This window comes from Scandinavium lactucae, from assembly GCF_033843265.1.
In the GTDB taxonomy this organism is placed as follows: Bacteria; Pseudomonadota; Gammaproteobacteria; order Enterobacterales; family Enterobacteriaceae; genus Scandinavium; species Scandinavium lactucae.
In genome coordinates this window covers 1-100,276 of sequence record NZ_JAWXRD010000031.1, presented here as the reverse complement: position 1 = coordinate 100,276, position 100,276 = coordinate 1, and the positions used below count along the sequence as shown (strand labels likewise).

Below are 100,276 nucleotides of genomic sequence, written 5' to 3'. Positions count from 1 at the left end.
CTGGTTTCCCATAAACCAGGGGTGGTTTTTAAAATCCAGTTCGCCCGGTGTAGTTCTTCGCGAACAACAACCGAAGTGCAATTTCAATGTAGTACATATCCGTGAATAGCCGAGCAGTTTGTACAACCGGTATTTATTCAAACTAAACAGTTATATATTTAAATCTATCCCTGTATATTGTGTTTAATAAATATGATATGAGGTGCTCATGGATTACTGGTATCACGCAACCAACGAATATTTTGAAAAATGGCATGTGGCAGGTGCTACCTCTCAGCTAAAACCTGAACTCCTTCCTCATTCGTTTATCTCCTTCTCCAGAGATGAAGAACAACTTCAAGGGGCAGGAACTGGACGTTGTAGAACTACTGTTCTCTCAGATGCCCTTATCGTTAATCTGCTCGATGATGAAGTATTCTCAAGGCAACTCTGGGAAGAGTTTCGTATACACTCCTTCGGGCGTTACCATATCGCATCAGCCCGTTTCGCAGAATGTCAGGATATGTGTGCAACAGGGAAAATACTACGCCCACAAATTATTATGGATGGAGAAGCTATTATGGGGTCGGTTTGGGAAACGAAAATTATTGTACGTTAGGAGTGTTTTTTAACCGATGCAGATAAGTAACTGATTGATTTATCGTGATCAGCTATCGCTTTTTGGTTATTGCATTCATTCTATCGCATATAGGTTATCTCATTACATCAAAAGACCAGCTAAGCCCCCTATGGCGCGGGAGTACACCCTATTGCTACAGGTAAGTCTGTTCAAAAAATAGGCTTGCCGTACAATGATTCTCTATATCCAAACTGACCCCATTTATTACGTCAATGACAGAGCACCCCAACTCTATGGAACGACAACTGCTTGCTGGCCTTAGGCATATATTTAGGTATTCAAGGTTTATAAAGTCTCTGGAAGAGGGGCGTGGATAGCAATTATCCTTCCTTTTTCCATTGTCATCACTCCTCGTTCCTTCAGCGTAGAAAGCACACTAAAAATATAACCTTTAGATAAAGATGTACGCTTCAGGATGTAACTCCCTAATCCTTCAATTTGTCTGGGTTCGTTATAATAATGTTCGATAAGGGATTTTATGGTCTGGTAGCCTCCTCCTGTACAGCGCTCACGGTAGATAGCCAGGAGGGAGTTAAGCATGGTTGATTTCAGTGTAATCAGGGTCCGTATGAGGTGAATATTTTCTTGAGTATATATGGACTCCAGTTTGCTGAGAGGCACCTGAAGTAATTTGACGGGAGTGGCTGCGCGATAGTTTAAAGAAAATTCTTTGAATAAGAGCTCAGGAAGACCAACTGGCATGTAACGAAAAGCATAATCAATTATTTTATCTTCTTTCTGAAGGGATATTTCGAGCTGACCGTCAATCACAAAATAAACTGTAGCATGGGTCGGTTGGATATACTCTCGCCGCTTTAAAAATATTTCTTTGGAAAATGGCCTCAAAAAGGATATGAAAGTTTCTGCATCATATTCAGATAGCGCTACCTGATGAACTGTCAAAGATGGTTCTTCATACTGCACGCTTCCCTCCCATTAAACTTAATAGATTAACAATTAAAAGTGTATATATACTGATATAAGCGCCGGGTTATGATTGCATGGGAAACCTTCAAAAAACGTGACTCTCCTCACAATAAATCATGCAAAGATAAATTTAAATATAAATATAAATATAAATATAAATATAAATATAAATAAATTATTGATTGTTAATGACATTATTTAAGTAATTTCGATTTTTAGACAGCCCATGGCAAGGCCTGTCTAAATTACTTATACCGGGGCGAGATGGCGCCAGCCGTCAGCGTTTCCTGAGACAGGTAACAATAGATGATTATCATTTAAACGTAAGCGTACAGCGAGAGCCGTCTGGTCATAATCTGACGAATTCGACAAAGTGGTGTCCACCAAATAGTAGTGGGAACCAAATTGTCAGATATGCAGAAAAATATGACTCCCGGCGTAAGCGCCTCATGGAGGACGTCTGTCAGCGTCCCTTCGGTTCAGAGAAAATAATGTCCATCATTTATAATGGACATTATCGCCATGAAATACCGGACATTACTCCTCGATGCGCTGCACTTACATTTTGATGAGCGTTTACCCCGGCTCGAAGTCGGTCGCCGCCTGGGTATTCCTAAAAGCACTATCTGTGATTTTTTTGTTCGCTTCGCAAAGCACGAAATAAGCTGGCCGTTACCTGCTGACATGCAGTCCGAAAAACTCGAATCCCTGCTTTATCCCGGCAAGGGCACAGCACACTTGCCTGAAACCTCTGAACCTGTTTTACCCGAAGCTCCCGCCGTCCGTAAGCGACCACGCAGGCCCAATTTTCCCGATGAGTTCAAAATCGCACTGGCAGAAAAGTTGCTGGAGCCGGGGGTTAACGTCGCACAACTGGCACGTGAACACGGCATTAACGACAACCTGTTGTTCAACTGGCGTAACCTGTATAAACGCGGACTGCTGTGCCCTCGCTCCGATGGCCCGCTGCTGCTCCCTGTCGCCCTCGGTGAAGCAACGGTGGTGGCCGGGCAACCGGCATCGGCAACAACACAATCTTCAGCCGACGACTCCTGTTGTGAGCTGGAGTTCCCCTCCGGCACCCTGCGAATAAAGGGACAGATGACGCCCGAACTTCTACGCATGCTGATCGGCGAAATGAAAGCAGGTGCGCAATGAGTATGCTGCCAGCGGGGACGCGTATCTGGATAGTGGCTGGCGTGACCGATATGCGCAACGGGTTCAACGAGCTGGCCTCGAAGGTGCAGAACGCGCTGAAAGACAATCCGTTCTCCGGTCAGGTCTTCATCTTCCGGGGGCGACGGGGAGACATGATCAAAGTGCTGTGGGCTGACGCTGACGGCCTGTGCCTGTTCATCAAGCGACTGGAGCGTGGGCGCTTCATCTGGCCAGTCACCCGGGACGGCAAAGGGGTTTGAAGGCCAATGGAGCGAAAACGTACGTTAGTGGAGTAACTGTCTGATATATAGAAACATAATGGGCATAGAAAAACGCCCTTAAAATAGTGTGTTTTTAATCGAAAATGGCATTTAACGGACAGTGTTGTCTACTAATCGATTTTTCAGACGTTCATTTTTTGCTTACCGTACGTTTTCGTACGGTTGGCCCTCCAACCCCATAAACTAGCGGTAAAGTGACATTATAAAATTGCAGTAACAACCTTAGTGCGCATAATCTAGCTTATGTTAAATCATGAGGGTATAGTGATTGGAATCTATGCGCTAAATGTGATTTCTGTAATCTGGCAGCAATTACCATGCGTTCCCCCTTCTGTAGTTTGCCGGTGAGTTCTTCAGGGCATGAAGGGTTTTACCATGCTCTGTAAACAGTCAGTGATAATCAGCCTCTGACTCAACTTTTGTCATGTCTTCATAGGGTTCTGCCGCAACGAAAATCACAGATTTTCCTGAACGCTGGATTATGATTAAGGGCTCGCCATTAGCAACATCATCATCGAGTACGCGCGCCTGTTTATCCCGTGCATCAGTGTAATGAATAGATTTCATTGAATCGCCTCTCGAAATAGACTGAAGCGTTACATTACACCTCAGCCACTCACTGTAACTCAATTCTAAGCGAACATTATGTTAAATTGCTTTTGAACTCACCTGTCAATTGTAATCTATCCTGTTCAATTTCAGCGTGCGCTAGGTGGACTCTGACTACGTTAAGTTACAATTTATACATCGCGCATACTTTCTTCCCACCACCGCTCACAAACTAGAAAAAAAATCATCATTAGTGCTGGGGTTTACTGAGTGTGAGTTGTAGACCCGCTACAGCAGCGAGCTGTGCAAGCGTGGTAATCGTAGGGTTACCGTTTTCAGATAACGCGCGATAAATACTTTGACGTGCAAGGCCTGTTTTTTTTGCTGCCTCGGCGATTCCACCGCGCGCCTCCAGAACACGACGTAAGGCGATCAGAAATCCTCCCAAACCACCCGGTTCGTTAATATCTTCAAGAGCTGTTTTAAGATATATATCGGCATAATCCGGATCGGCGCGAAGTTCCTCTACCATCAGTTTATCGCGGTCAATCGCAGGAGCATATTCAGTTCCTGCTGCCTCAACGGCAGGTTCCTTCTTCGTAGTTGCTGTCATAACTTAGCCCTCGATTTAAAGTCTTTGAGGTATTCCACTGCCTTATCTAAATCCGCACCCTGCGTTTTCTTGTTACCGCCGATAAGCAGGAGGATTATGTGTCCGCCTTCCATTGAGTAGTAAGCGCGATACCCAGGACCGTAATCAATTCTTAGCTCCCAGACACCCTCTCTTTCAAACTTATGGTCTCCGAAGTTTCCCGCTTCGGCGCGGTCAATCCGGACATCAATTTTTGCTGCCGCGAGCCTGTCTTTCTTTTTGAGTTTTTCCAGCCAAGTCTTAAACGGTTTATTTCCGTTTTCATCCTGGTAGAATTGCGATTTATACATCCGCATTTCCTCATTCCCTAAGCATGAAGTCATTGTCACTTAAGAGTGACAAATGTGCAAGCTATGTTGTCGCTTAAAAATGACATCATAGCCGTTCTTAAAAATAGGCGACTACTGAACTTTCATGTTACGCCACGGGTTAGTGTCGCCGGTAGCGCGGCGTAGCCGCCTCCGATGCCATATATCACGCAGACCCGCCCCTTCCCTGCACGACATTACGATATGAAAGCGACGCTGGAGCCTTTGTGCGCGGTCGGAGTGACCACAGCCAGGCGAAGCCGCAGATGGGGTGTAACTCCGCGTTAGCGAGCCGTGAGGCCGCTTACGAGCGTGTAACTCAAATCCTTCAGCGATGCTACTTACAGCGATCCCTCACTCTAGTTACAACATCCATCATTAAAAGCGATGCAGTTCCGGCCCTTCGGGCCGGGGCGGGGGCGCTTTTCAGTGGTGGGTGGGGCGCTGTGGTTGCAGATTTGCTCGGGTTGGGTTTGGGGGGTTGCTTAATCTTATGAATGTTGTAACTAGTTTTCACTCCTGCCCGCCATGTATGGCGGGTGCTACCTCTGGCCGCAACGCGGCTAATCCGAACCGACGCGAACGCATGTTCGCTGCAAGGGCGGCCGCCATTCATCTGTCCACAGGACGGGTGCCGAATAGGTTTTATCTTTAAAGGTAAGTAATAACAGTTCTTTAAAAGAAGGTAGATCGGAGTTTTAAAAGAAACCACGCACTTTTAAATCACCACGGCTGGCGCCCTGTAACGAAATCTACTGTATCTTAATGGAAAGCTCCCTTGCAGTTAACTGGGGGTAAACGAACCTGGCCTTTAAAAAGGCATCCAGCTTCAGTATTGCTGGCCATTTTGATGGTGGAATATGGGAAAAGTCAGTGTTTGCTTTGTCGATTAGTTCAAATAACTAGCAACAAAAAGATGCAGACGTGCAGATACCTCCGACAGCGGCCGGACTTATGGATAAATGTCATCAGGGAGTGACCGTGGCCAGCCTTGTGTAATTGTTGCCACGAGACATCAGCATGCGTTCCTTCACGCGACGTGCTTGCTCACGCCTTACCGCATCCAGGTTGCCAGTAAAACGACCTTCTGCAATCTCGCGTGTCAGCTGGTGTTTTACGATAGTTTCAATATCGCGACGGGAACGGTCGGCATCACGCCGGGCTCGGGCGCGCCTGAACCCATGGGACTTACGTTCGGCCTGATAGCTGCGGAATCGTTCACGTACGAATCGCCAGGCTTTCGCTATCAGCTCGTCCATCTCCAGTCGTGGCAGCTGTTGTTTCTCACGTTGCTGGTTTTCCCACTCAACACGGCTACGTCTGGCAGCCGTCACGGCCACATCAGAGACGTCGAGTGCGGAAAACAATGTCGGCGTGAAAGTGATGTCGGTTGGGATATTACAGCCAAGCAGCGGATCGTATTCAGTCTGGTAAGTAATTAATCCCAGCTCTGCCATAAACTTAAGCGCCCGGGTGGCGCGGGTTATGGACAGATTGCCGCTACCCGACTCCGTAGCCAGTCCGCATTCGATAGCCAGACTGGTAATAGAGCACTGGACGCGATTGGCCAATGGATCATAGTGGAAACACATTCCCTGCAACAGGGCATCGATGGCGCGGCGACGCAACACGGGCGGCATACGGTGCCGAACTCCCAGCGCACGCATAAACGCCACATGGATGGAGAAATCGAAACGGGATGTAAAGCCTACGGCTTTCGTCATCAGTTTGCGGCAGAAAGGTAGCGTCTTACTCCCCTCGCGCGGAACAAACTCCGGATTAGGGTTTTTGACCTGCCTATAAAAAGAAGGCTTTTTGTCAGTCACACCTGCCCGGACTTATGGCGGTCAGGTATTGTTTTCTGAAGTGCATGAGTTATAATCTCTCACAGGCTATAGCCTGCTTTCGACCCCCTGATATCTGCTCTCTTCCGCCAAGTTGCGAACAGATTTCGGGGGGTTTTTGCATTTAAGGTCCCATCAAAACAGGAGCTTTCCACTGAGCATTTCCGGATATGCCCATCCATTCTACAGTGCCGCAAAAAGCCACACTGTTTCAATTCCTTGACAGACCACTGAACTAAATGACTAGTCCGTCGCTGGCAAATATTACCCATTTTTGAACATCTTGCAACTCGATGATTCATGGAGAGTAGAAATTTACGTAAAATTAACATCGGAACTGACTGATAATACAGAAAATAGTGTTTACCACCTGACAAGTGGGCCTTCTCCGGCTTTTGATCTCTGCTCTTCAGGTCGTAATAGGTTGTTTTATAGCAAACATCTATTGCGGACAAAATATGCTCACGACACTCTCATGCGAACACGCAAAAACGGCAAATTCACCTACTGAAGGCACAATGTTACCGCCTCAGACGCTGCACTTCTTTACCCGAAGCGCAGAGCCTTGGGCCATTACAGATACTGCCTTTTGCTTTTTGTATGCCAATCAGGCTTATTTTGATTTGTTGAAGATCCCCGAAGACATAGCACAGAACATTACTGGCTCAGGCTATGGCAACGTTCCCGTTCTGGCTCCTCTTGAGGATGGGCTGATTACTCATGATAAGAGAGTCATCCAGACCGGCCAGCGTATCGAGGCAATAGGCACGGTGCTGGTCGATAGTGATTTCCATTCATTTATCTTTGAGAAATTCCCCTTTTTTAGTGCTGAAGGACAGATTGCTGGCACGATATCGCACCTGAAAACATTTAAACGGCTCTCAATGCACTATTTCCTTGAAATGCCCTTCTGCGGCAAAGCAACCTTTACTCCCCCCACCACCTTCCTTTCTAAGCGAGAATGGGAAGTTCTGTTCCTGTTGTATCGTGGCTTACAACGGGCTCAAATTGCACAGCGCCTGGGGATTTCGGAGTATTCTGCAAGAAATGTTGTCTCTCGCTTGTTTTTAAAAACGGCTGTCAACTCGAAAGAGCAACTGTTAAATTTGGGACTAAAGCAAGGCTGGCACTTGTATGTCCCTCCAACATTTGTATCCCCTGGTTATGATCTGATATTTGAAGACGATCTTTGAATCTAGCCTATTTCATTTAAAGAAAATAGGTGCAATGAGTACAGGTACATTTTGCACCTATTTTTCCGTTTTTTATTTCTTAAAATAGTCAATATCGTTACGGCATTTTAACCTTTTCATCGGATACAATAATTAAGGACATGCAGTGTTTAACATAAGTGGCATTTTAAATCTTCGTCGCATATTCCCTGAGTTAACTGATGCAGAATTCATGGTATTGATGCATTATGCTCAGGGAACGAGTGTTGATTGTACAGCCGACATCATGAAATTGTCAGTTGCAGCCATTAAGCAGACACTCCAGCGCACCCGGAATAAGCTGATGCTGGAGAAGCTCGAATCTGCTCGCGGACTTTACAACGCCAGGATCCATACAGCCTTAGTGTCGGCAGAGAGCCTCAGCAGCAGTCGTCACGAGGCGATGCCGAAATACAGTTTTAATAAAAACTCAGAAAATCGCGCAAACTGATTAATATTCAGCCTGATTTGTATCCCACAGGTATCTAACTTTACCCCCAATAATATGAGATGATCACTCACTCACTAGGCTTAGATACCTCATCATATTTCTCCGCCAAGGTATAGGGTGAAATCAGAGCTGAACTATTGGGAAGACTTGTTGATGAACTGCAATAGCCGCTCAACCATTTTCTTTGACTCCTCAAGTGAAGATTTATATTTCTTCGCTTCTTGCTCTGCATTGAAAAATGGATTCAGAACTTCACTATTTTTAGTGCGGTGATATTGAAGGATCTTTTCTGCAAAGCCATCATCAATGGTATAAAAATAACTCTCTGGATAGTCCAGGACCTTTGCTATGCGAACAATAACATCGAAAGACGGCGTAAAACGACCGACCTCATAATTGGAGAGACGAGAACGAGGGTTGCTGCCATCAACTTCAATGAGTTCAGCCAGCTCTTTTTGTGATAGCCCTGCGGCTTTCCGTGCTGCTTTTAGTCGCTTAGGGACCATGTTCTTCCACCTCGTGTACGTGAGGACATGATACAAACCGCATGGATGTCTGAAACCGATTATCGTCCATTAAATCAAACATGCTTGACTTAATGTCTGTGAGTAAATAACATGCATCTCGTACTCCGTTCTACCGCCAAGAGAACGGAATGCATTCAACAAGAATAGACTTAGCGTTGTTGCTGTCAGAACTGCATGAAGCTGAGAGAGACAGCCACTGCTTCAGCGATATCGCTCAGTGTATTCGGCCCCACCGAATACAGAATGACCCATACGGGGATCGGTTCGGGCGAGAGCATGATGAACATTGAACAACTTCATGGGCAAAACTGGTACCTGGCCCAGTACATTACCGGCGGCCAGAACCGCGAAAAACTTTTCTCCTGGCTTTCAGACCTTCACATCACTCCCTGGACACCGTTAACCGTTAACGTTGTTCGTCGCTCGGATAAATTAAACAGTTACCGTCGGCGTATCGCCCCACTTTTCCCAGGCTATTTTTTCCTGAAGGCCAACCTGGCCACACAGCCCGTCGATACCATTCGACGCCACTCGGCCTTCTGCAGTTTTGTCATGAATGGCTCGCAGATTGCGCCGCTTCAGTCTTCTGTAGTGACCGGCCTGATGAAGCTTCATCCGGACCCGACTCTGAATCTGAACGCCAGTGATGAACTCGAAGCCGCATCGAAAGCCTGGCTTTCAGACTCACAATATCAATACCTTTTAAATCTGGATCAGGAGACCCGCCCTGTTTCACGCGTTGCGCTCCTGATGAACCTGGTTTTTGAGCCCGGACAACAGGGATTCTGACTCCCCCCTGCAGTCCAGTACCCTTTCCCCGGCATAACGCCGTGGCTTTTTTCTCCCGACACACTATTCCTGATACCCATCGCCGGGTCCCGGCAATGGTGCCTGAACCGGTCCCGCCCTGGACCCCCTGTCCTCTTTCCCGGTTTGCCAGTGCTGGCGTTTTTCTTCTGGCGGGTGAAAGACCAGGCGCCATTGCCAGAATCAGGTAGTGCCACTTACTGAAGGACGACACCGTGTACCCCGTTGATAATTCTGTACCGCACCTGCTCTGGTGCATTCTGGTTGCCCTACGAACTGCCGAGGAAGATTCACCATTTACCTCTGAAACGGCTCGCCGGCGCTTTATCTCCGACTGGCTGGATATGGGCCGTGACAACCCTAATTTTCGGGGTATGGCCTCCGAGTTCACCTCCCTTCGTGAACTGTTAGAAAAAACGGATAAAGCCACCCGCGTGATGGACACGCTCAGTACGCTGCTTGACCACGCGTATGCTGCTGAACAGTGCGACCTGTTTCGCTTCCGCTCAGCGTTTAACACATTGCTTCAGCTTGGCTGGCAGCACATCGTCTGCCGTTATCCTGAAAACATCACTGCCGAGTTGATGGAAAGAAGAAAAGGCGATCGCAGACATCTGCTGCAGCTGACCCGCACAGAGCAGGCCTTTCATCCCGTCGGGAATATGGTGCAGCCGGTCACCTTCCAGCTCCTTTTTTCCAGAAAGGACGCGGAGCAGTTGGATGCAGAAACAACATTCCATCAGGAAGGTTTTCAGGTGGTTTACGCCAGAAAGGAGCTATGCCTGACAAAGGACCGCATTATTCGCACCCTGCATATCGGTACCCCGTCGCTCCCGGAGGAAGAATGGAATCCACAGCAACAGGACATCTGGCTACCGGAAAGCGGCCCAGTCCAGAAGGCGTATCACTGAGGGCGTATACCATGAGCTTAACCGTTACTGACCGGGACTTGCGCGAATTGCATATTCGCCGGGCAGCTGCAGTGGTGGCCTTCAAACGTGCCTGCCGCGTTCGCGCAAAAGCGCCGGACAAAATGCCGTTCAGCAGCCTGACGGCTTTACGTACCGAAATTGACGATGCAGAGGAGGACATTCAGACATTCCAGCAAGACCATCTGTGCTGATCTTCATTCCCCTTCAGCGCACCACTTTCCACGGTACTTCACTGACGATTACGCCTATGAAAATCATGCATACCTCTGTGCTGCTTCCGGTATTACTGGGCGGCTGCAGCCTGTCTCACACGGAGCAGACTGACGTTGATGCCCGGCAATTCGTGGATGGACAGATAACCACCCAGCTGCAGCGTATTGCCGAGGCACAGAAAACTCTGCAGCAGGCTTCCCGAACCGTTACACCGAAAGTTCAACCGGTGACCAGACCTGTCTCCGGCCCAACCAGTCCCCCCCCGGTCTCAGCCACCGGCTCTCTGCATGGGTTGTCCGCTATCAAATCGCTGGGCACCCCGGAACCGTATTCAGTTGTCAGACTGAATGCCCGAAATCTGAAACTTGATGTCATGCTTCGGGCCATTATTCCTCCAGGCTGGACGCCGGTAATTTCAGCCGATCTGAAACGCAAATTTACGTCAACACTCAGCATGACGGCTAACGACCAGTGGCCTTATGTCCTTGAAAAATTGCTTGAGCAAAACGGCTGGGTAGCACTGATTGACTGGCCTAATAAACAGGTTTCTGTGGCATACCGGACACCGGCATTCTCAGCCAGCCCTCCGGTAACATCCTCCCCACTGCCGCGACCTGAACTGAGTAAATCGACCGGGTCTTCCTCTGGTGTGAAAACAACCCCGTCACCGGCAGCTACACCTCGCAATCCCTTCAGTGACACACGGGGAACAGCAAGTACGGCAGCGCCTGCCCCTGCCTCACCGCCCGGAAAACCACTGATCACAGCACCATCGGTTCCTAAAATCACCCCGATACCAAAGCCGCTACCTGTACCAAAAGTGTGGCGCATTAGCGCCGGCAACACGCTGAAAGACGCGCTGTTCAACTGGGCCGCGGCGGAGAAATGCACCACACCAGGGGTAAGCAATTGGACCGTTGCCTGGTTGACCTCCGTGAATTACCGGGTCGATGCCCCCCTTCAGTTTGAGGGTTCTTTCCGTGAGGCACTGAACAAGCTGTTCACGTTGTACGGCACAGCCCAGGTACCGTTGTATGCCGGCGTCCGCAACGCACAGTGCGTAGTGTCAGTTGATGATAAGGAAATCCACTGATGAACCTTCAGCCACACAAGCCGGGTAAGCCCGGGGAGGTTGGCCAATGATCTACTGGATATTGTCTGCCTTTCTGGGCCTCATGGTCTGGATGAATGTGCCTCCACATGATCAGGCGGGTCAGCAGCTGCAGGAACGCATTTTGAGCCAGCGAGCCGCACAGACCGTCAGTTACATCAACGAGATCAACGACTGGCGTTACAAGAACCCTTCCCGTACAGACGGCGTTATCCCTGACAGCTCTCTGGGCTGGTCATCGGTACGGGACTTACACAACGTGTTGCAGGCAGGTCGGGTTTATGTCTGGCAACCGGATTCGCCCGGACTGATGTCAGCTATCCTGGCACAAACCCGCCAGTCTGCGCTGGTCGGGCGGGTTGTTGCTCGTCGCCTGATCGACAGCACCGGGAATGACATGCAGGTTACGGTCCCTGCCAGTATTGCAAACGGTAGCCTGGTGTACCTCAACTAATCCCTCCAACCTCAAGGTTAATAATGAAAATACACCTCCCCCTGACAGGGCTGGCGATGGCATTCGGCCTGATGCTGGCCGGCTGCGCCCCGTTAGAGCGCATAGACAAAATAGACAGTCAGGTTTCTGCCTCTGAAAAGCAGGCTGACAAACATATGCAGACGCTGAAAAGTGGTTCAGTGGTGCGTGACCTGACCTCCCAGTGGATCAACCCTTACCCGCTGAATGCCCAGCCTGGCAGTAACAATCTTATCCCGCCGTGTCAGGTGGCCATCAACCGCCCGGGCAATATCACGCTGGCCGAAGTGAGTGCCTATATCAGCAAACGCTGCAAAATCCCGGTTGTTGTGACACCGGATGCGTTGGCTATGATGGCGCCCTCCGGCGGAAAGACTGAGCAGCTGAGCGGCCCCATTCCCGCACCAGACCCAAACGGCATGATCCCCCTCGCATCGATGGGCGCCCCTACAGCCCGGCCCGCCCCAGTAGCCACCTCAGGCAATGTCCTCCGGGGTTTATTCTGGCAGGGGGAGCTGAGTGGGATGCTCGAAAATGTCACCACGCGACTGGGGTTATCCTCTCGTTACGAGAATGGCCGCATCGCCATTTTCTACCTCGATACCCGGACATTCCCGGTGATGTTCATGGACAGCGATGCCTCCTTTGGCTCTAACACAATCAGCGGAACCACATCGTCGATGGGCGCCACAGGTGACAGCAGCGGTGGAGGCTTAAAAGGGGACTCCAATACCTCTCAGTCAACGGAAATGAAGATCAAATCCAATCTTTACGATGATGTCACAAAGACCATCAAGACGATGTTAACGCCGGAAACAGGTCGGATGAATCTCTCAGCCGGCGTGCTGACAGTGACCGATACCCCGCGAGTACTGGAGCAGATTGGCCGCTACATCGATGACCGCAACAGAGAGCTCAACCGTCAGGTGGTGCTCAACGTGCAGGTCTACAGTGTGGAAAAACGGACTCAGGACCAGCTCGGTATTGACTGGAACGCGGTATTCAACAGCGGCAGCATCGGCTTATCCCTGACCAATGCATTCACCGGTGCCTCGACTGATGCGCTGAGTGGCGGGATTTCCATTCTGGATGGTAAAGGTGCCGGAACGAAGGCATTCATTAAAGCGTTATCTGAACAGGCCAACGTCAGCGTAATGACCGAAGCCTCCAGCATGACCACCAACCTGTCAGCCGTGCCGATTCAGGTCGCATTGCAGCAGGATTATGCCTCCAACGTCACCACGGAAAACACGGCGAACGTGGGTTCCTCCAGCAGCATAACAAAATCGACTATCACGACCGGCTTCAACATGACGGTGCTGCCGTTCCTGATGCCACAGTCGCCGAAGATGCAGCTGCAGTTCGCTATCAACATGTCGGATGACCCGACGATGCGCACGTTTACCAGCGATAACACCTCCGTTGAATTGATGAAAACGCGTCTGAAGACGTTCACCCAACGCGTCATCATGCAGTCCGGTCAGACCCTGGTGCTGAGCGGATATCAGTCCCTGAACGATACGGCAGACCGTCAGGGTACCGGCAGTTTCCGCTTCTTTGGTCTCGGCGGCGGCGCGAACGGGGAGAAAAACAAAACCATGCTCGTCATCCTTATCACGCCTGTCATTCTGGGGTAAGCCATGAAACAACAAACGACCTGGACGCTACAGTCCGGAAGCGTCTGGCTGGTTGCCGGCCTCAGCTGGCAATATCTGCCGCTACGCGGACATCGTGGCATGCGTCTGCGTGCGAAAGAAGCGGATGCGACCCACTGGGCGGAGTTGCTGACCGATGATGGCCGGTCACAGGGAACGCTGCTCGGTACCGTGGCGCTCACGGATAAAACGGTGATGAAGCGAGGCAGGCATTCGCTGGTTTCCTTGGCGTTGACTGCCCTGCCATCACTGCCGGCAGAAAGTTATGGCGTGTTTGCGCTGCCGTCTGGCCAGTACTGGTTTGTGGCGGTCAGTAACGGCATGTTGTCACCCTTTGGGGATATTGTGGGCGATGAACATTTCATCCGCACGGCCGTCTCCAACTTCCTGCATATCTCACCACCGCCCACGGAAGGCTGGACCGTGTTTGCCCCGCCGGGGTTCTTTCCCGGCCTGCAGACGGAAGAAAAGACACTTTCTGCGCTGACCGGTAGCAAGGCTGGCCTGAGACGCGCGCGTCTGCATAAAACTCACAATAAGCAGGCGTTGTGGATGTGGGGCGCTGCTGCTGTAGCCATAGTGGGCGGGTATCTGCTGGTCACCGCCTGGCAGCAACATCAGGAAGCGGCGCGCGTGGCAGCGGCACAGTCGGCGTTACTGGCCCGACAACACCAGGAAGGCAGCATCCCGGCTGACAGCCTGAAACCCTGGGCGAAACACCCCCGCTTCCCGGTGATGTTGAGTGCCTGCAGCACCGTGTGGAAGGCAGCGCAGATTTCAATTGCCGGGTGGATCTTCAATAACGCGACCTGTGACGCAGACGGAAAAATCGCCCTGCATTACACACTGCCAAGCGGTGGAACCGTCGGGGACTTCGCGGCCCGCCTTCCCGTGATTTACGGTCCTGATATTCAGCCGGAATTTAATATCCCGGGACGGGCTGATGATGCCGCCTTCACACTGGCCGTACCGTTATCAGCGCCATCTGGCCCGGAATCCCTGCTCCCGGGGAATCTGCAAATTCAGCATCTGACAAGCTATGCCCAGCGCATCAATGCCCAGCTGCGTATCAGTGAACTGGATACCAACACCCAGTTATCACAGGGCAGCGTGCAAAACCTCCCGTGGCGCACATTCAGCTTCACGTTCATTACCGACATACCTCCGGACAGGCTATTTGCTCCCACGCGATTTAACAGCAGCGGGATCAGAGCGTCACGCATCATGACCGCGCTTAAAGATAACCGTCTGGAGTACACCATTGAGGGACTTCTGTATGCCAACTAACCTCCGGACAGCCGCCTGGGCCCTGTGCCTGCTGTCGCTGTCCCCTGGCGTTATCGCTGCACCGACCACAACGCTGCCTCCGGCCCCCCTGCCTGACACGGTTGTTAAAGGTAATGAACCTGTTGAAATGCCAGACGACGCGTCGCCACCCACAGCGTTCACCCGGGTAGAAGCTGGCAGGGCGTTAAACCTCGGCCAGCTCGAATCCATTCAGGCTGAAACAGTCCTGTATGAAGCGCAGCTGGCGCGTGCCAAGGCGCTGAATGAACTTCAGAAAAACGGTTATGACCGTGGGCTGGATCAGCCATTCAACCCGGCCCCGCCGGCCCTTGACGGTAAAGCAGAGGTTAAAAGCGCCGCTCAGGATGTCATCCCGCCTCAAATCGTGGAGATAACCGGCACCGGAAACGGCTATCTGGCCGTGCTGTCACTCAGCAACGGGAATCAGGTCACCGTGCAGGCAGGTAACCGCATTCCGGGTACTGACTTCATTGTTAAACGGGTAACGCTTAACGAAGTTGTGGTCTCCGGAAACAACCAGTCACTGATGTCACTTTCTTTTGCGGGGTAACACAGATGCACAGCAACACAGCCACTGAATTTACCTTTCTGGATAACGAGCGTGCGGGCCCCCCGGTACTGTATGTATCAGAAGCGCACAGTAAGGCGCTGAGCGTCCAGTCCATCATCGCCGGTGCGTATAAGGCTCACCCGACACTCCAGTTAGAACGGATCCAACTGGATAAGTTGATGGAGCTGAAGAGCAGTATCAGCAACAGCCAGACCGATACCCGCAAACACTCCCGCGAGCAGGCGAAAGTTATCGACTTCTTCCGCCAGGCCAAAGCAAAAGGGGCCAGTGATATTCATATGCTGATCGGCATGAACGATGTCACGGTGATCCAGTTTCGCGTGCATGGTGATCTGGAAACCGTCATCCAGCTGGATCATGAAGAAGGAAAAACGCTGGCTTCCACCATTGTGATGTCGATGTGCGATGTGGCAGAAAAAAGCTTTAACCCGAACCGCGCCCAGGACGGCCGTGTACGTAAGGAGTTCCTGCAGGGGCTTGGGCTGTTTGGCGCACGCTACGCTCATACCCCGGCAGAGTTTGGCCTGTATGTGGTTATGCGTATTTTACCGGATGAAGGAAAGAATCCCCCGACCCTGGATGAGCTGGGCTTTCTCCCGGAACAGCAGTCGCTGATTCGCCGCATGCTGTCCAGGCCTGAGGGGGTGATAACCCTGTCTGGTCCGACAGGTTCCGGCAAAAGTACGACCCTGCGAACGTTTAGTGCGATGTACCTCGCTGCCACCGGCAATCGTAAGCGCCTGCTGACCCTGGAGGACCCGCCGGAAGGTCTGATCCCCGGGGCCGTTCAGACAGCCATTACTGCCGACAAAAGCGACCCGGATGCCGTCAACCGGGCCTGGACGCGCTCGATTTCTGCAGCCCTTCGTCTGGATCCCGATGCCATGGTGGTGGGGGAAATTCGTGATGCCAACTCGGTACGGTCCACGCAGGCGGCGGCCAAATCTGGACACCTGGTAAAAACCACAATACATGCGAATGATGCGGTGGGTATCCTGGACCGTCTGACTGACACCCTGGATATTCCGATGGGACAGGTTGCTGACCCGCAGGTCATGATGGGCCTCATTGCACAGCGTCTGGTGCAGCTGCTGTGTCCGCGCTGCAAAGAAAGCTGGGAACAGGTCAACGCGACGCTGGATGTAGACAAGCGGGACCTGCTGACGCGGTTCTGTGACGTTGAAAAGCTTCGTTTCCGTCATCGGGAAGGCTGTGAACATTGCTACAACGGCGTAACGGGCCGTCGCGTTATCGCTGAGGTCATACGCCCTGATGCACGGTTCATGGAACTCTTTCGCCACAAGGGCAAGCTCGCTGCCCGCAGTTATTGGGTGAACGAACTCGGGGGCATCACCCGTGGCCAGCATCTGATGCGCTATCTCAACGAAGGACTGGTTGATCCGATTGATGCGGATTATATCAGCCCGCTGGATGAGGACAGTCTGACCCTGCTGCCCCGGGAGAGTACGGCATGATAGCCCGTTTACGCGAACAGCTGACACGCCTGCGCTCCAGGACCCCGTCCTCAGACAAACTGAATGCCAGTGCCGGCCGCTGGCTGGCGCAGAAGACCTTTACCACGGCAGACCGACTGACGTTGTATGAAGACCTGGCGTTCCTGCTCGACAACGACCTGAAGGTTGAGAAAGCCCTTCAGGCCATGATTGCCAGCTACGGTGGCAAGCGCCCGCCGGTGGTGTTCTGCCTCGAAGACCTGCTCACCGCGCTGCGGCAGGGTCAGTCTGTCGATGAAGGTCTGAGCGCCTGGGTTCCTCACCAGGAAGCCGCCATACTCAGTGCCGGTGTACAGGACGGTAATCTGGCCGCCGCCCTGTACCGGGCCATTGCCGTTGTGAAAGGCATGGCTGAGATGAAAACCGCCGTCATTTCCACCCTGGCGTATCCGGCCCTGCTGCTGGGTACAACCTTCGCCATGATGAAGATGGTGACAGAGTATTTTCTTCCCCGGCTTGAATCTCTCGCCCCGCCCGAAAGCTGGCAGGGGGCACTGTGGTGGCTGAGCGCACTCTCGGCGTTCTTCGTGGATAACGCTATCGTGCTGGGGCTGCTCATTGTGGCGCTGATTGTCTTTGTGGTCTGGTCGATGCCCAACCTGACCGGAAAAGTCCGCCAGCATGTGCTGGACAGAATGCTGCCCTGGAGCGTGTACCGCGATGTTCTGGGCGTAGCCTTTCTCCTGAACTTCAGCGCCCTGATGCGGGCAGAGGTGAAAACCGAAAGCGCGATTGAAATCCTCGGCCGCTACGCCCCACCCTGGTTGTATGAGCGCCTGGCAGCCACGACGCGCCAGGTCAAACAGGGGAATCACCTGGGTCTGGCGTTACGAAACGCGGGCTACGGCTTCCCCTCTCCGCGCGCCATCGACAAACTGGTTCTCCTGACTGACGGCGATAACGCAGAAATCATTATTGAAAACTTCGCACATGCCTGGCTTGTGCAAACCGTAATCCGGATCAAGCGGACGGCGACCGTGTTTTCCAATCTCGCACTGGCCACCAACGCGGCTTACATGATCCTGATTGTTCTGGCCACACAAAACCTCAACGACCTCGTGGGTGCGCATTAAGCAACCCGTTTTACTCAAAACCTAAAGGAAATAGTATGGAACTTCTACGAACTCCATCCCGTTCGGCTGTGCATCGCGGGGCCATCACCCTGCTGGAAGCAGCGATTTATATTGTTATTGCCCTGGTTGTCCTGGCCATTGCCATGACACAAGGGGGCGGCCTCTTTAACCGTAACGACGCCAGCACGGAATTTAGTAATTCAGCCGAACTGATGAGCAATGCCCGTTCGATGCTCAAAACCTCCGGCATTTATAACTTTTCGGGCGCAGATACGATGACCGGAGCGCTGATCCAGTTCGGCGGTGCGCCTGCCAACATGACGGTCGTCGGAACAAAATCATCCGGCACGGCGAAGTTACAGAATCTGTGGGGCGGTGCGGTCACTTTACTCCCCGTCGCCACCTCAGGAGGACAAAAGTCTACCTTCTCGCTGACCTACGCCGCGGTCCCACAGGAAGCCTGCGTGACACTGGCCACCAAGATGAGTGCAGCACCGAACGTCGTGACAACGCAGGTGAACGGCACGACTAACAATGGGCCAGTCGCGGCGAATGCAATTGGCGCCCAATGTACTGCCGATAATGGCTCCGTCGGACAAAATACCCTCATCTTCACCAGCAATACCTGATGCCCGTCCTGCCGGTAGCACACAGTTACCGGCATTTTTCTGGAGTGCATTCTTATGCGGTTTTCCTTTCAACTCGTCCTGCTCAGCCTGACGGTCGCCGGCGCCATGCTGGCATCCGTTAGCGCAGAAGCGTTCTGTTTTAATGAGGCTGGCGCCCGGTACCGGGTTGACCCCTTGCTTCTTCGGGCTATCGCCCGGGTGGAAAGCAGTATGAATCCCGGAGCTATCGGGAAGAATATGGACGGGAAAAAGCTACTCAGCCGCGACTTCGGGCTGATGCAAATCAACGAACGTCAAATCCCCCAGTTGCGCGCGATGGGGGTCCTGAAAAACGAACAGGAGTTGCTGGATAACCCCTGTCTCAACGTGCAGATTGGTGCCTGGATCCTGGCAAAGCACCTGCAACAATGCGGAGTGAATTGGGAATGCCTCGGTTCTTACAACGCCGGTTTTGCTAAAAACAACTCACCACGCCGGATGATTTACGCGCGAAAAATCTACGCGACTTACATGGCATCCCGGGGAGGAGGTTCCTGATGTCTATGTATCCGGATACCTTACTTCTGACCGTGTCCGCTCTGATACTGACTCTGGCTGCCTGGCAGCTCGTCGGTCAGGCGCGGGAGTTTTTGCTGGCAAATGGTGGTCCCAGCCTGGTGCGCCTGCAGAGTATCGGTGTCGCCCTCGTATTTAGCGTGACGGGAATGATGCTGACTTACGCCGCCCTGTGTCAGCACATTAGCTGGCACGATGCCGGCCGATACATTGTGCTGCTCGCCTGGGGTATTCCCATGGTGTTACTGGATATGCGCAATTGCTGGCTACCGTTCCGCTTTACCACGGGATTCTGGCTGACAGGTCTGCTGTTAACCCTCATGCCAGCAAGTCCACTCTCGCTGACAGAAGCCCTCGTCGGTAGCGGGGCCATGTTTATTGCCCTCAGCTTCTTCCATGGTGCCGTCTGGCACATACGGAAAGAGGAAGGTATTGGCCGCGGAGATGTGCATCTGATCGCCGCCCTTTGTGCCTGGTTTCCCTGGCAACAGGCCTGCCTGCTGAGCGGATGGGCGTTTCTGTTACTGGTGTTAACAGCCCTGCTGACCAGAAAAATAGCTCAACCTTACGCCCCCTGGTTATTCGCCCTGCTGGCGATCCTTGCCGGGAACTTCTCTCAACCGACACTATCGGGTGCATTATGACAAAGAAAAAAGCCAGACCCCGCATCAACCGGGGGATATCACTGATTTCCGTGGCCATTGTGCTAACCATTGTTTTGCTGGCGGCACCTATCGGTATGGAGCGATATGCGAACTTTATTAACGAACAGAGCTGGGCTGTCACGGCCACGCATCTCGGCACGGTAAACCAGGGTGCCCGTCTGTATATTCAGGATAACTACGACACCCTGCTGAATCAGGTAAAAGGGGGCGGGAAAGTGACGGTAACGGGTCAGACGTTACGCGATAAGGGCTATCTGCCCGCCGGGTTTGCACTGTCCAATAACAGCACTCAGACCTATATTCTTGCCGTCACTCGTAATCCTACGCAGACCGACAAGCTGGTCGCCTTTGTCCTGACAGCTGGCGGCCAGGAGCTGCCCTTCAAAGCCCAGCGTTACATCGCCCAGAACACTTCAGGTCTGGGAGGATATATATACCCGGCCAATGTGGCCAGCGGCGCCAGCGGGGGATGGCAGGTCAACCTGGCCAGCATGGGACTCAGCGGTCAGACGGGCCACCTGGTGACGTATCTGACCTCAGATGCGTTAGCCGGTGGTGCTGAAGAAAGCGATCGTTTGTATCGTTTTGCCGTGAATGGCCGTCCCGACCTGAACCGCATGCATACCAATATCGATATGAACGGCAATAACATTAACAGCGCCAAAGCCGTGAATGCTCAAACGGGCACCTTCAGCGGGACCGTGACAGCGGGAGCCGTAACGTCAAAAGGTGACGTCCGAAGTCAGAGCGGCTGGCTCATTACGAAAGGCAGCAAGGGCTGGTTGAACGAAGACCACGGTGGTGGTCTTTATATGGATGACAACAACTGGATAAAGTCCCTTAATGGGAAAGGCATTTTCACAACCGGTCAGGTTCAGGCAGGTTCAGTGCAGTCAAATGGCCGCATGACCACCAATGAATTTGTTCAAATTAATGGCGTGGCTTCAACTGGGGCTTCATGTTCCCCCAACGGGCTGGTAGGCCGCGATTCATCTGGTGGGATACTTTCTTGTCAATCCGGTGTCTGGAAATCATCAGGTTCTACAGTGAACATCAGTGAAGGAATCATCGATTATGGATCACATTTGGAAGAATTTGGCACCGCCTACAAAATACCCGATGATTCGTGTGTGGTCGTAAACTATCCCCGGCCTATGCGGACGGTATTCGCAATCAACGTGAGTATCGTCAACAACAAGAATACAAGCGGCGGTGAAATTTCGAGCGCTTATGCAACGAAGCTTAATGCAAGTCAGTTTCAGATCTGTGTGAAAAACAAAGGGTTTACAGCAAAACAAGACGTCGAGTGGCGGGCAATTGGCGTTTCATAAGTAGTGTAAAAACGTCTTACGTCTTTTTCTCAAGCTTTAAATTTTCATCCCCATCGTTTAGCTCAATCTTTTTATCCCCTATTGCACATGGCTACGCTCATTCGATGCCGTGTTAATTCAGGAATTTCCACATGAAGATTATTCCTCTTGCCGCGCTGGCATGCGTTCTGCTGTCCGGTTGTCAGCCGCAGCGTACGCCAGTCACATCCGTTACCGTGCAGCAGGTATCCGCTGATGCCTCACAGCTGCGCAATACACAACAACAACTTTATCAGGACGGCGCGCTAAACCAGACACCTGGCCATCTTGCAGCCTCGTTCACCGCCAACAGCGACAGGCTGTCTCTGGACTGGGAAGGTGATGCCATTGAACTGCTGGCCCAACTGGCCCGACAGCGAGGCCTGAACTTCGCCTACACCGGCGTTCGCCTGCCTTTGCCCGTCAGTGTTCACGTCAGCAACATCACCTTCGAAAACCTGCTCCGCCAGCTGGAAACGCAGATTGGCTGGCGCGCAACCCTGAAGCAACAACCGCTGGAACTTCAGCTGTATTTCGCTTTACCCGATAAGGGAGGTCGCCTTGCATGAAACGATCGTTACTTGCCGGTCTGCTGTTATTCAGCACCCTGCCGGCGCTCGCAGACGATGCGCCACCCGGCAGCATTCAGGATTACCTGAACCCGGCCGCGAATGACTACAACGGCCTGAGTGATACGGTCTGGCAGATGCTCAATGATGCTGGCCAGACCGTCGGCTTTCAGGGAGGGAAAGCCCAGCGTGCATGGGAGTTACGCCAGATACTGACGGAACGGGACAGCACCCTCAACGCGATGTACGACTTCCGCCCCCTCATTAGCCGGCAGGGATACCTGCCGCCGGTCATTGCCACCTCCGCCGACCTGGCTCACGTCACATCTGACCAGATCCGCACGGCGTACCGGACGTACAACATTCTGGTCCCGGCCCGTTTCGTCAGTAATCCCCCTGGCTGGCGTACCTGGCTTCTGCCCGGTCTGGCCAACAAACGCATCGATGCACCGGACGCCAGCGTGCGGCCAAAAAACAGCAAAGAAAAAGCCGTCTGGGAAGCCGCTGTTCGCAAGGGCTGGGAAGATGGCCGTCAAAGTGCTGACAGGACACTGGAGTCGAATTTTAACCGTCTGACCCGTGATTACACTGGCATGCTGCGCTACTCCACATTACTGCAGCAGGGCATCATCCAGGCGCCTGATGTGAAGGAAACACAGCAGAGTGTCACCGGAAGCCGTGATGAGCTGATGATTGGCGACAAGGTCAAACGCATTCAGGATCCTGCCGGATTCGTGGTGGACAAAAACAAATGGAAGCCTGTTATCCGTAAGGGGGCGCAATGACGTTCCCCGCATTCAGTTTTCATGAGCACGGCGGTCTGCATGCCGACAGCCTCCGGGCATTTCTGGTTCACTGCGCCCGTCACAGCGTCTCCGACATTTTCATGCAGGGAGGCGGTCCGCTCGTCGTGGATTTGCACGGTCGTAAACTTCGCGCCAGTGAGTTTCGTATCGAGCCGCCACAGCTGGCGAGACTGATGGATGATGTGTTCTCGGAGCAAATCAAAGGCGACCTGAAGGCCGGTAAAGGCGTTGACCGGGCACTGCAACTGACCGGTGATATGTACAACCGCTACGGGCTGGCGCGCGGCGAAAGCCTGCGCTTTCGCTGCAACTTTGTGCAGGCCACGATCGGTGATTACGACATGGTGCCGGCCCTGACCCTGCGAACGATCCCGACAGTCATCCCGGAACTCGACGCTCTGGGGCTGGAAGAGGATTTACTCTCGGTCCTGCTCCCCCACAAAGGCCTGGGCCTGATAACGGGAGAAACCGGGTCGGGTAAGTCCACCTTTCTGGCGTCTGTTTATCAGCACTGTGCGTTACACGACCCCGACCGCAAGATAGTCACGGCGGAAGACCCTATCGAGTTTCTGCTGAACTTCCCGGGCGCTGTCCTGATGCCAGAACAGTCACAGATAGGCAGGGACGTAACGTCATTCGCAGAACATCTTCGTCTGACGCTGCGCCGTGCCCCGGGGGTGATTGGGGTGGGTGAGATTCGTGACCCGGCGACACTCAGCGGTGCCATCATGAACGGTCAGTCCGGGCACCTCTGTCTGTCCACCATGCACACCAACTCCCCCGGGGAGACTATCCCCCGCGCTCTGATGCTCATCCCTGAGGACCAGCGTGAGGCGATGGCCTGGAACCTGCTCAGTAACCTGCAGTACGTCATTACCCAGCGCCTGCTTCGAACCACGGACGGTAAACGTCAGTCGATCAGGGAATACCTGATATTTGATGATGAGGTTAAAGAGTCACTTGGCCTGCTGAAGCACACCCAGTGGCGTACCTGGATTGATAGTCACCTCAGTGAGCGCGAAGCGCGAATGAGTGATAAAGCCTGGCGGCTATATCAGGAAGGGAGAATCGACCGAAAAGAACTCCTGACAGTCATCACCCCATGTGAAATGACGCGGAGGGAAGCATTATGAAAATCTGTGAATGGCGGGATGCAGGCCGGCGGCTGGAAATCGCAGGCATTCCGGTTGTCCTGTTTGCGTTGTACTTCGCGTGGTTCCAGTGGCCTGAGACCAGCACACTCTGGGCGGTCACGCTTCTGATTATTTTCTTTCGGATCCTATCCTTCTTCGGCTTCACCATCACCGTTCTCTGGCAACGACTGATTAGCCTCCTGCGTGGCAGGCAGCTGACCGGACGTCCGTGGTGGTATCGCCGGTTCTTTGAATAAAAGCAGGAACTGATTATGCAAAAACGTACCTACCTCACTATCACGCCGGAAAGCAAAAAAGACGCATTACGTGCTGCCGGACGGCTGGCAAGCGGTGATTACGCCCTCGAGTATGACCGTTCTGAAAAACTCTGGTTTGCAAAGCCAGACGCAGACCTGGAAAAGGTTAAGGCCTGGCTTCCCGAAAATACGGCCCTGAACCTGAACCAGACCACCACCGACAACCTGACGCCGGCAGAAGAGTTTGCGCAGGTGCTTCAGGATGCGGGCTTCATACTGCCCGCAAATGGCCTGCCGGAAATGGATGGTAAGCGCCACAGGGTGGCCACTGAGGGCGATAAACCCGGCGCCACTTCCGGCGTATATCAGGGTTTTCTCGATGGTCGGCCGGCAGGCTGGTACCAGGATCACCGGGCAAGTGAAGGAAAGGTGAACTGGACCTCCACGGGGTCACACACCTATGACCCGGCAGAGGCGATTAAGCAGCGGGCACTGACCGCGCAAAAACGCTGGGACAGGGAAGTCGAGTCACAGTTGGAATTTTCCAAAATGGGAAAAACCCTGGCGCGGCAATGGAGCAAAATGCCCCCGGCACCCGAGACGCACGCGTACCTGGCCCGAAAAGGGGTGCCAGCTGCGGAGGGTGTTCGTCTGGATAAATACTACAACCTGGTTATTCCTCTGCGAAACAGTGACGGCGAGCTCCGCACCCTGCAGTACATCAAGCCTGACGGCACCAAGAACCTGAAGAAAGGCGCTGAGAAAACGGGCAATTTCTTTGTGGTGGGGGGTGAGCTCAGCCCGCAGCGGCCTGTGCTGTATGCAGAAGGCTATGCGACAGCCGCAAGCCTGCATCTGGCGACAGGAATGCCCGTCGTAATGACGGTAGATGCCGGCAACCTGGTGACAGTGTCACGGAATTTGAAAGAACGTTTTCCGGATAACCATCACATCATCCTCGGTGAAGACGACTTCACCAAAACCAACACCCGGGGTGAGCAGGACAATAAAGGTGCGAAAAAGGCACAGGAAGCAGCAGCGGCCATCAACGGCATTTACATCATCCCATCCTTCACAGAAAGCGAACGCGCGCAGGCGTTCGCCGGCACCGCTGCCTTCAGCGACTTTAACGATGTTCACGTGGCCAACGGGCTGGATGCGGTTCGCGAACAGCTGGCACCCGTACTCGATGAACTCATTCCCGACTGGCGTCAGACCCTTACGGAGACTCACAGCATGCCTGACAACGACATCCGGCAGGATGAACCTGCCGTTCCCTTTGCTGACATCACGGATTACCCGGACTTCGGTGCGGAATTTCAGGAAGCATTTCCGCAGTTCGATGACTTTCTGAATAACACGCCGGACCCCGCGTCCACACTGACGGGTAGCGAGGAAATGGCTGAACACGCCCCCGATGAACAGGCCACCCTGCAGATATCCGACGAGCCGGTGTTATCTCCGGAGCTGGCCATACCGGATGCCACCCCCGGGGAAACACCGCCAGTAACTGCGCCAGATGTACCGCCCGTTATCAACGATGCGACGGATAATCCGGAGCAGCAGAGTGCGCCACAGGCAGACACAGTGAATGCCGAAGTGCCACCGGAGGCCAGCCCGCTTGTTCCGGACGCAATGGCTGAGGAGCTGGTTGCCGATGCCAGCATTCCCCAGGTCACAGAGCCGCCATTGAAAACCGCGTCATCGCAGGAAGAACAGCCGCAGCAGCCGGCAGCAGAAAACGATGCCACACCGGTTGCGGAAAATGGCTTCGCCTTCACTTTTGGCCGCCTGCCGGGTGATGTCAGCCCTGAAGGTCCGGAAGTGGCCCGCATAAATCTGGATGAGCTCCTGCAGGGACTGACCAGCCGCCAGGAAGACAGAACCTGGGTATACGCGCTTGATGGCGAGGACGCGTTCCGCGACTACGGCGATCGCATCGTCATGGCCTCACCACAGGCCAGCGAAAATGACCGCATGATCCTGGCCGCACTTCTCTCGGCTAAAGCCAATCAGCGCGGCGCCGTGGAAGTGACCGGTAGCCCTGAGTTCATCGAGCGCACACTGACGCTGATTGCCGATCAGAACATTGATGTGCATCTGAAAAACCCGCAGCAGCGCGAACAGTTTGAGGCCCTGCTACAGGCCAGAGCCGCTGAAGCGACGGCAAAGAATGGCCTCACTATCAGCACCCCCGGACAGGAAGCTACCCCGTCACCTGCCGCGAATGCATCGCCTGCAGCACAGGATGCGCCGCTGCCAGCCAGCGGGAATGACGCCGCCATTCAGGCTCCTCCAAAGGTACCTCAACCTGCAGCACCGGAAATGAGTGTCTTTGAGAAAGAGACGCTACGAACAGGACTGACCGGAAAACTGCTTGAATCCGGGCGGGCACCCTATCAGTTCGACAAAGCGAATACAGAGAGCTTTTACGTCCAACTGCGCACGAAAACGGGCAATAAAACCTACTGGGGTGTGGAGCTCGAGCAAGCGCTGAAAGACAGCGGTCAGACGCACGGGGATATGGTGAAGCTGCAATATCTGGGTAAGAAGCCGGTGACCGTCAATGTTCCCATGACGGACAAGGATGGCGTCGTTACCGGGTATGAGCGCCAGGAGAAACACCGCAACCACTGGTCAATGACCCCGGCCCAGGATAACCGCCTGCTGGTTGCTGACCGGCACAATGTCGCGCCGGCAGAACTTTCGGCGTATGACGGCAATGCGTTCTGGCAGCTGCAGCAGCAGGTTGTTCAGGCAGCAGCCCTGTCTTTATCGGTACCGGACCCGCGCGGCCATGGCCTGCTGTATACCGGCCCGGACGGAGAAGGACAAAAGCCGCCACAGTCTCCCCCTGAAAACGCCGTGGTCCCTGCCTTATCCAAAGCGGCCGGGTCGGTGGTTATGCATGCGGCAGGCGCTGAAGGCGAACTGCTGGCGCACCTGGTGAAAGGCCATGGTGATTATCTTCAGGGCGTGATGCGTCATGAGGGTGAACTGCGCCATGTACTGGCCCGGGTCTGCACGGGCGCCAACGGAAATACCTGGCTTGCCGTGAATACCGTTGCTGATTCTGGCGCACTCGCCTTGATTGGCCATGGCTCGGCCGTCAACGTGATGAAGAATGGTGAAGCGCAGCGGGACACCTTTGCATTTCAGCTTAATGGGAAGGACGCGCCAAAATTTGCCGTCCCTCTTGTCTCCCCGGAAAAGATCCCGCCGGCCCTGCACAGCAAGCTAGGGTTCGACAAACCCTGGACACCACCGAAAGCACCGGCGCCGGAGCCGGAGCAGGCACCCCGGGCGCAGGCTAAGCCGGCTAATCAACCGCAACCCATGTGAGGACCTCATGCGTAAAATGCTCTGTACCACCCTTGTGTTCCTGGCGTGCCTTCCTGCCGCCGAGGCGGCTTCCTGCCGGGCAGGCACTGCGGCAAAAGCTGGCAGTGAAGCGGGTTATAACCGCGCCAAAGAAGCCGCTGATGCCTGGTCACAACGGCAGGACAATGTCACATCATCGCTGGCCGACTGTTTGGGAAATATTTCCACCACCATTACCGCCCCGACGTTTCCCAACCTGGCCGACGTCATGAATCAGATTGGCCAAAAGATTTGTCAGGCGGCCCGCGACAAAATCAGTGACTACGTTCCCCCGACCATTGACCCCTGGGGAGACTATGCCGCCAGTATCGGCATTTCGTCTTACAGCACGGGAACGAAGACCATTCCCGTCTCCACACAGACCTCCACGACGGCCACTGACAGTGGCCGTTCTTTCATCTCACTGAACTGACGGAAATTACCCAGTGAAGAAACAACATACAGCCTCCCCTGGGGAGGCTTCTTCAGCTGCGGCTGAAGCCCGGGCAGAGTCTGAACGCATGCTCCCCTTCATGGAGGCGATGCAGCTTCATAAAGACAAGATGCTGAATGCTTCCTTTGCCCGTAAGTGCCTGGCGGTGGCCCTGGTGTCTGTATCCTTCAACCTGGTGCAGTTTCCGGTTAACGCCTGGCTTGCCTGGCAGGTTGCTCACCCGCCGGTGAAATACTTCGCCACGTTGAACGGGAGTGTGCTGGCCGTGTACCCCACGTCGGAGCCTGTCTATCGTGATGATGACATCATCGATTTTGGTGACAAGATGATACGTGCCGCCTTCCAGATAGACTTCAAGAACTATCGAACCCAGATAAGCGATCAGCAACAGAAGTTCTCCGAGGACGGCTTCAGGAGCTACTACGCCGCGCTGACAAACTCCAATCTCTTCTCAAGGGTGAAAACGGACAAGCTGCTGATGTCGGCCAACGTCACCCGTAAAGGGATGATTTACCGGCGTGGCCGGGAAGGCCAGGGCGGACCCTACATCTGGGAAGTTCAGTACCCCGTCACGCTGAGTCTCGATGGCCAGACCCGCAGCCTGCCGCCTCAGAACTTCATCTTTACGATCCGCATCCAGCGAACCGACGTCAGGCTCAAACCGGAAGGAATCGAAGTGGCCTCCGTGGTCACCCGGGATGACCGCTAAGTCTTGTCAGGAAACCTCATGAAAATTCGACTTCTCACGACAGCAATATTGCTCTTGTCGGCAAGCTCCGTGCTGGCCGCTGACTGGGCCGATGCCCGCACCAATACGCCTACCACTGCGATGCCGCCTGCCCCGGCGCCCGCGGCACAAACAGCGTCAACCTCTGCTCCGGCGGCTCCGCCGGTGCAGAGCGAGCCCGCAACGGACATTACCGCGCCATTACGCCAGACGCCGCCTGCGCCCCTCTCAGCAGCCGAATCCTGGGCCATCAGTCAGGCCGCCCCACTCAACCGGGGTGAGATCGAAAACGTCAGCCGGGCCGTCGATGATGCCAGTCGTGGGCGGGCCTGGCAGCCTGCCGACGTCGTGCCGCGTATCTCTACACTGACGGTAAATCTGTCCCCGGGCGCATCACTGCCGGTACTCCGGACAGCCACACATCAGGCCAGCACAGTGATGTTTACGGATAACACAGGCGCACCCTGGCCACTGGCAGCGCCTCCCTATAACGCCAACGATAAGGGCTTTTCGGTGAGTTACATCCCGGACAGCAGCGTGATGACAGTTCAGGCCACACGGCAGTATGACCGGGGGAATATCACGGTGTATCTGAAGGGGCTTGCGGTACCGATTATCGTGGATGTCACCAGCGGAGAGGCCACCAACGCGACGACGTCCCGGGTCATTGATACCCGCCTCGATCTGCGTATCCCGCAACGCGGGCCACAGGCGAAAAAAATGGCGGCACCACAATCCAAGATTGGCCTGAACGATCCCACACTGCAGGCCTTCCTCGATGGCGTCCCCCCTAAAGACGCGCACCGTCTGAAAACGGAGGGTGCAGTGCCAGATACGCAGGTCTGGCAGATGGGCGACGACCTCTTTATTCGCACGCGCAGCGAGCTGCGTGATGAGTTCGAACAGACCCTGGCCTCTGGTGATGGAACCTGGCTTTACAAGTTGCCACTGACCCCGGAAGTGGCTTTTTCTCATGCCGGTCAAACGGTCTGGATGACATTAGCTCTGGAGTAAACATGGCTGCTGAAAAAGACGCCCGCCGGGACGTGAAGAAAACCGGCTTAATCATCGTCGGCGGTGGCTTCGCAGCCATTGCCATGATTTTCTTAATAGCCTCCTGGCTTAACGCCCCGCCACCAGCAGTGACACGGATAAGCGTGGATAAAACCGTCGGCGGAACCGGTAAAACCACAGCGGAAAGTCCGCAATACCAGACACTGCTCAGGGAGAACAACGCGGAAGGTGCTAAGCAGGCAATGGCGAATAACACCAGTTTTATCGCCTCTGCCGGTTCGGGAACTGTCCGTCAGGTCCCCCCGATTTCGCAGGAGGCGCCACCTCCTCCACCGCCACCGGCACCGCGTGCTGAAAATTCGCTGCCGCCGCCTCAGCCCGCACCTGCACAGTCTATCGATCCTGAGCGAAAGAAGGCCCTGGAGGCGCTGCTTAAAGAGCTCGCCGTTCAACGCGGCGCTCCGGCAGGTCAGCTGGCAAGTGTCACCGGACAACCTCCAAGACAAGCAGCCCAGCCCGCCGGCACGCCGGGGGTCGCAGCTGCCAGTCCGTTCGCCGGGTGGACCGACAGCCTTTCTCCGGCTTCACAGAATGGCAATGCGACAGATTCAGGTACGGCAACGGTGGATCGCATCCTTATCCCCGTCGGCAGTCGCCCTGGCGGTGTGATTGAAACGGCGATTGACTCTGATAACACCGGGTCTCAGGTGCTGGCCCGCATCCCGGCGGGGCCTTACGCCGGTGCTACCCTGACGGCGAATGGCGTTCAGCTCGCCGGCGATGGCGTGTCCATCCACTTCACCAATATGGACTGGAACAACAACACCTGGCGTATCGATGCCTGGGCGGCCATGCCGGATACGCTTCAGTCATCTGTGGCCTCGTCAGTTAACAACCGGTACACGACGCGTATTCTTCTGCCGGCACTCGCACACGGGCTTGGCCTGGGTGGTCAGCTGTATGCCAGCGCCAATACGCAAATTCTGAGTGCCGGATACGGCACCCTCGAGGGGCGCGTGGGCATGCCTGACGGTAAAGCCGTGGCGGGCACCATTCTCGGCGGTGCTGCGCAGCAGGCAGGTCAGGTGATAAGTCAGGATGCGCAAAAGCTGCCGGTGAAACAGGTGCTTGTCGATCGTGGCCAGAGCATCGCCGTGTTGTTCATGACGGCAGTGAAGGAAAGCGACAAAGCGATCAAGACCCGTGACGAACCTGCAGCCATGAGTCTGCAGCCCGCCAGTCGTATGGTTCCCGCCTTACATCCCTGAAGAGAAACGCCATGAAAGATACCTATTTCGATACGGACCTTGAGCCCGAGGCTTCGCCTTTGCCTGAACTTCATCCGGAACCGGAAGAAGAAGCGGTCGAGACGCCAGTTAAAGACGACAACCCCGGGGCTAAACGTCAGTTTATGGGGCATGACCTCAGTACGCTGCTGATTGCCGGCGGTGTACTGCTCGCCCTTCTCGTCTATGCACTTTGGCCGGATAGCCCCCCACAGCGCAACTTTGTACCTGACCATCCTGATACTCAGGTCACGGCACCCGTTGAAGAAGAGGCGCCCGCACCGGACCCCGGGCCGCCGGCAGCCGTGGAACCCGAACTGCCTCAACACGCAGAGCCTGTTCAGCCCGCCGCCCCGACAGTGGATACGCAGGCATTGCAGCAGGTCAGTGAAGCGAACCAGGAAGGCATAAATGCCCTGAATGGACGGGTCAGTGATGCAGAACGGCGCCTGGCGGAGATTGAAGCCCGGTTGAAGGTCATCGGGAACGGTACAGCCGCGCCTGCACAAGCCGTCAGCCAGCCGGCAAAGCGCACGACCGTTAAATCCACGTCAGCACGCCGTACATCGCACACGCGAACAGCCACTGTCAGCCAACGAAACACTGGGGTGCAGGGGTGGCGAGTCAATACCATTTACCCGGGTATGGCCTGGATAACCCATGGCGGATCCACCTGGTCAGTACAGGCCGGCGATACGCTCAACGGCATGACTATTCGCAGCATTAATGCGACTGCACGCACCGTCACAACAGACAGGGGCGTCATTCGCCAGGGGGGCTGATGGACGCCATTCAAATCCTGGTACAGGTCGCCGACGGTCTCAAGACAAGCGGTATCCGCCTGATACTGGCACTGGGTTTTATGTTCGGCCTTGGCGGTTGCATCTTCACATTGTTCTCCGTCGCCCAACGAGCCCGAAACGGCAAACCGGCCAGCGGGCTTAAAGCCCTGGTGTCGGTCTGTCTCGGCGGGGCGCTCATCGCCCTGCAACAGATGATGAACAAAGCCGCCCATACCCTGAGTTTTGGTGATGTCTCCTTTGATGCCATCGCCTACGCGCCGGAATCAATGGGGCAGGCCAAGCTCGCCATCGATGCTGTTCTTACCCTGCTGCGTGCAGTCGGGGTGCTGTTTTTCTTCATGGGTCTTTCCCGGATCCGCCGTTCCCTTGTTGATGGCCACACTGGCCTGTCAGCCCGGGAAGATGTCTCTGCAGGCATGGTGATACTCATCTGCGGCATTCTGCTGGCCTGCAATCCACAACTGCTCAACGCCCTTCAAACCACCCTGGGTCTGAGCTGGAATTAACTCCATAAACAAAAGAGGTTTTAACAATGCGTAATTTCACACTGTCCGTTTCCGTTCGTCTTTGGCTGGCTTGTGCTTCTCTGGGTCAACGCCTTCTGGCACCGGTTGTCGCCCTGCTGGGCACTCTGACGCTGCCCGCCCACGCCGATGACGGCATTTTTGGGATGCTCGATACCGTGGCTGAGGGCGCCGATGGCTCCGGAAAGAGCCTGCTGAAAATGGCGAAGTTTGGCGGTATTGGGCTGGTCATTATTGGCGTTGTCCTGTGGGTGGCCAAGAAAAAGAACCCGCAGATTGGCTGGGGCTGGGTCCTGACCTGTATCGGTGCCGGCTGCATCATGATTGCCATTGACCAGTTCATCAAGAAAGGTCAGAGCACCATTCAGCTGAACCCGGTTGATGTAGGTTAATTTCACGCCCCGGCGCGCTGGCGCCGGGGTCCTGCATTTCAGGAGGTCAACTTGAAGCGATTTCCGGAAACGGTCAGTTTCCTTTACCCCGTTCAGCTGGAGCCTTGTCCGCCGGACGACAGCGACACCACGCTCCCGTCCCTGAACCTGAAAGCCCAAGAGGCCGCTGACCTGTGCCAGTGGCTTCTTCCGCTTGTTAGCGAATTTTATCACTGTGGCATCTCTTCAGACGCTGGCTACGACTGCAATGTCTGGTTACTGCCACTGTTACCTCTGGCAGCACAGTTACAGCAGCTGACGCCTGAGCAAAGCGAGGGATCTTCGCTGACTGAGCCGCTGACAAAAGCTTGTCGGCGCTGGGCCCGTCATCACGTGACTCATTTGCGCCTGACCACGGCCATTCGTTACCAGCACTTTGATATTGAACCCCAGGTCTGGGGGCATGAGCGAGCCGGGCAAGATCCAGAACAGCGCCGGCGGGCGGCGATACTCACCGGCAATGCCTGTGAATACTGCGGACACGTGAGCCCCAATAACCTGCTGTCATTTCGGGACAACAACCCGGAAAACACCCATGAAGATAACCTGGCCGTTGCCTGTGGCGTATGCCTGTGCAGCCGTCATCTGAATCGCCTGGGCGCTAATGACGGCGTCATGGTTTATCTGCCGGAGCTCGCGCCGGCAGACCTCAGCCGACTGATAAGAACGGTGGTGGCCGCACGACGTGACGGGGATGAGCGCCAACAGAACGGTGCAACCATGATCCTCAACTGGCTGGCCGCGCACCGGGCCGAAACAGAGCGTTTCTGGGGGACCAGTCACCCCGGAGAGTTTGGCCAGGCGCTGCAGCAGTCATCGCCGGCACTGCGGGAGTCCCTGCAACAACGGCTGCGCCATATTGCGCTCATCCCCAATCCGGACATTATTGCTGCCCGACCGTTCAGCCTGAGCCTTCCGCCTGGCGACTGGGCGTCCCTGTACAACCAGTATTGCCGTCAGTCCTGACGGCCCTATCAGAGACTATTCGCATGAAAAACCCACTGGTCACCGCGCTGGAAGGCGTGGAAGAAGCCATTGCCTGGGTCTCGCGCTATGCGCTGGGCCAGGACTTTACCCGTTACTGTGACCTGCGCACCACGATTGGCCTGACCGACGACGATCGCAAACGTCGCCCGGGCATGGCCTCACCGTACATTTTCCTCACTGAGGAAGGCCATTACGCCAGCGTATTTGAAATCGAGGGAACCTATTGCGCGTTCAATGAACAGAAAGCCATTACGGAAGAAGAGAGGCGGGATAAGGCACTGTTCAGTAATTACATTGCACATCTGACAACCCTGCTGACCAGTGAGTTTAAAGAACACGGCCGTAAACTGAGCTTCGTTTTCGAATGCGACCCGGATAAAGCCCAGGCCGAACTAAAAAAATTGCTGGCTCACCAGTACCGTAGTCTGAAGCGTATGGGTCTCGACCTGACAGATATTCTGGATGAGCGTATTGAGAAAATGGCGCCCTTCATCGCCCGGGAACGGGCTTTCCTGGTGGTGTATACCGCCCGGGAAGCGCTGTCTACCACGGAGATCCGCGATGAAGAAAAACGACGTGAAGCTGTACTGAAGAAAAGCCCGGGCGCGCGCTATGGCCAGAACCCTGTATTTCAGGCCCTGGAAGGGCTTAAAATTCGCCACGACACCTTTATTATCATGCTGGAAAATCAGTTTGGTAAGGGCGACTTTGGTACCCGTATCCGCCTGATGAATGCCCATGAATTTGGACTGGCGCAACGTGAGGAAATCGAACGCGACAGCACGTCAGAGTCCTGGCGCCCATTTTTGCCCGGCGATGTGAAGTGGCCTCATGGACGTCCGAAGGGTAACGACCATTCAACGCTGCTGGCGCCTCATCTTCACTATCAGTTATTCAACAGCGAACCTGTGATCGATGGCAGTTTCATTCACGTTGATAACCACTGGCACACCACGCTGGCGCTTTCGCTGGGTCCCCAGCAACCGGAAACGTTCAGCCAGCTGTTTGACAAAATCAACCGTAACCTGCCCTGGCGTATCCGTATGGATTTGATGCCCGGCGGAGTGAAAGCGCTCGGCGGGAAGAGAACCATTCTGGGACTGGCAGGCCTGCTGCCACCGCTGCGGCCGGTCTACAATTCCGTTCAATGGCTGGAGGAAACGGATAAAAGTGAACCGGTCTGTGTGATGACCATTTGCGCCAGCACCTGGGCCCGGGATAAAGAAACAGCAAAGCGTAACCGTACTCTGCTTCAGAAAGGACTCCAGTCCTGGGGGGTGTGTGAAGTGACGGGCACATTCGGGGATCCGATGCGTGCCTGGACGTCAACACTGGTGGGGGCAAACGCACTCAGTATTCCGTCACTGATGTACCCGCCCCTGTCAGCAGCACTGGCATTGCTTCCCCTGCAGCGCCCGGCCACACCGTGGGCTGACGATGCCAGCATTGTGTTTGCCACCCCTGACGGCAAGCCCTTCCCGGTAAAACTGGCCAGCAACCTGCAGACAAAATTTACGGAAATCGTTGCAGGTGAACCCGGCACCGGCAAATCGGTGGCCCTGGGGGCTCTCAGCGAGGCCATTCTTTTCTCCGGCCAGAGCAACCTGCCGTTTCTGTCCTATGTCGATAAAGGCTTTTCCGCACAGGGTCTGGTGAGGCTCATCCGCGATGCACTATCCAAATCCCGTCAGCATGAGGTGGAGGGTCTGGTACTGGAAAATAGCCGCCAGCACTGTAAGAACCCGTTTGACGTACAGCTCGGGATGAAATACCCGCTGACGCCGGAAAAGGAATACCTTCTCAGCATCTGCGAAACACTGTGCGTGAACCCGGAGACGGGAACACCGCCCAATTCGCAGGACTGCCGGCAGATCCTGAGCCGGGTTATTGATACGGCCTTTGAAACCAATGCCAGCCTGGCGCCGGTGCGTTATGCACAAACGCTCGAGCCGCGGGTTGATGAGGCACTGGAAAAAACGGGCATTCGCCTTGAGTACGATACCGACTGGTGGTCAAAAGCCACCTGGTATGAGGTCAGGGACTTGCTCTTTTCCCGCGGGGAACTCAACGCTGCCACGCGGGCACATTATCAGGCCATGCCGGAGCTGAGCGATCTTCAGGTGTACCTCAATGATGAAGACGTTCGGATGCAGTACGGCGCCATTACCCGCGAAGGCAGTGGCGAAACGCTGCTCTCCTATATCAGCCGCTGCCTGTCAGATGCCTTACGTACCTACAAAATGATCTCCGGTCGCACCGTCTTCGAGCTCAATTCGAACACGCGCGTAATAGCCATTGACCTGAACAACGTGGTCGGCGGCAAAACGCGTGCCGGTCAGGTCAAAACCGGTCTGATGTATCTGTATGCCGGACAACTGGCCGCCGGGCATTTTGAGCTGCCGCAGTACCGTAATGAACTGATGCGCGAACTGCCAGAAATGTACCAGCCGTTCCATCACGACCGACTGACCCAGCTGGCCCAGGAGGTAAAAACCAAGATTTACGACGAGCTGCACAACGCCAAAGATATTCCGTTTATCATGAATAAACTGGTTACCCAGGATCTGGAAAACCGAAAATTCTTCATCCGAACCGTGCTGAGCTCTCAGTATCTGAACCACTTCCCGCATGAAATTCTGAAGTCAGCCAACAGCCTCTACCTGATGCAAATCAGCCATGAGGATCTGCCTTTGCTGACTGAGCATTTTGGCGTGCCGGCGCACACCGCACAGACGTTCCGCCATATCGGCTCCGGGGCCTCCCCTGACGGCAGCGGTACTCACTTCCTGGCGTGTTTCCGTCTGAAAACTGGCAGAGTCGTGCAGATCCTCAAAAACACCCTCGGCCCAAAGGAGCTGTGGGCGCTCAACTCAACCCCGAAAGATGCCGCCTTGCGCGATCAGCTGTATGACCTCCTCGACGGTCGTAGGGCCAGAGCCATCCTGGCTGAAGCCTTCCCGACAGGGACTGCCGTCAACCTCATTGACCTGCGCCAGAAGGAAGCGCGTGAAACTGACCACGGCAACGTGATTAACCGACTGGCCAGCGAGCTGATTGCAGCGCGCGGCCTGCAAATCTGATTAAGGCAAACCCCATGAAGAAACGACTTCTGGCCGTCGCCATCGGCGGCCTTCTGCTGTCCGCAACACAGGCGATGGCCTACCCGGTGGAGGTAATGAGCAGCATTCCTGTCACCACCCAGATTGTGCCGCAGCTGAGTACGGCCAACAGCACACTGGGCACCATCCTCTCCACTAACCAGCAGATTGGCGGGGCCATCAGTTCCGGCAACGACAAGATTGCGGCCATGATCCAGCAGTCAACGGAGAACATGCAACAGTACGCCACCTATGCACAACAGGTGCAGAACCTCGAGCAAGCCAGACGCAGCTACACCGTACCGGACAGTATCTGCAGTGAGTCTGCCTCCGGGCAGGCCTCACAAATCGCGCGTCAGTCCTCGGCAAAACAATCAACGCTGGCCAGTGGCGGTGGCGTCAGTAATAGCGCCATCAAAAAGGTCCTGTCATCTAAACCCGACGTACCGGAAAAAGGTCTGTTTGCCACGGCAGAAATCCACCGGAACTACTGCACAAAAGAAGATGCGGATGCCTGGGGTGAGCTCTGTAGCGGCGAATCGGCATATCCGGGTGGGGACAAAGAAGTCCGTTCACTGCTGGCTGGCGCCGGCGCGGAAGACAAAGCCCCGGAGCTGACCTTCAACCAGGAGCAGACTGACACCGCGATGATGTACCTCAAAAACTCGGTACGTCGAAGCCCGGGGCGAACGCTGAAAAAAGGGGAAGTCAAAACGGACAGCGGTCGTCAGTACATCGGGATGATGACAGAGCATGACGCCATACAAAGTGCAGCTGAGCAACCGCAGCTGGCGATGGTTGCCGCCAGTCAGCCCAACGAAGCCACAAAGGATGTGCTGGCCGAAGCACTCCAGACGCCATCGAGCAAAGCCTGGTTTGATGAGAATGCCTCAGCGGAAGCAAAACGCACCGGCATGATGTCGTTACGTGAATTTGAGTCCTTCGAAGTCAATCGCCGGTACGCCAATACGGATTATCAGACCGACCTGCAGGCGATGGATGGTGACAACCTCCTGCGTGAGTCCATCCGTATTCAGAGCCTCGAGAACGCCCTGCTTTTGGGCATTAAACAGCAGCTGCAGGAGAACGCCATCATCTCTGGCCAGCAGCTGAGTCTTGAAGGTGCCCAGTACTACGAACCACGCCTCGCGCAGAAACTGCAGCAGGCCGCAGCCGGAGCCACACGCCAATGAAAAAACCAGGAAAAAAGGTCTGGCATGCCGCCAATCTGGTCCTCCCGCTCTGGGAGGCCGGTCGCATGGTTCACGCCGCACGATACGCGGCAGAGAAAAATGCGGAGCGATTACGCCGCCTGTGGCCTGAGGCCGCCCGGGGAAAAACCGAGACGCTCAGTTTTGAGGAAGCTGTGGCCGCCAGTGGCCACAGTCGTGACTCTCTGATGCTACGTTATCTACTGGCCAAACGTATCTGGCTGGCCATGTTCGTCGCGGCAGTGAGCCTCGTCATTCTGTTACCCGTGGGCACACTGCTTGCAGCCCCGCCTGGTGCTGGCGTGCTGTTGATACGAATGCTCAGCCTGATGTTCATGATCTCAGCCTTCGCCGGCATGCTGTTTGTGTGCGCCATGAAAAACCAGTTTCACCTCTGGCAGCTTGTCCGCCAGGAGCTGGGATCGTTTGCACAATGGCGGGCAACCGGCACCTGGCTTAAAGAACTCTTTAGCTGGCGTGCGCCGTTCTGACCTTCCCTGGCCATCCTCCGGATGCGCATTCTGTTCGTTACGGAAATCTATATGAAAAGACTGCTTCTGATAGTGGCCAGCCTCGCGCTGGTCTGCCTGTCGTTGCCGGCATTTGCAGACAACATCAACTACGACACGATTAGCGGCGCGGCAACGCGCACGACCGACCTTTCACGCCAGCTGCTTATCATGGTTTATGGTGATGTGGTGAATAACCCGCTGCAGCCTCAGAACGTCAGCTTCATCGGTCAGTTGTATGGCGTGTTCAACGCCATCATTGCCGGTCTGGCGTTCATCTGGTTTATGGGGATCACATTACGTGCAACGGTGCTAACAGGTAACCGCGGGAAAGTATTCGGTCGCGGCAATACGATGATGGCGCCCGTTTCGTCCCTGGCGGGATTTATGGCCCTGGTGCCCACACCGTCTGGCTGGTCCATATCGAACCTGGCGTTTTTATGGATGGCCTCGATTATGGGTGTAGGGAGCGCAAACCTGCTCACCGATAAAGCGGCAGATGCCATCATGGACGGTGAGTCCTTGATTATGCAGCCCGTTGCCGGCGAAACCATCACGTCCGCCCGGGGTATCTTTGATATGTACCTGTGTAAGGCGGCGATGAATACCGAGCAGGCCGAAATGCATCAGTTAGGCAGCAGCTCAACTCCGCCCATGTCTGAACAACGTTCTTCTGACGGTCGCGAAATACGCATCACGAACGGCAGCGCAATCTGCGGCAGTGCCAGTCTGCCGGAGACGAAGGACAGTGGGTCCTGGTTCTCCTTTAGCGTGCCAATAAATTCCGGACCGCTCGAAAATGCCCAGATGAATGCTTTCACAGCGATGAACAGCTCCCTGTCTCAGAGCGCGGAAGGCTTCGTCAGTGCCTGGCGTAGTTATCAGGACGGAGGGCAAGGCAAACTTCCGGATGCTGAAGCAGAGATTCAACAGGCTGCACGCCAGTATGAAGACACCATTACTGCAGCAACAGCAAGTGTAAACAACGAAGGGGCAATACGCGGCGAGCTCGCGAACTACCTGAAGCAAAGCGGCTGGATTTCGTTAGGTGCCTGGTATCAGTCATTCGCAACCGCCAACCAGAAAGTAAATAGCATTGCGAACAAAAGCCCGATCGTGACTGGGATGTCAAATATCGGCGAAGTTGGAGTTGGAAAGCTTCAGGAAGAAATACGAACTGCATTGATGGCGCAACGGAAAAATTCAACCTATACCCCGCCGCTTGGGTCTGCGAATGTTGCGGGCAATGAAAATATTGATGACGTTCAGAATGCTAATGATGCTATTAGAAAGGTTCTTCCTTTTGGGCAAAAACTAACCAGCAAAATCATTGAAAATGTAATGAGCGATGGAAACGACGCTTCTACACAAGTTAATCCTATGCTCAAAATGAAAGCAATCGGCGATTACACTCTGGTATCTGCCCAAGCCACATTTGCTGTATTCACTGCTGCAAAGGCGGCAGTAGACTGGGCATCAGCTGATGGCAATGGACTGGCTAAAATTATCAATACCGTATCAGGTGCAGGTTATATCGCCAAAAGCGTGATGGGATCTATTTCCCCGGTGGTGTACTTCATACTGTTTATATTATTGAGCGTGGGCTTTTCACTTTCCATTTTCCTGCCCTTCATCCCTCTTATCTATTGGATCACAGCCTGTACCTCCTGGCTGGGCAGTGTGCTGATTGGAACCACGGCAGGCTCATTATGGGCCGCTACGCATATCGGGACGGAGGAAGACAAAGGCAGTCGGGCGAACTATGGCTATATCTTTTTGATTGATGCGGCCATTCGTCCGTCTCTTATGGTGTTCGGATTCTTTTTCGCAAGCCTGGTTGTCGTGGCTATCGGAACGCTGCTGAACATGCTCATCACCCCGGCGTTGGCGAACGTGCAGGCAGATTCAGTAACCGGTCTTGCCAGCATTATTGGCATATTGATGATTTATGCCCGTATGTGTACCACTCTGGTGTCATCCGCATTCAGCCTCCAGGTTTACCTGCCAGATTACGTCATTGCATGGCTAGGTGGCCGAGAAGCTGCACAGATGATGAAGGGAGCAGTAGAGTCAACACGTAACATGTTCGCCGGCTTTGGTAGCAAGGCAGGGAATGCACCGGGCATGAAACGAGTAGACGCCGCCAGGCCTGGAGGTGATTCCAATGGGTTTAAATAGCGTGAAGCGGTGCACATAAAAAGACTCAAAAACAGGTCATATTGTGCTAAAATATGACCTGAAAACCAGTCTCAACCCCGGAGGAATTATGCCCAACATCATTCACAGTGATACAACAGCCAGTGTAAGTGAGTTGAAGAAAAATCCAATGGCTACGGTTAACTCTGGTGCTGGATTCCCTGTGGCAATTTTAAACCACAACCAGCCTGCCTTTTACTGCGTACCCGCCGAACTATATGAGCAGATGCTTGACTGCATTGATGATCATGAGCTCGAAAAGCTGGTTCAGAAACGCAGCAAGCAGGCCTTGCATGATGTGGATCTGGATAGCTACCTATGACGTATAGGGTAAAGTTCAGAACGGATGCGTTGAAAGAGTGGAACGGCCTTGATAAGGCCATTCAGCAGCAGTTCGCCAAGAAGCTGAAGAAGTGTGCGGAAAATCCGCACATCCCTTCCGCACAGCTTCGGGGAATGCCCGATTGCTATAAGATTAAATTACGGGCGTCGGGATTCAGGCTGGTCTACCAGGTCATTAACGACGAATTAATCATTGCTGTGGTCGCCGTAGGTAAGCGGGAGCACAGTGAGGTTTACAATTTGGCCAGCAAAAGGCTCAGATAATTATCAGGAAGCTAATTATGACGGTTAAATACATCGATACATATGGCAAGAATTGGTCTGTCGCGGTGACAGGCATGCTCTCATTTGCATACTGTTTTTTAATTCTACCGTTCCAAATCCCGCTGGCCATATATTCGACAATTAATTATCGGGATCTGATGAGCACACAGTTCCTAACCGATAAGATAATCACTTTATTATCTCTATCCGTTCCGGTGACAATTTTGGCGATCATTTATTCAGTTTGGAAGCAACGTCGCAACATTAAAGCTTTTACTTCATTCTTCCGTGAATCAGAGCTATGCGCACCTTCACCGCAGAATATTGCCATGAACCGCACCGGCTGGGGTTACCTGGGGCTGGATACCAGGAAAGGGACGCTGCTTTACATCAACCACCCCGACACAACTATATTCAACTTCTTCTTTCCGCGGGATGTACGTGTCATGGGGTTCGGGATGTATGACTGGAAATCCATCGAGGTGGAGGGCAACAAGCTGACTATTTACACTGGTAACCCTGAACTCCCGACGGTGGCCATAACCACGGGTAAAGCAGGTGAGATGCTTGAAAAAATTAATGCCATGCGCAACCAGAACTGGAGTTATGAATACAATATTCCAGGTTGCGTTGAGCTTCAGGCAAAAAACATCGCTGAAAGGAACGGCATCAACCTGGTTCTGCCACCGAAATAATTCCTGAGCTGTATTCCCCCCCTTCTACAGAGGCACTCTTTTAAGAGTGCCTTTTCTTTTGCATAAAGGTTCTCTATGGCGCAACCACCGCGTAATGACGCCCGGTCTAATGACTGGTCAATGGCCGTGGTCGGCTTCTTTATCACGCTGATTATCGCAGCCCTGTTCTTTCGGCAACTCATCGTCGAAACCTGTACCACCCTGCTGTACTGGCTATGGAATATCGCTGATTTACCTCGCACTCATGTGTATGCGGGCTGGCGTATTAACCTGCTGGCCAGAACTCACAATAACGCCCCGGACGTCGCCTGGAGCGAGTTCTTTGCCGTGATGGATGTCACCGCCGGCATTCTCTTACTTGCGCTGATACCCCTTATCGTTACAGGAGTTATCGCCGTTCGGCGACACCAGGTAAGCCGGACACGTCGCGATATTTCAATCGAGACACTGCCCCGCATTATGTCCGCGTTCTCACCGTCAATTATCCCTGCCCTGACCTACGGCGATAAAAAACAGCAGCTGCTGAACGTGGACCCTGAAGAACATCGCAGCGCGCAGACACCGGATGAGTTTGCCATCGAGCACAGACTGGTCATCAACCAGCGTTTACGCCGGGAGGTGGCGCAGGAACTGTTCATCACACAGCTGGGCACCCCGCTACCAAAGGTTGCCGCCGGAGACGACGTGGACCCACTCTTCAGCGCGTTCAATGACCATGAGCGGGCAATGTTCGCCATCTTTGGTTTGCAGCACTTCATGGACAAACGCAAGGATGCTGAAGCTCTGCTGGATGCCCTTAATCGCTCCACGCTTAAGGTAGACCGCAAGTACAGAAACAAGATTGGCTATCCGAATCTGACGCTGGCCAACAGTGCATTCAAAAAAGTGACCGGCACAAAGCAGGCCCGGAGTTTTATCAGGCAGTACGGCTACATCCGCACTGCCCTTTCGGCACTGCATGACAACGACCTGCACCTTCCCATTCGGCGCTTCCGCTGGCTGAAGGGGCTCGACCGGCCACTCTGGTACACCCTGGCGTCTACCGGTCGCCCCTGGCCCTTTGTAGAAGCAGCTGGCGTCATCAGCCAGGCCCACTGGGAAACGCTCGCTGCACGTTACCGCGTTCGCCTCAGTCAGCCGATCATGACCCTTGCACTTGATGGGCTTGAAACCGATTTACGCCACATCGGGGCGGTCGTTGACGAGCCCGCAGATCCTGTCCGCGCTCCCGCCGGGGAGGATGACGATGCAGATGATGATGAAGAAGATGTTGGCCCTTCAGCTGGCCACACAGATGAACCACAGGCACACCGCCACACCCATTCCTTTCGCCCAAAAATGAGATAATCCCATGTCAGAGCAAACCATTTTCAATATCAGCACCGAAATTCACGGCCAACATCTGATGGTCCGTATGAACGATCGCAGCATCTTCTGTCTGAACAGGCCGACGACTGAACGTTATCAGCTCACCCTTGAACAGGACGCCGGGAAATATGTTATCTGGATGCGCCAGGGTTACAGCGCCTATGCCCGGCTTTACGCAACAGAAGACCCGGAGCAAGCCAGCCTGATTATGAGCTCGACGGCCGACGCGCTTTCTCGTATCGCCATGAACTTCTACGCACCGCAAACTGCGCCCGAAGGCAGTAAATCAAAGTGGAAATGGTTCGCCCCCGTTGTCGTGTGCCTTATTCTGGCAGGGACTTGGCTGGCACGTAGCGGACCGGTACAGGTGCCGGTACCAGCCGGACAGATAACATCCGTCCCTGTGACATCACCGGTTCAGCCAGCTCAGACTGCAGTCACCGCGGTGACCCCGACACAGCCGATCCCGCAGACACCGCAAACTCCACAACCACAACCAGCCCCGCAGACACAGACAGCCCAGGCCACTGCATCGCTTTCGCCAGAAGCGGCAGCAGAAGCCCGGGCACTCCTCGCAGAACGGCTGAAAAATGGCGCGGCAAAGCAGGAGTTCACTATCCAGTTATCCTCTGGCCATGAACGCTCGCTTTATATTTTCCTCGATCCGGAATGCCCAAACTGCCGCATCTTTGAACCGACCGTTCAGGCTCTGGCTGAAGACTATAACGTGGAGATTTTCCCGGTGACGTTGATTGGCAAAACCCGCACCGCTGACGAGGTAGTTCCCCTGCTCTGCGCCGCACCGGAGAAACGCGCACAAATGTGGAAAGCGCTCAACGACACCGGTGCCGGCATGTTGAATCCGGCGGAGAAAGAAAAGGCTGAGGCCGCCCCTGCAGACTGCAATGCTGGCAAACTGGCACTGGCGCGCAACGATCTGGCATTTGATTTGTACCGCATGCCAGGGACACCGACGGTTATCAGCGATGATGGCCGGATGATCCCGCTGCAGGCGATGTCCAGTGACGCCACCCTGAAGGCGTTCCTCAATACCCCTCAGTAAGGAGACCGTAATGGATCTGAAAGGACGTCACGGCCCTGTGGATAGCTGGCGAATAAGCCGGCTGGTCCATGGCAGTCAGGCTGAACGGATATTTCTGGCACCGTCCACCGTGCAGCTGCTACTGGTGTTTTCTCTTCTGGCCGGCGCCTCATGGCCGGCCACTTTATTGTCATCTCTGCCGCTCTGTGTCCTCCTGCTGGTCGCGTTCAGCGATCAGCGCTTTCGCTTACCACTGCGAATACCAAAGGATATCGGCGGGCTGGACCTCTCAACGGAACGTGAGCTCAGCTGGAATATCCCACTGCTTAACCTGAACCTGCCCAAAATTGTCCGCGGAAAATCTGAGGGGACGCTGTGCCTGGGGACGGCTCGCAAGCAGGACAGAGGCAGAGAACTGTGGCTTGAAACCGCTGACGCCCTGCGTCATATGCAAATTATGGCCACCACCGGCGGCGGGAAAACAGAAACGCTGTATGGCCTGTATCTCAATTCGCTATGTATGGCCCGCGGCTGCTGCATCTCTGATGGCAAGGCGCAGATAGATCTCGCCGTTGCCACCTGGTCGATGGCCAGACGCTTCGGCCAGGAAGATGACTGGCACGTTCTGAACTTCATCACCGGTAATGATGATCGTTTCAAAAAACTGTTACTTGGCGACAAATCACGACCGCAGTCGAACGGCACCAATCCATTCGCCTACGGTAGCCCGACATTCATCACCCAGTTGATGGAGTCTTTGCAACCGGCGGGCAATGGCAGTGACGAGGGATGGAAAGACAAGGCGCGCGCCATGATGAATGCCCTGATTTACGCCCTGTGCTACAAGCGGGCCAGGGATAACATTCTCCTCACGCAGGACGTTATCCAGTCTTACCTTCCCCTGGTTAAATTTGTAGGGCTATACCGCGAAGCGCTGGAACAGGGCTGGCATGAGGAAGGCTATAAGCCAATGGAGAACTATCTGGCCAACCTCGCCGGCTTTGATATGAACCTGATTAATCGTCCCGGAGAATGGTCCCAGGGTGCGCTCGATCAGCACGGCTATCTTATCCAGCAGTTCACCCGCATGCTCAGCATGTTTAACGATACCTATGGTCACGTTTTTCCTAAAAACGGCGGTGACATGGATATGCAGGACATCCTGCATAACGACCGCACGCTCGTTGTCCTGATCCCTGCCCTTGAGCTCTCCGATAATGAAGCCGCAACACTGGGTAAGCTCTATATCTCTGACATCCGGATGAACATCGCCAAAGACCTGGGTAACAAGATTGAGGGTTCACCGGAACATACGCTGACCGTGAAGAAGTTCGCCAGCAAGTTTCCTTTCATGCTCATCTGTGACGAAGTGGGTTATTACTTCGCACCAGGCCTGGAAAAGCTGGCCGCCCAGATGCGAAGCCTGCGTTACATGCTGGTTATCCTCGGTCAAGATATTCAGGCCATGCTGAAGCACGGTAAAGAGGTTCACTCAGTCAACGCCAACCTCGGTACCAAGCAGTTTATGAAAACGGAGGATACGGAAGACACCCTGAAGATGATCCGCGCGGTCGGAGGAACAGGTCAGTACGCAGAGCAGCGCACGATGGAACGAACGGGAATGGGCAGCTATCAGGATGTTGACCGTGTGGAATTTCGCGATAAAGACAACATCCAGCTGGACGAACTGAAGTCGCTGAAGTCAGGCGAAGGCATCATCGTATTTGAGGACCAGCTGGTCCGCAGTAACTCCATCTATATCCCTGACAGTGAGAAAATTTCGAAGCTGCAGGTCAAAATCAATCGTTACGTCCCCATCCGTCGCCCGGACTTCAACGACCTTTGCAGGGAAGTACCCGCCGCGGAACGCCGGCGCCCGGTCTCTCAGGAACGGGTCAGTCAGATTCTGGACATCTGCCATACAACCAGTCCGGAGAACTATCACGGCCATCTTCACGCGCGCATCGAGGACCAGACACTTCTGGCCATCTCACGCCTGGCAAGCGACCTGGATTGCCGCACTGATGTGAATTACAGCGATGAGGAACGTGGCGTTCTGCTGTTTGAAGCAGCTGTCAGCGCGCTGGAGAAAAGTAAGGGGAAATACAGATGGCTGAAGGACCGCGAAAATATACGCATATCGAAGAAGCGTATTGAGGAAGCACACCAGAACAATGCCGGATACGGCACGCCACCGGCGCAAACGTCTCCACCGGAGAACTTCTTCCAGCCGGCAATCCCCGCACAACATGAACAGGCTGTTTACCCGGAGAACAACACCGATGATAACTGGTACCAGAATCTCTCTGAGCACATTTCTGCTGGCGATTTTACTGATTCCCCTGACCACCACAGCTACTGAAACCCGTATCACCACGGGTTTTTCTCCCGGCGGAAGTGCCATAGCCAACGTGCTTGGCGCCATTAGCAGTGCGAGGGAAACCATCGATGTCGCTGCCTACAGCTTTACCAGTAAGGACGTTGCTGTCGCTCTCGATAGTGCCAGCCAGCGAGGTATCAAAGTACGTGTGGTAGCGGACGCGAAAGACAATGGCGGACGTTACTCAGCCGTGACCTGGCTGCAGCATAAAGGTATCCCGGTGAGACTGAACGGGAGATATGCCATCCAGCACAACAAGTTCATGGTGATTGACGGTGTAACTACTCAGACGGGGTCTTTCAATTTCACGTCCAGTGCTATCAAGCGCAACGCTGAGAACACCATTGTTATCTGGAATGAGCCGCATACGGCGCAAGCCTATCAACGTGAGTTCAACCGACTCTGGAGTGAAGGAACGGATTAGCGTTCGGTCACCTGCCCACCCCCCTGTTTACAACCCACTCTGCACCAGCTGGCCTGCAAGGTGGCATTCACCCACTCCTTCAACTGAGGTTCAAATGGATTTCCACGACCCATTTCTGGTGTTCAACCTTAACATCATCATTGCTCTGACAATCCTGGTAGTAGCCGTTACGGTATTCATACTTTATAGCGAACAGAGAGAGAAAGAAAAATCACGCCAACAGGAACGAAATTCATTTGAAAGCATGATGTTTGAAAATGTACGGGATAACCGTCTCAGGCAGGACGAACGTAAAAAACGGGGGCGGGGAAAACGGTTTTCAGCGTTACAAAAAAAGCTAAAAACGTATGTTACCAGGCTCAGGAGATGCCGTTAATCTCAGCTACAAAAAACCGCCTTCAGTGAAGTGAAGCCCATTTGTTGGACACGTTACTTCACCTGGCGGTTGACATGGCCTGAGTTCGGTATTGTACGAAAATACGTGCCTCCCGGGCGTGTCCCGGGTACCAGAGCTACGGCGCGGTAAGGCAGTTTATCGACCATATCCCGGACTGACGCCCGGGTCGTCGTTTCCACCTCGCTATTGGCGTGCAGAACGAAACTCACGCAACTTACGCCAAACAGAATGACCAGGCTGATGATTTTTTTGTTCAGAAATCGCATTGCTTTCCTGCATTTACTCATTGGCGTAACTGATTTTCACCAACGGAGCATCACCTTTCGGCGATGACACCTGCTCCAGCACATGGATCAGCGAGTCCAGATGACGTGCCGCTTGTTCGATGTCCGCCGGAGGTGCATTTGCCTCTCCTGCAGCAGGTACCAGCTGTCGCAGCTGCTCCTCTACCGGGACCGCGCTGGCGAACGTGCTGGTGATACGCCAGACGATCGTTTTCAGTTCGCTGCCCGTCATGTACTTGCCTTTCTTCCTGTCCAGCGCATCCAGCTGCGCCGACAAGGCCCGGAGTTGCGCCATACCGTCATGCCAGCCTGTCAGTTCACTCGCGGGGAGCGTTCTGCCTGCCTGATATTGCTCCCAGCGATTGACCAGTGCCCGTGTTGCAGGATCATCCGGCCACAACGCCTTAGCCTGCGACACCAGGCCCTGACCGTAACGGAGTCGCCAGCCGGGTGCCAGTGTGGTTATCCAGTTGACCTGACTGGACATCCGCGCAAGCCACATCCCGGAGTGGGTCTTGCTGCTTTCAGTCCCGCGGAAAGCTTCAATCTGTGCCGGCGTCATCGCCTCCGGTACCCAGGCGACGGATGCCGCCATTGGCAGGGCCGCTTTATCCGGACGATGGGTAACCTGCCAGCCGAAGACCGTGGCAGTGCTGAGTACCAGTGCTGTCGCCATACCGGCCACAAAGGCCGGCCAGCGCTTCGGCGGCACGGGCTGTTCTTCAGTAACCTGAATGGCCACTTCCGGCGCTTTCTGGATGACATACACCAGGCGGCTGGCCGGGGCGTCTTCAGCTATGACAACGTCCTGCCCTGGTACCGTGTTCCCGGCAGGCTCATTATCAGGCTGAGGAGAGTTCTCCAGCCGGGTTATCGCGCTGCGTATCAGTTGCATCACCGGATTCATCTGGCAGGCATGTTCCAGTTCCTGGCGTCTGAGTATGTCCTTCATCTCCAGCAGTCGCTTTTCAGCGAGGACCAGGGCCGGTACATCTGCAGCTCCCAGCGAAAAAGTGCGAAACAGTTTTTGCACACGCTGCAGGAGGCCGTTGATTATCTCTGCCCGGGCATGTGCCGGCTGTGGCCAGAGCTGAGCCCACTGGTGGTTCAGCAGTGCCGCCAGTATGCCCAGCCCCTCGTTCAGACCACTGACCCGCGCCAGATGGCTGCGTGCCAGGGTATACCAGGCTCCGGTCTGCAGCTCCACACCGTTGATTTCAAACAGGGAGAGCGCCAGTTTTTCCACCTGCTTCCAGTCGACGTCCGGGCGGGCCGGATGCGTCAGCTTACTCATCTCGTCGCGCAGTGCCATAAACTCAGACAGTGAACGCGGGTCTCCACCGGTTCTCACCTGGCGGGGTTGTTCGTCATGCATGTTGGGTTGTCCGTGGGTATAAATGCGAACCAGGCTCACAATCAGGTGCAGGGTTTACTCAGGGATCAAAGACGCGATCATCGTAAAGAACGCCTCTTCATCAAACCGGGCTGGATTTCCGTTCTGCGTTCCTGCCGGGCACCAGGTCCAGTTATCCTGCTCACCACTGCGCATAAACAGTCGGTACAGGGGACTGATTTTGCCATCTGCAGTCAGGCAGACCTCAATACAACCGGTTACGCCCTGCCCGTACAGAAAAATGGGGGTAAACCGGATACTCCGCTGCGCGTAGTGCAGGTTAATACCCGGAACAGAAAACGCGCTCCCACCAATCAGAAACTCAATCAGGGAGATGGCGGTGGCTTCGGTGCGTATCTCTGTACCAGCAAGCCACTCATCCATAGACTCATGAAGCAGGCTTATCCGCTGACGAAATGCCGCGATATCCGCTTCTGCTTTCGTGTCAAAGGCGGCGCTTCGAGGATGCTGATGCTGCAATTTTTTCAAAAAACGGGCTTTTGCCGACATGCTTTCACTGTCCGTCAGGAGATTAGAGGCGAGTCTGTGCGTCAAGATACTGTTGCTGTTTGAGGTGACGTATCAGCACGCGACCTTCAGGCATAAATTCCGTGCCATAGCGCACCAGTCCGATGCCTTTCAACTCGGCATCGATGGCATAGCGCAGCTCACCGGGAATATGCTGCTCAAGCAGTACCACATCAATTTTCTTCAGCCGTGGTTCGTATTTGAGCAACACAGTTGATAAGGTTCCCATCAGTTCATGGGCCGTACCCGGCATTCCCTGCAGGATTTTGGTCATATCTGGCAGGCCGTAGTCCGGCAGGTGCGCCAGCGTACCTGCGCGGCAGTTAAGCACCCGCTGCATGTTATCGAGTACCGATAAAATCACCTGGTTCTGCTCACTGACCTGGCTGAGGCTCAGGCCACCAGAAAAATGACCGCTCAGCATTTCATACAGCGATGGCGTGTTGTGTCCCTGTGGCATCAGTCATCCTTCAGCGGCTGTAATGTCAGATGGTTATTCCCTGCTTCCAGAATACGGGGTTTATCCGGATCCAAATCATTGCGTTTGAGAACCTGCTTCCAGGTGCTGTTGACCATATCCGGGTGACGGAACAGCCCCACCACGGCCACAAACTGTGCGCTTTCTTCCATCGGCATATCGAGATTCGCATCCCCGCCCGGTTTCACCACCACATCGCGGGTCGCAAGCAGGTCAGCTTTCAGGATCGTGTCGCCGTCCTTGAGAAGCTGCTGGTAGACCGTTTGGTCGAATGCTTTGCGGTCTTTCAGCTGGTAAATACGGACCACCACCGGCTCTGACAGCGAATTGCTTTCGCGCGCATCGGTGTTCAGAGCTTCACGAGCCGTAAAGTCCAGGTGCAGCACCTTAATACTTTTGTAAAACACGGCGGTATAGACTGATTTTGTGCCATCTGCGACGCCCTGCGTCACGCCACAGCCCGTCAGGCTGAACGCCAGCAGTGCAGGTAGCCAGCACACGGGTTTAATCAAACTTGTACGTAACACGTCGGTTTCCTTGTTGTGGTGTTGCGGGCTCCAGCCCGGTGTAGTAACCCAGTTCCGTCGTAAAGGTCTGCGGGATATCGTCCGGGATGTCTTCATCTTCCGCACCCAGCACGCCATTCATCCCCAGCCAGAATGGGCCTTCGCCAAGCGGCGGCACGGCCAGCAGGCGGGTGGAGGTGGTCAGGGTGATTTTTGCCTTAAAGCGCCAGCCCAGATAGACCCGCAGCATCACCAGAAAGTCCTGATACAGCAGGCCATCCGGTTTCCAGCCCTGCGACTCCTGTTCGTTATCGGTGGACAGCGCAATCAGCAGCTGACTGTTCACATCCATTGCTTCGTCGCCAAGTGGCGTATTGCCGTCCAGCAGAAAATCGTCATCACCGTAAAAGCCCAGCGGCTGACTGACCTCCACCGGGCGAAGGCAATACGGATGCACCTGCACCCTGGTATTGGGTGCCAGCAGACTCACCAGGGCCTGCATCCCCTCCTGGGTTTTACCGGGCTGCTGCAGTACGCCCAGCAGTGACAGAAAACGCGACACCGGGGTTGCGATATGCTCAGCCGTACCGGGAATACCCAGCCCCACCAGACCCAGAAGTGACTGCGAAATGCTGTCGGTTCCGCTAGGCTCAAAGGTCGCCGGATAAGAGTATTTTCGCCAGATGCGGTAAAACTGCGTCAGGATGCGGTGGCTGAAGATATCCAGAAAGCCCTGCAGCGCCTCGTGCCCTTCCTGGCGCTGGGTGATGTCATCGAGATACGCGGTCGGCAGCGGAGAATCGACCCCGTACATCCCCATAAAGGTTGTGCGGATGAGCGGTGGCCTGCTGTCATCATCCTCGTCATATTCGACAGCCTTCAGCTCGCTCGCCGGGAAGCCCATTCCCGGATGTGGCGCAAACCGCACCGGGTCATCCGCGGGGTGGCTGGTTGACCCCAGCAGCGGTTTATCCGGATTACGCTTCTCCAGCAACTGACAGAAGCGATAGAAATTTATCCGGTGAAGGTCTGCCTCCAGCCGCGGGGTCAGCCGGGAATGCGGCGGTTGTGCTTCTCTTCCCATTCCAGGCGCTCTCCGGTTGGTTGCAGGATGATAATCAGGCGGTTAAACAGATAGATATCGGTGTAGAGCGCGAAGAAGCGACTCAGCATCTCGCCAAACAGGCAGATATCGCCTCGCCCGGCAAAGCCGTGGCTGTCCAGCGTCACCTCAATCTGCACGCCGCGTACCAGATAGCCCTGCTCGAAACGCTCGGTTTCGCTGTGTTTAACGTCAATGATGGCCTCCAGTCGACGGCGGTTCATCTCGCTGTCGGTCCATTCGTACAGCGCCAGGGTACCGCGCAGCACGTCGGCGTTATCCATCATCGACAGGAATCCGCTACCGAGGTGGCTCAGTACACGCCAGTGGAAACGGTCCTGCGCCGGCGGATAATAGGGTAACGTTGGCGCACACAGGTTACGGACGGCGATACTGGCCGAGGTGGTTTTCATCACCGTATCGAGCACCGTGCTCTGCAGTGCACGTCGTGGCAGCTGGCCATTGGTGCCGGTGAGCGTCAGCGACAGGCTCTCGTATTCCGGTACCGTGTGATTATCAAACGCTTCACCGCCGAGGATAAGCCAGGTGTTATGCAGCCCCGACGGGCCCCGGCGCACGCGGGTGTGGTAGTAATATTCCGGTGCTTCATGGCGCATCATTCCGCCTTTGTGGCGGAAGCTTGAGAATGGCACATAGGTATGCTGGCTCGATGACATCACCGATTCCACCGCGTATATCTCTGTATGCCCATCCTGCACGCGCATCGGACGCAGCATGTATTCGGTCTGCAGGGAGTTGAGCGTCAGCGGGTCAGATTCCAGCGGGAACAGGTTAATCACCGGCACACAGTTCAGGCGCAGATGCTTTTCGGTAAAACTGAAATCATGCTCCCAGCGCTCCGCCAGTGCCACGTCGATTTCAAACCATGGGAGCTCAGCCGGAAAGACCACGGTCTCCAGCCCACGCAGCCCTGTGAACATGAATTTCTCACGGAAGGTGAAGTACTCCAGCAGCAGCTGGTAGCCGCTAAAGCTGCTGCTTCCCTTCGGCCACAGGTCGTCATCATCGCCAAATCCCAGCGCGGTGAAATACCCGTCGAGCGGTCTTCTGTCCATGTCACCCGGCATCCGCAACCACAGGCCGGCCGTGTTCATGGTAAAGGCCTCATGCATGGCGCAGGCCAGCGGTGCGTCTGCGTTGAAGTAGAACGGGAGCAGACTGAGATCGACCCGGCTCCAGTCGGCCAGGTGGCTACAGTTAAAGCGCAGCGTGATGACCGAACGGCCATCCGGATCGGTCGCCAGTCGGGCACTCTCCAGTGACAATGGCTGAAGGGTAATCTCTTTGGTTGTGGTGTACCGACAGCGAGTGCCCTTCTCACCGATCGGCCGTGAGTTCACCTCAAAGCCTTTGACGATACGCATCTGCTCTTTCATCTCACGCCAGTCAGGGGTGAACTCCACCACCGACATTGACGGAATGGTACGCAGGTAATGCGGCCACAACAGGCTGACCAGCCCTTCGGTCAGTTCCGGCAGGTCATCGTCGAGCTTCTCACGCAGGCGCCCCATCAGGAAGGCAAAGCCCTCGAACAGGCGCTCCACGTACGGGTCGCGCGCCCCCGCTTTATCAAGGTTGAGCATTGCTGCCTGCTCGGGGTGAGCACGGGCAAACTCTTCGCCGGCTTCCAGCAGGTAGCGCATTTCAGCGTCATAATAACGCAGGGTTAAATCATCCATAGTTTATCAATATGAGCCAGTGAATTACTGTTTACGGAGGTAACGTGGGACCATGACAGCCAGCCACTTATTGAGATGATAAAGACTGCTTCTTTTTACTAATTCTGTTCAGAATAAGAAGATAAACGATATAAATAACGATAAATGAAATATTCGACGTACAATAAAACACCCAGGCCATGGAATAAGTATTGGTCACCAGATAATCAAGAGATGTGCCGATTAATACGGGTTCGTAGGTGTATTTTATGTTCAAGAAAGAAAGTGAAAGGACTGCTGTACTTATTAACAGAAACAGCGCAACAGGCAGAAGGATAAAAAGCAATTTTTTAATCATTAAGGTCCCCCTGAGATCGACTGAATGTCGTTGGGGCATAACCACTTGATCCCTTTCCAACAATACCACTTCCCTTACCTATTGTACCTGCAGTCTCATTACCGCTCCCCGCACCGTCAATCTTATTATAATCTGAAGCATTATGATATTTATCGATGAATTCGTCAGTCATTTTCATCACTCTCATATCTGTGGGGTTGGATGCTAAATCCTCCAGATAAGCATTCAATGACGAGGGGATCGAAAAGTCTTCACTGTAGCCAAAGGTATCAAGCAACTTCACATCAAATATTCCTGTGTCTGCCATTTTAAGCCCGGTCACTGACGTTGTTGTGCAATTGTTGACGGCAAGGTTATAACTGTCAATAACACGACCATCTTCTTTTATATCCGGACTGGTATGTTTTCCGTCTGGTCTAATGTCGCTGGAAGCCCACAGAGAATTAAATATTGAAAGGGTGCTGGATTCGTCAACATCCAGAATTTTAAAAACCGACGCCCCCATACGGTAAAGCTCTTTTGTATAAAATCTCTCAGCCCTTTCACCAGAATATTTTATCAGTACACCTTCGCCTACAGGGCTAAACCCTTCCTGATCGTAGCGCCCATAGGTAAACACATAAATAGCGTTTTCAATGTGTATGGATACAAAAGCATGCCCGGCACCTTGTGTTTCCGTCCACAGAAACACCCCCTCGGTTAATTCATTCTGTTCCGCAAAACACATGCCGGTCAGGCTGTTTTGAATGACCGCTGGATTATCTGTTAGGCTGGCAGTCTCTGTAATATCCTTTTGGTCAGACAATACATCTGAACGTGCACCGCCTCCTCCAATTTTCTCGTACGTATCATCCATCATCGACGGAATAAACTTCGCTTTGCAGGGGCAGGTACTGTAGCTGTCGAGGGTTCCGGCCATTCGCCGGTCATGAATGGTATCGTTATCGATGCCACCGGCTATCCTGAAAAGCCCGGCATGCTTCCCGCAGGTCACACTGTCCTGTTCCCGGGCAACAGGTTTATCAAACAGAGTGTGATCCTCTGCGCCCGTGGTGATTTTCCCACCGCAGGTCGTCTTGTCGCCCTGCACCAGATAAAAACCTTCTGCTGGCATATGTTTTCCTTTTCGCTGAATTCAGTCCCGGTTACCCACAAAGCACTGCACTGCTGGCCGGATCGAGCGCAATCAGACCGGACAGAAGCAGGTCCATCTCAGGCTGAAGCCGTGATTTATCGGTTTCACTGCGTGTGGCTTTCATACGCAGCAGCCTGAGGCGGCGTGATTTCACTTCAAACAGCAGCGCTGGCGTCCACTGCGTGAGGGTGATGGCCTGCGCTACGCTATCGAGCTCCCCCAGCAGATGCAGGGCCAGTTCATTTCTGCCCTTCTGCTCAGCCACCCGGGCCATCAGCAGGCGCAGCAGCCATTTGTCTTTCGTGGCGTCCGTACCCGGACGAGTCTGCAGCCAGTGAAGTGCGGCATCCAGTCCGTCAGTGTCAGCTTTATCCAGCGCTTCCGTTTCAAGAGCCAGAATGTCGTTATCGGTTTCGCTGACCGCGCTGACCGGCTCGTCCTGCCAGCCGGGCATATCATCCAGCACGCTCTGGTTAATCCAGTTCAGTGTGACTTCATCGGCAAACGGTGTGCCATCATTAAACGCCAGCGTTTCAAGCCCGGTAAGGCGACGTAGCAATCCTTTCAGGTCTGCGGTGATGATGTCGGCCAGCACATCCTGCCCCGACTTCACCAGAGCCTGATGGATATACCACTGCAAATCCAGCCAGAGGTGATTGGCGCCACGCGAGAAGGCGCTGTCCGCCTGCTCCAGAATTTCTGACCAGTTCTGCTGCAGGTACAGACGTTTGAGCATGGCGCGCTGGTCTGCACGGGGTGGTTCTATTCGGGTTTTCCCTTGTGCATCCGGGGCAGGAATAGCACTCAGCGTGTCATGACGCAGGCTTTTCATCAGCCGGTGTGCGGCAAGCCAGCCATCGGGCTGATCACGCAGATATTCCGTCAGGGTACGGGCCTGGGCCAGTAAATCCTGACCGGAGGTAATGCGGTTCAGAGCCGGTGCGTCTGACTCGGTTGTATGTGTGGAGGTCTGTGACTGAGCCTTATTACCGGCGTTCTGCGGCAACACGGCATCCACACCACCGGCTTTCATCAGGCGAGACTCCAGCGCGCTGTACAGGGCATTCAGCTCTGGCCGTGACGCTTCCGGTTCTGACTCAAGACTGTCGCGGATGAGCAACAGTGCACCGGCAGTGCGCTGTGCATCGTCGCGTACCACTTCCGGCCAGAGCGACAGGCTGTCGAGCACCCGCGAGCTCGACAGCCATTCCAGGGCCGCTTTACGGCTTCGCTCACGCTGCGGATGAAGCTGCATACCATAGCGCTGTATCAAACCCGCCAGCAGTTCAAGCCCTTCGGCAAAGCCGGTTTCCCCGTCCTGGTGCAGACGCGCCCAGCAGTAATAGGTGGCAATACGGATATCTTTGGCGGTGGTGGTCAGCAGTTTTTCGGCAAGCGTGCAAATCAGCCGGGTATCGATACCGGAGAGCTTATTGACCTCTTCGCGGATACGCTGAAAATCATCGTCATAGCCCGGGTCTTCTCCGGTCGGACTGGTGTCATTTACCGGAGCAAGCCAGGGCTGCCAGTTTTCCGTGCGGACCTGCGCCTGTTGACGCAGCTGAGTTTCGTCAGCCTGACAGGCGGCAACCAGATTCTGCAAAGTGCTCATTATTCGATTCCATCCATGTCACTGTTTCCGGTGTTGGCCATCAACGCCTGAGCGGTGGCCGCGCTGTCGACACTGAATATCTGGTCCGGCAGCGTGAAACCGCGTAAATCCAGCAGCGCCAGCGGACCTTTTCCGAGTTGTGAGCGCAGTACCCACTGCAGGGTTCGACCGTCCGGGGCGGTAAAGCTCATCATCCACTGGCTGCGGTCAAGCTTCTGGCGTTTGCCCTGGTCCAGCCAGCGAATGAAGCCCCAGGTCCCGCTGTAATCCCCGAACAGGCGCGCCCCGGCGTTGACCGTAGTCCAGGTGAGCATGGTTCCCGGCTTATAAGTGTCTCCCGGCCAGCGGAAGCTCTGCCAGTCGGTCATCTGGTTGAAGTAGTGCAGCGGCTGACCATCGATGGTCAGCAGGGTTTCCACCACCTGCGGTACAGGGCGGGCCTGCAGCTCAAAGCTGATGCCTTGGCTTCCATCGGTAAACAGAATGTCTGACAGCTGGCTCAGCTGATTAATCGCCCGCAGGAAGGCCGGGTTAAAGCTCAGTCCCTGACTGTTGACCTTATCCGGTACCCACTGGCTGCCTTCTTTGTGCAGCACACCGTTAAGCTCTGTCGTCAGGAAGCGCTCAATACGTCCGCTGTCCTTGCGCAAAAACTCAGCCAGCATCGGCAGGGAGGCATCACTTTTACTCGCTGCGAACGGGAAGCGCCCGTCAAAGGCAGTATGCCAGTTCGCCACCACGGAGCGGCTCCATTTATCATTCAGGCTGGCCGCCGACGGCTGAAGCACGGTCTCCCAGGCCTGAGTCAGCGGCTGCACAAACATCGTGCTGCCAAATCCGCTCCACTCCTCACCAAGGCTCGCGGAAATCAGGCTGCCATATTGTTGGGTGTCAGTCAGGTCCACGCTTTTGCCCTGGAACACGGTCTGCGCCAGAGTCTGCATCATCTCCTGCGGGTCGGAGGCACTGGCCACCTGTTGCAGACGCAGACGTACGCGGGTGATGCGGGTCAGATACGTCTGCAGGCTCAGTGAAGTGTCAGCCGACATGACGTTGCTGCCTTTGTTTTTACCCAGAAGCTGAAGCAGCGGGCCAAAGGTTTCATCGAGCGGCCCCTGCGGCCCTGACGCAGACTGGTCAATCGCAGGGTTGTCCTGTCCGCCTACAAGGTCTTTAGCCGATTTGATGATGGAGTCCGAAAGGCCTTCGCTTTGCTGGCCAGTCTGTCCCTGCCAGGCAATGGTATTCATCAGGGCAATCAGCGGCGACTGGCGGACATCGCTCATCAGCGTCAGCTGGTCGGTGACGTCAGCAATGTTGTTTGCCGGATTAAGTCGCAGGCTGTTGAGGAAGCTCAGCCAGCTGTCGGCAAAGTCCGTGAAGTAACGTTGCGTCAGACGTGCTTTCAGGGCTTCCGGTGACAGGTCTGAGGAAACCGCTTTTCGGCTGTCACTCAGCACCCAGTCAATTTCATCCCGGCGGGAATTTGCGGCCTTTTCGATAGCCTGCTGAATACCCCCTTCCCACGCCTGGCGGGTAAACATGCCCGGCACCACCTCATCGGTGGTAAACAGGCGTCGCGCATCGGTACCACTGGTCATGTCTTCCAGAGACACATCAGCGAAGTTACGGCGTACTGATTTGAGCATGTTCTCGTACAGCGTACTTTCAGCGTTGCGCTGTCCAATCTGCTGCAACAGCACCTGACGGCTCTGGCTGACCAGCTGCGTATCCGGCGTGATTTTCCACTGCGGCTGCGTTGGCAATTCGGAGATGTAGAAGGTCCACAAATCCGGCGACAGGCTTTGCCACAGGCCGGTTGAGATGCCCGTGCGCGTCGGCTGCACGGCTTTCATGGTCTGCGCGTAAAATGCGCCGTCGATTTTATCCGGACGGGACATCATTAACCAGGCTTTCAGCTGGTCATAGCCCGGCTTCACCAGTTGTGCCCGCTGGTCGCTGTTGGGGGCTGAGTTTGCCAGTGCGCTGAGCTTCTGCGTCAGGGCGGCATTTGCCGGGTCGCGGATCAGGCGGTTGTTCGCCACGCCGTACCAGGGCAGCATTGCGTCGAGCAGCTGCTGGTTATGGTCCAGACCGAAGCGCTGGTACCATGGCGCGCCGTCCTGAAGACGATGCTGCAGGCGGCCGGCGTCATTACGCAGCGTATGCAGGGCCGTCAGCTGGTAATCCGATACGGAAGGATGCTCCACCAGAGCATGCGCCTGCTGCGCCACAGAGACAATCTGCAGACGGTTGACCGCAAACGACAGCAGCGTCCCCGCCCCCCAGACACCGATAATGGCCATCAGCGTCCAGGCCAGCGTCTGTTCCCACGCCATCCCGACGCGGCGGCCACGTACGCGGGTACAGTCATCTACGATGCCCTGCCAGGTCACCGGCAGGGTCAGCGCATGGCGTTGTGAGCCCGGGATATATTTCTCCGCGTCGGCAGGTGCATCACCGGCTGTTTTTCCTGCGATAGCGGCGGGTTTATTCTTCGGCAGGCTGAACATCAGGCCACGCAGCGGAACACGCTGCTGGGAGCCAGCCAGCCATGGCACCAGTTGCTGAGCCCAGCGGGCGATGCCGCCGTCTTTGAGATGCTGGCCCAGGCGCAGCAGGAAGTCGTGGCCGTTGTCCTCAGCGACCTGACTCATCCCCTGCGTTCGCAGGGCCGGCAGCATCAGCTCAAGCTGGCGGGTAATATCGTCAGGCTTAGCACGCAGCGGGAAACTGGCCCCGACCACCTGTTCAGTGCGTTTTGCCTGCGGCCAGGTGCTGTCGCACAGCTGCCACAGCCAGACCGGGGCGGAATAACGGAGCAGCTCGCTGATTTTTTCCAGGCCGCGTAAATCGTTATCGCTGATTTGTGGTGTCAGGTTAAAAGACTGCGGCATGACGCGAACAATCCCGTCCAGTGGGCGGCCGCGACGCAGTTTACGCAGCGCGGTGTATCTTTCCTTATCGGGCTCAGCAGTCAGACTGCCGCCGTAAAGCAGAACAGTACGATTACCTTCAAGCCACTGGTTTTCCTGCAGGCCAGGTACCAGCTGCTCGATTGCCGCCTCATCGCCGGTGATTAACAACAAACGGGTTTTACGACGCCAGTAAAAGCCAATACGGGAGCGGAGATGCCCCCGAATCTTGTCACACATGGCCACTGCAGGGTTAACAGGCGCGTTATCATTTTCCCGTTTCTTTTTCTCATCATCACCGTTGGTATTGTCGACAAGCGCATTAAACTCCTGCTTGCCGGCACTGCGTACCGCCGCCAGAAGCACCACGGAAACGATAAGGGCACAGCCTGAAATACATCCGCCAGCGATAAGCCAGTAAATTTGCTGCTGACTACCGTCTTCAATCCCGGCTATATCCGGATGCTTCCAGACAATGAACGTCATAACGGCTAACAGCAAAAAGAAAATCAATGCGACAGCAAGATAGCGGTCTTCCGTAGTCTTCGGTGCTAAAGGTAGCTTCACGGATCCATCTCCTGTCGGGAAGCAATCGGGGTAATGAGCGTGCTCCACAGCACATTCTGTGTGGTATCACCGCAGATAATCATCTGTGGTGACTGAGTTTGTCGGGCGATTTCAGTGGCGGCAGCGATAGCCAGCCAGGGGGCTGCAGCTCCGGCATGTCCCATGGATGTATCGAGTGAAATGACGGCGTCGTCCTCTACAGACTGCGCAGGGTGTGCATTCTGGCACCCGATAACTTCTGCACGCTGTTCACCCGTCAGCCCGGCAAGCCATAAATTTTTCACGATATTTTCTTTGAGCGGGACGTTATAAGCGACCATGTTCATCCCCTCACTCAGTTCACCTGATGGAGCAGCATCTGGCCGGTGCAGCAGCGCGAGAGGTTCGAGAGCCTCCTGGGTCAGGCGGTTGCCAAGAAGCAGAGCAACGGCTGCTTCAGCAGTATTGTTTGAAACAACCGGGTCAATCTGAAGGCCAACAATCAATAACATTGCTTTATCTTTAATACGTTCATTCAACCAGCGGTCGATTACACTGAGCCCACTCCCTTCACCATATTCAACAGGAAGATTAATATTGTTCTTTTGCCAGGTCTCATCCCAGTAATGGCGAATACTCTCCAGAGGCAGCGATGTTGTTACATCAAAAAATACCACCAGTGGTACTTTGTCAGGGATTTGTGCGAAAGGAATGCCAGCAATCAACTTCGAAAAAACATTCGTTATCACGAATTTTAGCGAGTCCTGCGGGCTAGAAGAAATTTGGCTCATCCTGGAGCTTTCATTACCATCCCGGTCGACCTGCGAAACAATAATGCTATCGTTATTTTGCATGGCAATAGCTGTATCTTTCTGAGCAACTGATGAGTGGCCGGTAATGAATGTTGCATTCAGCACCTGTAGTGCACGACGTGCCTTACGGGTTTCTCGAAGAATCCATTGCTCTCGCTGTTTGTCGAAAGCATTTGCTTTGCTATCCTGCAATGCCCACAGAAGCAAACAAGAAGCAAACGGAACACTCCACAAAACAATAGGCACACCTAAAGCAATCTTCCAAAAAAACAGGTTTTCAACATAACGCCCAAATATACGCATTAATATAACACTGACCGAAAGCATGGCAACCAGAGCAATAAGCCAACGAGAATATTTCAGAGACTTCGGTCTGGAGTAGCATTCTGGCAAATGTTTAAGTGTATACGACATGATTATTCCCTGCTTACTTATTATCTAAAACGATCAAAATCATGTATATTTTTTGAATTACCATGATTTATACTCAATGCATGATTCAAAATTATTATCGTTTGAAGGATCGAAGGTTGAGCTACTTGCAATAAAATCCTCATTAGCCAGCTCAATAAAAAGACCTTGCTTATTATCAATATATGCAAAGGCTATAGACCTCAGACAATTTACATCGAAAACACCATAACTAACACTTTTTTATAGTATTATAAGGGGCATTAAGATTCATCAGTGTTATATTGGCAGCTTGAGGATTCTCTTCACTTATCTTTTTAGGCTTCCCCATGTGACTATTTTTGAACCGTCACCTTTGACTTTATAACCATTAACTATAGTATCCAAATGTATTTTTTAACTACCGACTTTTCTTTTATACCAATTGCATCATCTTCAATAAGTTCAACATCAACCGAACAAGCATTAAATGAAATCACAGAAAGCAAAACGAGCGCTATAAACCACCTCACCCAATCTCCTTAAAAATATCAATAAGCTGGACTGCTCATCAGTAGACTTATGACATGAAACCACACGATTTAATTTACTTTTGTTGTGGAAATAGAATCCCATTTCCCCATCATGTACTTCAGAAGAAATTTGTCATTCTTGAGATTAAAATCAGGCACTGGAGCCTTCTCCCCACCAAAGCCCTCACTACCGACAATAATATGCTCCTCTCCCCTTAACGAATATTTTACTCCATCTCGAAACGCAAAATATTTTACAGTAACGGGGTCAATCCCACCAACACACCCAATCTTGTAGGCAAATAAAACGGTTCCTGTACCAGAAGAAAATTTTTCATTCACTTCGACAGAATCAGGTACAATAACTAACTTTATATCTTCGTCGCAGTTTCGGACAAAATCCTTAAGAGCCCAATCGGTGCTATTCCCTGTAATTTGCTTAACAAGCAAGGTTACTCCACCTTCTTTGCTATAAAATTTTTTATCTATAGTTAGAATATGCTTACCGGAACTATCATTCCATGCTTTCTGGAACATTTCAGAACTTGCAAAAACCGATTGAGACAATATGAATGTAAAAGCAATAATTGAATTCAAAATCACCGCTATTGCCACTCTCATTCTGACCTGCTATGTTGACTAAACATTTAATTAAAAGCAGTTATTCTAGAATAACTGTCGACGCTTTATTCCAGTTACTTGTCATATATTTAAATAATAGGACGTTATTTTTCAAATTAGCATCAGGCACCGGCTTAACATTATCATCAATTACCCCATCTGGTGTAACCATCCGCTCTTCTCCTCGAAGAGAATGCTTCATGCCATTTTCGTAAGCAAAATATTTTACAGTAACTGGATCAAGTCCCCCCACACAACCTATGGTATAAGAAAACAATACAGCATCAAATGAGCCATTAATTTTCTTAATCTCGAAGGAATCCTTAATTAAAGCCATGTTTATATCAAGCGGACATTTATTCACATAATCGACAAGACTCCATACCTTTTTGTCCTTTACATATTCAGAAGCGGTAATTTTTGAATTTTTAGTGTCAGCATTACTTTCTTCGTAAATATCAATTTTGACCTTATGAATACCATCCGAGCGTTCGAACTCCTTGGTAAAGGTAGTTGCAAAACTACTCATCACAGGTGAAACCATCAAAGCTAATGCAAGGGTTATTTTTGTTTTTAGAATCATCTTGTACTCTCATGCCCAGTTGTTTTGGAATGAACACCAATCATTTCATTGAGTTCATTTACATCAAAGATATCTAATTCTTTATGTACATTCGACTCATAATATCCTTTGTATGCCACTGGTAAAAAAAATCTCAATCCATTAAAGGGGGAGAATTTTATTGTATCGCCCTGATTCCCTCCCAAGCAAATTAATGCCCCAGATTTTGATTTTCCATACACAAAGGTTGCGTGATGTCCTGATGATGCGGCACATCCATAGATAGGTTTTTTGATCTCAAAAAAATTGGTGCTATCTCTAAAAAAAGAAATAGCGCGATATGGATCTGGAGCTGTTTTATGATACCCACTTTCTTGAAAACAATAATTTACAAAAGACGAACACCAAGCATTTAATGTCCCAACTAGATTTTTTATCCACCCATGACCTATTAATGCATGGTAATTGCTAGTAATATGGTTTTCCTTAGTCCCATGCCATTTTTTGGCCTCACTCAGTGCTATATTCATCCATGGAGCCTCTCTCTGGTCGTGTGGAAGTAACGCAATCGGATTGCCAGAATTTTTTCCTCCAACTGAATCCAGTGTTTTTTTATTCGTATTGATTACACTATTTTTTTCAGGTTTTTTATTAACTGGTTTTGAGGCTATCGGATTTGCAGCTGGCTTTTCAGTCTGACCAGACGTTGCATTGCCACTTTTGTCTATAGAAATTGATTGACCTGGGTATATTTTATTAGGATCTGATATATTATTCTGTCGCGCTATATCCTCAACATTTGCACCATTTTTTTCTGCGATCTTCGCCAACGTGTCGCCGGGTGCAACGATATAGATTGAAGGGCCATTAGTATTAACACCATAAATCGTCAAATGTTGACCAGGGAAGATCTTACTCACATCTTTTATATTATTATTTTTGGCGATTTCATCAGCGCTTGTCTTATAACGATCGGCAATTTTCGAGAGAGAGTCTCCTGACATGACTATGTACTCAATCGGCTTCTGAGCGCTCTTCTCTCGTGGGGCTTTGGGGATCTCGGCAAGTGTTTTTGCAGAGAATTGCGAGAAACTTCTTGTAAGAAGTATATTTTTCGTTTCACCTCCAGCAACAGCTGAATAAACAACATCCTCTTTTCCAGCAGAATTAGTATATTTGACGACAATAGCCATTCCTTGTTTCGTATGGATGATTGTCTTGAGCTTGCCGTAAGCATCTGTTTTCCACTTGTAGCTAGTGCTTCCTAGTGTCACTTTAAATGGCACATCAGCAACTGGTCGAGATCCATCAGAAACAGTCACATTTGTCACATGCACCCATTTTTCGGTGCCCGGCTTCAAGCCACCTTCCTTTTTGCTAATTGCCTTGATTACCTTACTGAATTTTGTATCGTCAAGATCTCCTACTTTCTCCCCCTGAGCGACTCCACTTTCAGACATGATAAAATTGGCATAAGCTTCAGGGTTATTACCATCATTCCCCGGCGCATATTTTTTCATCATTTCTGTAATAGTATAATCCTTATATTTCCTTTTGAGCAGAGATCGTTTGGCATTATCACCAGCTTCTATGCTAGAAAATATTGAGAATGAATGTTTGTCTGGATTGTAAACAACCCCAACACCGATTTTCCCTTGCTGATTTTTTACAGAAATGAGATTGCCTGGGTTATTGAATCGCCAATTCAGTGAACCCCCAGTTTTTAACAATCTTGTGCCACTCGATGACTCATATTCTACCGTTTTCGTCGATGCATGATAAATAGCATTTATAAAGCGCATTTTAATTAATCCTCTCTACTATTTGTCTGCAACTTCAAACTTTGCATCATCTAATAAAACTGGCGTCATATGATATCCGGTCTCGGCGAGAAATATTACACCATCAATACTGACACTTTTCCCAATAAGATTTTTATTTACTTTATAGTCATTACTATCACGCATTATCAACTGAACGTCCTGATTCCAGTTTTGGTTGTCAGTATCTGCGTCTGTTACACACGTGAGTGGCTGTTTTAAATGCAATACCCACTCATGTAGCTTCTCATCATTCGCTTTATCCTCTCCCCAGCCAGGAGGGCCGTAGTATAATTTCTCGCTAACGACTCCTGTCAGACTTACTTTATCCCCTTCCTTTAGGCAAGTAGCAGATGCATTAAAGCTAGAAAGCACGATTATAAAGAAAAGAATAGACTTCCAAATTTCCTTTAACATAGATCACCCTGTCGTAGTTAAATTTAATAGTTTTGCGATCATTGATTCTGTTAACGCAGAAGTATGATCTTCTGCTGTCTCGGTATCATCCGAATCAGTATCAGGCTCCAGCGATTCTATATCTTCCACGCTATCTACCTCAGCCGCTTCGACTGATGTTGGAAGCTCTTCTTTGAGCCAGGTTTCTCGCCCAATGATTAAGTTTAATGTATCGCTTTCAGGAAGCACTATTTTCGGGAAGCGACCTGAACTGTCTACCGTGCCGGTCGACAGGATTTTCCCATTGCTGTCAGTAATGTTGTATGGCTGATTTGTCATCCAGTCCATACTTTGGCTGACACTATCGGCACCAGGGAAAGCAAAACGTAAGCTTTGTTCGCCAGGTTCCATTACAGGAAATACAGGCAGCGTGACCTTTTCTGATGCGCTTGCCTTACGCCCATAGTGTCCTGCTTTCGTACGATATTCACCTGCAGTAGCAGATTCAATCGCACTTGCATCAATCCTGATATAGCTCCCACCACCATTCAGAGTCAGCTTCTTCTTCGCGATGATTTTAATTTCATCCTCCGTGCTGACAATGCTGATTTCTTTACGTGCCAGCAATTCCATCAGGTCGTTCTGCGCCTGTACCTGCACCGGCCCCTGGTTCGCGATGAGCTTGATCCCCAGCTTACGAACAAACACGCTCAGGGCATTACCCACCCCGATGAACAGATTTTTCACCACGCTGACGTCTGCATTTTTACCGGCTGTGGCTATCAGGTTCTGCCCGGCAGATACCTGCAGATGCTGTCCGCTGGTCAGTGCCATACCCTCCGGTGCGCTGAGCAGCAGCACTGACTTTTTGAGGTCTGTCAGCTGCTGTTCCAGCAGTGTGATTTGCGCCTGGAGATCGGCCGGGTTCGCGGTCGCCTTCTGCGCGTCATCGGAGATAGACGTCATCTGCTCCCGGGCATCATCCAGATTGCTGACCGCTGGCTGCATCTCCAGCACCTGGCCCTGTGCTTTCGTCTGGCCATCAGCGCTGATGAACATCCCTTTCTGTGCCCGAATAGCTCCCCAGCTGTCGGTTCTGAGCTCAAAACCCTCACCGCGCTTCTGCTTCTCCGCATCCACTAAATGTCCGAGATTCAGCTGACTCTTGCCGCCGTACTCAGTGGAGACCTTGATATGCTCCTGGTCACGGCTGTCATCGAGGCGGATTTTGTTGTTCGCAGGCGTCCGCAGGACGTTACGTTTGTAATTTCGGATAGTGACATGGTCACCGTGCGCCGAGTCGTGCAGCACACCGGAAATGTACGGTCTGTCCGGGTTACCGTCCTCAAAGCCAATCGCCACTTCGGTGCCCGCCAGCAGCGGCAGGTGCAGGCCGTAGGTATCGCCGGCATACGGGCGGGACTGACGCACCCACAGGCTCTCGAACCCGGTCTCCCAGTTATCACGGTCAAACAGCATGTTGACGCGATAGCGACCGTCTTTATCGATGTGGCCGTAGGTATCATTTTCGGTGGTACTGGTGACGCGGGCCGGCAATGAGCCAGCCATCACCGGGCGTGAGCCAGGCTCAGGACGGAAACCAAAATCAGTGCTGTCCGGGATGCCGTCAAACCTGACGCCAAAATCTTCATCCCGCCGCGCATGGCTGTGCATCGCCGTGATGACCACGCCATGAGCAAACACGTCTGCCACTTCGTACCCACCAGTGACTTTCAGTACCTGACCCGGAGAGAGGGTCGGACAACTGGTGATGGCATGAGTCTGCGTCTGGCCATTCAGGTAGCGCTCATGCCGAATGCGGGCATAAAACGCTCCGGACTCCGGCGCCGGATTGCGGTCATAGGTACTACCCGGTGTCAGATAGTTATCAGCATAGTGATAGGCATCACCGTAGGTGGTGGCATCCCCGCGGGTCGCATCGACCTGGGTGTTCATGTCATCCGTGGCCTGGCGGTAGTTGTAATCACGGGTGCTGACCTGCTTCTGCACCACGTTATGATGGCTCTCCATGCCCCAGACCGAGTCTACCCCTTCCGAATGCTGTCCTGATGGCGGAACCGATGGCAGCGTCAGGCCTTTTTCATACCCCTGCTGGCCGTCGTAGAACTCCACGACATCAATGTTCAGACGCGTATCAATTGTAAAACGGAACCAGATGCCCACCTCACCCAACATGCGGGTAATAAAGTGCAGGTCATCCTCGCCGTACTGCATTACCTGCTCACGGCGCGGGTACTCTTTTGTAAGCGAGAACAGAAAATCCTGACCGCGCATGTTGTGACGCTCGCGCAGGATTTTTTCCACGATTTGTGGGACCGACATATCCTGATAAATGGCGTTCTGATGCGAGCGGTCAAGCAGTGCCAGGCGTGGCTGGAGTGTCAGGGCATAGTGGGTTTCATCTTTTGAGGTGTTGAGCCGTTCAAAGCCACTCACCACTCCCTGAAGGGTTCGCACGGCCTGCTGTATTTTGATGCCGTAACCCTGGTCAACCGGGGCCTGCAGCGTCAGGGAGGCCGCTTTCATCAGCATCATTTCTTTGCTGATGGCATGGTCAGAGCTTGTGAATTCAATCCGGTAGCTGAACGGCGTGCTCAGGGCTTCATCGCCTTCAAACGCCAGCACATCGAGCTCGGCTTCACACCCTTTGACTGCCAGCAGGTGATGGTTATGGCTGAATCTTATCGGGGGGTTACTGCTCATGCGGACACTCCTTGTGTACGGTTAAACTCGAGCCCGATACCCTCTTCCTCACTCCAGCTAAGGCATAGCGACTGTGGTTTCTGTTTCGCAGCCATGTGGGTCAGCAACTGCTGACTCAGCACCGGCAGAATCTGCTGATTAAGCAGGCTATCGACGTTGCGGGCGCCGGTATCCGGCAGCAGGCAGGCGGCCGTCAGTGCGTCATACAGGCTCTCATCAATCTGCGTGGTCAGGCCGTAGTGGCGATTAATTCGTTTGCTCACCTGGGCCAGCTTCATCTGCACGATGGCGCGCATCGCAGTTTCCGCCAGCGGGCGATAAATCACAGTCTGGAAGCGGGCCAGCAGCGCCGGCTGGAAGTGGTCGCGTAAAATCGGGCGCAGCAGTTCGTGCAGGTCTGCTTCAGTGGCTTCCGGCTGTTCATCCAGCAGCTGCATCAGGTGGTCGCTGCCGAGGTTCGAAGTCATCAGAATCACGGTGTTGCGGAAGTCGATTTCACGCCCTTCGCCATCGCGCATAAAACCGCGGTCGAAGACCTGATAGAACAGGTTCATCACATCGCGGTGCGCCTTTTCCACTTCATCCAGCAGTACCACGCTGTACGGGCGCTTGCGCACGGCTTCGGTGAGAATACCGCCCTGACCGTAGCCGACGTAGCCCGGAGGAGAGCCTTTCAGCTGCGACACGGTGTGCGGCTCCTGGTACTCCGACAGGTTGATGGTGATGAGTGACTTCTCACCGCCGTACAGCACATCCGCCAGTGCCAGCGCAGTTTCGGTTTTCCCGACGCCACTTGGGCCGACCAGCAGGAACACGCCCTGCGGGCCGTTCTCGGAGGTGAGTCCGGTTTTGGCCGCGCGCAGACGCTGAGCAATGGAGTTCAGTGCCACGTCCTGCCCGACCACGCGCCTGCCGATTTCCCCTTCCAGGTTCAGCAGTTCGGTCTGCTCGTCCTTCATCAGCGAGGAAATTGGCACGCCAGTCCAGTCGGCAATCACGTTGGCGACAGTGCGGGTGTCGACATCCACCTGAATCAGGGCGTCCCCCTGTTGTTCATTTTCCAGCTGTTGCTGCAGCGTCCTGATTTCGGCCTGCTGACTGATATCCTGGCGGCTGGCCATCAGCTGCTGTGCCAGTGATTTTTCGTCAATAAAACGGGATTCAAGCTGTGTCAGAACGTTGGTTTTTGCCTGTCGCTGCTGTTCAATGACGCTCAGCCGGTCATGGTGTGTGTTACCCCCGACCGCGATATCTTCCAGCAGTGCCTGCTCTTCCAGTTCCAGTGCGGTCAGCTGTGCTTTCAGGCGCACAATTTGTTCAGGCACCGTATCAAGGCTCACACGCACCCGCGCCGCGGCGGTATCGAGCAGGTCAACGGCTTTATCCGGCAGCTGGCGGCCCGTCAGATAGCGGCGTGACAGGGTCACGGCGGCGCGGACTGCTGCGTCGGTGATGTGGACGTTGTGGTGTTCAGCATAACGGGACTTCAGGCCTCTGAGCATCAGGCAGGCGGTGTCGTCGTCCGGTTCGTCGACTTTCACCATCTGGAAGCGGCGCTCGAGTGCCGCATCGCGTTCAAAATACTGTTTGTATTCGCTCCAGGTGGTCGCGGCGATGGTGCGCAGTTCACCGCGTGCCAGCGCCGGTTTTAACAGGTTTGCCGCATCCGCTCCACCCGCCTGGTTGCCGGCCCCGATAATGGTGTGCGCTTCGTCTATAAACAGCAGCACCGGGTTCGGCGACTGTTGCACCGCATCGATGACGTTTTTCAGCCGTTGTTCGAACTCACCTTTCACGCCCGCGCCCGCCTGCAGCAGGCCGAGGTCAAGGGTGCGCAGGCTGACAGTTTTCAGCGATTCAGGCACATTCCCTTCGGCAATACGCAGGGCCAGACCTTCAACCAGCGCCGTTTTACCCACGCCCGGTTCGCCGACCAGAATCGGGTTGTTCTTGCGACGACGGGAGAGAATGTCCACCATCTGGCGGATTTCGGTGTCACGGCCAAACACCGGGTCAATGTGGCCCTCACGCGCTTTGGCGGTGACGTCGAGGGTGAATTTATCCAGCGCGTTCTGCAACGCCGGGTTCAGTTCGCCCTCTTTCGTTTCTGCGCCCACCGGACGACCCACCATTTCGACTTCACTGCCGCTTTGCGCCAGCGCAGCCTCCTGCTGAATTTCCGGCCGTTCGTCGGATTGTGCATCCAGCAGCCCGCGCAGGCGTTCCAGCTGATATCTTCCCAGTGTCAGCAGCGGCCACAGACCATCGCAGCGTACCAGTTTCGGTTTATCGACCAGTGCCATCAGCAGGTGGATGCTGCGGATCTGATCTTCGCCGGAAAGCGAAGCCAGCATCCACGCTTCCTGCATCAGCGCCTGAATATTGTCTGACAACTGCGGGCGACCACGGACAGAGCGCGGCAGCGCATCCAGCCAGCCGAGTAAATCCTGCCACAGCGCATCCATATCCCATTCGTAGCGGCGCGCCAGCACCGTCAGGTCGCCTTCACCCTGCTCCAGTAGCTTCAGCAGCCAGTGTTCAGGCAAAATTTCGGCGTGCGCCCGGGTCTGGCACAGCGAGGCAGCCCCTTCCATGGCGCGGGCACAATAAGGGTTCAGACGTCGCAGCAGGATGGCTGGATTTTCCATGAGTTTCTCTCTTTGTCGGTTCCTGGACACGCTACCGCCCATCGCTGTTTCCTGTGAAGGAGACCAAAGCGCATGCGGTCGGGCTGGCAGATTGTGGGTTTCTTTGCTCAACGCCCGTACAGGCAGACGTTCAGCAAAGAAAAAAAAGCGGACAGAGGGGGCTGTCCGCTTGTGACTTACGCGGTGGCGCGTTCGTTCCAGGAATCGGAATGAATGATGTTGCCGTCTTTGTAGGTCCAGGTGATTTTTTCGTAACGCAGCTCGATGGTTTCGAGGTGGTTATGCTTCTCGAAAGAAGGGTCTTTGATGTCGTGCATTTTCGGCGCGACTTTCACCAGCTTGACGTTTTCCAGTTTGGTGTTGAAGTACTCCACTTCCTGGCCCGCGTCGTTGATGCGATACCATTTGAACTCGGCTGATTTCAGGGTCTGACCGGTGGTTACCGCCTTGTACAGGTACGGGCTGGAAGAGTCGATTTCCTTGGTGAACAGGAACGGGGTGTGGATACGGGTACCGGTCAGCTTGCCGGTGTTGTTATCGGTCGGGATGTACAGATTATGCTCCTGAGCGACAACTTCGATGCTGCCTTCACGATCCTGAACGTCCACAGACCCTTTAATGTCCGCACCGCCGTCGTCTTTCAGCCACAGATAAACAGGAATTGCCATGGTTTACTTCTCCATTTCTTGAGTTGATGCGTCACTTTCATCCGGTGACGCTGGTTTGCCCGGCACCTGACAGGCATCAGCCTGCGGCACAAGGCTTATCTCTACACGCCGGTTGGCCGCACGGCCTTCCGGGGTATCATTGGTGGCGAGCGGCCGGCTTGCGCCGTAGCCCTGCACCGCAAAACAGCTTTCCGGCACATCGCCGGTGTCCCGCATCCAGTCCCGCACAGCCTCGGCACGTTGCTGAGAGAGCGTCTGGTTAAGTTGCGGATTGCCGGTATTGTCGGTATGCCCTGCCACCACAATCAGCCAGCCCGGCTTCGCCTTGATACCGACCAGGGAATTGACCAGCATTTTGGTGGAGCCGGCTTTGAGCACAGCCTTGCCGGAATCGAACAGCGACAGGCTGTCGAGACGGACGGTTTTGGGGCCATGAATAATCTTTTTGATAACCGGTGGTGCCGGAGGAGGGGGCGGAGGCGGCGGGACGTACCTGCGGATCGCATCCAGTACTGGCATACGCAGCCGCTCGCCCTGATACAGCCCGAGACTCATCCGAACCGGGACGCCATTGCGCGCATAATTATCCAGCTGCACGGCATCGTCGCGCAGGACTGCGACGGCATCGGCTTTCGGACCGTAATCACGTATCGGGATACGGTCATAGCGGGCAATATCGAAGCTCACACGATGCAGCAACTGGCGATTGTTCCAGCCGCTGCTGAGCAGCGCTGCCATGGCCGCCAGCGTGAAAAGTCCGAATGCACAGTGCCAGGTCCGGCCACGCGAGGTTAATCCCCGTCCTTCAGGCAGCAACGGCAGGACGAAATCCGGAAGCGGTGATATCACCGTGCTGTCAGTTCCCACCGGCTGCCAGCCCGCCACCTGCTGCATCGCAGTGTGACGGGAAAGCCACGCAGTCCAGGCTGATGTGGCCAGACTTCCGGCAAGGATCGGTCCCATTCCCCACAGCACTGCGACAGGAGCAATGACAGGAACGTCGGGGTTCTCATCCATAAAGACAGCTTTGACGTGCTGATGGAACCAGCTCATCAGGCTGTTCATCAGCACCTGTTGCTGCATCGCAGGCGATCCACCGGTGGTGACCCATGCAGCGATTGAACTCGGCGCTGAAGACTCACGCCAGACCCTCACCCCTTCCCCCGGGATAGCCGCCTGCCAGAGCAGAGTATTTGTCATCGCGCTGCCAACCTGACCATTCAGAATCAGCGGCACAGAATGACCCATCTCTTTACGCAACTGGCTGAGCTGCCAGCGCAGGGCCAGCAGGCGGCTGGTAAGTGCTTCGCTGTCGGCATGTTTCTGCGGACAAACGCTGACCATCACCGACAGCTGGCGACCCCAGTCAGGTCGCAACCACAGTATCTGGCGGGCTGCCTGCTCCAGATCCTGATGATCCTCCACGCGGATCCAGCAACCCTGTGTGACCGTAAGTACCGGTGACTGCTGAGGCCAGGCCAACGGCAGATCGCCACAGACCAGCACCACGGGCTGACGGTAAGTGGCTTCCGGGAGGTCATCCAGACCCAGGGCGACGTCATGCTCCGCACGACGACTGGCAACAATCCAGAACGCCAGGATTAGCCCCAGAACGGTAAGCAAAACAAGCACAGAAACCAGTCGGGTGACCTGCAGGAAGCCCAGACAGACCACTGCACTCAGCAGGGCGGCCCACAGCGCAAGCCCGCGCTGTTGTGCAGGACTCATTTCACGGCTCCCGGCAGCAGAGTCTGCAGTGTCTGATCCAGCCAGTGGCTCAGTCCCCACCAGAGTGCTGCAACCACCACCACGCTCAGGCCAATTCGCACGGGCCATGACGCCAGCCAGCCGCCCATTCCCCGTCCGGTACGGCTTTCTGCCAGGACCGGGTGAGTCTGCGGATAGCTGAACGGCGTGACATGTTCACTGAGCGCGTTGACGAGTTTCTGGCGCTCCGGATCGTTCAGCGAGCGGAAACTGCCGAGGAACCCCAGCATCATGACCCGCTGGAAGCAGGTCACGACAGCATGGTCAGGCGCCGGTTCACGCAGTACGTCGCGCATCCGGGAGCACAGCGTATCACCGGCATCCATGGTGCCGAGGAAGTGTCCCTGCAGGGGAATGTCATACCACTGCACGCAGGCATCATCCTCCACACCGCGACCTTTGACGGCTTCATCAAGCAGCGCACACTGTGCAGTGAGAATATGCTGGCAGCTGGCTTCATCGAGTTCGCTCGCTTTCAGCTCACGCTGCACACGCACAACATCAGCAATGCAGCGCTCCCACAACGTGCGCCCTTCTCCATCCTGAAACTCAGGACCGTGACGGAGGCTTATCACCTGCAGCCAGGTGTCCTGCAGCAGAGCACCAATATCAATGGACGCGGCCGCACCGCGTTTGCGCTCACTCATGTTCTCAGTACCGCAAAGAGTTCAAGTTCAGGCTCGCCGAGCATGCCCGGAACGTAAAACATACAGGTCCCCCCCTGGAGCATTTCGGTGGCCAGCGGATGAGAGACATCAAGGCTGAAATACTGGTTTTCCAGACGCAGCGGAATGGCAGCCGGCACATGACGCAGTGGCGTCAGCGGTACACCCACCCGTGATGAATTGACGATACTCCTGACATGATCGGGACTGCCGACCTTGCATTGACGCGGGAACTGTTCCTGCAGCTGTGCCACCGGCATCGGTGAACGCACGGAGAGGTAGTAATCCGCCCCTTCGCGTAGGCGTGGGTCATGCAGACGGGCCTGCCAGAAGTGAAGCCGGGGATCATGCTCAAGCTCAATCGCCACCACCCGCGACGGCAGGCTGGCCTCCAGCAGGTCGCCCAGTAAGTCAAAGAGCGGCGGGAAGACGTTATTCAGCTGCTCATGCTGCCAGGCAGGAATGGCACTCACCTGGTGCTCCAGCGAGAAGGTCAGCAGGCTGCCTGCAAGGCGTGCCAGTTCCGGGTACAGACGCTCCGGTGGACTTTGCGGGTAGCGCAGAAACTGTCCGAGCACAGGTTCTGCGCTGTTCAGGGCATTGAGCAGCCAGAACAGAGACACATCGGCCACGGCAAAATCGGCCATCCGCTCGTTACTTTCACGACGCATGTCCATCAGGCGACTCAGACGGGCACGCAGTTGCGTCATCAGCTGTTCCAGTTGGGTCACCAGCCAGCGGCTGCCCTGCAGAGTCAGCAGTGGCGGAAGAAAAGTTTCATCGGGTACCCAGCTCCCCTGTGAATCCTGCTGCAGACGGGCGACCGGACAGGTCAGGTAATCACTGTTGTTCTGATGGGCGAAACGCAGCGTCAGCTCTGACTGCATCACTGCAATCTGGCGGGTATCGTCGCCAAAGGTGTTGCGCACATCCCGCCAGCGCTGGCGATAGCGAACAGGGCGCTCTGCCACCTCATCGGGTTTCAGGCAGTTACCACCGTTCGCTCGCAGCAGTGGCAGGGCCAGAACCACCACGACATCATGCGTGGATCCATCCAGCGACAACGCCGGCGGCAGTGCGTCGGCATTATCCGTGTCGATAAGCGTGCCGTCGGGGAAACGGACATGCAGATGACGGGCCTGCAGGCGGCCTAACTTCAGTGCATCCGGTTCGAAAGTCGCCTCAATCACGCCCCACGGATGGGAGAGGCCCAGTCGGGCGATGCATTCCGCAGACCAGGCCGCGTATGCGGCCTGTTGCTGGAAGTGCTGAGGAGAGACCATCTGTCCCCTCCCCCATAACGGTTGTTCCGTTTTCATTGACTTCCTGCCTTACGTTACGCTTTCGCCTTCGGCATCTGGGAAACCAGTGACAGGTTGACGTCCATCCCTTCCACCTGGAAGTGCGGGATGGCGAACAGTCGAACGCGGAAGAAGCCCGGGTTGTCTTCGATGTCTTCGACAATCACTTTGGCATCACGCAGCGGGTGAGACGCCTGCAGTTCGTCGCCCGGGTCAGTCATTTCCGTCACCAGACCACGGACCCAGGTGTTCAGCTCCAGTTCCAGCAGACGACGGTCTTTGGTGGTACCAATGTTTTCACGCTGAATAAGCTTCAGGTAGTGCGCGATACGCGACAGCAGGAAAATGTACGGCAGACGCGCATTGATTCGGCTGTTAGCAGTCGCATCGGCCGTGTCATACAGTGCCGGTTTCTGGGTAGAGTTCGCCGAGAAGAAGCAGGAATAGTCGCGGTTTTTGTAGTAGGACAGCGGAATGAAGCCCAGATTGGCAAATTCAAATTCGCGGGTTTCCGGGATCATCACTTCTGACGGGATCTTCACCTGATTACCGGTGCCCAGGTCATACAGGTGGATTGGCAGGTCTTGTACTGCGCCACCCGCCTGCGGACCACGGATCTGCACGCACCAGCCGTTGTTGATGAAGCTTTTCACCATGTTGGCGGCAAACGCGAACGACGCATTGGTCCACAGGTATTTGTCGTGATCAGGGCCCTTCACTTCTTCGACATAGTTGAAGCTGCGCACCGGCACGGTGTCCGGACCATATGGCAGACGACCCAGCACACGGGGCATTACCAGACCAAGATAGCGGGAGTCGTCGGTGTCGCGGAACGATTTCCATTTGATGTACTCGGCACGGTCGAAGTAGTTGCCGATATCTTTGATGGCCGCGACCTGCTCCATATTTTCTTTTAAAAAGAACGCCGGACCGGCAGAGCCGATAAACGGCATATGGGCAGCAGCGGAAACTTTTGATATATTACGCATCAGCGCCACGTCCTGGGCTGATGCATCAAACTCATACGCTGAAATGACGGCAGCGATAGGCTCTCCACCAGGGGTGTCGTATTCGGCAATGTAGGTTTGTTTGTATAACCCGCTCTGAATAATCTCCGGGCAGTCTTCGAAATCCTGACGCAGTTCTTCTTTCGATAAATCAAGCAGTTCCAGCTTCACATTCTGGCGAAAATCTGTTTTATCGACCAACGACTTCAGGCCACGCCAGACTCCTTCCAGGCGCTGAAACTCCTCATGATGCATGATCTCATCCAGCTGGCGTGAGATCTGGAAATCCAGTTCGGCAATATGCTGGTCCAGCAAGGTCTTATCTAATTTTTCGACTTTCTGTCCGGATTTCTGCAGGCACTGCATAAAGACCTGTACCGCAGCGGTCACTCGGGCGTTTGTCGACGTTTCAGCCATCACCGTATTATCATCAAACCCATTAAGCGAGTTCATTTCGGCGACCGGCTCCAGGTTTATTTTGTCGAACAGTGAGGCATATACGCCGCTGGCTGGCAGTGTTTTTTCAATCGTCGTGCCCGTCACCGGGTTCTGGGATTCGTTATTGACTGACATAAGCATTATTTCCAGTTATTCCGTTAATGTTTCCAGTAATACGTTATTATTCTTGGGACGGGGCAAGGGCATTAAGTTCGTTACGCAGCTCATCACTCAGAGCCGGGTCTTTCAGAATCTTTTCAAATTCTTTCTTGAACGTAGCATTGTCGAGAAGATTGGATTTGAGGTCGCGCAGTAAATTACGCATAGCGAGCATGGCTTTCAGCTGGGGAATTTGGCGGGCTATCTGCTCTGGCTCGAAATCTTTCATCTTGCTGAAGCTCAGACGGACATTTTCTTCAGAACCGTCATCGGCGAGGGTATTTTTTACGGTAAGATTAACTTCAGGATTTAGCTCACCTAAAACTGAATCGAAATTGTTCTTATTAACATTTATTTTACTTCTTTCCGACAGAGTGCCGATGGCTTTACCGTTACTGAAGTCGCCTGTGGTCAGCAACTTGAGCGGGAGCTCCATTTTCTTCTGCGCACCTCCCGTGTGTAAATCTAACGAAATGTTAACGCGCGCCTTCGGGATTTCATTCTGAAAGCTTTGGCTCATCCGCTCATTCTCCATTTAATGTGTAATTGGGCTTCCTGCCAGATAAAGGGCATGAAAAAGATATAACGGCAGGCCGTTTATTATTACGCCAGAAATTTTATATGTAAACAGGACAAAACCGATTGCGTAATTTGAAGATAGAGCAGGACCGACTCTTCATTCACACCAGGCCGCGTCTGGTCTGGATTCACATATGGTTACCGCACCACCATTAAAATGATTTAAATTTACACTTTGGGGTTTTAGATAAAAAGCAATCGTCAGATATGTAAAACCCACTTCGAAAAGTCCGAAAAAGGACTTATTAAGCCCCGTTCAATATGATTCAGTGATATATACCAAACCAGTACAATTAAGCACCACTAAATAATGAGGCGCGCGCACTTAATTCATTAGCATGGCGATTGATTAATGATTTTCCATTCATCGGGATGATGTAATGATTACATCCAGACTTATCCGGCAGGATTGTTGGCGTCAGGTCGATTAAAATAAGCTTGCTACAGACCTACATGCTGAGGGAATTTTACGGACGATACAAAAATGAAAAGGGACAAACATGCGTCAGAGGCTCGAAATCATGGCGTACGCTGGGCCGTTTCCGAGCTGAACTATCTGGAAGCGCATTATCAGACGGCACCTTTGGTCGACATGGCCACACATCTCGGCCGGACAGCAAGCGCCATCATGGCCATGGCAGGAAAACTGGGATTATCGCGAACAGAAAACGTCTGGTCTGATGAGGAACTTCGATGCCTGCATCAGTATTACCCGGTGGAAGGCCAGCGCATAATGCGGCGCTTACCGCGGAAATCTGATGAGGCCATCCGCTTCAAGGCGCGTGATTTAGGTATTGTGTCGCCCGGGCATACCTACGCGCGTCAGTGGGTGGAGCAGGAATGGCAGCTGCTTCATCAGAATCGCCACCAGTCACCGCTGGAGCTGATGCAGTTGTTCCCGGACAGAAGCCTGTCGTCCATTAAAAATGCCCTGATCCGCCTTAAACGCAACAACAGACAGGGCACCCGCCCTGCCGGTTCAACCAGCAGCAAAAAGGTCACCATCGCCTGGACAAAATCCGAGAAGGCAATTCTGCTCCGCTGGTATGAAACCAGCAAAACCATGGAGGAGATCCTAGCGATGCTGCCGGGCAGGCCCCGGGCATCCGTTTTTGCTGCGGCGAACAAGCTGGGACTCTTCCGTCCGCTTAGTGACTGGACGGAAAAGGAGATCCAGATCCTGAAAGATCACTATCCGGAGGAAGGTCCCGCGGTTGTGAAACGCCTTCCGGGCCGCCAGCGCAGAACGACAAGCCAGAAAGCCGCTCAGCTTGGGCTGCGAATGAACAGCAGCACACCCAGACACACCTGGTCACCCGAGGACTGGGAACGCCTTGAAAAGCACCTTCACCTTTCCTTCCCTGAGTTACTACGATTATTCCAGGGTCGCTCACTCTCCTCATTAAAGAATGCCTGCAACCGGGTGAGAGCACGCAGAAAAGCTGAGTACGAAGGGTGAACCTCTGACGCAGAATGTTACCCGTGCAGAGGATTGATGGTGCAATTTCAGGCGATGATATTGCTATAATCACTCTCATAATCACAGTATTGCGGAATCAAGATGACCGATACAGAGCAGACAGCAGCAACAGCGCATATGGCCTGGTGCGCGCTGGTCGCCCTCCACACAGCCCGCCAGGATGGCAATGCAGCGTCAGAAGCACAGGAAAATATCTTCATCACCCGCTGGCTGGCCGAAGCCAGGCGCACGCGTCGGTTTTCAAGGATTGTGGCCCGTGATATTGACTGGCTGTTGAAACAGGGCAGAACGCTGGGTGTACGGGCAAAGCTCTCTTTCAAACTGAATTTTCTCTGGCAGGCGACCACTGGTTGTCTTGAGCAACAGCCTGATTTGTATCGCCTCAGCCATGCTCTCGAAACCGCACGCGAATACCACTGGGTTTACCAGGTGCTGTCTGATGATCAGTGGCAGGGACGTCGGCGCCTGGCGCTAAATCCCGAGATCAATGGCGTCTACGTGCTGAAGTCGTCGCTTGACGCGGCGTTTGATGACAGCGGAAAACTGCGCGCTCCGGTAAGGGTCCGTATCACCGGCAGCGTATCTGGTTTTCAGGCACTACTGGAAAGCTGTGGATGGGAAACAGCACAGGAAAGTGGAGATCAGTATTTCCTCAGCACCAGCGAGTCCCCCGCACCTGCAATGAATCCTGGTGAATTATGAGGGATCTCCCAAACAACAGAATCTCGCTCGCCGGGTTTCGCTAACCTTCCAGTATGAAGATGTGGCAGATGCCAGTTAAACGTAAGCTCGCGGGGAACTCATATTGACAGAACTGTTTTGGTTAATTCCGGTGAGTCGATCGTCTCAGGGTTGTCTGCCGGGCTTCGGTGGCACCTGCATCCGCACATCATTTTGACTGGCAACAGAACCAGAGTCCGGCTGATTCTGGTCAGTGTATCCCGCTTGTTGACGCTGAACAGGATGCGTCAGAGGCACTGTTTTCCCGGACGATTTGTTAAAGTGCTGCACGGAATTAATGGTGCCCTGCACAAACCCTTTCTCTCCCCTGACCTCAACTTTCTCACCGCTTTTCTGTCCGCTGATATACAGCGCCATCACCAGGTTTTTACCTTTCTCAGCCGGTGCATCGGCAACCTCCAGAAGTACACCACGATCAAGCAAGACCGGCTTACCACCGGATGAATACACCACCGCACCATCACGGTTCACATGCGTGTCATAGCCCCGGATTTGAGATGGCTTAATATCATCTGCAGTCGCGTAAAGAATGAAGTTATTGGAGATTGTGGCCGTGCGGTTCTTACGTTTCTCACGATAAGCCCAGCCCCGAAGCTGGGAGATAGCCGCTGCATCATTATTCGCTGCCTGCACTTCCACCCAGGCGCGATACGACAATGGGCGCGCCCCTGGCAACGCTTTGAGAGCCTTCCTCTCATCCCTGATCTGCAAACGTAGCGCAGCCATATCCTTCATCTTTTCCACTTCAAGTGCGCGGAACATCAGTTTACGAAGAAGAGGATCGCGTTCGGTCATCCGGACATTGTTCTTACGAATACGATAGCTGGCCGCCAGTTCACGGAAACGGGTTCGGGCTGCATCAGCTGAAATCCCGGTCCGCACAAAACGGGTTTTGTAGGCCTTATAACGCGCAATGAGATCCTGACGAGCCTCTCCACGTGCATTCCGTCGCTCTGCTCTTGCTCCCTTATCACGACGGTGAAGACGGTTGTTGTACTGGGACTCAATATCAACAGCACTCAACAAAACATCATTTCCTTCACGATTCACTTCGCGGAGTACGGACGCACGTGTGAATGCGCCAATCAGCTCCTGCTGGCAACTTAGTGTCAGCTCAGGATGCAGGTCGCTGGCTTTTATTGGTGCCTGTTCATCATCGGCGACATCGTAAATGGCGAGCCCTTCACCTTTCTGACGCAGCTCCAGTCCGGCCGCAACCAGAATGTCATGTACCCCATCCCAGTCATAGCTTCCACGCAGAAACAGCGCATCCATTTTCTCCCTGCAGTTATCCACGGCATACGAAAACAGACTTTCCTTATCACCGAAATGCTCAAGCTGGCGCGCAGCTGCAGGGGCAGATTTATAGAATTTCTGCCGACGAACAATCGCACCGGCATCGTTAACCATGAAGGGGCCGTTGTCATGCTTCCAGCCGTTCTTCAGCTCCAGTTCGCGGCAGCTGCGGTCAAGCGTGAAGCGATCGTTATACAACGAAGCCGCTTTATAGCTCACCGGGTTGATACGGTTTACGGTCAGGTGACAGTGCAGATTATCGGTGTCGTCGTGGATGGCAAACACGTACTGATGCCCTTCCATACCAAGACGGTTCAGGCAGTATCTGGCGCAGTTAAAAATCTGGTCTGGCGTTGGGCGTTCTGATTCCGGCCAGGACAAAATGGCATGGTAAACAGGGTCATTGCAGCGCGTGTTTTGCACGGCAACCATGTCCATTTCGGTCGAGGCGGTGGCAAGAGAAAAGCAGTTTGTTTCACAAATGACATTATCGCAACGCACCTGCTGGCGCCCGTCCGGGAACGTTGCGATAACATCCTGTGAATCGGGCAGCGCATTACGCGTGGCATACCCGACCAGGTCATTGAAGATTTTATCTTCAGAGCGTGACTTGCGAACAAAGGGGCGTTCTGGCGACAGCGTTTCGCTCATCTCAACATCATCACGCAGGATAGTGTAGGAGACGAGTTGCACGAAACTGGACTTACCATCACGACGCCTTTCGGCCACAACTGCGAGCATGTTAATCCTCTGTATTGTTCAGGCTCTCAGCCCGAAACTTCATTAACGTTTTCTGAAGTGCTGCAAGCGTATCAGCAAATTGCTTGCTCAGTTCTGGAGTCATCACCCCTTGCTTTTGCATCTCACTGTAGAGATGTTTTTGCAGGCCACCTAGCTTCAGGATCTCATTCATCTGTTTGGTGTCACCCTTGGCTACGATACGACGACCAAGCGTACAACGGCGGACAAACTCTCCGGCACTTAACCCGGCTGCCCGGGCACTTTCGCAGACCTGCTCTTTCTCTTCAGGGAACCAACGGATACCCAAGAAGAGCACTGTCCTTTGACGTTTTTCACTCTTGCTCATCTTCAATCCTGCTTAACCGCTGAAGCGGGCACTGCAACAAGGGTGTCGGGACGGAGTCCTGACCAGGTCGTTTTGTGGGACCGTCTGCGAGCAGGCGGTTCAACAAAACATACCCTGTCCCACGTTTCGCATCGGATTTCGATTCCTGGCCTGAAGTATAGGTGATTTTTGTTTCGCCGTCACTGGCTTACGCCAGAAAGTGCGGGTTGTGGCACTGGGTTTCATGGGAAGGTATACTCTGGATCGGACATTGACCAAAAAGTGAAAGGAAATCGAAGCATGGCTGAAAAAAAATGGTACAGCACAGAAGATGTAGAACTGGCAAAATCGTCGCTGGCTGATCTTCCGGATTTGACCCCGACGCGCCTCACCAAAACAGATGTTCTTGAGCAGCTGAAAGACAAAATCATTGAGCTGGCAAACAGCAAGGGCTACAGCGTTGAAGATATTCGTAGCGCGCTGGATTCTGCCGGTATCCCGACAAGTGTTAAAGCGATCCGTGAAATTTTAAGTTCAGGTAAAAAATCGACGCCACGTGCAACAAGACACAAGAAAGTGACCGCTGCACCGTCCGATAAGGTGCCGCAGTAATTTTCAGCTAAATGCCTTACAAGGGGAGCCCCTGGGGGCGGACGGGTGAAAGAAAAACGTCACGTCAGTGGCGATTTTCTTTCGGCGGGCGGGGGTATCATTTTAAGCCGGTCAACACCGGTGAAAAATGACATGGGGAAAAAAAGTGGCAGAGGTTTCCCCCTGCCCTTCCGTATCAGGATTTCAGTGATTTCATTTTTTCGGCCATCTCCCAAAGCGCGCGGTTCAGTTTGACATCCCCGTCAATGCCAGTCACAGGGCGCGTGCGTTGGTGTTTTCCTTTTGCATTTTTTCCCCATACCCCTCCCTTCGTCATGTTTTCCTGTACGCGCTGGTAAGTTGTCCAGAGGTCGTTTGGTTTATCTTCCTCACGGCGAGCCTGCAAAATGTCGTCAGGTGTCAGCGGAATATGTTTTCCCTCGCCCTTGTCGTCATACTTCCAGTTCAGGGCGATCTCCGCAAAAATGCGCTGCTCGTCTTTGTTGAGGCCAATTTCTTTCATCTCTCCGCGTGACTCCTTCACCCCGGAAAAGATGTCGAGAACTTCATACGCGCCCTCAATGACCTGCCCGACTACGTCGCCTTTATGTGGAACGCGAATCTCGCCAAAGGTCTGGCCGCAAACCATACCGTTCATGCAGACGAAACGAAACATGCCCGGGATCATCTGGTAGCTGCTGCTCCCGTCGTGGCTGTTGAGGAGAATAATTTCCGGTACTTCCTCGCCCGTAATTTCACCTTCACGGCGCAGGCGTAGCATGTGCTTGGTATGCTCACGCTTGCCGATGTTGCGCGTGCGGGTCTGACAGGCAAAGAAAGGCTGGAACCCTTCTTTACGCAGATTATCCAGCAGGGAGATCGTCGGAATGTACGTGTAACGCGCGCTGCGGGATTCATGCTTTTCCTCGGAGAATACGCTCGGAACGAAGCGCATGAGCTCATCGTTGGTCAGCGCACGTTCTTTACGGATGACATTGGCAGAGCGGAAAACAGATGATAAACGGGCCATAGTGATTCTCCTCAGGGGTTGTAAAGTGACTTTCTTCTGGCGTCGTCCTTGTGATGATGATTCACCATCGCGGGAGGCCGTTGCCGTGATGAAATGACCGGACTGGACCATAAGTGTGCCCTGCAAGGGGGATGACAAAGCCGCAGCGCAAGCGACTGACCAACGGGAAGGCGTGCGAACGGGTGCAGGCGTCAGCTGACCCTTGCAGGGCGCACGGGCCAGGCCAGTGTCTTTCACGGCAAAGGCAGACTGCGATGAGTCCATGAACGAAAAGGGAAACGCCGGAAGGACGTGGCGGGCAACGCCCGTTTCCGAGGAGGGGACGCCTGTCGTCCCCGGTTTGGGCGGCGCTGGCGCAAGCCAGCTGCAAGCCCCGGGAGCTGAGTGCGCGAGAAATTCGCTGATCGGGATGCATATTGCCCCGGAACCCGGGGCAACTTCATTACCAGTCGAACGTAGGGAACCCGTTCAGGTTATCCCCTACCGCAGAAAAATGGATCATGCTGATATTGGCCTTTTTCATGCCCTGATAAATAACCCAGCGAGCAGCACCTGACAGCCCTTCGCGTTTCAGTTTCAGAACAGGAAATCTGACGGCATCAAGGCGGATCATAAATCCAACCCCCGTGTCGTGGACCCATTCCTGTGTCGCCGTATCGCGGGATAAATCACCCAGTAAATGACTGTCAATAAGCGTCATGTGTGCCGTGCTGCATTCCAGCACCGGGCGCACAGCCATGCGCCCCAGTGTCCGGGTTTTCCCCCAGCCTAGCGCGGCAACCACATCATTCCAGGACCACGCTTCATCATCAGGAACGGGCAGGCTAAGCAGGCGGAACGGCCCCCCCAGCGTCTCAGCCAGACGTTCACCCAGCGCGTAAACAGGGTCGTCTTTTTCCGCAAAATTTGCACATGAGAGACAATCACCGTGGAGGTAAAGGGCTTCATCGCCGTTGCTGTGACGCCATAAGGGGCATGTTCTGTGTATTTTTTCATTGTCTACTCCGTCGCTTCAGACATTCGTTTCCGGGACTCAGCGGCTCGATGCCGGTGAGTCCCGGACCGGGTCAGAAAGTGCCGCCCCGAAGGACAGCACAGGTATCAGGCATACGCCCGTTTAATTTCCAGTGTGCGCAGCAACTGCCCCCACTCCGCCACGTTCAGTGCCGGGATGCGCACCGGCTGGTGTTTGCGCTGACGGCGGGCGATATGCTGCCCCAGCGCCTTCACGCGTGGTGTGATGCTCTCCTTCGCGACGGTGTCACGCTGTACGCGGCGATGCTTGTTTGCCTCCGCGTTTTCGCGTTGCTTTACAAAATAGTCCTGACATGCAAGGATAAAACGGTCTTTCATGATGTAACTCCATCTGAGACGTGTTGTATCCGGCCTGCTCGAACAGACCGGGATGAATAAGCAGAGCGCCCGCTCTGCTTTTTTATTGCCGCTTATGCGGCAATCCCTTCGGCGTCGATAAACGCCCTGACCTTCCCGATGATTTGCTCATGCGTGAGCGTGGCGTGGTCACGCAACCGGAAATAGCGTGTGCCATACTGGGCAAAAATGTCGGTGATGTTGCCGCTGTACATTTCCATCAGTTTGAATGACTGACTGTCCGGAGAGCCTTGCCAGTTCATCGGCGGCAGAACTTCCAGCATGTCGGTGAACCGGGCTTCCGTGATTTCGGCCACCGGCAGATAATTGGCCTGGGCAAAACGCGCTGTCGCCTCCTCTGCCGTCACCAGCTCCCAGCGATCGCCGTGGGCGTTCAGCTCCTCCAGCGTCTTCGACGTGGTGCAGGCTGTGGTATGCCAGGCACCGTCCACAAAGTGCGCTTTGCGCCAGCCGTTAAATGCACTTGATTTGCTCCAGAACGCCATTGCAGTCATCGCGAATTTCCTCATCAGTTGTGCCCTTCGGCTTCTTTCTGGTGTCCCCCTTTTCCGTTTCCGGAAGGCGGGGAGCACGTTGCTGTGACACATGACCGCCCCGTTCCATCAGGGACGAAAACCAGGGGGATGACAAAGCCGCAGCGCAAGCGACTGACCAGCGGGAGGGAGTGCGAACGGGTGCAGGCATCAGGCGTCAGCCGGCCCCTTGTTTTTGGACCGGAACGGGGCAGTGTCAGTCACAGCAAAAGTGAACACCGCTGACAACGGGGTGAAAGTGAGCACCGGAAGAAGCCGGTTCACCGGCTTTCCTTAGCGGCCGTCAGAGACGGCCAGTGAGAGCGGCGCTGCCGGAACGGCAGCTGCAAGCACCGCCTTTCAGGCATCGCTTGCTATCCGCCAGGACGGAGACAGGTTTCCTGGCTCCGCGAAGCGTGGTGGCCGCCCCGGACACCCCGCGCAGTGCAGGCGACGACCCGGCCTGACGGGGAGCCGAAGGGGCCAAAGGGGCCAAAGGGTCACGCTGTTTTTGACGTTGGGTTTTTGCCGCGGATCCTGGTGGATTTTTAAGGTAAAAAGAACTGTTAAAAGGTGTAATTATTGCACTTTTTTACGCTTTTAGAATGACTCACTTTTGATCAGAACATCATCCCGGGAGCCCGCATTATGGTGCCGCAGGCGCCATAATGGGCACTCCCTGCAGGTGATAACCTGCAGAAGGTTTTCCCGCCGCCGCACCGGTTGTCCACAATGCTGGTCAGTAATCTGCCGCACAGCCTGTGGATAACCGGCTACAGGGCGCGCTGTCCACGCCCTGCCCTGCACTGTTCGTTATTTAACCACCATAATGCGGAACATTCCCCTGCAACCAGTCCGGGCCGGTAACATCACTCCACCCGTATTCATCTTCTTCACCGTACTCCAGACAGTCATCGAGGCAATCGACCACACACCCCTCCTCATACCGCCGGTAGCCGCAAAAGTCACTGCCGGCCTCACTGAACCAGTGGTCAATGGTGCAGCCCCATCTGCCGGACAACGCCTCCATCACCGGTTCCCCGGGCGGAGCCCAGGGCGTATCCACATCGATCTCCAGCCAGCCATGCCCGCCCGTTATCTCTGCACCACTGGCAGACGGCCATCTAATGCCATAGTTTGTTAAATACCAATCAAAGGTACTCTGTACACCCTGCAACAGACCTCCGTTAAATCCATTAATTTCGCAGGCCAGACGGGTCGGAAAAATCAGGCGCAGATCGAACGTCTCCCCTTCCGGCTCTGCTTCAGGGCTGTCAAACAGCTCCGCACAACTGACCGTGCGCAGTATGCAATGACCCCAGTCAAGTGTTTTACCGCGCATCATCTCCTCCACCCGCGCCTGTTCAGCCACGGTCAGTGCATCCCATGTCAGACCGGCAATGCCTGTTGTCCGGTAACACTGGTCGATAACGTTACAGCAGGCTTTATCAAGCCACGCATTTTGCCCAAGCAGGGCGACCCACGCCCCAAACGCCAGTGCCGCCTCTGAAGGCTCTGTCCATCCGTTTGCGGTCAGCGCCGGATAAGGTAAATAGTGCATCTCAATGGCTGGCTTCAGCCGCCCGGCAACGCCGGCAATAAACAGGCGAATACTCTGGTTGATGGCGCGTTTGTAATACGGATATTCCGCCCCGCTCACCCAGGCTTCAAGGTCAGCCTGAAGACACGCAGGCACAGTGATTCGAATACGGTTAGCACACCAGTTTGGCATGATGATTTCTCCCTAAATGGTCAGTGAATGCCGGCTTGCGCCGTGACCACGAACCAGACCGGGCTTTACAGCGGGGGAAACAAGGGCGCGCCCGCAAGCCGCAGCGCAGGCAAAAATCAGGGCTGAATGCCCTGGTTTTTGACGAGAACGGGTGAGGAGCGCGGCGCAGCTTCCCTTGTTACACACGCGGCCCGGGCTAAGGTCTGGGCACGGCGAAAGCCCGACCGGGGCACATAACAGAGGGTTTTAGATTCAGCCGGAACGACGATAAAAGGCGACCGGAAAGGTCGCGGCCTTTTGAACCCGGAAGGGGCCGGCTCAATGCCGGCGTCATCCGGCGGGCGGAAAACCGGGGCGCACACTGGCGCCCCCGGTGAACATTCAGGCCGTAAAACTGCAAATGGCCTCGGCCTGTTCTGTGATGACATCCCGGGCCTGACTGGCGACATACTGGATTTCATACCGGTCCACCCACTTTCTGACCGGCTGACCCGGCAGGATCACCACCTCACTGGCCCAGCATTCCGCCATCAGCTGACCGGCACACGTTACTTGGAAGCGGACTGAGGCCACCCGGGCGTTGTCCTCGAGGATAAGCCGGATGTATTCCGTCAGGATCGCCTCATCGGTATCACAATATCCACAGTCACAGGGATCAACCGCCACGGCTTCCAGGGTGATGTTTCTCGTCCGGCGGGTAAACAGGACTTCATCCGGCTCCTCCGGGTAGGTGCCTTCAGTCAGCAGATAGCCCAGCGTTTTCACGCGCCCACACAGACAGGCATACTGCGCCTGCAGCGCCTCAAGCAGGCATTTTTCCAGTCTCTCCATCGTGTCAGGGAACCCCTCGCCGCTCATCCGGGCGCCACCGGCATGGCGATACCAGGTCTGCAGTGGGGTGATCCGTACCGTCATGCCCAGTGGCTGTACGGCAGAAAATAATGCCCGCGCATCCGCCCGGGATAAATAGCGACGGGCGCGCAGCCCGGGAATAATGCGCACCAGGTCGTGGCTGGAGAGATCCCCCCACAGCACCACGCCGTCGTCCTGGCTCCCGCTGAGACCGTATTCCAGGCGGAGAGAAACAGGCCAGTTCAGGGCCTGCAGCTCCTGCTTTGCCAGGGTATGGATCAGCGCGCTGTTAAGGCAGTGAAAAGTGTGAAATGTCATCGTGATGTTCCTCTGGTGTTGGCTCCCCTTTGCTGGCCGGGGAGTGATGGCCGTGACTCAACCGCGAGCCGGGGTAACAGGGTCGGCGTCAATAACCGGCAGGAGGCCGCAGCGCGGCGTTGCAGACGCGGCGACCGGGGGAGTGGCGGGCTGTTGACGTCGTCCCGCGCCGGCTCAGCGTAAGTCGCGGCCAGAAACACCTGCCCGGAAGGAAACGCCAGGAGGAAGGTCATCATGCCTGAAAGGCAATAAAAGGCGCCGTTAAGGCGCAACATTTTCCTGCGGAGGTGACCGGAATGAAACAGGTAATACGTTCATGCATTTTCTCTACAGAAGAACTCCCGGATGCCCGGGAGTCAGGACGGAATGGTCAGGACGTAAAGCTCGCGGTAATCTCACGCGCGTGGTCCACCTGACGGCGAACACGGTCAGCCAGTTGCGCAAGTTTCTGGTGGGGCAACCAGCGTCTCACAGGCATCCCGGGGCGAATAATGATGACCTCCTCAAGAGGCAATTCCGCCATTCTGACCATGCCATACAGCTGGAACACGACAAGACCGACCGATAACACTGTCGAACCGTGGCAAAAAATCTCATGAAGCCAGGCAGCAATCAGCGCCTCGTCAGGCTGAACATCTTCCGGTAACGCATCCCAGACCTCACCCACAACGACGAAATGACGGGTTTCTCGCTCAAAAATATTCGCCCCCTCATACCCGGCGCCGGTCAGGCGCAGAATGGTTTCCGCATCAGCATCCAGGCGGGTGAGACACGCCGTCAGGGAAGCCTGCAGGACTTCACACAGTGGTTGTCTGAACATCATCCGGTCATCCGGGAACGACTCAAAACTGACACGAACGGCTGGTTTACCGCCACAGACCGTACCGCAGACAGTCCCCTGCAGCGGGTAGATATCACACAGTAACTGCAGCCCCCGAAGGACGGCCGCGTCGATGCCGTGACACGAAGCCAGCGCAGGCAGCAGGTCAGACAGTGCCTGATGGCTGAGCACACCGCTGATTTCCAGGCGATCACCGCAGTCGCCAGTCTGCACATTCAGCGTCGCCGGCCAGCCCTGCGCGTTCAGAAGCTGGCGGCCATGGGCCGCCGTCAGCAGGGAATACAGGGTCATAACACCACCACCCCGTCACGCACGCCGGCAGCGAAGGCCTCAGCATCATGTCGGCGATCAAAATCATAACGCAGGCCCTTCGGTTTCGCGGCCAAAAACACATCCACAAAAAAGCAGCCTTTATGCCCACAAAGACCCGCCCAGTCAGGGTCGCCCTTCACGCCTTCATAAGTGGTAGTGATGTCGAAATGCGCCAGCGCAGCAGCGAACTCCGGGGATGAAATCAGCAGCTTACTGGTCAGCGCCTGCAGCAGGGCGTTGACTGCGTCACGATCGTTCATATGTTCTCCTTTCTGAGTGGGGCCGGAAAAACCGGCTTTCTTCTGGCGTTCCTTCTTTCGAAGGAGGGTCGTTGTCTCCCGCCATGAGCGACGCTCAGCAACGGGCCATCAGGCAAAAGTCATGCCCCGGATGCAAAGCCGCAGCGCAAATGACTGACTGAAAGGAAGGAGTGCGAACGGGTGCCGCAGCCGGCGGCTTGATTTTTGCCGGCACGGTGCAACCGTTTAAGCGATGGCAGGAGATAACGTCCACATGACAGGAGGACAGGGGAAGCGGGGGGTGTGGTACAGGCCCGCCGGGGCGGGCATCCTTATCATCCCGGTCACCTGGCCGGGATGCCGGGCGCGCCGGGGGCTTATGCCCCCTGGAAGCGCTATGAATACCGGGGCCACAGCCCCGGTATCCTTCAGCCTTTCAGAAACCGGCACAGGGAATCAACCATATCTGCCGTTCCCAGCCGACCCCGCCAGTTGCCGACATACCACATCGGCGTCCGGTAAGTCCGGCGAACGGCCAGGGTCAGCGTATTACCCATGACAACTTCAGCGGGGATACCCAGAAGGGACAGCTGCAGGTAACACATATGCGCGGCCGTCGCATCAATATCGATGCAGCTGGCAAACAGCTTGTCCTGGTAGTTTATGCCTTGTTCCGCCAGCACTTCCGCAAACGCGATCACCAGGCCTCCCGCGCCGACAGCCGGATCATGAAACGTGATGAATGGTTTGTGCTCCAGCTGGCTGAGCATATAGCCGGCGGTAAGACGGGCCGCCAGGACAGATAAAGAGTAAGGCGAGAAATACTGCCCCATATGGTCCGAACCAATTTCCAGCTCCATAAAGATCTGACCCATAAAGTCTCCTGGCTGGCACTCCAGCGCACCGGTAAGACAACCCAGCAACTGCGCCATCCGGTGAACATCCTCTGGCTGATAGCGCCCGGCCAGAGCCAGATACTCGTTTTCCAGATCAGGACTGCCAAGAAAGGCGTTCTGCACCGAAAGCGTAGCCATTTCGGCAAAATCTCGGAAAACCTCATGCCGGTGGTGATAACGGGCGGTGTCGCGGAACAGGCGGATAAATTCCCGGCGGTAATGGTCGTAGCCGTTCTGACCGGTGTGGCGTGGCAGTTCAGGGGGAGTGGCCGGCGCGGGCATATCCAGTGTCAGCTGCGTCATTCTGGTGTTCCTTCCTTTTCGGCGGCCTGTAGTGTGCTTCCGCCAGACCACACACGACGCAACGGGCCATGAGGAAAAAATCCAGCTCCGGACGCAAGGCCGCAGCGCAAATGACTGACTGAAAGGAAGGAGTGCGAACGGGTACAGCGGCAGGCGGCTTGAATTTTTCCGGCACGGTGCGACGGTTAAGCGGTGTGGAGGGGAAGTAGCATTCAAAAAAAAGATCTAACCATAAGCAATGGTTACCTGGAAATATCCGATAAAAGATGTTTATAACAGCGAGATGATTGAGACCACGGTCCCAGTTGTGTGGTTGGGACCACGGTCCCAGTTGTGTGGTTGGGACCACGGCCCCAGTTGTGTGATTGAGACCACGGTCCCAGTTGTGTGGTTGGGACCACGGTCCCAGTTGTGTAGCCAGCTCAGTAGCTAAGCTTATTTGGAAAGTTGATCTGCTTCAGCCTTTTGCAAACGCTCTAAAATTTCTTCCATCTGTTCAATGCAGTGAGGTGGGATCTTAGATCGGTCCAAACTGAAAACGACCTTATTACCTTTGTACTGAGCAATTGCGCCGGAAACAAACTGACGTTTGACAGGAGAACTTGACGGAGCTCCTATCGACGTTTTAAGAACATCAGTTAATAACTGGATAATCTCTTCAGGTTCGAAAACAAATCCACTTTTACGTTTTTCTGATAATTCTCGAGTTTTAGCTTGTATTAACGGTTCGTTATCATTAAAAAGGCGACTTAAATTCTCACCGGCTCGAGCTGACAACTCGCCAGGATGAGAGAAGAGGGCAATCACTTCACGAGGAAGTTTAGAAGTATTGATGCATCGAGTGATAATTTTTCTGGAAATATTCTCCGCTTCTGCCAGAGCTGAAATATTGCCTTTAAATTCGTTATCAAGACGAAATGAGTAACGCTTACCCCTTTCATAAGCACTTGTAGGGCGATAATCGTTACCTAGCTTGCATAATGAATCCATTTGTTCATCGTCGAGATCGCCAACAAGAACACGATACTCACTTGATGTCAGGATAGCCGTCATGCGGCGTCGGCTGCCGTCTGCAACTTCAATGCAATCACCAACTTTTCGGCCAAAGGCGGGATTCTGCTGCCCATTAACCAAAAATGAGGGTATCAGATCGTCCAAAGCATCTTCGGTCAGAAATTCTTGGTCACGCTCATTTCCAGCCCAAACACGAGTTGATTTTTCGACTGCATTTCCAGAGATCGTTTCGAGAACAAATTTAACTTCTCGACCACAAACTGGGAGGCTAACTGTGTTTCCCTTTGCCATGGCACCAACTCTTGCAATAAGCGAATCCACCATAGGAGCTGCTGGTGCAGCAACTTGAGAAGTAGTGAGTTGTGCGGAAGATGATTTAGGAATAATTGGCGCACGTTTCATCATCGGATCTCCCAACGAGGCTTAATTAGTCTGTCGAAAACTTCATTGCAAACAGGTTCCCATATCGCAAGCGCATTTCTCCAGGCTCCTGTCGACGAGCGCTGATCAATTGCTTGTTCAAACACAGTACGCATTCTAATTTGGCCTTTCCCAACTTCATCCGTCTCACGAACAACATTTTTGAGAACCATGCTTCCCCAGGCATCACGGATTTGCTCTTCCATCCATGGTGATTGGGAACCATTATTGTTACTGTATTTTGTAAGAAGAATTCTGACATCAGGTTCAAAACCTTGAAGATCTACGTTTTTCAATAGATCTCGTAACATATCAAAAAATTGTAAGGCTGAAGTGTAATCAAAGAGTTCTGCGGGGGTAGGGACGATCAATACGTCAGCAGCACATACAACGTTAATAGTTCCGATGCCGAGGTTTGGTGCGCTATCGATAACAATGACATCATAATCCTGAGCAACGGTTTCTATTGCAAGCCGAAGCATCATATGGGGCTCAGTAGGTAATTTCCCATCATCATATCGCCCCATCAGTTCTGTTTCGATCCGATGCAATGCAAGGCAAGACGGAATAATATCAAGTCCTGGCCAACATGTAGGCTTTATGGCATATGAGGCATCATCACGTTCACCAAGATAGAAAGGGAGAAGAGTATCCTCAGCATGTATATGTAAATCTGGAACCCAACCATGGTACATCGATGCCGTACCTTGTGGATCATTTCCTTCCACAAGAAGGACACGAAGCCCTTTTAAAGCAAGGTCTTGAGCAAGATGTACTGAGACGGATGTTTTATAAACGCCACCCTTATGCGCAGCTACTCCGATAACAGGAGGGATACTATCATCTGGTCTGCGAAGCCGTGTACCAAACACATCTCGCATATGATTGATTTGTTCAATGGTATATCCAACTCTCTGTTCTACCCGACCACGCATTTCCATATCGGGGTGGGGCAGGCGTCCTGCCTTTTCGGCATCACGTATAGCCTGCGAAGAAACACCGATTAGGTCAGCGGCTTCCCCTACACGCCAGCGGCGTGTAATTTTCCTAGCTTCGGGGCTATCGTCATTAAATTGAGCAACGGCAATCGCTTTTGTCATTTCATGACCAGCGGCAATGCACTGGTCAAGAGTATCCATCAACCCCATAGAATGTTCCTTGTGTTCAACTTTGCATTGATGTATTAAATCTTGTATTAAATTGCAAAGCAAGTTGTTTGGTGCAAAGTTGAGATAATTGTAATGTAATAGGGGAGCATAAATAACAAGCCATCTGCTGTAGTTGTTCACTCTCTATAGTGGTTGGTTTGATGGTAAGAATGCAGATTAGTTAAGTTACGCGATAACGCTTTAAGAACAATGAAATTGATCATCATCCTGAGTTGAAATCTATAAGCGCTCGCCGCAGCAAGTGACCGAGCAGAGCGAGCGAACGGTGAGGAAGCGTAAGTGTTGAGAAGGTAAATTTACTACGGACGCACTTTAGCAAAAGATATCCACTTATCCACTGGTTCGATCCAAGTTTTAGATCATAGATCAGATCCATTTATGATCCTAAGGAGATCAAAAGAGATCCCTGTCTCTATTTCTTCATTAAAAACATATGATTACACGTCTTTTAAACCACTGTGGAGAGTGTAATAACCACTGTATCTTGTAGATTAACCGCTAAGACATGCATTGAATCCACTATAGGCAGTAACCTATCCACTACAGTGTGAAATAGCTAACCACTGGGGACAGTGGGAGGTGCATCAGTTGTGGATAAATCAATGAGTTACCTATCTGAAAGCCTTTTATTTTAATCGTATAATGCGAATTACTTTCTATAGTGGTCTATATCCACTGTGGGGAGTGATTTTAAGATGTGGATCGTAGTCTAACCGCTATAGTCAGTGTATTATCCACTGTATTCAGAGAGTTCAATATGAATGATAAAGGATCCGACATGGAGCAGGATAACGATCTGATTAAGAGTTCATTCAGTGAGACGAATAAAGAAACAGGCACTGTTGTTACACTGACACCAAATTCTGGTAACACAGTGCAACCTGTAGCGCTTATGCGGCTTGGTCTTTTTGTGCCGACATTGAAATCAACAGCCCGTGGAAGGACAGGGCAGATGGCCTCTATGGATGTGACCAGTGAGCTTAGTCAGCTTTCTCTGGTTAAGGCTGAAGGTTATGAAAACATTAAAATCACTGGTGCACGCCTTGATATGGATAACGACTTTAAAACCTGGGTCGGAATTATCCATGCTTTTGCGCGTCACAAAACTATTGGTGATAGTGTCAGCCTACCTTTTGTTGAATTTGTTAAACTTTGTGGAATCCCTTCCGCACGATCATCGGCAAAACTTCGTAAGCGTCTCGATTCTTCCCTTACACGTATTGCGACAAATACTATCTCTTTCTCCAACAAGGCTGGTGATTACTACGTCACACACTTAGTTCAATCAGCTAAGTACAGCCCAAAGACAGACCAAGTTACGATCCAGGCAGACCCTAAAATTTTCGAGCTTTATCAATTTGATAGAAAGGTCTTATTGCAACTGAGAGCTATCAACGTCTTGTCACGCAAAGAGTCAGCACAGGCTCTTTATACCTATATTGAAAGCTTGCCATCCAGCCCTGCGCCAGTGTCTCTTGCTAGACTTCGAGCTCGGTTAAATTTGACCTCGAGACCTATCACCCAAAATGCGACTGTTCGTAAAGCTATGGAGCAGCTACGTGATATTGGTTATCTCGATTATTCAGAGTTAAAGCGTGGCAGGACAGTCTATTTCATCATTCATGAGCGTCGACCAAAGCTTCATCCCGATGGTCTTCCACTTGGCTTACCGCTTGCTAGTGAAGAAGATATTGGGATTGATGATTGCAGTGACTCAGTAGAGGGAGAGCTTGTACGACTGTCAGCTGAGGAAAAAAAACTTTTGGATCGCATCCGCCGTGGTGAGTTGAAGTAACCACTATAGAGAGCAGAACCAAGTAATAACCACTATAGGAAGCGATTTTACTTACAAGTACGGGTCCTATCTCTAATTTTACTCTCTACAGTGGATGGATATCTGATTTACTCGTTATAGCGGTTATAGAATGAGTCTGCTTGTCATAGTGGTTGTTCGATCGTAGTGTTAGCACTCAAATGTCACATAGCCTCGTTCTTCAGTTCTATCTATAGTGGTTATTTCATTTAAGTCGGCTGATTGATTTCAACATTCCTACTGCCTCAACTTCTGGCATCTGAAACTGCACTCTGTGCCTCGCGGCAACATCGAGCGCAAACACCTTCGTATAGACCTCCGTCGAGCTGACCGACTTATGCCCCATTAGACTCTGCAGCACCTTCAGCGGGATCCCTGCATACAGCATGTGCATGGCATAGGAGTGCCGGAGCGTGTGCGGAGTCACCTGTACGGAGAATGTCACTCCATCGGCCGCAGCGGATTCAACCGCTTCGTTTAACCATGTCCGGACCGTGCGGTCGGTGATCTCCCAGATGCGCGCCTTCTCTGTTCTGCTGGTGCGTTTGTTACGGCGCTCCAGTGGAATTTTCAGGGTGGCCACCATCATCACCAGCTGGCTGACGTACTGAGTATCTGACAGGGGGACCAGACGGTGCGTCTGACTGCCGACGGGGGCGCGGCCAGCGGTTCTAGCGGCTTTCTCTGTTCGCTGCTTGAGAGTGGCCAACTGAACAAAGGGGTAAGGTGGCGCCAGTGAAAAATCACTCCGGGTCAGCGCCAGTGCTTCATTAATTCGCGCGCCAGTGTTCCAGAGGGTTGCCAGCAACATCTTGCGGTGCAGGTCCGGGACATAATGGAATAGGGCGCTGATTTCAGGCGCCAGCAGGTATTTCGGCAGCTCGTCCTGGAGCAGCGCCATCTGTCGCAACGCCAGTGCCGCCGGATAGTCGATAGCCACAGGCAGTGAAGCTGGCACCGAATGGCCGATACCAGAAAGGGCCGGAAGTTGATAGTTATCCATCAGTTATCTCTCCCAGCTACCAGTTGCTGGAGTGCAGCATTAAATTCCATGCTGCTTCGGTAATTAAGCATCCGTTGCTGAATGTTACGCCCCCGAACATGCCAGAGGATTCGCCAGGCTGACCACGGTTTATCAGAGAGTCGATCTTCGGGCATTTCACACAGATGACGCAGACTACGGGACAGTCGAATAGCTTTGAGTCCTAAATATGAAGCTTGATGATTGAGCTCAAAAATTCCATCTGAACCATCATAAGGAGTGTCTTCCTCAGAACTCTCATTGATTGAACGGACCGCTTCTTGTCTGAGCACAGGTAATTCAATGAGGCGATACATTAAATGAGGAGGAAGAGAACGCCAGTCACCACTCACAGAGGAGAAGCTTATTTCAGGTAATGTATATTCAATTATTGTTTTTCCATCCCCGTCATAGCTCCCTCCTTCCTGTGCAGCGTAAGTGCAGCGCTGTGCAAAACGCTCTAGGATGAAAACCAGCTCGGTAGCAATGAAGTACAATTCGTCATAACGCTTACGTGCAGCTGTAGCCTCTTCCCGCCGGCGCGTGAAACTGTGCGTTAGACCGACACCGACGAGCGCTGCGCCGGCAGATGAAACCGCCGTAATGATCTGCGGCCACAGACTGGCGCTGTCCTTCACCACTTTCACGCCTTCAGTCGCAATAAACCAGTCAGCCATGTTTGTTCCTTTATCGGTGATAACGCCCGCCCGCTGATTTCACTATTTTCCCCGTCAGTCAGCAGTCAGCAGTCAGCAGTCAGCAGTCAGCAGTCAGCTCTTCAGCCAGCTTGACAAACTTTTTGTGCTCACTCTGCAGATAATGGCTGTAAATCCGGGAATCACGTTCTGTCAGCCCGGATGGATTGCCTGTGAAGTAGCGCAGCAGCACCGCAATATAGTGGCTGTAAGTATCAAGATCGTATTCCCAGTCACCCAGTTCGCCGACCGCATCCAGCTCCCGGCGAAACTGCTCGTATTTACGGAGCAGAATGCCAAGACCTAATTCTGTGGCAGCATAAACATTATTTTCTCCTGGCGCGGAAATCGCGTTACGGATTTTTTCAAAAGCATAACTGAAATCATTTCTGTCTTTGAATGCAGTAAACATGTCCTTCCCACAGTTGAATAATTAGCAGTGCAATTTTACCACATCTCAACCATCGCACGATTAATGCCACTCCGTTACCCATGTAACTTTCACCACAGTTGATTTCACACATTGAAATAATAAGTAGACATATAACAACTTAAGTAAATTACCGGGCGCCCGTTTTCGGGTGATCCGACTTTTCCGTTATTTCGCTTTTTCCGGAAGTGTATCACGCCCACGAAATAAGCAAAGCGGCCATTCTCCGGGCGCGGACAGCGCCGTCACCCCGCGTCGGATATCCCGCCGGGTCCCCGTCACATCTGGAGTATAGGGCGGAACACCGCTTCGTTTCACAAAAATTTTCGGGGGGCAGGAAAGCAGATCCGGAACCGGGAGTTTTCGGATCTCAGAAAAGGAGGTGAACAGGAAACAAACAGTAGAGCATACGAATTTTAAAAACATATGCTTCGCAGTATTTAAATACTCTAAAACCCAGGATAATGTATGAGCATTGCAGTAATGCATCCACACATGAAAAGGTACACGGAATGAGTGAAAAAGAACATGACATGACAAACGACGGTGGAGAGAGCGTAACGTACACGCTGCGGAACATTCCCGCCGACATCGACCGGGTGATCACCGACCTGGCAACTCACGCCCGTAAGCCAAAGGCGACGTTTCTGCGTGAGTTCCTGGAAGACAGCTTCCGCGACGTGATCGACAGTTTTTCCCTGAAGAACCCGCTCATCGCCTCCCTGGATGAGGAGCTGGCCTGTTACCTGGGCGCCGAGGTCATGGAGAAGCACTTCCAGAGCCACTATATTACCCGCTGGAACCAGGAATACCAGAAGCTGCTGGGGATCTCGAGTGAAGATGAGCTCCGCCGGGTGGTGCTGAACAACACGCCCTACCTCCAGGTCCGTGCCGCCCAGGTGCTGAAAGGCTGTTCACGCATTCCGCGTGGGATCTCCCTGACCTTTTCCCTGTTCGCCGAGATCGCAGGCCGGGACAGGGAAACCATCGACCGGGCCTGGAACAGGATTTTCTACTCGCAGCTGCAGGAGAAAAAACACCGCTTTTACCAGGATATCGAGGCCATCCGCGCCCTGAAAAAGCTTCCTGTCCTCTCCGGCTACCGCTGGACGAAGGATGACATCACCGTGCGTATCTACCGCCCTGAAGACTACGCCTATGGCGCATGGCGTATTGCGATAACCCTCCCCGAAAATTACGCCATCCAGATGTGGAACATTCCGTTTCCCGAGCTTGAAGGCCGCCGCTTTACCGCCGACCCGGGCTACAGTGCCCTGATCAGCGCCGAACCCGACAGGTGGGATCAGGCATTCCGTTTCGTGGACGGGGCTTGTGAGCTTCATCTTTACACCAACGGCGTGGAAGAAGACCAGAATCCCACCCCGCTACCGGATGTCGCTCAGGCGCTGCTCAGCGTGGTGGAATATAACCTGCTGTAACGGACCCGCGTCTGCGGACACAACTGCATCATCAGGAGGGTGCCATGAAAGGAAGAATGAGCCGCTATATCACCGGCGGAGAGAGTTTCGCGGAGATCGCCCGTCGCCCGGGAGGGACGGTGGTGATGCTCTGCCTGAACACCGGGCTTGAGGATGCGCTGCGGGAGGCATCCAAATCCCTCAAGTCGGCCTTCAGCCGGAGCGGCCGTAAATGCCGGCTGTCAGCCGGAACGGCTGAAGGGCCGTTCAGCGGGCACCGGCAGGGCGTGGCCACCCATCTGTTTGTGTCGGTACTCTGAGGGGGCATGGGGCAAAAACCTGAAAAAGGTATTCGCCTGGCTGCCCCGCTCCGGGCGAAAATGAAGGTACAGCGACGGGATGGATAGCACTTTTTGCTAAACGAATGTCAACAATATCATGCTATAGTTACTTTAATGGAAAAGTGTGCCTTGACAAAAGCGTTATTTTCTGTTAACATTACTTTCATAGTATTGTTCCGTCCCGCTCCACCCTAACAAATCCGTTTATTTCCCGCCAGACTGGTCATCACCATTCCGGCCCGGATTTTTTTTGGATTTTTTTCCGGGGAGCACCCGGGACGAGCTTAAAATAGGTATGACAAACAGGAGGATGCGAATGAACACATCATAGCAGAACTGAAAGAGAAAACATTCTGTACGGTATCAACAGCGTTCACATCAGTGAGGCGCGGGGTGCCTTTTTACGAAAAAAAACTGAGGTCAAAAAGATGCTCACCACTAACACATCAGTGTTAACACCAACCATCCGATGGAGGATACATGGATTTTCTGAACGACACCGAGGGAACGGTTCTATTCCCATTCCAGACTGAAATCGCTTTTGTTCTGGCGATTATCACCACCGCCAAAGACCTTTCCGTCAGTGCCTGGGGGCACATCGGACAGAAACAATACTGGAGCGCGAGTCTCTGTATTTTGCTTCTTGTGGCTTACGTGGGACTCTGTGCTGCAGTTGTCTGGGCGGTAGTACCCTGGCTTAAGGCCTTTATTGTGTCGAAATTCGCAGTTTCGGCACTGTGGGTAACGCCAGTAAAGAGCGGGCTGCTCTGGAGTATCGGTAAGATGGTGGGCACCATCTGCCGAAAGTTTACTCTATTAAAGTAAGAGCAGCAAGCTACACTAACGGATGGTGAATGTCAACAGGTATTCACCATCTCCTTACGGCGGTGGTCCCTGTGGCCACTGCCGCTTTCGCCTGCCTGCTTTTCTTGCGCGTGGAACACGATAGCAAACGCCTGGCGTAACCCTACAACGTAAACCGCGGGCCTGTCCGGTAACGATCACTAGCAGCCAGCTGATCCTACCCGCGAATAGTGGACACGCGACTAAGTGAGTAAAATCTCAACCAG

The 100,276-nt window shown here is 53.7% G+C and carries 96 protein-coding genes and 1 pseudogene; 50 read left to right on the top strand and 47 right to left on the bottom strand.

Annotation, left to right across the window (positions count from 1 at the left end; all coding sequences use genetic code 11):
• Positions 1-208: 208 nt before the first annotated feature.
• Positions 209-598, top strand: a complete 390-nt coding sequence (locus SIK69_RS13930; RefSeq protein ID WP_319786368.1) for a hypothetical protein — start codon at positions 209-211, stop codon at positions 596-598.
• 306 nt (positions 599-904) lie between these two features.
• On the opposite strand, the gene SIK69_RS13925 is transcribed toward SIK69_RS13930, so the two are convergent.
• Positions 905-1,543 (bottom strand): helix-turn-helix domain-containing protein, encoded by a 639-nt coding sequence (locus SIK69_RS13925; RefSeq protein ID WP_319626569.1) that lies wholly within the window; start codon positions 1,541-1,543, stop codon positions 905-907.
• 525 nt (positions 1,544-2,068) lie between these two features.
• Between SIK69_RS13925 and tnpA the strand changes: the two genes are divergently transcribed.
• Positions 2,069-2,704, top strand: coding sequence for an IS66-like element accessory protein TnpA (gene tnpA, locus SIK69_RS13920; protein ID WP_319786371.1), 636 nt, complete (start codon positions 2,069-2,071; stop codon positions 2,702-2,704).
• A pseudogene (gene tnpB / locus SIK69_RS13915) lies at positions 2,701-2,955 on the top strand (IS66 family insertion sequence element accessory protein TnpB); the annotation flags it as partial. The gene tnpA and the pseudogene tnpB, both read left to right, overlap by 4 nt.
• Positions 2,956-3,375: 420 nt before the next feature.
• Here tnpB and SIK69_RS13910 read toward each other — a convergent pair.
• The 5 genes from SIK69_RS13910 to repA all read right to left on the bottom strand — a co-directional run bounded on the left by SIK69_RS13910 (position 3,376) and on the right by repA (position 6,320).
• Entirely contained in the window at positions 3,376-3,552 is a 177-nt protein-coding gene (locus SIK69_RS13910) for a type II toxin-antitoxin system Phd/YefM family antitoxin (RefSeq protein WP_319786367.1), read from the bottom strand.
• A gap of 232 nt (positions 3,553-3,784) precedes the next feature.
• On the bottom strand, positions 3,785-4,147 hold the full coding sequence (locus SIK69_RS13905; RefSeq protein WP_319786366.1) for a helix-turn-helix domain-containing transcriptional regulator: 363 nt from the start codon (positions 4,145-4,147) through the stop codon (positions 3,785-3,787).
• Positions 4,144-4,476, bottom strand: a complete 333-nt coding sequence (locus tag SIK69_RS13900) for a type II toxin-antitoxin system RelE/ParE family toxin (RefSeq protein WP_319786365.1) — start codon at positions 4,474-4,476, stop codon at positions 4,144-4,146. The genes SIK69_RS13905 and SIK69_RS13900 overlap by 4 nt, the downstream gene beginning before the upstream one ends.
• Positions 4,477-4,853: 377 nt before the next feature.
• Positions 4,854-4,952: a replication-associated protein RepA4 gene (locus SIK69_RS23005; protein ID WP_510467968.1), complete on the bottom strand. Its 99-nt coding sequence runs from the start codon at positions 4,950-4,952 to the stop codon at positions 4,854-4,856.
• A gap of 510 nt (positions 4,953-5,462) precedes the next feature.
• Complete coding sequence (gene repA / locus SIK69_RS13895; RefSeq protein WP_319786364.1) at positions 5,463-6,320, bottom strand: incFII family plasmid replication initiator RepA; 858 nt, start codon at positions 6,318-6,320, stop codon at positions 5,463-5,465.
• A gap of 476 nt (positions 6,321-6,796) precedes the next feature.
• Between repA and SIK69_RS13890 the strand changes: the two genes are divergently transcribed.
• Positions 6,797-7,531 carry a LuxR C-terminal-related transcriptional regulator gene (locus SIK69_RS13890; RefSeq protein WP_319786363.1) on the top strand — a complete coding sequence of 245 codons (735 nt, stop codon included), beginning with the start codon at positions 6,797-6,799 and terminating at the stop codon, positions 7,529-7,531.
• A 145-nt stretch (positions 7,532-7,676) separates the two neighbouring features.
• Positions 7,677-8,000: a helix-turn-helix domain-containing protein gene (locus SIK69_RS13885; protein ID WP_319786362.1), complete on the top strand. Its 324-nt coding sequence runs from the start codon at positions 7,677-7,679 to the stop codon at positions 7,998-8,000.
• A 134-nt stretch (positions 8,001-8,134) separates the two neighbouring features.
• Here SIK69_RS13885 and SIK69_RS13880 read toward each other — a convergent pair whose 3' ends face one another.
• The gene (locus SIK69_RS13880; RefSeq protein ID WP_319786361.1) at positions 8,135-8,506 is read right to left on the bottom strand and encodes a helix-turn-helix domain-containing protein; all 372 of its coding nucleotides are present in this window, start codon (positions 8,504-8,506) and stop codon (positions 8,135-8,137) included.
• A 195-nt stretch (positions 8,507-8,701) separates the two neighbouring features.
• On the opposite strand from SIK69_RS13880, the gene SIK69_RS13875 reads away from it, so the two are divergent.
• From SIK69_RS13875 to SIK69_RS13690, 38 genes are all read left to right on the top strand, one after another.
• A complete protein-coding gene (locus tag SIK69_RS13875) occupies positions 8,702-9,316 on the top strand; it encodes a transcription termination/antitermination NusG family protein (RefSeq protein ID WP_374941356.1) in 615 nt (204 codons plus the stop codon).
• A 233-nt stretch (positions 9,317-9,549) separates the two neighbouring features.
• Complete coding sequence (locus tag SIK69_RS13870; protein WP_319786359.1) at positions 9,550-10,245, top strand: hypothetical protein; 696 nt, start codon at positions 9,550-9,552, stop codon at positions 10,243-10,245.
• Between the two features lie 11 nt (positions 10,246-10,256).
• Complete coding sequence (locus SIK69_RS13865) at positions 10,257-10,457, top strand: hypothetical protein (protein WP_319786358.1); 201 nt, start codon at positions 10,257-10,259, stop codon at positions 10,455-10,457.
• Between the two features lie 56 nt (positions 10,458-10,513).
• Positions 10,514-11,572 carry a toxin co-regulated pilus biosynthesis Q family protein gene (locus tag SIK69_RS13860; protein WP_319786357.1) on the top strand — a complete coding sequence of 353 codons (1,059 nt, stop codon included), beginning with the start codon at positions 10,514-10,516 and terminating at the stop codon, positions 11,570-11,572.
• 46 nt (positions 11,573-11,618) lie between these two features.
• Positions 11,619-12,044, top strand: a complete 426-nt coding sequence (pilM, locus tag SIK69_RS13855) for a type IV pilus biogenesis protein PilM (RefSeq protein WP_319786356.1) — start codon at positions 11,619-11,621, stop codon at positions 12,042-12,044.
• A 23-nt stretch (positions 12,045-12,067) separates the two neighbouring features.
• Positions 12,068-13,699, top strand: a complete 1,632-nt coding sequence (gene pilN, locus SIK69_RS13850; protein ID WP_319786355.1) for a PilN family type IVB pilus formation outer membrane protein — start codon at positions 12,068-12,070, stop codon at positions 13,697-13,699.
• A gap of 3 nt (positions 13,700-13,702) precedes the next feature.
• Positions 13,703-15,004, top strand: a complete 1,302-nt coding sequence (pilO2, locus tag SIK69_RS13845; protein ID WP_319786354.1) for a type 4b pilus protein PilO2 — start codon at positions 13,703-13,705, stop codon at positions 15,002-15,004.
• Positions 14,994-15,575 (top strand): type IV pilus biogenesis protein PilP, encoded by a 582-nt coding sequence (gene pilP, locus SIK69_RS13840; protein WP_319786353.1) that lies wholly within the window; start codon positions 14,994-14,996, stop codon positions 15,573-15,575. Before pilO2 ends, pilP begins: the two co-directional genes overlap by 11 nt.
• 5 nt (positions 15,576-15,580) lie before the next feature.
• Positions 15,581-17,071 carry a GspE/PulE family protein gene (locus SIK69_RS13835; protein WP_319786352.1) on the top strand — a complete coding sequence of 497 codons (1,491 nt, stop codon included), beginning with the start codon at positions 15,581-15,583 and terminating at the stop codon, positions 17,069-17,071.
• A complete protein-coding gene (locus tag SIK69_RS13830; protein WP_319786351.1) occupies positions 17,068-18,183 on the top strand; it encodes a type II secretion system F family protein in 1,116 nt (371 codons plus the stop codon). Before SIK69_RS13835 ends, SIK69_RS13830 begins: the two co-directional genes overlap by 4 nt.
• A 35-nt stretch (positions 18,184-18,218) precedes the next feature.
• Positions 18,219-18,812, top strand: coding sequence for a type 4 pilus major pilin (locus SIK69_RS13825; protein WP_319786350.1), 594 nt, complete (start codon positions 18,219-18,221; stop codon positions 18,810-18,812).
• 54 nt (positions 18,813-18,866) lie between these two features.
• Complete coding sequence (locus tag SIK69_RS13820; protein ID WP_319786349.1) at positions 18,867-19,349, top strand: lytic transglycosylase domain-containing protein; 483 nt, start codon at positions 18,867-18,869, stop codon at positions 19,347-19,349.
• Positions 19,349-20,011 carry a prepilin peptidase gene (locus SIK69_RS13815; RefSeq protein ID WP_319786348.1) on the top strand — a complete coding sequence of 221 codons (663 nt, stop codon included), beginning with the start codon at positions 19,349-19,351 and terminating at the stop codon, positions 20,009-20,011. Before SIK69_RS13820 ends, SIK69_RS13815 begins: the two co-directional genes overlap by 1 nt.
• Positions 20,008-21,363 (top strand): shufflon system plasmid conjugative transfer pilus tip adhesin PilV, encoded by a 1,356-nt coding sequence (pilV, locus tag SIK69_RS13810; RefSeq protein ID WP_319786347.1) that lies wholly within the window; start codon positions 20,008-20,010, stop codon positions 21,361-21,363. The genes SIK69_RS13815 and pilV overlap by 4 nt, the downstream gene beginning before the upstream one ends.
• Before the next feature lie 131 nt (positions 21,364-21,494).
• Positions 21,495-21,950, top strand: a complete 456-nt coding sequence (locus SIK69_RS13805) for a DotD/TraH family lipoprotein (RefSeq protein WP_319786346.1) — start codon at positions 21,495-21,497, stop codon at positions 21,948-21,950.
• The gene (locus tag SIK69_RS13800) at positions 21,947-22,735 is read left to right on the top strand and encodes a type IV secretory system conjugative DNA transfer family protein (RefSeq protein ID WP_319786345.1); all 789 of its coding nucleotides are present in this window, start codon (positions 21,947-21,949) and stop codon (positions 22,733-22,735) included. Before SIK69_RS13805 ends, SIK69_RS13800 begins: the two co-directional genes overlap by 4 nt.
• The gene (traJ, locus tag SIK69_RS13795; protein WP_319786344.1) at positions 22,732-23,889 is read left to right on the top strand and encodes a plasmid transfer ATPase TraJ; all 1,158 of its coding nucleotides are present in this window, start codon (positions 22,732-22,734) and stop codon (positions 23,887-23,889) included. The genes SIK69_RS13800 and traJ overlap by 4 nt, the downstream gene beginning before the upstream one ends.
• Positions 23,886-24,146, top strand: coding sequence for an IcmT/TraK family protein (icmT, locus tag SIK69_RS13790; protein ID WP_159466324.1), 261 nt, complete (start codon positions 23,886-23,888; stop codon positions 24,144-24,146). The genes traJ and icmT overlap by 4 nt, the downstream gene beginning before the upstream one ends.
• A 15-nt stretch (positions 24,147-24,161) precedes the next feature.
• Positions 24,162-27,488 carry an LPD7 domain-containing protein gene (locus tag SIK69_RS13785; RefSeq protein WP_319786342.1) on the top strand — a complete coding sequence of 1,109 codons (3,327 nt, stop codon included), beginning with the start codon at positions 24,162-24,164 and terminating at the stop codon, positions 27,486-27,488.
• Between the two features lie 7 nt (positions 27,489-27,495).
• Entirely contained in the window at positions 27,496-27,939 is a 444-nt protein-coding gene (locus SIK69_RS13780) for a hypothetical protein (RefSeq protein ID WP_319786341.1), read from the top strand.
• Between the two features lie 13 nt (positions 27,940-27,952).
• The gene (locus tag SIK69_RS13775; protein ID WP_319786340.1) at positions 27,953-28,669 is read left to right on the top strand and encodes a DotI/IcmL/TraM family protein; all 717 of its coding nucleotides are present in this window, start codon (positions 27,953-27,955) and stop codon (positions 28,667-28,669) included.
• Between the two features lie 18 nt (positions 28,670-28,687).
• The gene (locus SIK69_RS13770; RefSeq protein ID WP_319786339.1) at positions 28,688-29,701 is read left to right on the top strand and encodes a DotH/IcmK family type IV secretion protein; all 1,014 of its coding nucleotides are present in this window, start codon (positions 28,688-28,690) and stop codon (positions 29,699-29,701) included.
• Between the two features lie 2 nt (positions 29,702-29,703).
• Positions 29,704-30,969 (top strand): conjugal transfer protein TraO, encoded by a 1,266-nt coding sequence (traO, locus tag SIK69_RS13765; protein ID WP_319786338.1) that lies wholly within the window; start codon positions 29,704-29,706, stop codon positions 30,967-30,969.
• Between the two features lie 11 nt (positions 30,970-30,980).
• Positions 30,981-31,769, top strand: a complete 789-nt coding sequence (locus SIK69_RS13760; protein ID WP_159466328.1) for a hypothetical protein — start codon at positions 30,981-30,983, stop codon at positions 31,767-31,769.
• Positions 31,769-32,296 (top strand): conjugal transfer protein TraQ, encoded by a 528-nt coding sequence (gene traQ / locus SIK69_RS13755; RefSeq protein WP_159466329.1) that lies wholly within the window; start codon positions 31,769-31,771, stop codon positions 32,294-32,296. Before SIK69_RS13760 ends, traQ begins: the two co-directional genes overlap by 1 nt.
• Before the next feature lie 26 nt (positions 32,297-32,322).
• The gene (locus tag SIK69_RS13750) at positions 32,323-32,706 is read left to right on the top strand and encodes a DUF6750 family protein (protein WP_319786337.1); all 384 of its coding nucleotides are present in this window, start codon (positions 32,323-32,325) and stop codon (positions 32,704-32,706) included.
• Between the two features lie 51 nt (positions 32,707-32,757).
• Positions 32,758-33,711, top strand: a complete 954-nt coding sequence (locus SIK69_RS13745; protein WP_319786336.1) for a hypothetical protein — start codon at positions 32,758-32,760, stop codon at positions 33,709-33,711.
• Positions 33,712-33,734: 23 nt separating this feature from the next.
• On the top strand, positions 33,735-36,812 hold the full coding sequence (locus SIK69_RS13740) for a putative type IV secretion/conjugal transfer ATPase (protein WP_319786335.1): 3,078 nt from the start codon (positions 33,735-33,737) through the stop codon (positions 36,810-36,812).
• 14 nt (positions 36,813-36,826) lie between these two features.
• Positions 36,827-38,023: a conjugal transfer protein TraW gene (gene traW, locus SIK69_RS13735; protein ID WP_319786334.1), complete on the top strand. Its 1,197-nt coding sequence runs from the start codon at positions 36,827-36,829 to the stop codon at positions 38,021-38,023.
• Complete coding sequence (traX, locus tag SIK69_RS13730; protein ID WP_319786333.1) at positions 38,020-38,532, top strand: conjugal transfer protein TraX; 513 nt, start codon at positions 38,020-38,022, stop codon at positions 38,530-38,532. Before traW ends, traX begins: the two co-directional genes overlap by 4 nt.
• 51 nt (positions 38,533-38,583) lie before the next feature.
• Positions 38,584-40,728 (top strand): DotA/TraY family protein, encoded by a 2,145-nt coding sequence (locus SIK69_RS13725; protein ID WP_319786332.1) that lies wholly within the window; start codon positions 38,584-38,586, stop codon positions 40,726-40,728.
• Positions 40,729-40,816: 88 nt separating this feature from the next.
• Positions 40,817-41,068, top strand: coding sequence for a type II toxin-antitoxin system Phd/YefM family antitoxin (locus tag SIK69_RS13720; RefSeq protein WP_319786331.1), 252 nt, complete (start codon positions 40,817-40,819; stop codon positions 41,066-41,068).
• Entirely contained in the window at positions 41,065-41,352 is a 288-nt protein-coding gene (locus SIK69_RS13715) for a type II toxin-antitoxin system RelE family toxin (protein WP_319786330.1), read from the top strand. The genes SIK69_RS13720 and SIK69_RS13715 overlap by 4 nt, the downstream gene beginning before the upstream one ends.
• A gap of 17 nt (positions 41,353-41,369) precedes the next feature.
• On the top strand, positions 41,370-42,047 hold the full coding sequence (gene excA / locus SIK69_RS13710; protein WP_319786329.1) for a plasmid IncI1-type surface exclusion protein ExcA: 678 nt from the start codon (positions 41,370-41,372) through the stop codon (positions 42,045-42,047).
• A gap of 75 nt (positions 42,048-42,122) precedes the next feature.
• Positions 42,123-43,394, top strand: coding sequence for a secretion/conjugation apparatus DotM-related subunit (locus tag SIK69_RS13705; protein ID WP_319786328.1), 1,272 nt, complete (start codon positions 42,123-42,125; stop codon positions 43,392-43,394).
• A 4-nt stretch (positions 43,395-43,398) separates the two neighbouring features.
• Positions 43,399-44,478 (top strand): thioredoxin domain-containing protein, encoded by a 1,080-nt coding sequence (locus tag SIK69_RS13700; RefSeq protein ID WP_319786327.1) that lies wholly within the window; start codon positions 43,399-43,401, stop codon positions 44,476-44,478.
• A 10-nt stretch (positions 44,479-44,488) separates the two neighbouring features.
• Complete coding sequence (gene trbC, locus SIK69_RS13695; RefSeq protein WP_319786326.1) at positions 44,489-46,819, top strand: F-type conjugative transfer protein TrbC; 2,331 nt, start codon at positions 44,489-44,491, stop codon at positions 46,817-46,819.
• The gene (locus SIK69_RS13690) at positions 46,740-47,261 is read left to right on the top strand and encodes a phospholipase D family nuclease (RefSeq protein ID WP_319786325.1); all 522 of its coding nucleotides are present in this window, start codon (positions 46,740-46,742) and stop codon (positions 47,259-47,261) included. Before trbC ends, SIK69_RS13690 begins: the two co-directional genes overlap by 80 nt.
• A 429-nt stretch (positions 47,262-47,690) precedes the next feature.
• Here the strand turns inward: SIK69_RS13690 and SIK69_RS13685 are convergent, their stop codons facing one another.
• The 23 genes from SIK69_RS13685 to tssB form a co-directional block, all read right to left on the bottom strand.
• The gene (locus SIK69_RS13685; protein ID WP_319786324.1) at positions 47,691-47,924 is read right to left on the bottom strand and encodes a hypothetical protein; all 234 of its coding nucleotides are present in this window, start codon (positions 47,922-47,924) and stop codon (positions 47,691-47,693) included.
• A gap of 13 nt (positions 47,925-47,937) precedes the next feature.
• A complete protein-coding gene (locus SIK69_RS13680; protein ID WP_319786323.1) occupies positions 47,938-49,317 on the bottom strand; it encodes a VasL domain-containing protein in 1,380 nt (459 codons plus the stop codon).
• Between the two features lie 54 nt (positions 49,318-49,371).
• A complete protein-coding gene (locus SIK69_RS13675) occupies positions 49,372-49,845 on the bottom strand; it encodes a hypothetical protein (RefSeq protein WP_319786322.1) in 474 nt (157 codons plus the stop codon).
• 22 nt (positions 49,846-49,867) lie between these two features.
• Positions 49,868-50,323: a type VI secretion system baseplate subunit TssE gene (gene tssE, locus SIK69_RS13670; protein ID WP_319786321.1), complete on the bottom strand. Its 456-nt coding sequence runs from the start codon at positions 50,321-50,323 to the stop codon at positions 49,868-49,870.
• Positions 50,323-50,868 (bottom strand): type VI secretion system lipoprotein TssJ, encoded by a 546-nt coding sequence (tssJ, locus tag SIK69_RS13665; RefSeq protein WP_319786320.1) that lies wholly within the window; start codon positions 50,866-50,868, stop codon positions 50,323-50,325. The genes tssE and tssJ overlap by 1 nt, the downstream gene beginning before the upstream one ends.
• Positions 50,846-51,931 (bottom strand): type VI secretion system baseplate subunit TssG, encoded by a 1,086-nt coding sequence (gene tssG, locus SIK69_RS13660; protein WP_319786319.1) that lies wholly within the window; start codon positions 51,929-51,931, stop codon positions 50,846-50,848. Before tssG ends, tssJ begins: the two co-directional genes overlap by 23 nt.
• On the bottom strand, positions 51,895-53,649 hold the full coding sequence (gene tssF / locus SIK69_RS13655) for a type VI secretion system baseplate subunit TssF (RefSeq protein WP_319786318.1): 1,755 nt from the start codon (positions 53,647-53,649) through the stop codon (positions 51,895-51,897). Before tssF ends, tssG begins: the two co-directional genes overlap by 37 nt.
• Before the next feature lie 329 nt (positions 53,650-53,978).
• Positions 53,979-55,100, bottom strand: a complete 1,122-nt coding sequence (locus SIK69_RS13650; RefSeq protein ID WP_319786317.1) for a PAAR domain-containing protein — start codon at positions 55,098-55,100, stop codon at positions 53,979-53,981.
• A gap of 31 nt (positions 55,101-55,131) precedes the next feature.
• Complete coding sequence (gene tssA / locus SIK69_RS13645; protein ID WP_319786316.1) at positions 55,132-56,733, bottom strand: type VI secretion system protein TssA; 1,602 nt, start codon at positions 56,731-56,733, stop codon at positions 55,132-55,134.
• Positions 56,733-60,215: an ImcF-related family protein gene (locus tag SIK69_RS13640; RefSeq protein WP_319786315.1), complete on the bottom strand. Its 3,483-nt coding sequence runs from the start codon at positions 60,213-60,215 to the stop codon at positions 56,733-56,735. Before SIK69_RS13640 ends, tssA begins: the two co-directional genes overlap by 1 nt.
• Positions 60,212-61,420 carry a KPHS_23130 family T6SS system protein gene (locus SIK69_RS13635; protein ID WP_319786314.1) on the bottom strand — a complete coding sequence of 403 codons (1,209 nt, stop codon included), beginning with the start codon at positions 61,418-61,420 and terminating at the stop codon, positions 60,212-60,214. Before SIK69_RS13635 ends, SIK69_RS13640 begins: the two co-directional genes overlap by 4 nt.
• Before the next feature lie 578 nt (positions 61,421-61,998).
• The gene (locus SIK69_RS13630) at positions 61,999-62,550 is read right to left on the bottom strand and encodes a M949_RS01915 family surface polysaccharide biosynthesis protein (RefSeq protein WP_319786313.1); all 552 of its coding nucleotides are present in this window, start codon (positions 62,548-62,550) and stop codon (positions 61,999-62,001) included.
• A 40-nt stretch (positions 62,551-62,590) separates the two neighbouring features.
• On the bottom strand, positions 62,591-63,133 hold the full coding sequence (locus tag SIK69_RS13625) for a M949_RS01915 family surface polysaccharide biosynthesis protein (RefSeq protein ID WP_319786312.1): 543 nt from the start codon (positions 63,131-63,133) through the stop codon (positions 62,591-62,593).
• Positions 63,130-64,914 carry a TIGR02594 family protein gene (locus SIK69_RS13620; protein ID WP_319786311.1) on the bottom strand — a complete coding sequence of 595 codons (1,785 nt, stop codon included), beginning with the start codon at positions 64,912-64,914 and terminating at the stop codon, positions 63,130-63,132. The genes SIK69_RS13625 and SIK69_RS13620 overlap by 4 nt, the downstream gene beginning before the upstream one ends.
• Positions 64,915-64,932: 18 nt before the next feature.
• Positions 64,933-65,349, bottom strand: coding sequence for a DUF4431 domain-containing protein (locus tag SIK69_RS13615; protein WP_319786310.1), 417 nt, complete (start codon positions 65,347-65,349; stop codon positions 64,933-64,935).
• Positions 65,350-65,352: 3 nt separating this feature from the next.
• The gene (locus SIK69_RS13610) at positions 65,353-68,052 is read right to left on the bottom strand and encodes a type VI secretion system Vgr family protein (protein WP_319786309.1); all 2,700 of its coding nucleotides are present in this window, start codon (positions 68,050-68,052) and stop codon (positions 65,353-65,355) included.
• Positions 68,049-70,700 (bottom strand): type VI secretion system ATPase TssH, encoded by a 2,652-nt coding sequence (gene tssH / locus SIK69_RS13605; RefSeq protein ID WP_319786308.1) that lies wholly within the window; start codon positions 70,698-70,700, stop codon positions 68,049-68,051. Before tssH ends, SIK69_RS13610 begins: the two co-directional genes overlap by 4 nt.
• Positions 70,701-70,876: 176 nt before the next feature.
• Complete coding sequence (hcp, locus tag SIK69_RS13600) at positions 70,877-71,368, bottom strand: type VI secretion system effector Hcp (RefSeq protein WP_314116559.1); 492 nt, start codon at positions 71,366-71,368, stop codon at positions 70,877-70,879.
• Between the two features lie 3 nt (positions 71,369-71,371).
• Positions 71,372-73,096, bottom strand: coding sequence for an OmpA family protein (locus tag SIK69_RS13595; RefSeq protein WP_319786307.1), 1,725 nt, complete (start codon positions 73,094-73,096; stop codon positions 71,372-71,374).
• A complete protein-coding gene (gene tssL, locus SIK69_RS13590) occupies positions 73,093-73,782 on the bottom strand; it encodes a type VI secretion system protein TssL, short form (protein ID WP_319786306.1) in 690 nt (229 codons plus the stop codon). The genes SIK69_RS13595 and tssL overlap by 4 nt, the downstream gene beginning before the upstream one ends.
• Positions 73,779-75,119: a type VI secretion system baseplate subunit TssK gene (gene tssK / locus SIK69_RS13585; protein WP_319786305.1), complete on the bottom strand. Its 1,341-nt coding sequence runs from the start codon at positions 75,117-75,119 to the stop codon at positions 73,779-73,781. The genes tssL and tssK overlap by 4 nt, the downstream gene beginning before the upstream one ends.
• A gap of 17 nt (positions 75,120-75,136) precedes the next feature.
• Complete coding sequence (gene tssC / locus SIK69_RS13580) at positions 75,137-76,687, bottom strand: type VI secretion system contractile sheath large subunit (RefSeq protein ID WP_319786304.1); 1,551 nt, start codon at positions 76,685-76,687, stop codon at positions 75,137-75,139.
• A 40-nt stretch (positions 76,688-76,727) separates the two neighbouring features.
• Entirely contained in the window at positions 76,728-77,225 is a 498-nt protein-coding gene (tssB, locus tag SIK69_RS13575) for a type VI secretion system contractile sheath small subunit (protein WP_319786303.1), read from the bottom strand.
• Positions 77,226-77,768: 543 nt separating this feature from the next.
• Between tssB and SIK69_RS13570 the strand changes: the two genes are divergently transcribed.
• Complete coding sequence (locus SIK69_RS13570) at positions 77,769-78,743, top strand: hypothetical protein (protein WP_319786302.1); 975 nt, start codon at positions 77,769-77,771, stop codon at positions 78,741-78,743.
• 102 nt (positions 78,744-78,845) lie between these two features.
• Positions 78,846-79,466 (top strand): DUF2913 family protein, encoded by a 621-nt coding sequence (locus SIK69_RS13565; RefSeq protein WP_319786301.1) that lies wholly within the window; start codon positions 78,846-78,848, stop codon positions 79,464-79,466.
• A 144-nt stretch (positions 79,467-79,610) separates the two neighbouring features.
• On the opposite strand, the gene traI is transcribed toward SIK69_RS13565, so the two are convergent.
• Positions 79,611-81,542 (bottom strand): TraI/MobA(P) family conjugative relaxase, encoded by a 1,932-nt coding sequence (gene traI / locus SIK69_RS13560; RefSeq protein WP_319786300.1) that lies wholly within the window; start codon positions 81,540-81,542, stop codon positions 79,611-79,613.
• A gap of 1 nt (position 81,543) precedes the next feature.
• Entirely contained in the window at positions 81,544-81,888 is a 345-nt protein-coding gene (gene mobA, locus SIK69_RS13555; RefSeq protein ID WP_258997550.1) for a plasmid mobilization protein MobA, read from the bottom strand.
• Positions 81,889-82,167: 279 nt separating this feature from the next.
• Between mobA and SIK69_RS13550 the strand changes: the two genes are divergently transcribed.
• Positions 82,168-82,479 carry a molybdopterin-guanine dinucleotide biosynthesis protein MobC gene (locus SIK69_RS13550; RefSeq protein WP_319786299.1) on the top strand — a complete coding sequence of 104 codons (312 nt, stop codon included), beginning with the start codon at positions 82,168-82,170 and terminating at the stop codon, positions 82,477-82,479.
• Between the two features lie 175 nt (positions 82,480-82,654).
• Here the strand turns inward: SIK69_RS13550 and SIK69_RS13545 are convergent, their stop codons facing one another.
• The 12 genes from SIK69_RS13545 to sopA form a co-directional block, all read right to left on the bottom strand.
• Positions 82,655-83,488, bottom strand: coding sequence for a DUF932 domain-containing protein (locus SIK69_RS13545; protein ID WP_319786370.1), 834 nt, complete (start codon positions 83,486-83,488; stop codon positions 82,655-82,657).
• A gap of 442 nt (positions 83,489-83,930) precedes the next feature.
• The gene (locus tag SIK69_RS13540; RefSeq protein WP_319786298.1) at positions 83,931-84,272 is read right to left on the bottom strand and encodes a DUF5983 family protein; all 342 of its coding nucleotides are present in this window, start codon (positions 84,270-84,272) and stop codon (positions 83,931-83,933) included.
• Positions 84,257-84,484 (bottom strand): hypothetical protein, encoded by a 228-nt coding sequence (locus SIK69_RS13535; protein ID WP_319786297.1) that lies wholly within the window; start codon positions 84,482-84,484, stop codon positions 84,257-84,259. Before SIK69_RS13535 ends, SIK69_RS13540 begins: the two co-directional genes overlap by 16 nt.
• Positions 84,485-84,589: 105 nt before the next feature.
• Positions 84,590-84,841 (bottom strand): hypothetical protein, encoded by a 252-nt coding sequence (locus SIK69_RS13530; protein ID WP_258997553.1) that lies wholly within the window; start codon positions 84,839-84,841, stop codon positions 84,590-84,592.
• Between the two features lie 92 nt (positions 84,842-84,933).
• Positions 84,934-85,374, bottom strand: a complete 441-nt coding sequence (locus SIK69_RS13525) for a hypothetical protein (RefSeq protein WP_319786296.1) — start codon at positions 85,372-85,374, stop codon at positions 84,934-84,936.
• Between the two features lie 835 nt (positions 85,375-86,209).
• Positions 86,210-87,124, bottom strand: a complete 915-nt coding sequence (locus SIK69_RS13520) for a DUF1281 domain-containing protein (RefSeq protein ID WP_319786295.1) — start codon at positions 87,122-87,124, stop codon at positions 86,210-86,212.
• A gap of 381 nt (positions 87,125-87,505) precedes the next feature.
• Positions 87,506-88,294, bottom strand: coding sequence for a YubG family protein (locus tag SIK69_RS13515; RefSeq protein WP_319786294.1), 789 nt, complete (start codon positions 88,292-88,294; stop codon positions 87,506-87,508).
• 370 nt (positions 88,295-88,664) lie between these two features.
• Positions 88,665-89,426 carry a hypothetical protein gene (locus SIK69_RS13510; protein WP_319786293.1) on the bottom strand — a complete coding sequence of 254 codons (762 nt, stop codon included), beginning with the start codon at positions 89,424-89,426 and terminating at the stop codon, positions 88,665-88,667.
• The gene (locus tag SIK69_RS13505; RefSeq protein ID WP_319786292.1) at positions 89,423-89,707 is read right to left on the bottom strand and encodes a hypothetical protein; all 285 of its coding nucleotides are present in this window, start codon (positions 89,705-89,707) and stop codon (positions 89,423-89,425) included. The genes SIK69_RS13510 and SIK69_RS13505 overlap by 4 nt, the downstream gene beginning before the upstream one ends.
• A gap of 407 nt (positions 89,708-90,114) precedes the next feature.
• A complete protein-coding gene (locus tag SIK69_RS13500) occupies positions 90,115-90,885 on the bottom strand; it encodes an N-6 DNA methylase (protein WP_319786291.1) in 771 nt (256 codons plus the stop codon).
• 435 nt (positions 90,886-91,320) lie between these two features.
• A complete protein-coding gene (locus SIK69_RS13495) occupies positions 91,321-92,301 on the bottom strand; it encodes a ParB/RepB/Spo0J family plasmid partition protein (protein WP_319786369.1) in 981 nt (326 codons plus the stop codon).
• Positions 92,301-93,467, bottom strand: a complete 1,167-nt coding sequence (gene sopA / locus SIK69_RS13490; RefSeq protein WP_319786290.1) for a plasmid-partitioning protein SopA — start codon at positions 93,465-93,467, stop codon at positions 92,301-92,303. The genes SIK69_RS13495 and sopA overlap by 1 nt, the downstream gene beginning before the upstream one ends.
• Positions 93,468-94,266: 799 nt before the next feature.
• On the opposite strand from sopA, the gene SIK69_RS13485 reads away from it, so the two are divergent.
• On the top strand, positions 94,267-95,283 hold the full coding sequence (locus SIK69_RS13485) for a RepB family plasmid replication initiator protein (protein WP_374941355.1): 1,017 nt from the start codon (positions 94,267-94,269) through the stop codon (positions 95,281-95,283).
• A gap of 223 nt (positions 95,284-95,506) precedes the next feature.
• On the opposite strand, the gene SIK69_RS13480 is transcribed toward SIK69_RS13485, so the two are convergent.
• From SIK69_RS13480 to SIK69_RS13470, 3 genes are all read right to left on the bottom strand, one after another.
• Entirely contained in the window at positions 95,507-96,304 is a 798-nt protein-coding gene (locus tag SIK69_RS13480; RefSeq protein ID WP_319786288.1) for a site-specific integrase, read from the bottom strand.
• Entirely contained in the window at positions 96,304-96,999 is a 696-nt protein-coding gene (locus SIK69_RS13475; RefSeq protein ID WP_319629339.1) for a hypothetical protein, read from the bottom strand. The genes SIK69_RS13480 and SIK69_RS13475 overlap by 1 nt, the downstream gene beginning before the upstream one ends.
• A gap of 79 nt (positions 97,000-97,078) precedes the next feature.
• A complete protein-coding gene (locus SIK69_RS13470; protein ID WP_319786287.1) occupies positions 97,079-97,429 on the bottom strand; it encodes a hypothetical protein in 351 nt (116 codons plus the stop codon).
• Between the two features lie 530 nt (positions 97,430-97,959).
• On the opposite strand from SIK69_RS13470, the gene SIK69_RS13465 reads away from it, so the two are divergent.
• The 3 genes from SIK69_RS13465 to SIK69_RS13455 all read left to right on the top strand — a co-directional run bounded on the left by SIK69_RS13465 (position 97,960) and on the right by SIK69_RS13455 (position 100,031).
• Positions 97,960-98,886 (top strand): hypothetical protein, encoded by a 927-nt coding sequence (locus SIK69_RS13465; protein WP_319629341.1) that lies wholly within the window; start codon positions 97,960-97,962, stop codon positions 98,884-98,886.
• Between the two features lie 44 nt (positions 98,887-98,930).
• On the top strand, positions 98,931-99,185 hold the full coding sequence (locus SIK69_RS13460) for a hypothetical protein (protein ID WP_319629342.1): 255 nt from the start codon (positions 98,931-98,933) through the stop codon (positions 99,183-99,185).
• 501 nt (positions 99,186-99,686) lie between these two features.
• A complete protein-coding gene (locus SIK69_RS13455) occupies positions 99,687-100,031 on the top strand; it encodes an abortive infection protein (protein ID WP_319786286.1) in 345 nt (114 codons plus the stop codon).
• Positions 100,032-100,276: the final 245 nt, after the last annotated feature.

Coding starts and splice junctions, on each gene's coding strand:
- traI (WP_319786300.1), bottom strand. CDS start 81,542: ATGCTCGCAGTTGTGGCCGAAAGGCGTCGTGATGGTAAGTCCAGTTTC.
- SIK69_RS13620 (WP_319786311.1), bottom strand. CDS start 64,914: ATGCGCTTTATAAATGCTATTTATCATGCATCGACGAAAACGGTAGAA.
- SIK69_RS13680 (WP_319786323.1), bottom strand. CDS start 49,317: ATGCATGACGAACAACCCCGCCAGGTGAGAACCGGTGGAGACCCGCGT.
- SIK69_RS13815 (WP_319786348.1), top strand. CDS start 19,349: ATGTCTATGTATCCGGATACCTTACTTCTGACCGTGTCCGCTCTGATA.
- SIK69_RS13720 (WP_319786331.1), top strand. CDS start 40,817: ATGCCCAACATCATTCACAGTGATACAACAGCCAGTGTAAGTGAGTTG.
- traQ (WP_159466329.1), top strand. CDS start 31,769: ATGGACGCCATTCAAATCCTGGTACAGGTCGCCGACGGTCTCAAGACA.
- pilP (WP_319786353.1), top strand. CDS start 14,994: ATGCCAACTAACCTCCGGACAGCCGCCTGGGCCCTGTGCCTGCTGTCG.
- traX (WP_319786333.1), top strand. CDS start 38,020: ATGAAAAAACCAGGAAAAAAGGTCTGGCATGCCGCCAATCTGGTCCTC.
- SIK69_RS13550 (WP_319786299.1), top strand. CDS start 82,168: ATGGCTGAAAAAAAATGGTACAGCACAGAAGATGTAGAACTGGCAAAA.
- SIK69_RS13835 (WP_319786352.1), top strand. CDS start 15,581: ATGCACAGCAACACAGCCACTGAATTTACCTTTCTGGATAACGAGCGT.
- SIK69_RS13635 (WP_319786314.1), bottom strand. CDS start 61,420: ATGTCGTATACACTTAAACATTTGCCAGAATGCTACTCCAGACCGAAG.
- SIK69_RS13650 (WP_319786317.1), bottom strand. CDS start 55,100: ATGCCAGCAGAAGGTTTTTATCTGGTGCAGGGCGACAAGACGACCTGC.
- excA (WP_319786329.1), top strand. CDS start 41,370: ATGACGGTTAAATACATCGATACATATGGCAAGAATTGGTCTGTCGCG.
- SIK69_RS13715 (WP_319786330.1), top strand. CDS start 41,065: ATGACGTATAGGGTAAAGTTCAGAACGGATGCGTTGAAAGAGTGGAAC.
- tssC (WP_319786304.1), bottom strand. CDS start 76,687: ATGCTTATGTCAGTCAATAACGAATCCCAGAACCCGGTGACGGGCACG.
- SIK69_RS13780 (WP_319786341.1), top strand. CDS start 27,496: ATGCGTAAAATGCTCTGTACCACCCTTGTGTTCCTGGCGTGCCTTCCT.
- SIK69_RS13825 (WP_319786350.1), top strand. CDS start 18,219: ATGGAACTTCTACGAACTCCATCCCGTTCGGCTGTGCATCGCGGGGCC.
- SIK69_RS13725 (WP_319786332.1), top strand. CDS start 38,584: ATGAAAAGACTGCTTCTGATAGTGGCCAGCCTCGCGCTGGTCTGCCTG.
- SIK69_RS13630 (WP_319786313.1), bottom strand. CDS start 62,550: ATGAGAGTGGCAATAGCGGTGATTTTGAATTCAATTATTGCTTTTACA.
- SIK69_RS13565 (WP_319786301.1), top strand. CDS start 78,846: ATGACCGATACAGAGCAGACAGCAGCAACAGCGCATATGGCCTGGTGC.
- SIK69_RS13930 (WP_319786368.1), top strand. CDS start 209: ATGGATTACTGGTATCACGCAACCAACGAATATTTTGAAAAATGGCAT.
- hcp (WP_314116559.1), bottom strand. CDS start 71,368: ATGGCAATTCCTGTTTATCTGTGGCTGAAAGACGACGGCGGTGCGGAC.
- SIK69_RS13475 (WP_319629339.1), bottom strand. CDS start 96,999: ATGGCTGACTGGTTTATTGCGACTGAAGGCGTGAAAGTGGTGAAGGAC.
- SIK69_RS13515 (WP_319786294.1), bottom strand. CDS start 88,294: ATGACATTTCACACTTTTCACTGCCTTAACAGCGCGCTGATCCATACC.
- SIK69_RS13875 (WP_374941356.1), top strand. CDS start 8,702: ATGAAGCTGAGAGAGACAGCCACTGCTTCAGCGATATCGCTCAGTGTA.
- SIK69_RS13910 (WP_319786367.1), bottom strand. CDS start 3,552: ATGAAATCTATTCATTACACTGATGCACGGGATAAACAGGCGCGCGTA.
- SIK69_RS13705 (WP_319786328.1), top strand. CDS start 42,123: ATGGCGCAACCACCGCGTAATGACGCCCGGTCTAATGACTGGTCAATG.
- pilN (WP_319786355.1), top strand. CDS start 12,068: ATGAAAATACACCTCCCCCTGACAGGGCTGGCGATGGCATTCGGCCTG.
- SIK69_RS13770 (WP_319786339.1), top strand. CDS start 28,688: ATGAAAATTCGACTTCTCACGACAGCAATATTGCTCTTGTCGGCAAGC.
- SIK69_RS13865 (WP_319786358.1), top strand. CDS start 10,257: ATGAGCTTAACCGTTACTGACCGGGACTTGCGCGAATTGCATATTCGC.
- tssF (WP_319786318.1), bottom strand. CDS start 53,649: ATGGATGATTTAACCCTGCGTTATTATGACGCTGAAATGCGCTACCTG.
- SIK69_RS13460 (WP_319629342.1), top strand. CDS start 98,931: ATGAAAGGAAGAATGAGCCGCTATATCACCGGCGGAGAGAGTTTCGCG.
- SIK69_RS13820 (WP_319786349.1), top strand. CDS start 18,867: ATGCGGTTTTCCTTTCAACTCGTCCTGCTCAGCCTGACGGTCGCCGGC.
- SIK69_RS13535 (WP_319786297.1), bottom strand. CDS start 84,484: ATGAAAAAATACACAGAACATGCCCCTTATGGCGTCACAGCAACGGCG.
- sopA (WP_319786290.1), bottom strand. CDS start 93,467: ATGGGGTTGATGGATACTCTTGACCAGTGCATTGCCGCTGGTCATGAA.
- tssK (WP_319786305.1), bottom strand. CDS start 75,119: ATGAAAACGGAACAACCGTTATGGGGGAGGGGACAGATGGTCTCTCCT.
- tssE (WP_319786321.1), bottom strand. CDS start 50,323: ATGCCACAGGGACACAACACGCCATCGCTGTATGAAATGCTGAGCGGT.
- SIK69_RS13610 (WP_319786309.1), bottom strand. CDS start 68,052: ATGAGCAGTAACCCCCCGATAAGATTCAGCCATAACCATCACCTGCTG.
- traO (WP_319786338.1), top strand. CDS start 29,704: ATGGCTGCTGAAAAAGACGCCCGCCGGGACGTGAAGAAAACCGGCTTA.
- SIK69_RS13500 (WP_319786291.1), bottom strand. CDS start 90,885: ATGACGCAGCTGACACTGGATATGCCCGCGCCGGCCACTCCCCCTGAA.
- SIK69_RS13760 (WP_159466328.1), top strand. CDS start 30,981: ATGAAAGATACCTATTTCGATACGGACCTTGAGCCCGAGGCTTCGCCT.
- SIK69_RS13900 (WP_319786365.1), bottom strand. CDS start 4,476: ATGTATAAATCGCAATTCTACCAGGATGAAAACGGAAATAAACCGTTT.
- SIK69_RS13905 (WP_319786366.1), bottom strand. CDS start 4,147: ATGACAGCAACTACGAAGAAGGAACCTGCCGTTGAGGCAGCAGGAACT.
- SIK69_RS13800 (WP_319786345.1), top strand. CDS start 21,947: ATGAAACGATCGTTACTTGCCGGTCTGCTGTTATTCAGCACCCTGCCG.
- SIK69_RS13545 (WP_319786370.1), bottom strand. CDS start 83,488: ATGGCCCGTTTATCATCTGTTTTCCGCTCTGCCAATGTCATCCGTAAA.
- pilO2 (WP_319786354.1), top strand. CDS start 13,703: ATGAAACAACAAACGACCTGGACGCTACAGTCCGGAAGCGTCTGGCTG.
- trbC (WP_319786326.1), top strand. CDS start 44,489: ATGGATCTGAAAGGACGTCACGGCCCTGTGGATAGCTGGCGAATAAGC.
- SIK69_RS13750 (WP_319786337.1), top strand. CDS start 32,323: ATGCGTAATTTCACACTGTCCGTTTCCGTTCGTCTTTGGCTGGCTTGT.
- tnpA (WP_319786371.1), top strand. CDS start 2,069: ATGAAATACCGGACATTACTCCTCGATGCGCTGCACTTACATTTTGAT.
- SIK69_RS13465 (WP_319629341.1), top strand. CDS start 97,960: ATGAGTGAAAAAGAACATGACATGACAAACGACGGTGGAGAGAGCGTA.
- SIK69_RS13740 (WP_319786335.1), top strand. CDS start 33,735: ATGAAAAACCCACTGGTCACCGCGCTGGAAGGCGTGGAAGAAGCCATT.
- SIK69_RS13455 (WP_319786286.1), top strand. CDS start 99,687: ATGGATTTTCTGAACGACACCGAGGGAACGGTTCTATTCCCATTCCAG.
- SIK69_RS13675 (WP_319786322.1), bottom strand. CDS start 49,845: ATGTCGGCAAAAGCCCGTTTTTTGAAAAAATTGCAGCATCAGCATCCT.
- SIK69_RS13700 (WP_319786327.1), top strand. CDS start 43,399: ATGTCAGAGCAAACCATTTTCAATATCAGCACCGAAATTCACGGCCAA.
- SIK69_RS13530 (WP_258997553.1), bottom strand. CDS start 84,841: ATGAAAGACCGTTTTATCCTTGCATGTCAGGACTATTTTGTAAAGCAA.
- SIK69_RS13495 (WP_319786369.1), bottom strand. CDS start 92,301: ATGAAACGTGCGCCAATTATTCCTAAATCATCTTCCGCACAACTCACT.
- tssB (WP_319786303.1), bottom strand. CDS start 77,225: ATGAGCCAAAGCTTTCAGAATGAAATCCCGAAGGCGCGCGTTAACATT.
- SIK69_RS13570 (WP_319786302.1), top strand. CDS start 77,769: ATGAAAAGGGACAAACATGCGTCAGAGGCTCGAAATCATGGCGTACGC.
- SIK69_RS13805 (WP_319786346.1), top strand. CDS start 21,495: ATGAAGATTATTCCTCTTGCCGCGCTGGCATGCGTTCTGCTGTCCGGT.
- SIK69_RS13480 (WP_319786288.1), bottom strand. CDS start 96,304: ATGGATAACTATCAACTTCCGGCCCTTTCTGGTATCGGCCATTCGGTG.
- SIK69_RS13690 (WP_319786325.1), top strand. CDS start 46,740: ATGATAACTGGTACCAGAATCTCTCTGAGCACATTTCTGCTGGCGATT.
- SIK69_RS13485 (WP_374941355.1), top strand. CDS start 94,267: ATGGAGCAGGATAACGATCTGATTAAGAGTTCATTCAGTGAGACGAAT.
- SIK69_RS13505 (WP_319786292.1), bottom strand. CDS start 89,707: ATGAACGATCGTGACGCAGTCAACGCCCTGCTGCAGGCGCTGACCAGT.
- tssL (WP_319786306.1), bottom strand. CDS start 73,782: ATGAGTGAGCGCAAACGCGGTGCGGCCGCGTCCATTGATATTGGTGCT.
- traJ (WP_319786344.1), top strand. CDS start 22,732: ATGACGTTCCCCGCATTCAGTTTTCATGAGCACGGCGGTCTGCATGCC.
- SIK69_RS13510 (WP_319786293.1), bottom strand. CDS start 89,426: ATGACCCTGTATTCCCTGCTGACGGCGGCCCATGGCCGCCAGCTTCTG.
- icmT (WP_159466324.1), top strand. CDS start 23,886: ATGAAAATCTGTGAATGGCGGGATGCAGGCCGGCGGCTGGAAATCGCA.
- SIK69_RS13470 (WP_319786287.1), bottom strand. CDS start 97,429: ATGTTTACTGCATTCAAAGACAGAAATGATTTCAGTTATGCTTTTGAA.
- SIK69_RS13880 (WP_319786361.1), bottom strand. CDS start 8,506: ATGGTCCCTAAGCGACTAAAAGCAGCACGGAAAGCCGCAGGGCTATCA.
- SIK69_RS13785 (WP_319786342.1), top strand. CDS start 24,162: ATGCAAAAACGTACCTACCTCACTATCACGCCGGAAAGCAAAAAAGAC.
- SIK69_RS13520 (WP_319786295.1), bottom strand. CDS start 87,124: ATGCCAAACTGGTGTGCTAACCGTATTCGAATCACTGTGCCTGCGTGT.
- tssG (WP_319786319.1), bottom strand. CDS start 51,931: ATGGGAAGAGAAGCACAACCGCCGCATTCCCGGCTGACCCCGCGGCTG.
- SIK69_RS13625 (WP_319786312.1), bottom strand. CDS start 63,133: ATGATTCTAAAAACAAAAATAACCCTTGCATTAGCTTTGATGGTTTCA.
- SIK69_RS13685 (WP_319786324.1), bottom strand. CDS start 47,924: ATGCGATTTCTGAACAAAAAAATCATCAGCCTGGTCATTCTGTTTGGC.
- SIK69_RS13860 (WP_319786357.1), top strand. CDS start 10,514: ATGAAAATCATGCATACCTCTGTGCTGCTTCCGGTATTACTGGGCGGC.
- SIK69_RS13525 (WP_319786296.1), bottom strand. CDS start 85,374: ATGACTGCAATGGCGTTCTGGAGCAAATCAAGTGCATTTAACGGCTGG.
- SIK69_RS13890 (WP_319786363.1), top strand. CDS start 6,797: ATGCTCACGACACTCTCATGCGAACACGCAAAAACGGCAAATTCACCT.
- SIK69_RS13830 (WP_319786351.1), top strand. CDS start 17,068: ATGATAGCCCGTTTACGCGAACAGCTGACACGCCTGCGCTCCAGGACC.
- SIK69_RS13615 (WP_319786310.1), bottom strand. CDS start 65,349: ATGTTAAAGGAAATTTGGAAGTCTATTCTTTTCTTTATAATCGTGCTT.
- pilM (WP_319786356.1), top strand. CDS start 11,619: ATGATCTACTGGATATTGTCTGCCTTTCTGGGCCTCATGGTCTGGATG.
- mobA (WP_258997550.1), bottom strand. CDS start 81,888: ATGAGCAAGAGTGAAAAACGTCAAAGGACAGTGCTCTTCTTGGGTATC.
- traW (WP_319786334.1), top strand. CDS start 36,827: ATGAAGAAACGACTTCTGGCCGTCGCCATCGGCGGCCTTCTGCTGTCC.
- pilV (WP_319786347.1), top strand. CDS start 20,008: ATGACAAAGAAAAAAGCCAGACCCCGCATCAACCGGGGGATATCACTG.
- tssH (WP_319786308.1), bottom strand. CDS start 70,700: ATGGAAAATCCAGCCATCCTGCTGCGACGTCTGAACCCTTATTGTGCC.
- tssA (WP_319786316.1), bottom strand. CDS start 56,733: ATGAGCACTTTGCAGAATCTGGTTGCCGCCTGTCAGGCTGACGAAACT.
- SIK69_RS13595 (WP_319786307.1), bottom strand. CDS start 73,096: ATGAGTCCTGCACAACAGCGCGGGCTTGCGCTGTGGGCCGCCCTGCTG.